Source organism: Bacteroides sp. D1 (assembly GCF_000157095.2).
Classification (GTDB): Bacteria; Bacteroidota; Bacteroidia; order Bacteroidales; family Bacteroidaceae; genus Bacteroides; species Bacteroides xylanisolvens.
This window is the reverse complement of sequence record NZ_JH114350.1, coordinates 12,487-127,829: the sequence shown is the minus strand read 5'-3', so window position 1 is coordinate 127,829 and position 115,343 is coordinate 12,487. Positions and strand designations below refer to the sequence as shown.

The window sequence follows — 115,343 nt, the reverse complement described above, 5'->3', positions numbered from 1 at the left end:
TTGAAAGGAGAGGCAGGATATAATTATCTGTATCGTCTCAACTGTGGAGGGGATGATTATACAGATAGTTTCGGACAGTTATGGTTGCAGGACAATACGAATTATTCCCGTTCATGGGCGGAGAATTTCAAGGACCTGAATCCTTATCTTGCCAGTCAACGTACCACCAATGATCCGATTCGTGGCACCCGCGACTGGACGTTATTCCAACATTTCCGCTTCGGACGTCATCAGTTGGAATATCGTTTCCCTGTGGCAGACGGAACATATCGTATTGAACTGTATTTCACAGAGCCTTGGCATGGTACGGGCGGAAGCGCTTCTACCGACTGTGAAGGGCTGCGCATATTTGATGTTGCCGTGAATGATTCTGTTGTATTAGACGACTTGGATATTTGGGCTGAAAGCGGTCATGACGGAGTTTGTAAGAAAGTAGTATATGCCACAGTGAAGGGGGGAATGTTGAAAATTCATTTCCCGGAAGTGAAAGCAGGACAAGCCTTGATTTCAGGCATTGCTATTGCCAGCACAGATCAGGAACTGAAACCGACGGTATTCCCTGCGTCCGGCTGGAGTTGGGAAAAGGCGGATAAAGAAGTAATGGAAAAGACTCCGAAAGAGTTACTTCCGGAAGACAAAAATGCTCGTGTCAGTATATCATACGAAGCGGAAACGGCAGTGCTGAAAGGCAAATTCCAAAAGAAAGAACATCGCAAACAGATGGGAGTGTTTTTTGGTAAAGGAAAAGGTAACAGTATTGAATGGAATGTTTCTACTGGGTTGGCGCAGGTGTACGCCCTTCGCTTTAAATATATGAATACTACCGGAAAGCCAATACCTGTCTTAATGAAATTCATTGATTCAAAAGGAGTAGTATTGAAAGAGGACGTATTGAACTTCCCGGAAACACCGGATAAATGGAAGATGATGAGCACCACCACCGGAACCTTTATCAATGCCGGACATTACAAAGTATTACTTTCGGCAGAAAATATGGACGGAATTGCTTTTGACGCATTGGATATTCAATAAATCTTTCTATCAATTGATTTCAATAAAACGGGATACGGATAAGGTAAACTTTCCGCATCCCGTTTCTTTATATTCGGATCATTTTCTTAGAAATAGAATATAGATGTTATTTTTTTATGATTCAATGTTCCGATTTTAATTATTTAAAAGATAGGAATTAAATAATCTCTATCTTTGAGGACAAACAAAAAGAGCAATAATGGAAAGTAATATACCAAAGTATGATTTGCCGGTTGATTATATTGTAGGAGAGGGATTCGCAAAAGATTTACTGAAGAGCTATAAGAATTTTCCATGTAAGATTGAATCCGGCTTATTTATTCTTTGTATAAAAGGCACTATGGAGGTGACGATCAATACCAATACCCATCATATTAGTGAAAATGATTTAATAACTTTGCCGCCTAATTGCATATTAGAGGTGCACACATTCTCATCCGATATCCAGATTTATTATGCAGGCTTTTCATCTCATTTTATAGAAAGTATAAATTTGATGAAAGCTACCCAGCACCTTCTTCCGGTAATTATGGAGAATCCGATAGTTGCTTTATCTCCACTTCAGGCCTGTAGTTATAAAATGTTTTATGAATCATCTATTCTTTCATACGCTTCACTTAGGACGCGCGAAAATAAGGAGATAGTAAAAGCTGTTCTTACCATGTTTATCCAAGGGGCTACAGAAATATATAAGTTACAGAATAATTGGTATCTGTCTTCTCAATCAAGAAAGTATGAGATTTATCAGGAGTTTTTAAAATTAGTCATGAAACATTATACAATCCATCACGGAACATCTTTCTATGCTGATGAGTTAGGACTTAGCCTGCCCCATTTCTGTTCTACAATTAAAAAGGCGGCAGGAAATACTCCATTAGAGGTGATTGCTTCTGTCATTTTGATGGAAGCTAAATCCCGTTTAAAGTCGACCGATGAACCTGTAAAAAATATAGCTCTATCTTTAGGGTTTAATAATATCTCCTTCTTTAATAAGTTTTTTAAGCAGCATACTGGTATTACCCCTCAAGAATATAGAGGACGCTAATCTTCTGTTTTTCTATCAAATGGTAATGTAACGGTAAAACAACTACCTTTCCCAATCTCTGATTTAACGGAGATATCTCCTTGCAGGTGTTCTACAATCGTTTTACAGATAGAAAGTCCTAAACCGGTTCCCTGTTTAAAAGTATCTACTTTGTAGAAACGATCAAAGATTTCATTCAAACATTCTTGCGGAATTCCCGAACCGGTATCTTCTACAAATATTTGTACTGAATCCGCATTTCTGTTATCAAGCGTATACCCAAAATGAATATATCCTTTTTGGGTGAATTTCCGGGCATTATTAATGAAATTGCATATTACTTGTTTCAGGCGTGTAATATCTGTGTTGATATAAACATCTTCATCCGGTAATAATGACTTTATTTCAATTTCGGAAATAGGTTTCATTGCCTGTTCTTTCTCTATGTCCATCATTAAAGAGTTAAGGGAACAGTTGGAGAAAGTAAATTTAATCGTATTTGATTCAATCTTGGACAAATCAAGTATGTCGTCAATCAATCGTACTAAATGTTCGCTATTGATGCTGATTAGTCGCACGAAATCGGCACGTTCCTCTTCACTTAACTCATCATAAGTGGAACCTATAACATCAGAAAAGCCGACGATTGCATTCAGCGGCGTACGGATTTCATGACTCATATTGGCTAAAAACGCCATTTTAAGACGATCGCTTTCTTCTGCTTTTTTACGTGCCTCGATTAAGGTGTTTTCTATGTCTTTATATTCCTGAATACTCAAGCAGATTCCCACTAACCGATAGGGATGGCCGGATATGTTTGCAATATAAGTTGACTGCCCTTCAAACCATTCCCAAGTACCATCCCCCCGGCGCAGACGGAATGGAACTGTTTTGTCAAAAGTTGTATTACCACTAAGTTGTACAACAAAGGCATCAGCCATAGGTTGCCGATCGTCCGGATGAATCATATTCACATATTCCTCCATTGTCAAAGTATTATTTTCTCCTGCCGGAATACCTAAATGTTCAAAATAACGATCGTCAAGAGTAAATTCACTCCGACTTATATCATAATACCATGGATAGATTCTGGTTCTTTGCAAAGCAGTATTCAGAATATATTCCTGTGTAAGCTCTACTGTAATATTGCGGAAAAAGAATAAGATCTTGTTTAAATTAGTTCTATCCCTGATCGTTGCAAATTCTCCTCTTATGGGAAATTGTGTGTAATCAACCTGTTCTTGCATGAAGGTATGTTCAGGTAATGAATACGTATTTTCTCCCTGACGAATCTTTTCCAGAATAGTCGAAAGTATATCTTCCTTTTTATTTAGCAGTTTAAATAAACGATTGGTAGGAAAGGGAAGCATATCATTGACCGACGGATGAACATGCAGTTCTGCAAAAGCCTGCTGATTGAGTTGTATAACTTCTCCATTTGTATCAAATATAATCACTCCGTCGGGTAAAATGTTTAATAATTCATCGTTATAGAGTGTCTGTTTGTAATCTTCCATTTCTTTTATTGTTTTGTACTGAATATAAGATATATGAGACATATCTTATAACAAAGAAAACCATTTCTGCGAAGATTATAACATATTTACAGCTCTTTTTGAGCGACTTATACGGTTATTTTAAATTGCAAGATATTTAATGTTAATACAATATTCTTATTTTAATATTCGATATTCAAATATTAATAGAGAGAATGTGCCAAAACTCCTTTATGATTTTATTTTGGCACATTTCTTTTTCTTTATCTAGTAAGCTTTATCCCATTTATTTGCCAATCGTTTTTGGCTGTTCCTTCTGTGAAATTGAATGATTTAGTTTTGAGAGGTAATGGTTTGAAAGTTAGGGAAAATTCGGCTTCTCCGCTTTCAGGCAGAAAGAAATGCTTACCGGGAGTAATGCCGTCAGCCTTTTGTAATGTGTATGATGCACCTTGCTCGTCTACTAGTTTGGCATTTACACTTACTTGTATCCAGTATTTGGGTATGTAATATGCATAAAAATGAACGATAGTGGCTGTATCAGTCAATTCTACCTGCTTCACTTCAAGAATATCAGTATTGGTTGATTCAAAACTCGGATGATTAACGACTTTTCTATTGGTGTCCCCGGTGATACTCATTTCACGCTTTGGTGCATCCAAATATCTACGCATCTTTAATTTCAAGCTGCCTTTACCATAGCCCGACCACATTTTCACGATTTTGCCTTCGGGAGAGATAAGAACATAATTCGGAATACCGTTAACGTCATACACAGCATATAGTCCTGCAGTCTGTTTCAAGTCGCTTAAGTTTTGCCAAGTCATTTCATGTTGTGCAGAAGCAGCTTTCCACCTATTTTGCGTATCCGAACTCAAACTGATGATAGTGAGTCGGTCTTTATATTGCTCCTGAATCTCTTTCATTTCAGGTAAAGCCATGATGCAGGGACCACAACCGCTGCTCCAGAAATCAAGTAACATATATTTTCCTTTGAAATCAGCCAAATGATGCACCTTTCCATCTAAATCAAAAAGATCGGCATCTGCCATGTCATCTCCTTCTTTCACCGTTTTAGGAGGAAAGAGATTAACCCTGATTTCTTGTCCTTCAATGGAAGCTTTCTGTTCTTCGTTTAATCTGTCATACAAAGCCAGTATTTCTTCCTTATTGGTAAACTTTGGATTGTACTTCAATGACATACTCAAACGGAGCAATTTTTCCATCCAGACATTAGAAATAGGGAGTTCCCTCATCAACTTTAATTCCCGTTGATTAATAATGGAAGATATACTATCACTCTTTGTTCGAAGTGCTTTTCGTTCGGTTTCTGAAGCTGAACGCATACTTCTTTCTTTGATAGCCAAGCGTTGAAATTCGTCCCATAAGTCACGGGAATCCTCAATGAATCTATTATGTTCTTGTTGTTCTTTTACCGGACTGTCTACCCTCCATGTATAAATCAGAGGGTTTGTGCCCGTTACTTTTATTTTTGCGCCCGGAGTTGCATAAATATCTAACGACATTGGAGGGAAATCTGTATCGCGACACATGAGAGACAGTTGATCCATACCGCTTTCTCCTGCATTTCGCTTGAAAAAGAAAGTTCCATTACGTATCGTATCCGTACCAACTATGCTTCCTACGCGTCCATCCGTCAAAAATAAGGAAACATGAGTTCCGTCTTTCACTCCTTTTACCTCACCTTTAATTGTGTACTCGTGTTGTGCTTGTGAAACGAGACTGCCTAATAAAAAGAGGCTGCTAAATAGTAGTTTTTTCATCATCATAATATTAGAAGTAATTATACGCCACAAGGTAAAGCTTTTCTTTATAGAGTGTTACTCCTTTTATTGTTCTTTAATATTTCTGTAAAAGAAAGGGGTACAAAATGCCCTTTCGTTCGTCTACTTGATATGAAGAAAAAAGAACGAATGAAAATATATACTTTACTGCTTGGCGCATTGTTTGTAAGTCCTACACAGGCACAAACAATGCATGATTGGGAGAATCATCATGTTCTCCAGATCAACCGTGAACCGGCAAGAGCTACTTTTACCCCTTTCTCTGTACAGAAAGGAGACGGCTCAATCTCTTTAGACGGAACCTGGAAATTCCGTTGGACTCCCGTTCCCAATGAAAGAGTCGTGAACTTCTATCAGATAAATTTTGATGATAAAGATTGGACGGATTTTCCTGTTCCCGCCAACTGGGAAGTGAACGGATATGGCACGCCTATCTATGTTTCAGCAGGCTATCCGTTTAAAATAGATCCTCCACGGGTGATGGGAGAACCGAGAACTGACTATACCACGTATAAAGAAAGAAACCCGGTAGGGCAATATCGCCGCACTTTTGTATTGCCGACCGGATGGGAAGTGAATGGACAGACTTTTCTACGGTTTGAGGGCGTAATGAGCGCCTTTTATGTTTGGATCAACGGTGAGCGGGTAGGGTATAGCCAAGGCAGTATGGAACCGAGCGAATTTAATGTCACGAAGTATCTGAAATCCGGAGAAAATCAGATTTCACTGGAAGTCTACCGATATAGTGACGGTTCTTATCTGGAAGATCAGGATTTCTGGCGTTTTGGTGGTATTCATCGTAGTATTCATCTGATACATACGCCGGATATTCATGTCCGTGATTATGCGGTACGCACTCTTCCTGCGTCTGCTGGTGATTATGAAGACTTTATTTTGCAGATTGATCCGCAATTCAGTGTATATCGAGGGATGACCGGAAAAGGGTATGTCTTACAGGGAGTATTAAAGGATGCTTCAGGCAAAGAAGTTGCCACATTGAAAGGTGATGTGGAAGATATGCTTGATTTGGAGCATAAAGCAAGCCGGATGAATGAATGGTATCCGCAGCGTGGCCCGCGTAAGATGGGACGTTTGTCAGCCATTATAAAATCGCCGGAAAGATGGACGGCAGAAACACCCTATCTTTATAAATTACACTTAACTCTCCAAAATGGAGAAGGAAAAGTCGTAGAACAGATAGAACAGGCCGTAGGTTTCCGCTCTGTAGAAATCAAAAAAGGACAACTGTTAGTGAACGGTAATCCGGTTCGTTTTCGTGGAGTGAACCGCCACGAACATGATCCACGGACGGCACGTGTCATGAGCGAAGAACGAATGCTTCAGGATATTCTTTTAATGAAGCAGGCAAATATAAATGCTGTGCGCACCAGTCATTACCCGAATGTAAGCCGTTGGTACGAGCTATGCGACAGCTTGGGATTGTACGTGATGGACGAAGCGGATATAGAAGAACACGGATTGCGTGGAACACTCGCAAGTACCCCCGACTGGCATGCAGCATTTATGGACCGTGCGGTCCGTATGGCGGAACGTGATAAGAATTATCCATGTATTGTAATGTGGAGCATGGGAAACGAAAGCGGTTACGGACCGAACTTCGCTGCTATTTCGGCATGGCTGCATGATTTCGATCCCACTCGTCCTGTACACTATGAGGGGGCGCAGGGAGTGGACGGAAATCCTGACCCGAAGACGGTCGATGTTATCAGCCGCTTTTATACCCGGGTGAAACAGGAATACTTAAATCCCGGCATTGCAGAGGGAGAAGACAAGGAACGCGCTGAAAATGCACGTTGGGAACGGTTGCTGGAAATTGCGGAACGTACCAATGACGACCGTCCGGTGATGACGAGTGAATATGCACATTCCATGGGGAATGCATTAGGAAATTTCAAGGAATATTGGGATGAGATATATAGCAATCCCCGTATGCTAGGTGGTTTTATATGGGATTGGGTAGATCAGGGAATCTACAAGACATTACCCGATGGCCGTACCATGGTGGCTTACGGCGGTGACTTTGGCGATAAGCCGAATTTAAAAGCTTTCTGCTTTAATGGATTGCTGATGAGCGACCGTGAAACTACGCCTAAATATTGGGAGGTAAAAAAGGTATATGCACCAGTTGAGTTGAAAGTTGAGAATGGAGAGTTGAGAGTAACCAACCGGAATCATCATATTGATTTATCACTTTATCGTTGTCTATGGACATTATCAGTGGATGGTAAGGAGAAAGAACGGGGAGAAATAACATTGCCGGAAATAGCTCCAGGGGAAAGTAGCACAATCGGTTTGCCGGCTTTCCGATCATTGAAAACTCTTTCCGATTACCAGCTGAAAGTAAGCATTGTTTTGAAATCGGATGCTCTTTGGGCAAAGGCAGGACATGAAGTGGCCTGGGAACAATTCTGCTTACAGAAAGGAGATTTAGCTTCTGCCGATCTGATTAATAAAGGAGCGCTTCAGGTGAAAGAGGACGATAATTCTTTATTGATTAGCGGGCGCAGTTTTTCTGTTCAGTGGGAAAAGAAAGTGAACGGAAGTATGACTTCCCTTATATATAAGGGCAAAGAAATGCTGGCTCACTCCGATGATTTTCCGGTTCAGCCTGTCACTCAAGTTTTCCGTGCTCCGACAGATAATGACAAGAGCTTCGGAAACTGGTTGGCTAAAGACTGGAAATTGCATGGAATGGATCATCCGCAGATAAATCTGGAATCTTTCCACCATGAAAAACGTGCAGACGGGGCGGTCATTGTCCGGATTCAAACAAGTAATTTATATAAAGAAGGAAAAGTGGTGACGACTTCTGTCTATACGGTCTTTTCAGATGGAACGATTGATCTGAAAACAACTTTCTTGCCACAAGGAGTTCTTCCTGAAATTCCCCGTTTAGGAATCGCATTCTGTCTGGCGCCTGCTTATGATACATTTACCTGGTATGGCAGAGGACCACAGGATAACTATCCTGACCGCAAAACATCTGCTATGATAGGGCTTTGGAAAGGAAGCGTTGCAGACCAATACGTACATTATCCACATCCGCAGGACAGTGGAAACAAAGAGGAAGTGCATTATCTTACCTTGACCGACAAACAGAATAAAGGCATTCGTGTTGACGCGGTAGAAAACGCATTTTCTGCATCTGCCCTGCATTACACCGTACAAGACATCTATGAAGAAACTCACGATTGCGATTTAAAACCACGTGCAGAAGTTATTCTTAGTATGGATGCTGCCGTACTTGGATTAGGAAACAGTAGTTGCGGACCGGGTGTATTGAAGAAATATGCCATAGAGAAAAAAGAACATACGTTGCATCTCCGTATCAGTAGTAAACAATAATAGCAATAAATAACTAACACAATAATAAAAGTAACAATGAAAAAAGTAACCACTTTATTATCGACCTTAGCGTTGGCAACTACCCTGGCTGCTCAAAACCTTCCACAAACGGAAAGGCAATATCTCTCCGGTCACGGATGCGACGATATGGTTGAATGGGACTTCTTTTGTACCGACGGACGCAATTCCGGCAAATGGACGAAAATCGGCGTACCTTCCTGTTGGGAATTGCAAGGCTTCGGCACTTATCAGTATGGAATCACTTTCTATGGAAAGCCATTTCCTAAAGGCGTTGCCGATGAAAAAGGGATGTATAAGTACGAATTTGAAGTTCCGGAAAAGTTTCGCGGCAAACAGGTCAATCTTGTATTCGAAGCTTCGATGACAGACACGGAAGTAAAAGTGAATGGACGCAAAGTGGGTTCCAAACATCAGGGAGCCTTCTATCGTTTTTCATACAACGTCACGGATTTCCTGAAATATGGCAAAAAGAATTTACTGGAAGTCACTGTTGCCAAAGAAAGTGAAAATGCCAGTGTGAACCTTGCCGAACGTCGTGCTGATTATTGGAATTTTGGCGGTATCTTCCGTCCGGTGTTCCTGGAGGTGAAACCAGCCGTAAACCTGCGGCACATTGCCATTGACGCAAAGATGGATGGAACTTTCCGTGCCAACTGCTACACAAATATCTCTAATGACGGAATGAGCATCCGTACACAGATTTTAGATAAAAAAGGGAAAAAGATAACGGAAACCACCGTACCCGTAAAAGCAGGAGGCGACTGGACTTCCCTGCAACTGAATGTATCTAACCCCGCATTATGGACAGCGGAAACTCCGAATCTTTATAAAGCGCAATTCTCTCTATTGGATAAGGCCGGTAAGGTTTTGCATAGTGAAACAGAAAATTTTGGTTTCCGCACGATTGAAGTACGCGAAAGCGACGGACTTTATATAAACGGAGTACGTATCAATGTACGTGGTGTCAATCGCCATAGTTTCCGTCCTGAAAGTGGTCGTACGTTGAGTAAAGAGAAGAATATCGAAGACGTTCTTTTGATGAAAGGCATGAACATGAATTCTGTCCGTTTGAGCCACTATCCGGCTGACCCGGAATTTTTGGAAGCCTGTGATTCTCTCGGACTTTATGTGATGGATGAATTGGGAGGCTGGCATGGCAAGTATGATACCCCCACCGGAGTACGTCTGATTGAAGGAATGATAGAACGTGACGTGAATCATCCGTCTATTATTTGGTGGAGTAATGGTAATGAAAAAGGATGGAATACCGAACTGGATGGAGAGTTTCATAAATACGATCCGCAGAAACGTCCGGTTATTCACCCGCAAGGCAATTTCTCCGGTTTTGAAACCATGCATTACCGCTCTTACGGAGAAAGCCAGAACTACATGCGCTTACCGGAAATCTTTATGCCTACGGAATTCTTGCATGGTTTATACGATGGCGGCCATGGTGCCGGATTATATGATTATTGGGAAATGATGCGCAAGCATCCCCGTTGTATCGGTGGATTCCTTTGGGTATTGGCAGACGAAGGTGTGAAGCGTGTGGATATGGACGGATTCATTGATAACCAAGGAAACTTTGGAGCAGACGGTATTGTAGGACCACATCACGAAAAGGAAGGTAGCTACTACACTATCAAGCAGTTATGGAGTCCGGTGCAAATCATGAATACTTCTATCAACAAGCAATTTGATGGCAAATTCTCCGTAGAAAACCGTTACGATTATCTGAATCTGAATACTTGCCGTTTCCTTTGGAAGCAAGTAAAATTCCCGCTGGCAACAGATGCTTCCAATGCTGCTATTCAAGTGTTGAAAGAGGGTGAAGTGCAAGGCAGTGACGTGGTTGCTCACTCGGCAGGCATTTTGGATATAAAAACAAATATCCTCCCCAATGCAGACGCCCTCTTCCTGACAGCAATCGATCCATACGGCCATGAACTTTGGCGCTGGACTTTCCCGGTCAACCAACTGAATCAGCAGACAGAACAGCTTTCTCCCTTGTCCAGTCGTCCTGCTTATACAGAGACAGAAAATGAGCTTACTGTGAAAGCGAATAAGCGTACGTTTATCTTCTCAAAGAAAGACGGACAACTGAAAGGAGTATCTGTAGATAACCGTAAGATTAGTTTCGCCAATGGCCCCCGTTTCATCGGAGCCCGTCGTGCAGACCGCTCATTGGATCAGTTCTATAACCATGATGATGAGAAAGCAAAAGAAAAAGACCGCACATACAGCGAATTCCCCGATGCTGCCGTATTTACGAAACTGGATGTGAAAGAAGACGGAGGTAATCTGGTTGTTACCGCCAATTATAAACTGGGCAACCTGGATAAGACCCAATGGACAATTAACCCGAGTGGGGAACTGGCTTTGGATTACACCTATAATTTCTCCGGTGTCGTAGACTTGATGGGTATTCGTTTCGACTATCCTGAAGATCAGGTAATCAGCAAACGCTGGCTGGGTGCCGGACCTTACCGTGTATGGCAAAACCGTATTCACGGAACACAATACGATGTTTGGGAAAACGACTATAACGATCCTATTCCGGGTGAGACTTTCACATATCCCGAATTCAAAGGATACTTTGGTGATGTTTCCTGGATGAATATCCAAACGAAAGAAGGCACTATCAGCCTGACAAACGAAACTCCCGACGCATATATCGGAGTATATCAGCCTCGTGATGGCCGCGACCGTTTGCTTTATACTCTTCCCGAAAGCGGAATCTCTGTCCTGAACGTGATTCCTCCGGTACGTAATAAAGTAAACTCCACCGATTTGTGTGGTCCCTCTTCACAACCGAAATGGGTAAATGGTCCACAAACCGGACGAGTCATTTTCCGGTTTATGTAAATGAATCATATAAAGGTATCCACATTGCGTTGGGTACCTTTTTTATTTGGCCTTCTCACCGATTTTTCAAGGAAAAAGGCTATAAGTGGGGAATAATCATTATTTTTGTTTCGTTTTATACATTCAGATTAATGAATTCTTTCCTATGTACACAATACTAATTATAGAAGATGAACCCCGGGTTGCAAGTTTGCTGATGAACGGACTGGAGGAAAATGGCTATCAGACAATGGTGGCTTATGACGGACTGATGGGCTTACGGCTTTTTCAGACGCATACATTCGATCTGGTCATATCCGACATCGTTCTGCCTAAGATGGACGGATTTGAACTAGCGAAAGAAATTCGCAAAACCAATCCCAATATCCCTATATTGATGTTGACGGCATTAGGATCAACGAACGATAAACTGGACGGTTTCGATGCCGGTGCAGACGATTACATGGTGAAACCTTTTGATTTCAGAGAGTTAAATGCCAGAATCAAAGTGCTGTTGAAACGTGTGACAGGTAATGCGCAGGAATTACCGCAGGAACTTGTCTATGCAGATTTGCGTATTGATCTTCAACGGAAAGACGTAGAACGGAATGGTATATCCATTAAACTTTCTCCTAAAGAATACAACCTGTTGTTATATATGGTAGAAAATGCCGAAAGAGTATTGAGCAGGGTTGAAATAGCGGAGAAAGTATGGAACACCCATTTTGATACAGGAACGAATTTCATAGATGTATATATCAACTATCTTCGCAAAAAGATAGACCGGGATTTTGAACCGAAACTTATTCATACCAAAGCCGGAATGGGTTTCATACTGACTGATAAAATATGAAGATCAGGACAACGTTGACTCTACAATATGCAGGGCTTACAGCTGCGGTATTCTTCGTATTTGTGATGGCTGTCTACTATGTAAGTGAACATTCACGTAGCAATGCTTTCTTTCGTAATCTTCAAAGTGAAGCTATAACCAAAGCACATTTATTCCTTAAGGATCAAGTAGATGCCAAAACCATGCAGTCTATTTACCTGAATAATCAGAAGTTTATTAATGAAGTAGAGGTTGCCGTCTATACAACAGATTTTAAAATATTATATCACGATGCTCTGCAAAACGATATTGTTAAAGAAACGCCGGAGATGATAAAACGTATCCTGAAGCGAAAGAATATCAATTTCTATGTGGACGAATATCAGGCTATAGGACTGGTGTATCCGTTTGAGGGCAAAGACTATGTGGTTACCGCCGCAGCCTACGACGGTTACGGATACGCCAACCGAGATGCGCTAAGAAATATGCTTATTCTCCTATTTATCGGTGGATTGAGCGTATTGGTGGTTGTGGGGTATATCCTTTCTCGAAGCACTTTAAAACCGATACGTAATATAGTGAAAGAAGCGGAGAAAATCACAGCATCGCATATTGATAAAAGATTACCCGTAAAAAATGAACAGGATGAACTGGGAGAATTGAGTACGACATTCAATGCATTGTTGGAACGCCTGGAAAAGTCTTTCAATTCACAAAAGATGTTCGTCAGTAATGTATCTCATGAATTGCGTACCCCCATGGCAGCTCTTACAGCCGAATTGGATTTAGCTTTATTGAAAGAACGGAGCTCCGAACAATATCAGATGGCTATCGGCAATGCACTGCAAGATTCGCGTCGGATTGTTAATCTGATCGACGGATTATTGAATCTGGCAAAAGCTGACTATCAGTCGGAACAGATAACTATGGAAGAAGTCCGTCTGGACGAACTGTTGCTGGACGCCAGAGAGCTGGTACTAAAAGCTCATCCGGATTATCACATCGAATTAGTATTTGAGCAAGAAGCCGAAGAAGATAATGTGCTGACAGTAATTGGAAACAGTTATTTACTGACTACCGCTTTTGTGAATTTAATAGAGAATAACTGCAAATATTCTTCCAACCGAACTTCGTCAGTCTTGATAGCCTATTGGGAGCAATGGGCAATCATCCGCCTGTCAGATACCGGTGTAGGCATGTCTGATACGGATAAAGAAAACCTGTTTACACTGTTTTATCGCGGAGAAAACAAGAATATTGCTCCCGGAAATGGTATAGGTATGGCCTTGACACAAAAGATCATCCACCTTCACAAAGGCGAACTTACCGTATCTTCCCATAAGGATGAGGGCACTACCTTTGTGGTGAAGCTCCCGCATATCTAAGAAACTCTAATCGTTTTCTAATACCACTCTAATCATTCTCTAACAGCTTCCCGGTGAAGTCCTCCTTACTTTTGCATCGAATTAATAAATGCAGTTAGTAACTAAAAAAAAATAGAGATTATGGTATGGAAGAAAAAACTGCGTTCACCACAGTACACATTCAATTCAGAGAAAGTATTTTTGGTTGCCACACAACCCGGTAAGTCAATCTATTCATACTTGCAGACAACCAAGCTTGGATTAACACAGGGAGAAGTGCAGGAGCGACAATCCATTTATGGAAGAAACGAAGTGGTACATGAACAGAAAAAGAATCCGTTTATCCTGTTTATCAAAACGTTTATCAATCCTTTCATTGGCGTTCTGACCGGGCTCGCCATAATATCCTTATTTTTGGATGTATTGATGGCTGATCCTGGAGAGCAGGAATGGACGGGAGTCATTATCATCTCATCCATGGTGCTGTTCAGTGCTATCCTGCGTTTTTGGCAGGAATGGCGAGCAAGTGAGGCTACGGATTCTTTAATGAAAATGGTAAAAAACACATGTCTTGCCAAACGTGCCGGTGAACAGGAAGAAGAGATCGAGATTACGGAACTCGTCCCGGGGGATATCGTGTATTTGGCAGCTGGGGACATGGTTCCCGCTGATATTCGGATCATCGATTCTAAAGACTTGTTTATCAGCCAGGCTTCATTAACAGGAGAGTCCGAACCGATAGAAAAGTTTTCGGAGATACAGGGACAGCAGTTTCGGAAAGGAAGCGTCATCGAGTTGGACAATATTTGTTATATGGGTTCCAATGTGATAAGTGGTGCGGCAAAAGGAATCGTTTTTGAGACGGGGAACAAAACCTATCTGGGTACTATTGCAAAGAGCCTGGTCGGACATCGTGCCACTACAGCTTTTGACAAAGGCATTAGTAAAGTTAGCTTTTTGTTGATTCGCTTCATGCTGGTTATGGTTCCATTTGTATTTTTCGTAAATGGCTTTACGAAAGGGGATTGGTTTGAAGCTTTCATATTCGCCATATCCGTTGCGGTTGGCCTTACTCCGGAAATGTTACCGATGATTGTGACTGCCAACCTTTCCAAAGGAGCGATAGCCATGTCCAAAAAGAAAACAATCGTAAAGAATCTCAATGCCATTCAGAATTTTGGAGCGATGGACATACTCTGTACTGACAAAACCGGTACATTGACCTGCGATAAAATCGTGTTGGAAAAATATATCAATGCAGATGGCAGTGACGACAACAGTAAACGTATTCTTCGTCATGCTTACTTCAACAGTTATTTCCAAACCGGTTTAAGGAACCTGATGGATAAAGCGATTCTTTCCCATGTAAGAGATTTGAGCCTGGAACATCTGAAGGATGACTATACCAAAGTGGATGAAATACCTTTCGACTTTACGCGCAGAAGAATGTCTGTTGTAATAGAAGACAGGCAGGGAAAGCGGCAAATCATCACCAAAGGAGCGGTAGAAGAGGTTCTCGATGTCTGTTCCTATGCCGAGTTCAACGGGCAGATTCATCCCTTGACTGATGCCTTGAAAATCAAAGCACAGATGATTAGTGAAGAAATGAATCAGCAGGGGATGAGAGTATTGGCAGTTTCCCAGAAAAGTTTTATCGAGAAAGATTGTAATTTTGCCATCGAAGATGAAAAAGAAATGGTACTGATCGGGTATCTTGCTTTTCTTGATCCTCCGAAACCTTCTGCTGCCGAAGCCATCGAACAATTATATGCGCATGGAGTAGCAGTGAAAATTCTATCGGGAGATAATGATGTCGTAGTGAAAGCGATTGCCCGGCAGGTAGGAATTGATACCAGTCATTTTCTTACCGGGATAGAAATAGAGAATATGGACGAAACAGCATTGAAAGAAGCGGTAAAGGATACCACTTTATTTTCAAAACTGACTCCATTACAAAAGACACAAATCATCTCTCTGTTGCAGGAACAAGGCAATACGGTAGGGTTCTTGGGAGATGGAATCAATGATGCAGGTGCATTGCGTCAGTCGGACATTGGTATATCAGTCGATTCTGCTGTGGATATAGCCAAAGAAAGCGCAGATATTATCTTGTTAGAAAAAGATTTGATGGTATTGGAAGACGGAGTGCTTGAAGGAAGAAAGACATTCGGCAATATCAATAAGTATATCAAGATGACTGCCAGTTCCAATTTTGGTAATATGTTCAGTGTGATGTTTGCCAGTGCATTCCTGCCGTTTCTGCCCATGATGCCGATACATCTATTGATCCAGAACTTATTGTATGACATATCACAGACAACCATTCCATTTGACCGTATGGACCCGGAGTTCCTAAAGAAACCCCGTAAATGGGATGCGTCCGATCTAAGTCGTTTTATGATTTATGTAGGTCCCATCAGTTCTATCTTTGATATTATAACGTATCTGGTTATGTGGTACGTATTTAGCTGCAACAGCCCCGAACATCAGACACTGTTTCAGACCGGATGGTTTGTGGAAGGTTTGTTATCACAGACATTGATTGTCCACATGATACGTACCCGCAAGATACCGTTCATACAAAGCCGTGCCACATGGCCTGTGATGGGACTGACCTTCTTAATCATGGCAATAGGTATTCTTATTCCTTTCACCGCTTTCGGGCGTTCCATCGGATTGACAGCTCTTCCTTTGAGCTATTTCCCCTGGCTGGTTGGGATTTTGCTCTCTTATTGCATTTTGACGCAGATCGTGAAGAATTGGTATATTAAGAAGTTTGTGCGCTGGTTATAGCTTTGTCTGTTTATCTCGCAAATTAAATGTATATATTGTAAAAGATTTAAAATTGAGACGAATTGTCTGTCAAGAGTTTTTGCCCCTAAAATTAATTTCATATATTTAGGAGCAAGAACTCTTATTTATTTAGATTTGCAAACTTTCTAATATTCAGGCACGATGAAACACTATTATTCCTTTCTGATAATAACCTCTTTGTTATTAGCCGGATGCGGGCAAAAAGACCGGGCAAAATCTCAATTCGAATCATCTGTACAGACAGAAGAAAGTTATTCGTTAGCAAAAGAATATATTAAAGAAGCTGTTATCACAGGAAAAGTGTTGAACCGGGATTTTTATCCTCAAGAAAAGGAATTAACTCTCATCATTCCATTTTTTTGGAAAATGGAAAATCAATATCGTACCCCCATACAAGAAGACGGCTCATTTTCATTCCGCTTTCCGGTTTATGCAAAATTAAGAGAAGTTTCCATTCGCAATTATGCGGAACATTTGTATATCCACCCGGGAGATAGCATACATGTGGAAATAGACTTCAAAGATCTTTTTCATCCCAAAGTAACAGGTGATGCAGAAAAGTTGAATCAAGAAATACTGGCATTTACAGAAAGCGCTTACTATTACATACAGAATTATAGTATAAACCCGAATTTGAATATTAAGGATTTTGAGGCTGAATTAAAGAAAGAATATGACTTTCGTTTGGAGCGGAGAAACGAGTATCTGACGAAATATAAGCCAATGGACGATGTTACATTATTTACTGAAGAGTTACTGAAACAGGACTATTATTACGCTTTGTTATCCTATGGTAACCAATGCCAGTTTAAAACGAAAAAAGAAATGGACCGATATCATAAACTTCTGTCTGCAATCAATAAGCTTTATAATAAAGGGATTCTTTCAGCACGTTTATATGATATTGCCGATGAGGTAGAACACTATATAGCTTATGGGATAACATACAAAGATAAAAAAAATCCATCTGTAGAAGAGATTATGTCGGCAGTAGGAGAGAATGAACTGAACCAGTATATATATACCAAAATGACAGTTGGCTCTTTGAATGCGAATGATACACTTGCTTTAACAACGAGGCATACACAGTTTGATTCGATCGTAAAAATGCCGCATTTGCGTGCACAAGTGATGCAGATATATAATCAGACTAAATCTTACCTGGAAAATCCGCAACCAGTTTCCAATAATTTATTATATGGTGAGTTTCACGAAAACTCAAAGCTAAAAACATCTATGCCTTACATGGAACCCGTCTATAATATACTTGAGAAGAATCACGGAAAAGTGATCTATTTCGATTTTTGGGCTAGGTGGTGTCCACCATGCCTGGCAGAAATGGAACCTTTGAAACAATTGCGGAGTAAGTATTCCACCAAAGACCTGGTCATATATTCCATATGTGTAAGTGAACCCAAGGAAGAATGGGAAGAATGTCTGAATGAGTATTCATTGAAGAACCGGGGAATTGAATGTATTTATGCATCTGATTATTTTGGAAAAGATAACTTACAGAAAATTCGCAAACAATGGAAAATAGATAGAATGCCCTATTATCTGTTGATTAATAGAAAAGGGCAAATTGTAGATTTCGGAACTACAGCACGTCCCAGCAATCCGCAATTTGTATCTCGAATTGACGATGCCCTCAAATAACTTTATCATTAATAGGATCGTATGTCATTTCTTTATTCTTCTTTTCTATACGAAAGCTTTTTATTTTTGATGAAAGTGATTTTTCTAGGGTTTGTTTTGCTTTACGATACGTACCGTCATTGGATGGATGTCGTGAACTAACAATAGCTCCTATAACTTTTTTATCTTTTAGATATCCTTGATTGTAGAATAAGTTCACAGTATTGCCGATTTGTGTTATAGCGTGTGCAATATCCGTTCCTTTTAGTTCTACAAAAATATAAACACAACTAAGGGGTGATGTGTATACAAATAAGTAATCACACTTTCTATGCTCTGATGAACTATCAAAATAACCATCAATTTTTATTTTATCAACTTCGGAAATATCTTTAGATGCAATAGTGAACTTACTTTTATTTTCACAAATCGTAAAACGAGAAGTGCATTTACACTTTGAATTAACATATTTATGATCAAAAGAATCTGTATTCTTGAATACGAATCTTCTATTAAAACATTTACAACTCATTTCTTTCAATATTGCATAGTTCGTCAAAAATATATCCTAATTTGTCAGAAGCCGTATCTATGTATTCAGCTCCCAAAGATTTTATGTCAGTATCTCTTATATCTTTAACAGTTCCATCTGAATGAAAAAAGTAGGATGATACATCATCAAAATCAATTAGCGCCATTGATGGAATGAGTTCTTTAATTTTAGATAGCACCAACTTCTTTTTATTGCTTTTCTTTAATATTTCTTGTGCTAAAATTAAATTATCTACTACTGATAACACATATGGACTATGTGTCGTAATTACAATACTTCCATTTGATTTTCTCATCTTTCTCATGATCCAATCAATAAGGAAGTGTTGAGTAGAAGGAAATAAATTTAATTCAGGTTCTTCTATTACTAATATCTGTTTTTTCTTGCTTTCAACATATTGGTTAAATACAATCCACAACGGAATAATTGATTGAATTCCACTAGAAGTTTGAGATAGTTTTACTTCTTTGTTTTCATTCATTAGATATACTGTGTCACCATTGTTATTGAATGACACTTTAATGTCAAGAATGTTTATATCAATATTTTTATACTGAATTCTTGCTTTTTCGTATAAGCTACCAAAATCCTTTATGCAATCGGGAATACTAGCTCCTGCTTGAAGTAAAGAAAATATGCTATTAGAAAATGTTGAAATCAACAATCTTTCAGCTGGAATATATACTGGTATACATTCTTCATAAAGGAGTCCAACTAAGGCAGGTTTTATTAACTCTACCATTGCGCTGTCTTTTAAATCTAAGAGGTTTTTAAGACTTTTGATAAATTCTTTGTATGCAAAGTTATTTTCTTTTCGTTCTATAAATTTTAAAATAAAATCATATGACTTTGAAGTATTAGCCATTTCCATCAAATCAGCATCCTCGTAGTTACTGTGAAATTTATTTAAGCCTATTTCCCAATAGTATTTTTCATTGCTATAACGAATAATGGTTGTAGACGTAAATTCAAAATTAATATTATATTTATCCAATAACCTTAAGAAACTATTGAAATCTCCTTCTTTAATAGTCCAAAAAATCGAATTGTTAAATATTGCAAGAAGTTTTGCAATAGTACTTTTTCCACTAGAAGTATGTCCAATAAAGAAATTATATTTCTTTATTTCTATATTTGCGGATTTTATAGCCCCAAAATCTGTTACAATTAAATGTGCCATGCTCATTAAAAAATTAAAGTTATATCCCTCATATAAAAGAATAACTATTGGCAAATGTAGTCATTAATACTGGTATAATACCTAAAGTAGTTCTTTTTTATAGAAAAAAACAAGAAAAAGTTAGTAGATGTTCACTCATATTATAAATTTTCGCTAACTTCTTAATGTCTTCTTTGCCATTCACAATATGAGTACTGTCACCGATCCGGATGGATGGCCTGACTACTTCATCGGAAGAAGACTTCTCGAACAGCTTAGTAATAGGGATAAAAGACAAGGCTAATATCAACCTTGTCTTTTTTGTAGCTCCCTCATCAATTCATCTACAATATATGCATCGCTCATGAGATATAGATCTCCAAGTCGGTGGACAATGCGCTGGTAGCTTTCGCTATTATAAAATATATCAAGTGCCTGTAGACTGGAAATATGCAGACGGGTAGCAAGAAGTTCTACAATGCTGTAATATTTGCCTTGCATTACAATATCTGCATTGGGGATTTCTTTTGAGGGAGATGGGATAGGCAAAAGTATAGCATCCACAAAATGTAAGTGTTCGTCAATTACTTTTTGGTTCGTAATACAAATTTGATTGTTAGGCTCTTGATGAATCAAACGTGACAATGCTTCTTCACGAGTGTAATCACCACGCATATAAAGGTCAATAGTACGTATCACACGGTCATCTGCTATACCGCCTTCTATTATGTCATAATCCTGCCATATAACATTCCCTTGTCGACATGCTACAACAAAATCCAGCCAATGTGCATCGTAAGTGGTAAAGTGCAAATAATGAAAAGAAGAGTTGCGGCAGGCATCTATATCCAATGAATAAATATTGAGCCACACACTTTTTTCATGGCGAATATCAGCTGTGCGAAGAGCCCAACGAATAGCCTGATCCTTTAAATCAGTAAGATAAAAGCCCACTCCGAAATCAAGATTTGGTCGGCATACTCCAGCTAATGGTTGTTCTACACGGTAAGTAGAACCATGATAAACAGTTAACATGACTTATCTCCTTTTTGCTGTGTCGAAATTTGAAAAGGACGATAATCTTTCGGTAACCATTGTGGATCACGATGATAGATATATTCTAATAAAGAATCTACTATGTAGGCTTTGCCTTGGGTATGCAAAGTATCATAAAAAGCATTTATATAGCCGTCTATAGCACCTAATTCTTTTAGTTTATTATATACATCCGCACTATAACGTCCTAACCGTTCGGCTGTATTCTCTATACAATAGATAATAAACTCTAATTGTTTTTCTTTGAGGGTCATATTATTTTCTCCTTTCTTATCTTAATCAATTAGCGAAAAAGATTAATATTAGCAAAGATAGAAAAGTTCCTTCTTTCTTCCAATTAATTAGTATAGTATATCACGTTTCATTATGGATTAAATCAAAATCAATATACTTTCATTATAGCTTTATAGCTTTTTCTTCTTTCACCAACTTCCTCCATCTTTGAAATGCCCTCATCAGCGTTTCTTCCTGTACCAGTCCTACCATTTCGTAGTGCTCTACGAATTGTTCTATTGACTTTTTAAACATCACTCCTTTATTAAACTTATTATCCAATAGAAAAGAGTATAATTCCGCTTTCATCTCCGTTTCTATTTCCTTTTCTATAATCAATGCACTATCGTTTCCGATATAGTTATAGACTTCCGGATTCTTCCCATTACGCGGTTTGGGCAGTACAAAGCAAATATTTCCAATTTCTTTCCATGAAGTATTTTGCGGATGAGGGACAGATAGTTGATGAAGGAAGTGATAAACTGGAGTAATGTGGGAGAGATGGATAGGGATAAGTCGTTTGGAAGAAGAAGGAGAGGAGGAATGAGACTGGTTCTCTGGATCGGGTTCTAAACTTTGTCGATATCGGACATACATATATCCAGCCAAATATGGCTTGATATTAATTGTAACTGTAACCATGGGATTTTTTTTTAAGTTTGTAATAAAAAAGTATGTATATACAGCCCTTTGGACTGTGAATTCCGTTTGGTTTATTGAGAATATTCCCATGGTTATCGGGACGGAATTCTTCTTTTTATAACAAATTAATATACAGCGTATTACAAATACTGTTTTTGGTTTAAAACCAAGGAGCCGTTCCTTTTAAAGGAACGACCTGTTTCTCACCGAGGAACGCCTTGTTCCTTTTAAAGAAACGGATGGCTCCTTAAAATCCGGGAACAAAACTAGGTGTAATATTCTGATCTTTCAAAACGCATAGTTGAAGTACTACAAGTAATATGTAAATATAAATAATCATTCTTATACATCGTTTGTTTTGCGCGTGTATAAACGTTCAGTATGTCACAAAAGATAATTGAATAAGTTGGATAACAATTTAACAATGTTTATCCGATAAGTCCTTTTTATAGTTATCTAACCCTCATTTAAGTGATTTATAGAACTATTTTGAACGAAACTTCGGAATCCATGTGCAATTTCAGAACGTTTTACTTTAATATATATTTATTTTGTAATTTCGCATTCGATAATCATTTATTAAACGCAAGCAAAAGCAAAATATTCGATATACGCATCTGATGAAAATACAATATATAGCAATTCTACTTTTGATATGTTGGGGAAGCATTTTAAAATGTTCGGCCCAAAAGGTAGCAGTAAAAACAAACCTGTTCTACGGTGCATATTCAGGTACTCCTAACTTGGGAGTAGAGTGGGGACTTTCTCCACGCACTACAATAGAACTTGGCGCCGGACTTAACTGGTTTACACCCAATAAAGCATCTTCAAATAAAAAACTGGTGCACTGGCTCGGTACAATGGAATATCGTTATTGGACATGTGAAAGATTTAGCGGACATTTTTGGGGGATACACATAATAGGAACACAATATAACATAGCCGGTCATCACTTGCCACTTTTATTCGGGGATAATTCCAGCCATTACCGATATGAAGGATGGGGAGCAGGAGGAGGCATCTCGTATGGTTATCACTTCCTTCTTAGTAATCGTTGGAGCCTTGAAGCAAATATAGGTGCAGGATATGTGCGGCTACATTATGACAAGTTCCGGTGTAAGACTTGTGGTGAAAAGGTCGGAACAGAAAACCGCAATTATTTTGGACCAACTAAAGCTGCAATCTCACTTATATTTCTTATAAAATAATACAACCATGACAAAATTAAGATCATTCCTATACCTGTTAATCATATTCCTGACCATTTCTTCTTTATCATACGGAGAAGAAAATCCCAAGAAATGGTATACAGGAATTATACAGCCAACAGCTCTTGAACTACAGCAAGCGGGAGATTCATTGCATATTCAAATACTTTACAACTTTGATAATATACAAGTCAGCTCCAATCATTCTATAGAACTGATACCAGTATTGATTGCTGCAAACCATCAGATGGAATTGCCGGAAATATCCATTAAAGGTCGTAAGAACTATCAGAATCTGAAACGTAAACTTGCTTTGATGAATACGCAGGAACGTGCTTTTTACCAGTCAGAAGCTCCATACTCCATATTAAAAGGGTATGGAATGACTGGAAAAGAACAGATTCGGTACTCGTTGATAATTCCATTCGAGCCATGGATGAAGGATGCATATCTGAATGTAAAGAAAGAAGTGATGGGCTGTTGCAGGCCAGGCAGGTTACTATCAGCTATTCCTCTTTTTAGTGCTGTTACTTTGGAGAAACTTCCCGTCCCTTATCAAATCACTCCACATATTAGTTACGTACAGCCAAAAGTTGAACCAGTCAAAAGTCGTGAGATGTCATGTGAAGCATTTCTGGACTTTGTCGTATCAAAAACCGATATTAAACCGGACTATATGAATAATCCGACTGAACTAAAAAAGATATCCTCCATGCTTGCCGAAGTGAAAAATGATACAGCCATTACCATTCGTGGAATATCAGTCATTGGTTATGCTTCACCGGAGGGTGCTGTCCTTTTTAACAAACAGCTTTCCGAAGGACGTGCAAAGGCACTTGTTAATTACCTTCTCCCTCGTTTCCCTTTCTCTAAAGAATTATACAAGGTGGAATATGGTGGCGAAAACTGGGAAGGACTACGTAAAATGGTTGCAGGGTCTGACATGGCAGAAAAGGATGGAATTCTTCATATTATAGATCACATACCAGTTGAAATAAACTACCGAACGAATACCAGTCGCAAGAAATCGTTGATGTTATATAAACAGGGCAATCCTTATCGGTTTATGTTGCGTGAGTATTACCCACATCTGCGTAAAGCGATCTGTAAAATAGAGTACGATGTTCAGAATTTTAATATAGAACAGGCAAAAGTGCTGATTCATAGTCGGCCACAAAATTTGAGCCTGAATGAAATTTATTTGGTCGCTCTAACTTACAAAAATGGTTCACCGGAGTTTATCGAATTATTTGAAACAGCCGTTAGCGTCTTTCCTGATGATAAGATTGCCAATCTGAATGCCGCTTCGGCTGCACTTTCACGTAAAGACACTCTTTTGGCAGAAAAATATTTAAAGAAAGCAGAGACTTCCACACCGGAATACGAAAATGCCGTGGGAGTATTACATCTGCTAAGAGGTGACTATGAACAAGCAAAGTTACATCTAAATAAGGCTGCTGAATCCGGATTGAAACAAGCAAATCTCAATCTGGAGGAATTAGCCAAAAAAGAAGAGAATATCGAATTGATGAGTAAACTAGATTATTGATTTTTTATATATTATAATTATCTTTTTATTTACAACATTTAAACATTTAACAATGATGAAAACAAGAAGTTTTCTATTATCTACATTGGCAGTTTTTATATTTGCCGGCTGTAGTAGTGAAGATGCCCGGGAAGGGAATATTCCGGGTGGTGAACTGGATGGCAAAGCGTATCTGTCGCTTTCGCTGCAAAGTCACACAGCTACTTCAAGAGCAGCGAATGTAGAAGAAAAACCGGGAAGTTCTGGGGAAAGTAAAGCAAAAGCCGTCAAAGTTTTATTATTTGACGAGGATGATGTGTGCCTTGATGTGGCTGATTTTGATGGTTTGACCGTTGGGAATAGCGGAGGAGAATCCGGTGGAACAGGGACCCCGGAAGCTGTAGCTAGCGATGCAAAATTAGTACCAGAGAAAACAAAAAAAGTATTTGTGGTTATCAATCCTTACACCGACGGGTGGGATTTAACTTCAGAAACTGTAAAAGGTAAACCTTGGTCTGCAATTAACACTGCTATTGAGGCAGCTATTGCCAACATCGCTGCCAATGAAAATTTCATGATGGCGAGTGCAGGCGAAGGAGCTGGCATAGAAGGGGCATTGACGGGAGTAAAGGTACATAAGCCGACTGCATATACCAGTGAGGCCATCAATCAGGCAAAAACGGACGCACAGAGCGATCCAGCTAAAATCTCTGTGGATCGATTGAGCGCAAAAGTAGAGCTTGCAGTTAAGGAGTCTTTTTCTACAAAACCTGACGGTGCTACATTTGCTTTCAGTGGTTGGGAATTAAGCGTTACCAATAAGAGTGTGAAACTGTATAGTGAACGTATCACTTACGATAATGCCACGATTGGAGCAGTTTATCGTCGGGATAAAAACTACTTGTCTGACGAGCAACCTGATGTATCAAATGAGAGTACTATGGAAGCGAATATGGATGCAGCTTTCAATTATCTAAAAAATATAGACAGCGAAAGTGAGGAGATGCCTGCTGTTGCACAGAGTAAGGGAACAAGTCTGTATTGTCTTGAAAATACAATGGAAGCTAAGGCACAGCAATTAGGATTCACCACCAAGGTGGTAGTAAAGGCTAAGTACACTCCCTATGGTTTGAACGAAAATAGTAGTTATTTCTCTTGGAAAGGAAACTATTATACATTAGACCAGCTTAAAACTGAATATTTAAAACATAGTGATGGTTCCGGGCTAAAAGTAGACCTACCCATATTCTTAAAGAAAGCGGGAATTATGACACAGGAGCAATTCGATGGTGATCAAGATACAAAAAATTCTGTAGTCGCTAGTCTTTCGGAAGGTGCTACAGCTACTCAATTAAATGCAAAAACTGGTATTATCGGACGCTTCTGTGCCGTACGTTATTATCATGAATCCGTATGTTACTATGACGTCCTGATCCGTCACGATCAGAATGTAACTGAAAAGATGGCTTTAGGCCGATACGGAGTAGTGCGTAACAACTGGTATCACCTTGAACTTCAAAGCGTGAGCGGCCCCGGAACACCGTGGATTCCCGATCCGTCTGATCCTGACAATCCTACACCTCCGGGTACCGATGATGATGAAGCAGATGCATATATTTCTGTAAAAATCACTATCAATCCATGGACTTATTGGACACAAGGTGTTGATTTGCATTGATAAATGGGAATTAAAAGACACATAAAGAAATACAAAATAATCCTTGCCGCTTTTATAGTGGCAGGGATTACCGGTTGCGATGTCCTTCATGACGACCTTGATCAATGTGACCTCTTTCTAAAATTCCGATATGACTATAATATGGCAAATGAAGATTGGTTCGCCGAACAGGTGGAAGAAGTAAAGGTTTTCGTGTTCGATACGCAAGGAAAATATATACAGACACTTACTGATAATGGCCATTCGCTAAAAAGTCCGGACTATCGTATGCTGATACCCTATCGTTTGAAAGGCTGTACAGCTGTTGTATGGGCTGGAAAAACGGATAAATTCTATCAGCTTCCGACAATGGATACAGGTGATCCAATAAATAAATTAACGCTGAAATATGAGCCGGAAAACAACATAAGTAACAACCATCTTGATGCATTATGGCATAGCGGTCCTCTATTAATGTTTTCTTCGGAAAATATCAGTAATACAGAAAATGTCAGCTTGGTGCGCAATACTAATGATATAACGATAGGCATTACGCGAGGAAATAATCCGGTGGATGCTTCAAAATATGACATACAACTAATAACTGCAAACAATTTTTATGACTATAAAAATAATGTAGGTGAGAGCAGCAAGAATATAATTTACCATCCTTGTTCAGTTGAAGAGGAAGACAGTAAGACCGCCCTACAAACCCGCCTCCATACTCTTAGATTTATTAAGGATGCTGATACGACTTTTTCTATCACCGAAAAAGCGTCAGGAAAAACAATAGACATCGGAGGAAAAACAACTATAAACCTTATTGACTACCTGTTGATGAGCAAACCGAAAATGATGGGCGATCAAGAATACCTCGACCGCAGATACGAATGGGATATCAACATTCGAATCGGAGATAAGGAAGAGAATGGCTACATTGCATTAAGTATAACCATCAATAATTGGACCTACTGGTTCCAACCAACAGATATGTAAATCGTTTTTTGAAACGGAATTATGGCACGATTAAGGATGAATATAACTATCAACATAAAATTTTCGGCAAATATCCTGCTTTTGACAATGTTTGCCCTGTTTACTTACTCTTGTACAAAAGAGAACGAAGTAACAGGCGCACGTATTTACGAAGGAGAAAAGATACCGATGAGTATTAAAATGGGAACGCGCAATGCTACCACCGACAAAGATGAAGTCATAAATTCCGTACGTGCAATTGTGTTTAATGACAAGAACGAGCTGGTATACAACGACGTTTCTGATGCTTCCATAAATGTCGATAGCACATACACCGCTTCTATAAGAGCGGCACGGGGATATAACAACATTTATATCATCTGCAATGAAACATCGGAGCTTGCCGAAAAGCTCGCTGCTATTACACTGGAAAATGAAATAGAAAAAGTGACATTCTCTGCCGTAGGTATCGTTGCTCCTCCGCCCATGTATGGAAATGTGGCACGTGCCTATGTGGAATCCCGCAGTGACGGAAAAAACGCCACAGTAACAATTAATAATATTAAAATGACGGAATTGCCTGTTAGCGTAACCCGCATGGTATCCCGCATCAGCTTTACAGCTATTAAAAATATAACTAATCCGAATGAGGATTTCAAAGTAACCAAGCTCACTGTTAAAGTATGTCGTATGCCGGCCGCCACTCCTATAGAAGAAGGGCGGGCATATACGGAAGATATTTGGTCGGATGACCTTACGATATCAGGAACAGGCGAGCTTGACAAAAATGGCGATTATATTATAAAAGATAATAACTATACTATTCCTGACACAGTGGATTTTATAACAATTCCTGCCACATATATTCCTGAACACTTGCTATCCCAACCTGAAAATGCTTCTCAGGCAACCTACCTTAAGATTGACGCGCAGTGCGTACTTAAAAACGGAAGTTCTCAGGTGCTGAACTGCGTTTACCTCTTGAATATCGGTCAAGAGCCTCCCAAAAACTATAATCTGACACGAAACAACCATTATCAGATATACGCCACCATTACCGGTATGGGTGCAATGGGGTTATATGCGGAAATAGTGGCAATGGAGGAACATGATATCACCATCAACTGGAAACCTATCGACGGACTGGTCATAGTGAGTGACAAGGCAGCAGATTATGACGCGGTTGCCGATACATCCAGAAATGTGAATATCTGGAATGATGTCAGCGTTTATTCAGGTATACTGAAAGCATATCATTCGGAGACGGGATATAAGGATGTATTGTTCAAATATGGCAGCCTGATAGCCGTGCACAGCGGCACAAGTGCGGGTGAGGGTTTTATAGCTCCTACCAATGCCAGTGCATTGAACGATGTACTCTGGTATCCCGGTTCATACGATCCCTTAAGCATCAGCGGGTGGACAGATATTCCCTACCTAAACACAGACGGAATTCCTGCAAATAACACCGTAGACCAAGTTAAAGCCGGGGTGGGAGATCCCTGCAAGTTGGCCGGACTTTCCGAAACCCAGATCAAGGCTCAAAACATTGTGGATAACGGGCAGTGGCACATGGCTACTCCGAATGAAAACCAAGCCCTGATAGCGGCATCGGATAACGAGAATAATTCATACGGTTATCCTTCTTTCCATTGGCTGCTTTCCCCGCATAACCGGTATAGAGACGCGGGCGGTGTATCTCAGGGGGACCGTTCCAATGGATGGTATTGGAACGACGACGCTTCGGTATTCGAATTCTCCGGTAATTCATCGGGTGCAAGTTTCCAAAGTGGCAAGGACAGGCAAAGTGCCTATATGATTCGCTGCGTGCGCAATGAAATACCGGAAAGCAAGATGGAGGCGGGTGCCATCTCCAGTCCTACTTATCAGGGAACCGAAAAAGGTGTAAAAGCTTATTTCGGTATAAAATCCAATGTGCCTTATTGGACGGCAACGCTTGTCACGGGAGAAGGTGCGGGAACAGCGGAGCCTACTGATTTCTCGTTCGCATCGGATGGCACCATCGTACATACGACCCACGGAAGCAATACGGAAAATATCCCTGTATACGTCAAACGTAAAGAAAGTGCTTCACCGCGTTCATTCAGAGTGAAGGTGGAAGGAGTCGGTTTGGACGGACAGACAAGGAGCATACTGCTCACCGTCTCGCAAAGCGGATATGATTTACGTGCTACTACCGGATTAAGTAGTCTGGGTAATATATCTCAAACGGGAGGTACTTATACGGTGAGTATCCAGCTTACTCCGACGGATATCTCCATACCTGCCGGAAAACTGTTTTTGCAGGTTATTTATGGAGGCGTCCAAAAGTGTCTCAGTACTAAAGTGAATACTGAACCGAATACGTATAGTTATTCTGTCTCGATAGAAATTCCAGAGAACAGCAGTCCGAGTTCTATCAATCTTACTGTTAATATTCTACTGGCGAAAGATACCGGAGTGACAGTTCCTCTCGGCAGTCCGTCAATTACGCAAAACGGCTACTGATGTCCTCTCCTTGGATGAAAATTTGATAATAAACATATACGATATGAACCTAAGAACAAAATATAAAAGATATTTCCGGGCAGCCTGCACCACCTTGCTGTTGCTGGCGTTCGTGGGCTGTGCAAAAGATAAACTGGTAGAGTACGGTCCCGGTGACGCTACCGGTAAGGTGGTTATGGTCAGCCTGAAAGTCGGTATTCCCCCCGCTGTAGAGCCTGCATCAACGAGCGGATATTCCGCCGCTAAGTCGCTTTTTAGGGATAGGAACGATTCCGGGTTGTCGTTTACAGTGGCTTTGGAACAAGGACAAGAACCACATGAGGTAACTACCCGGGTATCTGACGGCACGACCAAGTTACACAACCTTTGGCTTTTCCAATTCGATGAGCACGGTTCCATTAAGGGAAATCCTCATAAACTGAGTGATGCAGTAACAGCCATAAATGATTTGATGACGATAGACGTCCCCCTCGTAGTATCAGAGAATCAAACCTTGTACCTGTTGGTATTAGGCCCTAAACTTAACTATGATATGAGCGGAGTGAGCACTCTTGATGAACTCAAGAATTGGAGTTTTGACTATCTTATTAATGTAGAAGGGCATACCCAATCGCTTATCACCGCAGATGATGAAGTACCGCTGGCCGGAGAAGTGTCAGGTGTCACTGTGGTGGACATCGACGGTGGTAAGCGTGGTCTGGTAGAATACAACAAACCGGCCGGGTTTGTAGGAGGCATCGAAATCGAGAGGTTGATGGCACGCGTTACCTTACGTTACAAGTTCGAGGTGGAAAATTACCGGTTACAAGGTTTGAAATTGCTGAATGTGAACAATACTATCCGGCTCACCAATCTTAAAAAAAATACCGATGCGGATACATACGCCACATTTGAAATGGATCAGTTGGGTGAGCCCGATTCCAATGGCTATTACTCGGCAACATGGTATGTAGCGCAGAATCGGCAAGGGACGGTTACAACTATTCTAAGTGAAAGCCAGCGCTACTACAAAGTGGTCAATAAGGTGCCTTCAGGTGCTGCGCCGCCACTGGGCACGCAGATAGAGGCATGGGCATACCCTACTACCGGAACAAATGAATACGCGATCTACCAGATATATGTTGGGAATAATAACACCAATAACTTCGATGTGGAACCCAACCATTTTTATAATTTGCGTACTGCCATAAACGCAGAGATAAACTCGGCGAAGAACGATGAACGGATCAGGGCATATACCATCAGCCAGTATGTGGAATTTTTTTCCAGCCTTAACGTAAAGGCTTCTGGGGCGTCATTCAGCACCCTGTACAACAAAACGGGTGCCACTTATGACCTGGATGCAGCTTATAGTGTCCGCCCGATAGTTATACAGACTCAAGGAAGGAAAGTGGAAGTGGAAATATATACTGACAAAGATTGTACGCAGAGAGCCGATAAGGGAAGCAGTTGGCTCCTCCTGTCTTCCTCTTCCAACTATACGGATGCATTCAATAATGTTAAAGAGCCATTGGATACCCGTGTTACGGCAAGTTCCATACTTCCCACTCAGGTGAAGTTTTATCTCTATAATAAGGAATACATTTATGATGATGACGGCAAACTGGTTGACCCGGGTGAATCCGATAAATTAGGAAAGCGTTCTTTATACATTAAAGTAACTACTATGCCAGAGGGTGAAGGAGAAACATTGCAAACTTTCCATATATTCAGACTGGACCAGCGCCCGGCAGTATATGCCGGGTGTTTTGGAGGAGAAAGAGACACTGACGGAAACTATACAATGGGATTGGTGCATGACAGACCGCAACGTAGTGTATACCAGTATGACGTATCATCGGGTAAAGTGGAATATGGTTACGATGGGATTGTGACAGCTGCTCATTCATACGGGACGGATGACGTGTATTATGGAAAAAACGCGACGGTAAACCTGGCCGAGAATATAAAGAACCTTACTTGGAGTGGTTATATACCTGTTCCGCAGAAAGATGCTTCCGGACATATATTGCTATATCAATATCAACACCCCGCTAGTACATTTTCTGCAAGGGCTTGCTATGATAAGAACCGGGATGAAGATGGAAACGGACGAATAGAAGGGGAGGAGTTAAAATGGTATTTACCGGCATCCAATCAACTGATTGGCCTCTATATCGGCAGTCTATTAGATGCCAGCAGCGGGCAAACAATTACAGAAGATGGAGGTACTTCTGCCAAAAGGTGGTATTACGGGCTTAACTCTTACTATAAGACTGAGGGTGGTGCAAGGTGTGTAAGAGACATCCCTCTCCCTTCCGTTACTTATTAATGATAAAATGAAAATATAAAGAATAAAATGAAAAGAATAACTGTCATAATCTTCGCATCCCTTTTTATCTTGCTAAAGGGATATTCCCAGACAATAGAAGTCTATGAAGATTCAAGGGGAAACAGGTATGCGGCTATTAATTCGAAAGATTTGCCGAAACAAAGGATCAGAGATAAAAGTGCTGTCTTTTATAACAACATTCAATTATACGAATACACCCCGACTGGTCAAGATACGAATCCTATTACCGATAGTGAGGGCAACCCTGTTTATACAGACAGGATTATCCGGCATATAGATAGCATGTCTGAGGCAGGCAAAATCAATAAGACTGTATCTGCATTTTTTATAGTCTCTCCGGATATCGTATATAGCGATGGCAATGATAGCGAGGGAAAAGACAGTGGAACGCAAACAATGAATTGGGCTACGGCAAATGGCTATCTTGCTACGGCAAACAGTAATAGTTATAGTACGGAGAAGAATATTGCTGTTCCCAAGGGATGCGCAATGTATCGGGGGAAAGACGGTCAGGACGCTCCAGGAACATGGCGGATACCTACACTGCGTGAAGGAAGCCTGATTATGATTTATTATAAGGAATTAGAGGCCACAGCTACCCAAGGTACCGATTGTAAAGCATTTGCCTTATCTGACATAAAACCAACCACCTATTGGTTAGCGACGGAAAATACAATTTCTTCTCAAGCATGGTCAATGACAATTTATCCTGATGCGACAAGAGTGAAATATAAGTCTGTCAGAGATCTCTCCAAGACAAGCTCCTATTATCTCCGTTGCATCCGGGATATTCCATAGAATAGAAATATAAGTTTGCTCATTCATTTACAAAAGATACAAAATAACTGATCAATCAAATGAAAACGATAAAAGCCGAAATATTAATGATTGAAGGAGCGCCGTTTCCTGTCATCAAAGAAATATATGATCCTTCAAATGAAAGGCGTAATGGGACCATTACACCGGAAGCTCCCATTGTTATCACCGGACAGAACCTGGATATGCTGACATGGGAAAGTACCAATCTATACCTTGTCTCTTCCGTCAATGACAGAATGTTGATAGAATGTGAAGATATCCATAAATATTCGGACGATAAGATTTATATGACAGTTCCTGATATTAGTGAAGGTGAATATTTCCTGGCACTGATGATTTTGATGAAAGATAAAGAAAGTTTTTTATACATCTTTCCTATATCTTTGGTGGTACAGTTTGCTCAATCGAAATGGCACGACTGACATCCGTATGATAAAAATAACGGCAAACAACATAATTGATAAATAGCAGTCCATGGAAAAGAAGCAGCCATATAAGCAGGATAAAGTATTCGATAATATATTGGAAACAGAAGAGTTTAACGTCTATACTAAAATAGACGATTTACCTCTTGATGAAAATCCTATGTATCTTGAAGAAGGGATAAATGGGATATGCACGGGAGGAAGTGCGTTATTCAATGTTTTTGGTAATAAACGACGGATTGTTTCCAATGATCTGGTAGTCATTTTCCCTTTTCAGCTGGCTTCTGTCACGGAGATTAGCAGTGACTTTTCAATGACGTTTCTAAAAGTACCCAAAAGCCTGTTTATGGATACAATAAGCGGGATATGTATACCTACGCTTGATTTCTTTTTCTATATGCGGAAAAATTTCAGCACTCCGCTATATGATGAAGAGTGCCAACGTTTCATTCACTTTTGCAATATTTTGATTTTTCGTATCAACTTGCCCCGCAACTTATTCAGACGGGAGTCTATCATGCAGTTATTACGTGTTTTCTACTGGGATATATATGTGGCTTATAAAAGAAATCCGAAAGCTGCCGAATTAGTAAAATACACCCGTAAGGAAAAACTTTTATTCGACTTTTTTTGTTTGGTGATCGAATTTCATACCGTAAGTCGGGATGTTGCGTTTTATGCGAAAAAGATGTGTGTGTCCGCCAAGCATCTTACAATGGTAATTACAGATATGAGCGGTCGTTCGGCAAAAGACTGGATTATAGATTACTCCCTTCTTGAAATAAAGGCTCTTTTACGGGATTCTGACCTTGAAATAAAAGAAGTGGCCTCACGCACGAATTTCCAGTCGAACTCTGTTATGACAAGATTCTTTCGTGAACATACCGGTATGACTCCGTCTGAATACAGGGAGAGAATTTACGTTAAAAATGAAATTGATTTATAATTAGTTGAGTTATATATGAAATACCGCCTGTGAAGGTCGTCTATTGTTTGTTTTGTTTGTGTGGTGCACCTTCTTCCGAGAGTAGGAAAGGAGGTGCACCTTTTTTTGATTAAAGTTGTTATATTCCGATCTCATAAGCTAATAGTGAGTACAAAACAGAGTGATTTTCGTCTTTACTTTAGTAAAAATATAGACTGGAATGAAAAGCCGACTGAAACAACGAATATTTGCACTTTCTCTATTAGCATGGACAGCCGTATGCCCTGCCGATGCACAGCAAACACGCTCGCTTCGCGATCAATTCTTAAGTCCTTCCGATGAAGCAAAACCCTGGACCTTTTGGTATTGGATGTATGGCACCGTGTCTAAAGAAGGCATTACAGCCGATTTGGAGGCAATGAAACATGCCGGATTAGGAGGTACTTATCTGATGCCGATTAAAGGTATTCATGAAGGCGCCCAATACGATGGCAAGGCGCAGCAGCTAACTCCCGAATGGTGGGAGATGGTGCGTTTCAGCATGGAAGAAGCAGATCGTTTGGGACTGAAATTGGGAATGCACATCTGTGATGGTTTCGCATTGGCGGGAGGCCCCTGGATTACTCCTGAAGAATCTATGCAGAAAGTGGTTTGGAGCGATACGATTGTAAACGGAGGAAAGTTGATGGCTATTCGCTTGCCACAACCGGAAGCCTATGAAAATTATTATGAAGATATTGCATTATTCGCTTTGCCGGTAGAAGACGCAGCGGACGAGATGCAGGCAAAAATTACCTGTGTCAATCTAGCCACGACAGGAAATATAAAAGCAGCTCAAACAGTGAATATGGATGCGGCGGGAGTGATCCGTTCTTCATATCCCTGCTATATCCAGTATGAATACGGACAACCTTTCACTTGCCGGAACATCGAAATCGTTTTAACTGGTAATAATTATCAGGCACACCGCTTGAAAGTAATGGCCAGTGACGACGGAGTGAATTATCGTTTGGTTAAGCAGTTGGTCCCTGCCCGTCAGGGATGGCAGAATACGGATGAGAATTCAACTCATAGTATTCCTCCGACTACTGCCCGTTTCTTCCGTTTCTACTGGACTCCTGAAGGGAGCGAACCGGGAAGTGAAGATATGGATGCTGCCAAATGGAAGCCCAATCTGAAAATAAAAGAATTACGCCTGCACCGGGAAGCCCGTCTGAACCAATGGGAAGGAAAAGCCGGACTGGTATGGCGTGTTGCTCAAGCGACTAAAGAAGAGGAAGTCGGGAAACAGGATTGCTATTCACTTTCACAAGTCATCAATCTAACAAAGCAATATACCGGTCATTCGAATGGAAAAACATTGACCGCCACTCTCCCCAAAGGAAAATGGAAATTACTTCGCATGGGACATACAGCTACCGGGCATACCAATGCGACAGCGGGAGGTGGAAAAGGATTGGAATGTGATAAGTTTAACCCGAAAACGGTACGGAAGCAATTCGATAACTGGTATGCGCAGGCATTTGTAAAGACCAATCCCGAAATAGCTCGTCGTGTACTGAAATATATGCATGTCGACAGTTGGGAATGTGGCAGCCAAAACTGGAATAAACGTTTCGCTATTGAATTTCAGAAACGTCGTGGCTACGATTTGATGCCTTATCTACCTCTATTGGCAGGTATTCCGATGGAAAGTGTCGAACAAAGTGAAAAGATTCTGCGAGACGTACGTACTACCATATCAGAACTCGTCGTAGATGTGTTCTATCAGGTATTGGCGGACTGTGCAAAAGAATATGATTGCCAGTTCTCGGCAGAATGTGTAGCTCCGACGATGGTAAGCGATGGTCTACTACATTATCAAAAAGTAGATCTTCCGATGGGTGAATTTTGGTTGAACAGTCCCACACATGACAAACCGAATGATATGCTCGATGCTATTAGCGGAGCACATATCTACGGAAAGAATATTATTCAGGCTGAAGGATTCACCGAAGTGCGTGGCACGTGGGATGAATACCCCGGAATGTTGAAAGCCTTGTTGGATCGTAATTATGCATTAGGAATCAACCGCCTTTTCTACCATGTATATGTACATAATCCCTGGCTGGACCGCAAGCCCGGCATGACATTGGATGGCATCGGACTTTTCTTCCAACGGGATCAGACCTGGTGGGATAAAGGGGCAAAAGCCTTTTCCGAATATGCTACCCGTTGCCAGTCGTTGTTGCAATATGGGCATCCGGTAACAGACATCGCAGTCTTTACAGGTGAAGAAGTGCCGAGGCGTTCGATATTACCGGAACGATTGGTTCCCTCTCTGCCGGGAATCTTCGGTGCGGAACGAGTGGAAAGTGAACGCATCCGTCTGGCCAATGAGGGACAGCCTTTACGTGTACGCCCGGTAGGTGTTACCCATTCAGCTAACATGGCTGATCCGGAGAAATGGGTGAATCCGCTTCGTGGATATGCATACGATAGTTTTAATAAAGATGCAATCCTTCGTTTGGCGAAAGCAGAAAACGGACGAATAACGTTGCCGGGTGGAGCAAGTTATAAAGTGTTAGTACTGCCTCTTTCACGTCCAATGAATCCCGAACCTGTATTGTCATCGGAAGTGCAGAAGAAAATCAATGAACTAAAAGAAGCTGGCATTTTGGTACCTTCTTTACCTTATACAGAAGAAGATTTTTCCGTGTATGGCTTGGAACGTGACATGATCGTGCCGGAAGATATCGCCTGGACACATCGTCGTGGCGAACTTGGTGAACTCTATTTCGTCGCCAACCAAAAGGACGAAACACGCACGTTTACTGCAAGTATGCGTATTAACGGTAAAAAACCGGAATGTTGGAATCCGGTGACGGGTGAGATGAATATTCATCCTTCCTATCATATCAACGGAAACCGGACGGAAGTTACTCTCACATTGGCTCCTAACGAGTCCGTATTCATCGTATATCCTGCGGAGGGAGTAGATGAAGGCTATGGAGAGTCCTCTCTCCAACTGCAAAAGGAGAAAAAAGACACCTCCAAAGCCCCTTTAAACATAGCTTTGGAGGCAAAGGAATATACTATAACTTTTGCAGCTAACAAAAAAACGCTCACACGAAAAGAACTTTTCGACTGGAGCCAAGAATCGGACGAACAGATACGTTATTATTCGGGGACAGCGACCTATAAAACCACTTTTCGCTGGAAAAATAAACCGAATAAAGACCAACAGATTTATCTGAATCTGGGAACAGTTTATAATTTGGCAACTGTTCGTGTGAATGGTGTAGATTGTGGCACAATCTGGACAGCTCCTTATCGTGCAGATATTACAGGTGCCTTGAAAAAAGGAATTAATGAGCTTGAAATAGAGGTTACAAATACATGGGCGAATGCACTGGCAGGAGCTGATGAAGGAAAAGCGCCGTTTGATGGCATTTGGACTAATGCAAAATATCGCAGGGCAGAGAAAACGCTGCTTCCGGCAGGATTACTCGGACCTTTGAGTTTTTCTACCACAGAATAAAATAGATTTTTAAGGCACGGATTACGCGGATTACACGGTTTATGAGAATCGTATTACATAAAGTAACAGCGCAATCCATGTAATCCGTGCCCAATTCATTATAATATAGCTAAAGTATGAAAAGTTCAATTATTAAAACAGGTACAATGTTGGCAGGTTTTCTGCTTGCTGCCTGCCTGTCAACACACGCAGAAGTAAAGCTACCGGCTATTTTTTCTGATGGCATGGTGATGCAGCAACAGACCAATGCAAACCTTTGGGGGACAGCGACTCCTCATAAAAAAGTAACAGTGACCACTAGTTGGAATGGAAAACAATATGCAGCAACAGCAGATAAAAATGGGGCATGGAAACTGACAGTAGCTACTCCCGAAGCGGGAGGCCCTTATACTGTGACCTTTGATGATGGAACCCAAAAGACACTGAATAATATTCTGATAGGCGAACTTTGGCTTTGTTCCGGACAAAGTAATATGGAAATGCCAATGAAAGGCTTCAAAAACCAACCGGTAGAAAATGCCAATATGGACATTCTTCACAGCAAGAATCCGCAAATCCGTCTGTTTACGGTGAAACGTACTTCTACATTCACTCCGCAGAATGACGTTATCGGTTCGTGGAAAGAAGCTACTCCGGTTAGTGTCCGTGAATTCAGTGCAACAGCCTATTATTTCGGGAGACTGGTAAATGAAATATTAGATGTTCCGGTCGGATTAGTTGTAGCAGCCTGGGGTGGTTCCGCCTGTGAAGCATGGATGACAGCAGACTGGCTGAAAGCCTTCCCGGAAGCAAAAATACCTCAAACGGAAGCCGACATAAAATCTAAAAACCGTACTCCGACCGTGCTTTATAACGGTATGTTGCATCCATTAATCGGTATGACCATGAAAGGAGTGATTTGGTATCAGGGTGAAGATAACTGGAATCGTGCCCATACGTATGCTGATATGTTTACCCGATTGATTAACGGTTGGCGTGCCGAATGGAAACAGGGAGATTTTCCTTTCTATTATTGCCAGATAGCTCCGTATGATTACGGGATTATTACCGAAAAAGGAAAGGAAGTGATAAATTCGGCATATCTCCGGGAGGCACAGGCAAAAGTTGAACATCGTGTAGCTAACAGCGGTATGGCTGTATTACTGGATGCAGGAATGGAAAAAGGTATTCATCCCGCAAAGAAACAGGTTGCAGGTGAACGTCTGGCACTTCTGGCTTTAACTAAAACGTATGGAGTGGAAGGCGTGAATGGCGAAAGTCCTTATTATAAAAGCATTGAAATAAAGAACGATACCGTAGTTGTCAGTTTCGAACGTGCCAATATGTGGATCAGCGGCAAGAACTGTTTCGAATCGAAAAACTTTCAGGTAGCTGGCGAAGATAAAGCTTTTTATCCGGCTAAAGCATGGATAGAACGTAGTAAGATGCTGGTGAAAAGCGATAAAGTACCGCACCCGGTAGCTGTTCGATATTGTTTTGAAAACTATGTGGAAGGAGATGTATATTGTGACGGATTGCCTTTAGGGTCTTTTCGTTCGGATGATTGGTAATCGTAAATAGACAAGGTAAAATATGAAAAATATATGAAGAGATTTTATCTGATTATAACCATACTGTTTGTTGGCGTGTCGGCTCTTTGGAGTCAGCATGCCAATGTCATTTGGAATACTCCCAGTCGTAATTCTTCTGAATCTATGCCCTGTGGCGGTGGAGATATCGGGATGAATATATGGGTAGAAGACGGTGATGTTATGTTCTATGTGAGCCGTAGCGGCACATTCGACGAAAACAACTGCCAGTTAAAACAAGGGCGTGTACGTCTCCGCCTGTCGCCCAATCCTTTCAAAGACGCTAAAGATTTTCGTCAGGAGTTGAAGTTAAAAGACGGATATGTAGAAATCGCGGCAGGAAACACGCAGATACAATTTTGGGTAGATGTTTTTCATCCAGTTATACATGTAGAGGTAACAAATGCACAACCGTTGCAGACTGAAGTCTTTTATGAAAATTGGCGCCATCAGGAACGACCTGTCAGAAAAGGAGAGGGTCAACAGTGTTCCTACAAATGGGCTCCCCCGAAAGGTACTGTGACGGAGGCCGACTTTATTTCTTTAGACAAAATTACTGATTCAACAGGAAAGGCTGAAACAAATAGGACTTCAATAAAGAGGAACCAACTTCTGTTTTATCATCGCAATCCCGAACAGACCGTTTTTGATGTAGTTGTAGCTCAACAAGGAATGAACGAAGTCAAATCTCAAATGATGAATCCTTTGAAAAACTTGACTTTCGGAGGAACTCTTTTTGGCGAAAACTTAGAATTTGCAGGCACTGCGGATGATGTATATGCCGGCACAGACTATCGTGCCTGGAAGTTTCGTTCTTCCAAAGCAGCCCGGAAAGAACATATCTGTATTGTGTTACATACAGACCAGACAGAAACAATAGAAGAATGGGAGCAGGGACTACAAACTGCTTTACAAAGAATAGTCCCCAAAGGCAAAGTTTCATCGAAAACTATCATACAGGATAAAAAACAGACACGTTCGTGGTGGAATTCCTTTTGGCAACGCAGTTTTATCGAAGCAGAAGGGGAAGCAAAAGAAATAACCAGAAACTACACCCTTTTCCGCTATATGCTGGGATGTAATGCTTATGGCAGCGTACCGACTAAATTCAATGGCGGACTATTTACCTTTGATCCTTGCCATGTCGATGAAAAACAATCTTTCACTCCCGACTACCGGAAATGGGGAGGTGGTACGATGACTGCACAGAATCAACGTTTAGTATACTGGCCGATGCTGAAAAGCGGAGACTTTGATATGATGCCTTCCCAGTTTGATTTTTATAACCGCATGTTGAAAAATGCAGAACTGCGAAGCCGTATATATTGGCAACATGATGGAGCCTGCTTTAGCGAGCAGATCGAAAATTTCGGTTTGCCGAACCCCGCAGAATATGGTTTCAAACGACCAGACTGGTTCGACAAAGGATTGGAGTATAATGCCTGGCTGGAATATGAATGGGATACGGTTCTTGAATTCTGCCAAATGATATTGGAAACAAAGAACTATGCAAATGCTGATATTACCCCTTATTTACCTCTGATCGAAAGTTCGCTGACATTCTTCGACGAACATTACCAGCAACTAGCTTCCCGCCGAGGACGGAAAGCGTTGGATGGCAACGGACATCTGATTCTTTTCCCGGGTTCTGCTTGTGAAACATATAAAATGACCAATAACGCAAGCAGCACCATCGCCGCCCTGAAAGTGGTATTAGAAACATACGGAGAGAAAGAGGAGATGCTAAAAGCAATACCTCCGATTCCATTGCGATACATAGAAATAAAAGATACGTTGAATCCGACTATTGCTCCGGTCTTGAAGCAAACAATTTCGCCCGCCGTAAGTTGGGAACGAATTAATAATGTTGAAACGCCACAACTTTATCCAGTGTTTCCATGGCGTATTTATGGAGTAGGAAAGGAGGATCTGGATATAGCCCGTAATACCTACTTTTATGACCCGGATGCCATCAAGTTCCGTTCGCATACCGGATGGAAACAAGATAATATATGGGCTGCCTGTTTAGGCCTGACCGAAGAAGCAAAGAAACTATCTTTAGCCAAATTATCGAATGGACCGCATCGTTTCCCCGCATTTTGGGGACCGGGATATGATTGGACACCCGATCACAACTGGGGAGGTAGCGGCATGATAGGACTTCAGGAAATGCTATTGCAAACCAATGGAGAACAAATACTCCTTTTCCCGGCATGGCCGAAAGAATGGAACGTACATTTCAAACTTCATGCTCCGGGCGAAACAACAGTAGAAGCCACTCTCAAAAACGGAAAAGTGACGGACTTGAAAGTTTTACCGGAAAGTAGAAAAAAGGATATTGTTATAATGATTGAAAAGGAAAAATGATAATTTTGCGGAGTGCCCTGAAAGGGCTTAATTATATAGCGTAGGGCAACGCCCTACGTAAAAACGACAATCTGAATTTGCGCCCTGAAAGGGCATAATTGTATACGGTTCCGCCCTTTCAGGGCTTGTGGCTGGTGTGTTTTTTTCGTAGGGCGTTGCCCTACGCTATATAATTAAGCCCTTTCAGGGCATCCCAATAAATATATAATTGTAAGGCTTTCAGCCTAACCGATAAATTCTCATTTAACTGCAAAATTCCCATTTTAACCGATAAATTCCCATTTAACGAATGAAATATATAAATAAAGAATTATGAATAAAAGACCATTTATCATCTTATCAGCTTTTCTGTTGCTATTTTCCTTGATAGAAAAAGGGCAGGCTACAGAAACTTACCGTCCCGAGACATCGGTTGCCGGATTCATCCAGCTTCCCGGTAGCGGGCGACAAGTCTATAATTTCAATCCGGGATGGCGCTTTTTCAGAGGCGATGTCCGGGGAGCAGAAGCGGTAAACTTCGATGACCGTTCCTGGAACGTCGTTTCCACCCCTCATACCGTAGAGTTGATGCCGGCCGAAGGAAGCGGATGCCGCAATTATCAGGGACCGGCCTGGTACCGTAAACACTTTGTCCTCCCCGCCGAAACAAAAGGGCAACGGGTAGTGCTTCATTTTGAAGCAGCTATGGGCAAACAGATTCTCTATCTGAATGGTAAACGCATTCAGGAACATCTGGGAGGTTATCTGCCTTTTACTTTAGACTTGACCGCCAATGGCGTACAAGCCGGAGACTCCTGTCTGCTCGCTGTTTTCACGGACAACAGTGATGACAAATCCTATCCTCCCGGAAAACGTCAATATACATTAGACTTTGCTTATCATGGTGGCATTTACCGTGATGTATGGATGATTGCCAAATCTCCGGTAGCTATTACTGACGCTATTGATTCACAAATCGTTGGCGGTGGAGGTGTCTTCGTTCATTTTGATAAGATCAGTGAAAAGAGTGCGCAGGTATATGTAAACACCGAAGTTCAGAATGACGACGCCCGTTCCGAGTCAGTCACTGTAGAAACGACTTTGACAGATGCGGATGGAAAAGTAATCAAACGCAGTTCAGGAAAACTTTCTTTAAAGCCGGGAGAGAAGAAATCCATCCGTCAACAGATGGAAGTAAAGAATCCTACTCTTTGGTCACCGGATACACCTTATTTATATAGGGTACAATCACGTATTAAAAAAGGAAATAAATCCATTGACGGAGGCATTACCCGTGTCGGTATTCGTCTGGCAGAATTCCGTGGTAAAGACGGATTCTGGCTGAATGGCAAACCTTTCGGACAACTGGTAGGAGCCAATCGCCATCAGGATTTTGCATACGTAGGCAATGCTTTGCCGAACTCACAGCAATGGCGTGACGCCAAACGTCTGCGTGATGTCGGATGCACCATTATTAGGGTAGCCCATTATCCCCAAGACCCTGCCTTTATGGATGCCTGTGACGAGCTCGGTCTGTTCGTGATTGTCGCTACTCCGGGATGGCAGTACTGGAACAAAGACCCGAAATTCGGAGAGTTGGTTCATCAGAATACCCGCGAAATGATTCGTCGTGACCGTAATCACCCTTCCGTACTGATGTGGGAACCCATCTTGAATGAAACCCGCTATCCGCTCGATTTTGCCTTGAAAGCTCTTAAGATTACCAAAGAAGAATATCCCTATCCGGGACGTCCGGTAGCTGCTGCCGATGTCCATTCGGCCGGAGTGAAAGAGCATTATGACGTTGTTTATGGCTGGCCGGGTGATGATGAAAAGGAAGACAAGCCGGAGCAATGTATCTTTACCCGTGAATTCGGGGAGAATGTAGACGACTGGTATGCTCACAACAATAATAACCGTGCCAGCCGCAGTTGGGGAGAACGCCCGTTACTGGTACAGGCTATGTCCTTGGCAAAGAGCTATGACGAGATGTACCGCACGACCGGTTTATTTATCGGTGGCGCCCAATGGCATCCGTTCGACCATCAGCGTGGTTACCATCCGGATCCTTATTGGGGCGGTATTTATGATGCTTTCCGTCAGAAGAAATATGCGTATGAAGTATTTCGCAGCCAGTCGCCGGCCAGCCTCCAACACCCATTGGCAGAATGTGGCCCGATGATATTCATTGCTCATGAAATGTCACAGTTCTCCGATAAGGACGTAGTTGTATTCACAAACTGTGATTCAGTCCGTCTTTCTATTTATGATGGAACGAAAACCTGGACAAAACCGGTGGTTCATGCCAAAGGGCACATGCCGAATGCTCCCGTTATATTCGAGAATATCTGGGACTTTTGGGAAGCACGCGGATATAGCTATACTCAAAAAAACTGGCAAAAAGTGAACATGGTTGCCGAAGGAATCATCGACGGAAAAGTGGTATGCACTCAAAAGAAAATGCCTTCCCGACGTTCCACCAAACTACGTCTTTATGTAGATACTCAAAAAGTGAACCTGATAGCTGATGGCTCCGACTTTATCGTCGTAGTTGCTGAAGTAACCGATGATAGTGGAAATGTGCGCCGTCTGGCAAAAGAGAATATCGTTTTCACGGTAGAAGGTGAAGGAGAAATCATCGGAGATGCTACTATTGGCGCTAATCCCCGTACGGTGGAGTTCGGCTCCGCTCCGGTGTTGATTCGTTCTACCCGGAAAGCCGGAAAAATAAAGGTGAAAGCCCGCGTACAGTTTGAGGGCACTCAAGCTCCGACAGCTACTGAAATTGAACTGGAAAGCGTTCCTGCAGAACTTCCTTTCTGCTATGAGGAACAGACTTATGAAATACAAAGGACAACACCATCCACTCTCAATGCAAACCCGGTCAAGGGATCATCTGAAGGAAAAGTGCAACTGACAGAGGAAGAACGCCAACGGGTGTTGGATGAAGTAGAACGTCAACAGACTGAATTTGGAACTGAAAAATAGTACGATAAAGTGATTAGCAGGTTAGTGATTAGCGGGGTGACCTGCCAACTTGTTTTTTATATGTTACTAAAGCACTATTCAAAAAAAAAGACTATCTTTGAGTACGTTTAATTCCAATTATAGCCATCAATGAGAAAACGGAATATTCTAATACTATTACTATCCATGATAGGCATGTATGCTTTTGCCTATCCAAATATGATTGTAGAACACTACACGGCTGAACGTGGTTTGCCTAATAATATCGTAAACTGTACATTAAAAGGACAAGACGGATTTATCTGGTTTGGTACCTGGTATGGACTATGCAGCTTTGACGGAAGTAAATTCCGTTCCTACGATAATCATGACGGCTTTTATTCCACAGATATTCCGCCGCGTAAAATTCAGCGTATCGTAGAAGATAAGAATGGTTTTCTGTGGATTAAAACTATCGACCGTAAACTCTATCTGTTCGATAAACGGCATGAGAGCTTTCATGCCGTCTACGACGATGTGAAAGAATATTCCGAAAACATTCAGATTATCAAAATTCAGACGACCGAAGAGGGCGACGTGTTGTTGCTGACAAAAGATAAAAGTCTTTTGCGTGCGTACACCGACAAGGAAGGTAAAATAACGATGAAACAATTGCATGATTCGCGTCCTAACGTGAACGTGTACGACATGCGTCTGAAACACAACATATTCTGCGAAACAGCCGAATTTATCAATTGGATCGGTATGGATTATCAGATTCTGTCCCTACGGAAAGGGGAAGCGCTGAAAGACAAACCTGCCGACTTTATACAGAAAAAAGTATCTGCTAACCCGGATCAGTTTACTTGTGCCTCCTATAATTCTAAATTCTTATGGTTGGGAGACAAGAAAGGCCACATTTATAGCATTGATCCGCAAAACGGAGTGGTCAACCGTTACGAGATACCGGAAATCAAACAGCCGGTTTCTAATTTGCTGGTAACGGAATCCGGTCTGATGTACATTACCACTAACGAAGGAGCATACGAGTACAATATCGGCTACAAACAGTTGACCAAGCTCCCTTTTACCATTCCCGAAAAGGACAATGGAATTATATTCTATGATAAATATGATAAGGTATGGTTTCAGGAGGGTAACCAGGCATTGACCTATTATGATCCCCTGAACAGGAGCCATCACCGCTTTACATTCCCTAATCAGAACGCAATCGGCAATTTTGAAATGCAGGATGCCGGCGAACAAGGCATGTTCTTTATGACTCCGGGAGGGGAAATTCTTCTATTCGACAGGGAGAAACTGGAAATGACCCGTATCAACCAATTGAAGCCTTTCTCCGACGATCTTCCCAATCAGCTTTTCTTCCATCTTCTGCTGGATAAAGATGGCATCCTTTGGCTGGCATCTACGAGCAGCGGAGTATACAGGCTTAATTTCCCCAAGAAGCAATTCCAACTGCTGACAGAAGTTTCTCCATCTCCGGTGGTACCCGAGAGATCGACTTCTTGGAATCAGGGAATACGTGCTCTCTTCCAGGCGCAAAATGGGGATATTTGGGTAGGAACCCGCTGGCAAGCCCTGTATCGCCTGGATCGTAACGGACAAGTGAAACAAATCTTCTCGGATAAGAACTATCTGTTAGGAGCCGTATATCATATTATGGAAGACAAAGACGGTAATCTTTGGTTTTCCACCAAAGGAAACGGGCTTGTTAAAGCCGAACCGGACATGAATTCACCGCACGGGTTGCGTTTTACCCGTTATATCAATGACCCCAAGAATCCGAATTCTATCAGTAACAACGATGTGTACTTTACCTATCAGGACAGCCAGGGGCGCATTTGGGTAGGATTACTGGGAGGAGGTCTGAATCTAATTTCCGAAGAGAACGGAGCAATTACCTTTATCCATAAATACAATGGCTTGAAACAATATCCTGCATACGGTCTTTATATGGAGGTGCGTACCATGACGGAAGATGAAGACGGACGTATTTGGGTAGGAACAATGGATGGCCTGATGTCTTTCGACGGACATTTCACTGCCCCCGAACAGATCCAGTTTGAAACGTACCGACAGGTCAGCGAAAATTCAAACGTAGCGGATAACGATATTTATGTACTCTACAAAGATACTGATTCGCAAATCTGGGTAAGTGTATTCGGAGGCGGTTTGAATAAATTAGTCCGCTATGATAAAGAAAAGCGTGAACCGATCTTCAAATCATACGGCATACGCGAAGGAATGAATAACGATGTAGTCAAATCCATCGTAGAAGATAAAAACGGTAACTTGTGGTTTACAACGGAAATTGGCTTGTCCTGCTTCAATAAGGCTACCGAACAGTTTCGTAACTACGACAAATACGACGGTTTCCTGAACGTAGAACTGGAAGAGGGTAGTGCCCTCCGTACCTTGAATGGAGATTTGTGGATTGGTACCCGGCAGGGAATCCTGACATTCTCTCCCGACAAACTGGAAACATTGCATACGAACTACGATACACGTATTGTTGACTTTAAAGTTTCCAACCGCGATCTGCGTAGTTTCCGCGAATGTCCGATTCTGAAAGAATCCATCACATACGCCAAAGCAATCGAACTGAACTACAATCAATCCATGTTCACGATTGAATTTGCCGCATTGAATTTCTATAATCAGAACCGGGTATCTTACCGATATATACTTGAAGGATATGAAAAAGAATGGCATTATAACGGAAAGAACCGTATCGCTTCTTATACCAACGTACCTCCCGGAGACTATACATTCCGTGTAGAAACCGTAGATGAAGCCAATCCGGAGCTGGTTTCCAACTGTACATTGGCTATTACTATCCTTCCACCGTGGTGGTTGAGCTGGTGGGCAACCCTTATATATGTAATTCTAGGTTTGGCAGCTCTCTATTTCAGCCTGCGCCTGGCTTTCTTCATGCTTAAAATGAAGAATGATATTTATATCGAGCAGAAGGTATCAGAGATGAAAATCAAGTTCTTTACCAATATCTCCCATGAATTGCGCACTCCTTTGACATTGATAAAAGGCCCGATACAGGAACTAAGAGAACGCGAAAAGCTCTCTCCGAAAGGATTGCAATATGTGGATCTGATGGAGAAGAACACCAATCAAATGCTGCAATTAGTGAATCAGATCCTTGATTTCCGGAAGATTCAGAACGGCAAGATGCGTTTGCATGTGTCATTAATTGATTTTAATGAGATGATAGCTTCTTTCCAGAAAGAATTCCGGGTACTTTCCGAAGAAAACGAGATCAGTTTTACTTTCCAGTTGCCGGATGAACCGATTATGGTATGGGCGGACAAGGAAAAAATGAGCATTGTTATCCGCAACATCATATCCAACGCATTCAAATTCACTCATTCCGGAGGAAGTATTTATATAACTACCGGATTGACAGACGATGGTAAACGTTGTTACGTACGGGTGGAAGATAACGGAGTAGGTATTCCACAAAATAAACTGACCGAGATTTTCGAACGATTCTCGCAAGGAGAGAACGCGAAAAACTCCTATTATCAGGGCACTGGTATCGGATTAGCACTTTCAAAAGAGATCGTCAATCTGCATCACGGACAGATTCGTGCCGAAAGTCCCGAAGGACAAGGAGCGGTGTTTATTGTAGAACTCCTGATGGATAAAGAGCATTACCGCCCGTCGGAAGTAGATTTCTATGTGGGAGATACGGAGACAGCCCCTGTTTCGGTAGAACAAGATCCTGTTGCAAATGCCATATCCGAAGACGGTACGGAAGAAGAACCGGAAATCGACGCTTCATTACCGACCCTTCTGTTGGTGGAAGATAACAAAGACCTTTGCCAGTTGATAAAGCTTCAGCTGGAAGACAAATTTAATATCCATATTGCTAATAACGGAGTGGAAGGTTTGAAGAAAGTACATCTGTATCATCCGGATATTGTGGTGACCGATCAGATGATGCCCGAAATGGATGGGCTTGAAATGTTGCAATCCATCCGCAAAGATTTCCAAATCAGTCATATCCCTGTCATTATCCTGACTGCGAAGAATGATGAAGACGCCAAGACCAAAGCGATCACTTTAGGGGCGAACGCCTACATCACCAAACCTTTCAGTAAGGAATATCTGTTGGCACGTATCGACCAGTTGCTTGCCGAACGGAAACTGTTCCGTGAACGAATCCGTCAGCAAATGGAAAACCAGACGACGACCGAAGAAGACAGCTACGAACAATTTTTGGTAAAGAAAGACGTACAGTTCCTCGAAAAGATACATCAAGTCATTGAAGAAAATATGGACGACAGTGACTTTAACATTGACACCATAGCATCCGGTATCGGATTGAGCCGTTCGGCATTCTTCAAGAAACTGAAGAGTCTTACCGGCCTGGCACCCGTCGATCTGGTAAAAGAGATTCGTTTGAATAAATCTATCGAGCTGATTAAAAATACGGATTTAAGTGTTTCCGAAATTGCTTTTGCTGTCGGATTCAAGGATTCGGGATATTATAGCAAGTGTTTCCGGAAAAAATATAATCAGTCCCCTCGCGAATATATGAATGAATGGCGGAAAGGAGAGAGATAACCGATTACAAAATGCTTTCTTAATCGTCCTTTTAGAAACCTAATTAAGATTCGAAAGAATGAACAACATTAAGAAAGTATTATCAGCGTGGATGCTGGTTGCCTGTGTACTACCTGTGGCAGCCCAGTATCCTGTAATTCCGGACTCGGTAAAAGCAAGAGGAGCAAAACAAGAAGCGGAGTTTGAACGGAAATCGGATGCGGCATGGGAAAAAGCTTTGCCGACAGTGTTAGAAGAAGCAAAGAAAGGTCGTCCCTATAAGCCTTGGGCCTCCAAACCCGAAGATTTGATAAAAAGTAATATCCCGGCTTTCCCCGGCGCGGAAGGCGGAGGTATGTATACCCCCGGTGGTCGTGGCGGTAAAGTGATCGTAGTCACTTCGCTGGAAGATTCCGGTCCCGGAACATTACGCGAAGCCTGCGAAACGGGAGGTGCACGTATTATTGTATTCAATGTAGCGGGAGTGATTCGGTTGAAAAGCCCGATTAGCGTACGTGCCCCTTATGTAACAATTGCCGGACAAACAGCTCCCGGAGATGGTATCTGCGTCACCGGACAATCTTTCCTGATCGATACACACGATGTCGTGATTCGCCACATGCGCTTCCGCCGCGGTGCGCAGGACGTAGCTTTCCGTGATGATGCAGTAGGAGGGAATGCGGTTGGAAATATCATGATTGACCATTGCTCCGCCAGTTGGGGATTGGATGAAAATATGTCTATCTACCGTCATGTATACAACAGAGGAGCAGATGGACACGGGCTGAAACTTCCGACGGTAAACATTACCATCCAGAATTCTATTTTTTCTGAAGCATTGGATACCTACAATCATGCTTTCGGTGCAACCATCGGTGGGCATAACAGTATGTTCTGCCGTAATCTCTTTGCTTCCAACATCAGCCGGAATAGTTCGGTAGGTATGGACGGCGATTTTAACTTCGTCAATAATGTTGTTTTCAACTGGTGGAACCGTTCCGTAGACGGAGGCGATCACAACAGTTTCTACAATATGATAAACAACTATTTCAAACCCGGTCCGATCACTCCGATAGGTAAACCGATTTCTTATCGTATTCTCAAACCGGAAGCGGGACGTGACAAAAACAGACCGCTTTCATTCGGAAAAGCATACGTAAACGGAAATATTATCCATGGCAATGCTAAAGTTACAAAAGATAACTGGGACGGAGGCGTACAACTTAAAGAAGAGGTGGACGCCGCAAAGTTTTTGCCGCTAATTAAATCGGACGAGGCTTTCAAAATGCCACCGGTAACTGTAATGGATACCAAAAAAGCTTATACCTTTGTATTAGATAATGTAGGAGCTAATTTTCCAAAACGTGACGCAGTAGATGCACGTGTCATTAAAACCGTACAAACAGGAAAGGCCATTTATGCGAAAGATGCACCGGAGTTTGTCTCTCCTTACGTGAAGAGACGGTTACCGGCTGATTCTTACAAGCAAGGTATCATCACAGATATTCGTCAGGTAGGCGGACTGCCCGAATATAAAGGTGAAGCGGTAGTAGACTCGGACGGCGACGGTATGCCGGATGCTTGGGAAATTGCCAACGGATTGAATCCGAACGACCCGGCTGACGCAAACATGGACTGCAACGGTGACGGATATACCAATATTGAAAAATACATCAATGGTATAGACACCAGAAAGAAAGTGGACTGGACAGACTTGAAGAACAATTACGATACATTGTCTAAACGGAAAAGTCTGTTGTAACCGGATGAAAAGAGATTAAAGTTTATTGTAATGAAAATACAAGTAAGAACGATCCTTTTAGGATTATTGAGCATTGGGTTTGTGCAAAGTTATGCGCAAACCTTTGCTTTACAGGTTAAGAATGACCAGATCACTTACCTGAATGATGATCGGGGAAACCGGATTCTCGATTTCTCTACATGCGGATATAAATCCTCCGAACAGGATATTCCTTCTGTCCGTAATGTGGTATTTGTACCCTGGAAAGCCGGAGATAATACTGCGCGTATTCAACGTGCCATTGATTATGTAGCTTCGCTGACTCCTGACGCTTCCGGTTTTCGGGGAGCCGTATTACTCGATCAGGGAGAGTTTTCCCTGTCCGGCAGTATTCGTATCTCCGCATCCGGAATTGTATTGCGGGGTACGGATAAAGAAAAAACAATACTGCTGAAAAAGGGCGTGGACAGAGGTGCGCTTATCTACATGGAAGGAATGGATGACCTGAATGTACAAGACACATTGAAGGTGCTTTCCCACTATGTTCCGGTAAACGCGAGAACATTGGAAGTCGCTTCGGGTGTTTCTCTGAAAAAAGGAGACCGTGTCATGGTTACCCGTCCTTCCGGCAAAGAATGGATTGCCTCTTTGGGTTGTGATATTTTTGGAGGAGGTATCAGTGCTTTGGGATGGAAAGAAGGTGACATGGATCTGACTTGGGACAGAACAGTCTGCGAAGTAAACGGCAACCAAGTAACACTGGATGCTCCGCTGACCGTAGCTTTGGATGCCAACTATGGAACTTCTTCCCTGTTGACTTATCAATGGAACGGACGTATTCACGATTGTGGCGTAGAAAATATGACACTGATTTCTGATTACGACAAGCGTTATCCTAAAGACGAGGATCATTGCTGGACAGGTATTTCCATTGAGGATGCGGAAAACTGTTGGGTGAGACTGGTTAATTTCAAGCATTTTGCAGGAAGTGCTGTAATTGTTCAGCGTACAGGTTCCAAAATTACCGTTGAAGACTGTATCTCGAAAGAACCCGTTTCAGAAATCGGAGGGATGCGTCGTTGCACTTTCCATACGCTGGGACAACAAACTTTATTTCAACGCTGCTATTCGGAACAGGGTATTCATGACTTTGCTGCCGGATATTGCGCAGCCGGTCCCAATGCTTTTGTACAATGTGATTCGTATGAATCTTTGGGATTCAGCGGTTCTATTGATGCCTGGGCGTGCGGACTGTTGTTTGACGTAGTAAATATCGACGGTCATAACCTGACTTTCAAGAATTTGGGACAAGATAAAAACGGAGCCGGTTGGAATACGGCAAACAGTTTGTTTTGGCAATGTACCGCAGCGGAAATCGAATGTTATGCCCCGGCAAAAGATGCGATGAACCGTGCATACGGTTGTTGGGCACAATTCTCCGGTGACGGTGAATGGGCACAATCCAACAATCATGTACAACCTCGTAGTATTTTTTATGCTCAATTGGGAGAACGGTTAAACAAAGAATGTGCAGAACGTGCACGTATTCTGCCCAGAAATACAAGTGCAACCAGTAGTCCTACAGTGGAAGTAGCTATGGAACTCGCTAAAGAAGCATATAATCCACGGTTGACGTTGGAACATTGGATAGGTGATAATAAGTTTGCTCCTTCAGTGGCATCAACCGGAGTAAAATCAATTGATGACATTAAAGAGAAAAAGAGCGCTGCACTTGCAAATTCTTCTTCTTATTCTGCTGCTGCTAAATTATTAACCCAACCGGAAGTAACTGTAACCAATGGACGTATTCAGATGGACGGAGCTCTATTGGTTGGAGGTAGTCATACCACCCCTTGGTGGAACGGAAAGCTCAAAACCAATTATCTGAAAAAGGCAAGTCCGGCCATCACCCGCTTTGTGCCGGGACGCGAGGGATTGGGATTAACCGACCGCATTGATTCTGTAGTCGACTTTATGAAACAGAAAAACATTCTTGTTTTCGATCAGAATTACGGTCTTTGGTACGATCGTCGCCGGGATGACCACGAACGGGTTCGCCGTCGGGATGGTGATGTATGGGGACCTTTCTATGAACAGCCATTCGGTCGTAGCGGTCAGGGAACAGCATGGGAAGGATTGAGCAAATATGATTTGAAACGCCCTAATGCATGGTACTGGAGCCGCTTAAAAGAATTTGCAGAAAAAGGAAATAAGGACGGACTGCTGTTGTTCCATGAAAACTATTTCCAGCACAATATATTGGAAGCCGGTGCTCATTGGGTAGATTCTCCATGGAGAAGCAGCAATAACATCAATCAGACCGGATTTCCTGAACCGGCTCCATTTGCCGGAGACAAACGAATCTTTGTGGCGGATATGTTCTATGACATTACTCATCCTGTCCGTCGTGAACTGCACAGACAATATATCCGCCAATGCCTGAATAACTTCGCAGACAATTCGAATGTTATTCAGTTGACAAGCGCCGAATTTACAGGCCCGTTGCACTTCGTACAATTTTGGTTGGACGTGATAGCTGAATGGGAAACTGAAACCGGGAAGAAAGCGAAAGTGGCATTGAGTACAACGAAAGACGTACAGGATGCAATCCTTGCAGATCCTAAACGCGCTGCCGTAGTAGATATTATTGATATCCGGTATTGGCATTATAAGACGGACGGAATCTTTGCGCCGGAAGGTGGAAAGAATATGGCGCCACGTCAGCACATGCGTAAGATGAAAGTGGGAAAGGTGACTTTCACAGAAGCATATAAAGCTGTCAATGAGTATCGTCAGAAATTTCCTCAAAAGGCAGTGACATTCTACGCACAGAATTATCCGGCTATGGGATGGGCTGTATTCATGGCAGGAGGTTCATGTCCTGTAATTCCGTGCACAGATAAAGCGTTCCTGAAGGATGCAGCAGCCATGGAAGTGGAAGAAACAAATACGGATGAGTACAAGAAAATGGTAAAATCTGATATTGGAAGTATCATTTATTCCAAGTCCGGAACAGAAATTCCTGTTCAATTATCGTCCGGAAAGTATGTATTAAAGTACATTCATCCTGCTTCCGGAAAGATTGAAACGATAAATAAATCACTGAAAATAAATGGCTTATACAATCTAAAGGTGCCAGATAAGAAAGAAGGCATTTATTGGTTCCATAAGTTATAAAGCAAAGAATCCCGTTGAAGACCATTCAGCGGGATTTTTGCTTTTTATTGGTAATTTCTAGTAAAAGAGTGTTATAAAACATGATACTTGTTTTTTCAATCCACAAACCAGATTTTACCCAAAGTTGCGGTCGATACTGCTTAGTTTTGCAACATCAAATCAATCGAATTAATGCTATGATGGAACAGACTAATCATTCAACCGACACTTTGCTCGCTTCTTTTCAAGCGGGAAACATGGCAGCTTTTTCACAGCTGTATAACTTGCACATCAACGTCCTTTTTAATTACGGATTGAAGTTGACCATTGATAAAGAGTTACTGAAAGATTGTATTCATGACATCTTCGTGAAACTCTATACAAAGAAAGATGAATTAGGAACAATCGATAATTTGAGATCTTATTTATTCATCTCCTTAAAGAATAAGTTGTGTGATGAACTTCGCAGACGTATGTATATGTCTGATACAGCAGTAGAAGAAGTTAGCATATCCACTCCTACAGATGTAGAAGATGATTATATGGAAGAAGAGCAACGCAAGAATGAATTTTCATTGGTTAGACGTCTGCTGGATCAATTATCTCCCCGCCAACGCGAAGCGCTTACATTATATTATATAGAAGAAAAGAAATACGAGGATATCTGCGAGATTATGAATATGAATTATCAGTCTGTACGCAACCTGATGCATCGCGGATTGACAAAGTTGCGTAGTCTGGCAAGTTAATTTTAGTAAAAAGGTAAATGGGTTGAGTACATAGACAGGATAACGCCGTCCTACTTATGTAAACGCTTAAAAAGGATGCGATATGTGCTCAAAGGTAATGGATTTTTTGACGGATGATGATTTTATCAACTATGTGCTGGGGGTAACTCCGCAATCAGCTTCCCAATGGGAAACTTATTTCAGAGAGCACCCGGAAGAGATGGCAGATGCAGAAGAAGCTAAAGCTGTATTATTGGCTCCGGCAAATGTAGACTGTGGCTTCTCAATAGTTGAAAATAACGAATTGAAAGATAGGATTATTAGTAGTATAAAAGATTTTTCGGGTATTTTGTAGATAGGTTAGTATAGTTAAGATAAAGTAGTTAGGTTAGTTAAGGCATTAAAAGATTGACGCGGCCTTTCACAGGAGGTTTAATTTTAAACACTGTGAAAGGCTGCGTTTTTTATTTGTTCTATTCAGGTTTATCGCCGGATTCCTGAATATCGAAAGCACTACTGAAACTGACAATTAATACGATGCATCCGCCCAATATGCCGATAATCATATAAGCGATACGGATATCGAACGCCTGCGAGATGGCACCGATAAGCAGGGGAGCAATCAACGAACCTATAAAACTGATACTTGACAGAATGGTAAGTGCAATACTGACCGGTGTTTTTGATTTGGCTCCCACGAAGCTGTACAAAGTAGGCACAATGCAGGATATTCCCAAGCCGACCAGCATGAAACCTAAAGAATTGATGATTACTTTCATGGCCATAGATTCGAAAACTCCTCCTAACAGGGCAGAAACAAAAAAGCCGATACAGATAAAGCTGCCCGCCAGTTGCAGGACTTTCTTCTTTCCCCAAAGCTGATAAGCATAGTTAGTCAGGAAACGGCCCGTTGCCATCATAATCATAAATACAAGAAAACCGATTTGCAATGACTTAGGTACGTGAACCACTGATTCGAAATAAACGGCACTCCAGTCGAACATTGCGCTTTCTACAATCAGCGCGAACAGTCCGACAAGTCCTAACTGCAAAAGCAACATTTCCGGTTTTTGAAATAACAGGCGAAAGCCATTGGGAGCTTTGGCTGTATTTCTTTCCTTCATCTTTGTATCAGAAACTTCCGCTTCCTGCGGTGCGCTCTCCTGCAAATATTTCCGTCCGGAAAGTGCAATTATAAGGATGATTATAAATATCAGTGTATAATGCCAGATAGGGGAGACTCCGGCCAAAATCATCACGAAGCCGATAAGTGCTCCTGCACATGCCCCCAGACTCCATCCTCCATGAAAAGTGGCCATAATGGTTTTACCATAGATACGTTCCACCTCAATGCCTTGTGTATTGAATGATATATCACACAAATTCCAGCACACCCCGAAGCAGAAGAGCAGAAAGCCTAAAAGATAGACCTCATGAGCCAGCCCGATGCAAAGCAGAGATGAAGCGTATCCCAGGATACTGACCTGTACCATGCTCCGACTTCCTAACTTCGAAACAAGATAACCAGCCAAGGGGATCGCGACAAATTTTCCGACAGGGATCATAAATAAAATCAGTCCCCAGTAGAAAGCATAATTTGCGGCAAAAACGTCTTTAAAATCAGGGATTCGGCTAGCCCAACTTGCCATACAAAGTCCTTGGGCAAAGAAAAAAGTCAATATGGCAAAACGTATTCTCTCTTTAGGATGCGTAAATTGGTTATTCATGCATTTTTTATTTTTAATCGCGGCAAAGGTATCTATTTTTTTTGTACTTTTGCGCCCGATTTAAAAATATCATATTCATGAAGACAGGCGAATCTTTATTATCCATAGGTAAATTTATTGCAGAATATTCAGCCCATTTAATGGGGGCCGGAGTACACACCTCGCGGGTGGTACGCAACACAAAGCGTATTGGAGAGGCTTTCGGACTAGATGTCAAATTAAGCGTATTTCATAGAAACATCATTCTGACCATTATAGACAAAGAAACAAACGAGGCTTGTAACGAGGTTATAGACATTCCTGCACACCCGATCAGTTTTGAACATAATTCAGAGTTAAGCGCATTAAGCTGGGAAGCAGTAGACAATCATTTGTCATTGGAAGAATTGAAAGACAAATACAAGAAGATTATTTCTGCTCCGCGGATACATCCGCTTTTCGTTTTACTACTGGTAGGATTTGCCAATGCGTCTTTCTGCAAATTGTTCGGCGGTGATTTAATTTCGATGGGAATTGTGTTCTCGGCTACCATTACAGGATTCTACCTGAAACAACAAATGCAGGCGAAAAAGATCAATCATTATGTTGTATTTATAGTCTCGGCTTTTGTTGCTTCCCTGTGTGCTTCCACCGCGCTGATTTTCGACACAACTTCGGAGATTGCCATGGCAACCAGCGTGCTTTATCTTGTGCCTGGGGTGCCTTTGATTAATGGCGTGATTGATGTGGTAGAGGGATATGTATTAACAGGATTTGCCCGTCTGACAGAGGCTTCTTTGTTGATTGTCAGCATCGCTATCGGACTTTCCTTCACATTATTAATGGTAAAAAACAGTTTAATTTGATATGATAGCACTTGACATTCTTACGGATGGATTTTTTGCAGCAATAGCAGGTATAGGATTTGGTGCGATTTCCGATCCTCCTTTGCGTGCATTCAAAATGATTGCCATACTGGCAGCACTGGGACACGCCTGTCGTTTTTGTTTGATGACCTATTTAGGCGTGGATATTGCCACAGGTTCGTTGTTTGCCGGATTAGTCATCGGCTTCGGTAGTTTGTGGTTAGGGAAAAAAGTATATTGCCCGATGACGGTATTGTACATTCCGGCGTTACTTCCCATGATTCCGGGAAAGTTTGCATACAACATGGTATTTTCACTTATCATGTGTCTGCAAAATGTGAATGATCCGGATAAGCTGGACAAGTTTATGTCGATGTTCTTCTCTAATACTCTGATAGCAAGCACAGTGATTTTCATGTTGGCGGTAGGAGCTACGTTCCCGATGTTCCTGTTCCCACATAGAGCCTTTTCATTAACAAGACACTAAAACGAACTTTTATGGAGATTTTTTGGAGAACAATTGCATATTATAATTCAGCTACTTGGCTGTTACAGATAGTTATCATTCTGATTGGTATTGCATTGACCGGATTGCTTATCGGCAGACCACGTCCGTGGGTGAAAATGGCGATGAAGTTCTATATGATAGGTCTGTATACGTGGATTTCTCTGGTCTACTATTATATCTACTGTGAAGAGCGTAGCTATAATGGGGTGATGGCTATGTTTTGGGGTGTGATGGCTATCATTTGGATATGGGATACGATTACGGGATATACTACCTTCGAACGTACCCACAAATATGATCTACTGTCTTATGTCCTGTTGGCAATGCCTTTTATATATCCTTTGGTTTCATTGGCACGCGGACTTTCATTCCCGGAAATGACTTCTCCGGTCATGCCTTGTTCGGTAGTTGTGTTTACCATCGGATTGTTATTGCTGTTTGCGCAAAAGGTCAATATGTTTTTGGTATTGTTCCTTTGCCACTGGTCGCTGATCGGATTATCCAAAACTTATTTCTTTCAGATTCCGGAAGATTTCTTGTTGGCAAGTGCCACGATCCCCGGCCTGTATCTTTTCTTTAGGGAGTATTTCCTGAATAATCTGCATGCCGACACCAAGCCGAAAGCAAAATATATCAATTGGCTGTTGATAAGCGTTTGCGTCGGACTGGCCGTGTTGCTGACTACTACCATGTTTTTGGAATTGGTTCCGAAAGGTTAATCCGGAAACATAGAAGATATTCAAATCAAAAAAGAGGCCGTTCAAAAAAGCCTTGATTTTACAAAATCGTCCTTACTACGATAGGTTGTAGTAAGGACGATTTTTCTTTTAGAAACTTTGGGAACAGTTTCTTTTATATATCGTATCGTTTACTTAATTGCGTAGAATATCCGTAAGGCACACTGCATCACTGCATCAGGCAACCATTTTTTGCTCTTCGCAAACAACACCTGTATCCATGGACCTACTTTCGTCCGAAAAGGAGGATTGGTACGTTCCACTATCTTACAGATGGCAGCACCCAACTTCTGCGGATGGCATCCATTACGTTCCTCTTTTTCTATAATCTCCAATGATTTCAGAAAACTTTCTCCGTAATCAGCATCCAGTCTTGTCTGTTCGGAGATATTCCGGTTATCAGTAAATCCGGTGTTGAAATCTCCCGGTTCTACTACACAAACCTTTATATGGAACGGATGAACCTCTAAAGCCAATGCTTCGCTATATCCCTCCACTGCAAATTTCGAAGCAGAATAAAATCCCTGATAGGGGATTCCCATTACACCACCGATAGAGCTGATATTGATAATCTTGCCCTTTCGCGCCTTTCTCATAGATGGCAAAACTGCTTTACACATATTCACTACACCGAAGAAGTTTGTATTCATTTGTATATTCACTTCTTCTTCAGTAGCAAGTTCTAATGCGCCGCCGATACCTATTCCGGCATTATTAATCAATACATCAATCCGTCCTTGCTCCAATAGAATCCGCTCTACGGCCTGACAAACGGAAAAGGAATTGGTAACATCGACAACAAGCATCTTTACTTGATTCATGTCTTCGGAAGGTTTCCGGCTTGTTCCATAAACGATGTGCCCTCGTTCCGATAACATTTGAGCGGTAATCTTGCCGAATCCGGAAGATGCTCCGGTAATAAGTATGACTTGTGGTTGCATATTTCTTATTTGCGGTATGGTACTAACTGCTCAATTATCATTTCTCCAAGATAGCAGTCATTTCTTCCCGCCAATCTTCACCATTCTTCGGCTGGAACGTTTCAAATCCGAGTTCCTTGCCTATATGGATATTTGAAGCGCCGTCATCAACAAATAAAGTTTCGGAAGGAATGATATTACAATCATTCACCATAAATTCGAAAATTTCGGGTGCAGGTTTTGTATGACCGACCTGATAAGACAAATATAGTTTGTCACAATAATCATTCAACGGCTTTTTCTTCGATGAGAAATCGGGGCTGCATGCCCACGACATAACAAAAGGATTGGTATTACTTAAAATATACACATGATAGGACTTTCTCAATTCCAATATATAATCGAGCTTATTTAGATTTACTTCGTTGAAAAAGCCCAGCCATGCCTGTTTGGTTTCCTCCATCGTCAATGGACGGCCACATAAATCCCCCAGTTGTTTCCGAAACTCATCCGCACTTAGCTTTCCTTCTTCCAGTTCTTGAAAGATGCCGGTCTGGTGATATTTATCCAGCCGGGTATCAGCATCTGCCAGTCCTAGTTTGATAAATGCCTGAACCGCTTTGTCACGATCAATATCTACAATCACTCCTCCAAAATCAAATACAATGTTTTTAATCATGATATATAATTTTCTTGTTTGCTACAAAGATACGGCTTATCTTCTTAATTAATAGCCCGCATCGGCTTGATATTTGTCAAAAAAACATAGTGACGCTATCCTGTCAGGATAGTGACGCCATTTAGCAAGGATAGTGTCACTATAAGAACAGGATAGCGTCACTATATTTTGTGTAACTTATAGAAGCATAAATGCCGATTATTTTTTATATTTGCAAATCCAATCAATCCTTTGCAAAGACAAAAATAGAGTTATGAATAATCTTCGAATTTTATTGTATATGATGCTCCTTTCACTAGCTGCCTGCCATCCGGAAGGGACGAGCGTGAAGCAAGGGCTGGACAAGGCTGCGCAACTGATGGAGCAGGACCCTGATACAGCATCCATTATTCTTGAGACTATTCAGTCAAGCCAAATGAATGAGGCTCAACTGGCAGAGTATAATTTATTGTGTACCCAGCTCAACGAGGATAAAAACATTCCTCATTCCTCTGATAAGCAGATTAGGCAGGCGGCATCTTATTATGAGAAACACGGTGATGAATATCAAAAATCTAAAGCATATTATTATCTTGCTTGTGTAGAAAGTGATTTGGAACAGAAAGAGAATGCAGAGATCCACTTTAAGGAGGCAATCAAACTTGCCAAAGAAACAGAGGAATACGATCATCTGGCAAAAATATGCAAACGATGTAGTCTTTATTATCAGAAATACGGTAACTTTGATGAAGCACTGGAAATGGAAAGAAAGGCATACGCCAGTCAGTTGATATTAAATGATAACAAAAGTGATTCTTCGGTCATTCTGTCTTCTGCTTTAGGTATGTTTGGTGTGATGTCTTTGTTGCTTGGACTACTCTGGAAGAAAAACCGACACGCACTTTCCCAACTGGATCTTTTCAAAGAGGAAATACTGAAGAAAGATGTCGAGTCGGATAAACTGATGTTGCGGTGTAATCATCTCGAAGAGAAGTATCAGTCTCTTCAACTACATATCTATGAAAGTTCTCCGGTTGTCTCAAAAGTACGGCAGTTTAAGGAACGGAATGTTTTGTCTTCTAAAATCCCTTCTTTCTCCGAGAAAGACTGGACAGAGTTGCTGCGACTTCAAGAAAATGTCTATGGACTTGTTTCTAAATTGAAAGAGATAAGTCCAAAACTCACGGAAGAAGATTTAAGGGTATGTGCTTTTCTACGGGAAGGAGTTCAACCGGCTTATTTTGCTGATTTAATGAAACTTACTACCGAAACACTAACACGAAGAATTTCCAGAATAAAAACGGAGAAACTGATGCTGATAAACTCGAAAGAATCATTGGAAGATATTGTTAAGTCATTGGGGGCTTCACCACTTTAACGGAGAAATTTATTTCAGTGCAGAAATGAATGAAAGTTTTGTCTACTATAAAGTTGAAAAAACATAAAACATCTGCCACCTGCAACGAAAAGCGTGTAATACACTAGTTGACAAATAGTTGGAGCGTTGCAGATACCTGTGGCAGATAGGTTGCAGATACTTTATCTGCAACACGTTATATAATCAAAGAAAAAGCCTTGATTCCTTTATGCAAAGCTATGGGATAATTGGGATGGCTCTATGGATAATTTGTAGTGTCTCTACAGAGAAACGACAGTATCCTTACGTAGAAACTGTAGTGTCCTGCCTTAGAAATTGTCGTTTCCTGCCGTGGAAACTATAGTTTCTAATGCAGGAAACGACAATTCCCCGCTTGGATACAGGAAGTTATGTATTCAAATAAACTTTTGCGCTCCTAGAGAATTAGCTTATGTAAAGTTTATACTGTGTTGCAGATAAAGTATCTGCAACCTATCTGCCGCAGGTATCTGCAACGTTCCAACTATTTATCAACTAGCACATTACACGCTTTTCGTTGCAGGTGGCAGATGTTTTTACGTTTTTCAACTTTATAGTAGAGGATTACGCATCACAATTATGCTCAAAACTGTAAGTAATGAATAAAATTCACCTCTGTGCCCTCTGTGTCCTCTGTGGTGAAAACCCGTACAGAAATAAGCTAAAATTGAAGAAACAATGAAATTACAGAATAAATAATTTTCCCCTATATATATGCTGTCTGCTTTTGTCTGTATTTAGACTTCTATTAAGTCTGAATATCAATAAATTACGGAATCATTTTGTCCGTATCTGTCCGGCAAAAAACACTTATCATATATGCATGTTCTGTAACTTTGCAAACAAAAAAATGACAGAACAATGAGTTACTTATTATTTAAAAGAGGAAACGATTTAGGAGGTTGGATTGTCTTTCTGATAGCAGCTTTTGTGTATGGAATGACTATTGAACCTACCGCAAGTTTTTGGGATTGTCCCGAATTTATTTCATGTGCCGAAAAGCTACAAGTTGGTCATCCACCGGGAGCACCTTTCTATATGCTTGTCGGGAATCTATTCACCCAGTTTGCGTCCGATGCTTCGCAGGTATCGCGCATGGTCAACTTTTTAAATGCACTGTTAAGTGCAGGGTGTATTTTGTTTCTTTTTTGGAGTATTACCCGATTGGTGCGAAGCATACTTACGGATGATGCACGGAAGCTATCAACGACCGACGTAATTATCATTTTAGGAGCAGGGTTTGTAGGAGCTTTGGCTTACACCTTCAGCGATACATTCTGGTTCAGTGCGGTAGAGGGTGAAGTATATGCCTTCTCTTCCTTCCTCACAGCTTTGGTTTTTTGGATGATTCTTCGCTGGCAGGACGAAGCAGATTCAATATCCGGCGACCGCTGGATTATCCTGATAGCCTATATTATAGGACTTTCCATCGGAGTACACCTGCTCAATCTGCTTTGTATTCCTGCTATTGTATTGGTGTTCTATTACCGGAAATACCAAGCTGTATCACTTAAGGGAGTGATCGGAACGATTGCGCTGTCCGGTCTTCTTATTGTATTGATTCTCTTTGTTTATATACCCGGAATGGCTGATATGGGAGGATGGTTCGAGCTATTCTTCGTCAATGTATTAGGATTTCCTTTCCAAACAGGATTAATCATTTTTCTGACTTTAGTCCTGTCTTTGTTGATAGGAGCCATCTACCGATTCAGAAAACGCATAGTACATACCGGTTTATGGTGCCTACTCATGCTCACCATAGGATATACCACTTATGCGGTCATATTGATTCGTGCCAATGCCAATACACCGCTTAATGAAAATGCACCGGATCATATTTTCACGCTCAAAAGCTACCTGAATCGCGAACAGTATGAAAGTGCCCCTTTACTTTACGGAAGAACATACGCTTCCGAACCGGAGTATGTGCCCGATAGAGACTATTACAAAGTAAAAACGAAAAAAGGTAGTGCCATATATCGACAAGATAAAGAAGAAGGCAAGTATAAAATTATCGGCTATAAAGAAAATGTGTGCTACACTCAAAATATGTTGTTTCCGCGAATGTGGAATGATCGTTTGGCTGCTTCTTATAAAGGATGGTCGGGAAGCACGAATGATGTACCCACACAAAAAGAGAACCTGACTTATTTCATTACATACCAACTCAACTATATGTATGTACGTTATTTCCTATGGAATTTTGTCGGACGGCAGAATGATATTCAAGGAAGCGGTGAACCGGAACACGGCAACTGGATTACCGGAATTTCCTGGCTTGACAATCTGCGCTTGGGGGATCAGAAGCTTTTACCGGAATCTTTGCAGCAGAATAAAGGCCACAATGTTTTCTATGGCTTGCCGTTATTATTAGGACTACTTGGTATCTATTGGCAATGGGCACGTGGGAAGAAAGGCAAGCAACAATTCAGTGTCTTGTTTTTCCTTTTCTTTATGACCGGATTGGCGATTGTGCTCTATCTGAATCAGACTCCCGGACAACCTCGCGAACGGGATTATGCGTATGCAGGTTCGTTCTATGCCTTCGCTATCTGGATCGGGATGGGAGCTGCCGGATGCTGTGACATGCTTCGTCGGAAGCACTTTAAAGTCCTCCCGGTCAGCTTACTCATGCTGCTTTGCCTGCTCATCCCCGTACAAATGGCGAGCCAGACTTGGGACGATCACGACCGGAGCAATCGGTATACCTGCCGTGACTTTGGGGCTAATTATCTAATGACGCTTCCCGATACAGGAAACCCGATCATATTCTGTAACGGAGACAATGATACGTTCCCTTTGTGGTATAATCAGGACACGGAAGAGGTTCGCAGAGATGCACGCATCTGCAACTTAAGTTATGCGCAAACCGACTGGTATATTTATCAGCAACAATGTCCTCTATACAATGCTCCCGGACTACCGATCAGCTGGAAACAAAATCAATATCAAGAGGGAAAGAACGAATATGTAGCCATTCGTCCGGAGTTGAAGAAACAAATAGAAGAATTGTATCAAAAGCATCCCGAAGAAGCCCGTGACAGTTTTGGAGATGATCCGTATGAGATAAAGAACATCTTGAAACATTGGGTATTTGCAGAGAAGCAGGAATTTCATGTGATACCTACCGATACAATAAACATTCACATCGATAAGGATGCAGTGCTTCGTTCGGGAATGATGCTACCTAAAGCCATTCGTCATTTAAAAGGAGAAGAATTGAAAAATGCGATACCGGATAAACTATCTATTTCTCTGAAAGATATACGTCTGCTGACTAAAGTAGATTTGCTCATACTCGAAATATTGGCTAACTGCAACTGGGAACGTCCGTTATACATGGCTATCTCGGTGGGAAATGCCACTAAATTGAAGTTTGATGATTACTTTGTCCAGGAAGGATTGGCATTCCGGTTTACCCCGTTTAATTATAAAAAATGGGGAGACGCGGAAGGGGACAATGGATATGCAATAGATACGGAGAAATTCTACGAGAATGTGATGAACAGATATAAATATGGAGGATTAGATACTCCCGGACTTTATCTGGACGAAACGACTATGCGCATCTGCTACTCCCACCGAAGACTCTTTGCCCAACTGGCTAAAGAACTGGTGAAACAAGGAGATAATGCCCGTGCCCAAAAAGTATTAGCGTATGCCGAACAAGCTATTCCGGCGTATAATGTACCTCAAGTATACGAAAGTGGTTCGTATGAGATAGCCACAGCTTATGCCTCCATAGGAGAAAGCGGGAAAGCGATCACTTTATTGAATGATCTGATAGCAGAATCGAGAGATTATATCGACTGGGCTTTCTCGCTGGGAGATAGCCGGATAGCGATGGTTCAACGAGATTGCCTGTATAAGTTCTGGCAGTGGAATCAGTGTAATGAATTACTGAAAGATATGGATAAAGAGAGGTATAAACAGAGTAATCAGCAGTTTGAAGAGAAATACATGCGACTCGCTCAACTAATGAATTATCAAAACTAAACTCAAGAAAGATGAAAACGAAAATAGTAAAAGAGAAAGAACTGGAAACTGTATTAAGCAAAAAAAATTACATCATTTTAATAATCGGTTCGATATTGATTATCGCAGGATATATATTGATGAGCGGCGAGGGGAGTACCCTTGCCGCCTATCATCCCGATATATTTAGCGAAACACGCATACGCATTGCACCTTTAGTCTGTTTGTTAGGCTATCTGCTGAATGTATTTGGTATTCTTTACCGGCCATTAAAATAAAATAAATCCTCCTAATATCATTAATATTTCAAAAAAGAGCATTCATATAAGATAAATTATTGTTTCTTTTGTCCTAATGAAATGAAAGTTGGGAAATAGTATGAGTAATAACATTGATATAAAAACGCTGGAGGCCTTTCAGGATGGGAATCACAAGGCCTTTGAGACTATTTTTATAGCATACTACAACAAAACCAAAACATTCATTGACGGATATATAAAATCGGAGCCCGATGCGGAAGAGCTGACAGAGGATTTATTTGTCAATCTTTGGATCAATCGTCATTCCATTGATACATCCAAATCATTCCATTCTTATTTGCACACCATTGCCAGAAATGCAGCCATCAACTTCCTGAAACATAAATATGTGTGCGATGCCTATCTGAACAACAACCAAGATACAGAATATAGCTCTACTTCTGAAGAAGACCTTATTGCCAAGGAGCTGGAAATGCTGATTGACAAACTTGTCGGGGGAATGCCTGAACAACGGAGAATGATTTATACATTGAGCCGTAACGAAGGACTATCCAATGCCGAAATTGCCGAACGCCTGAATACTACCAAAAGAAATGTTGAAAGCCAGTTAAGCCTTGCTTTGAAAGAAATACGGAAGGTGATTTCATGTTTTTTGGTATCATTGTTATAGGATCATTTTCGTCCTCATCCTGCTTTTTTCAAAAAAATATTCATTTTCTTATTGAGCTTTTTGCCACCAAACTGTATATATAGTAAAGTGCAGCAAAAATGAAGAAAAGTAATATCAGTAAAATCATCAAAATGTTCCTCTCCGCCCGTTTTCCATCCGAAACGGAAGAGAAAGTGCAGAAGTGGATCATCAAAGATAAAAATCAGCAGGCGAAAGCTAAGGCTTCACTGGATTTTTGGAATGAATTGGACGTAGAAGCCGATTCGAATACTTATGCTTCATTGGAACGGGTAAATTTAAGAACGGGATATAATAAGGAGCATCTCACCAACATAGTTTCTTATCAGAAATTTGCCCGTATTGCCGCCGTTATTATTCCTTTGTTTTTATTTGCAGGAGGAATGTTCTACTATCTTTCTCCCCACAACGAAATGATAGAAGTATCCGTTGCCTACGGAGAACAGAAACACCTGATCTTACCAGACAGTTCGGAAGTATGGTTGAACGCGGGAAGTACCATTTTATATCCGGAAACTTTTGCCAAAGATAAACGCTTGGTAATGCTTGACGGCGAAGCTTATTTCTCTGTCAAAAAAGATACCGCAAGTCCTTTTATTGTAGAAGCATCCCAACTTTCGGTGAAAGTGCTCGGAACCAGATTCAACGTGAAAGCCTATCCTAATGATGAGAAAATAACTACTACATTGACTAGCGGTAAGGTGGAAGTGAGCGTTCAGTCCCAACCTCCCCATATACTAAAGCCCAATGAGCAGCTTACATACGACAAAAAATCATCAGACATCCATATATCAATGATAGATACCAATGATACCAACTGCTGGATAGTGGGAAAACTAGTCTTTACCAATGCCAGTGCCGGAGAAATATTCCGAACCTTGGAAAGGCACTACAACACCACGATTGATAATACAGCAACTATCCCCACATCGAAACGATATACAGTCAAGTTTCTAAAAGATGAAAGCCTGGATGAAATACTGAATATATTGAAAGATATAATCGGCTTTGATTATCAGCAGTATGAAAAAAAAATAGTAGTAACCCAACCATAAAAAAGAAACAGCCTATGAATAAAAAGAACCGGGAAGTAGCTTGAGACCCTCTTCCCAGTTCTGAAATGTCTACCCTCATTCAACAAGTGACGTAAAATGAAGTATCAACATACAAATATAGAATAATGAATCGAATAAATACGAAGAAAAGAGCAGGTAAGCTCGCCATTTTTTTATTTTTTACTTTTCTCTCTCTTACAACTGTTGCACAGAATAAAGAAAAAAAGATTACCATACAAAATAAAAAGATCTCATTAAAAGAGGCTTTTGCACAAATAGAGACACAAACCGGATATAGCATCGCTTATGAACAATCGAAGCTGGATATCGAAAAGAAGCACTCTTTATCTCTCAAAAATGCAACTGTCGACAAAGCCATGACCCAACTATTGAAAGGAACGGGATATGCATATAAGATAAAAGGATATCATATTATTATCTCTTTGCAGGATAACAAGCAAAAGCCCGCCAACAATGATACACAAAAACTGACTCAAACCATAAGAGGAATTGTTGTTGATTCCAAAACCAATACGCCGATAGAATATGCCTCCGTCTGTATAACAGAAGATCCCTCGCGGGGAGGTTCGACTGACGAACGGGGAAATTTCCGGATTAATAATGTCCCGGTAGGGCGTTATAATATTCAGGCAACTTTTATGGGGTATCGCTCAAGTATCATCACCGAAGTATCTGTCACTTCTTCCAAAGAAGTATTTGTAGAGATTCCGATGGATGAAAATGTACAGGATTTGGCCGAGGTGCTTGTCAAACCGGAAATAAAAAAAGACCGGACTGTCAACCCGATGGCCATCACAGGAGGACGTATGATTAGTATCGAAGAAGCGTCACGATTTGCCAATGGCTTTGACGACCCTGCACGGTTGAGTTCTGCATTTGCAGGAGTAGCGGGAGATGTCGGTACCAATGCGGTTGCCATCCGGGGAAACGCTCCACAATTTACCCAATGGAGACTAGAGGGAATTGAAATACCTAATCCTACCCATTTTGCTGATTTATCAGGTTTGGGCGGAGGATTCCTGTCCGGTTTGAGTACGCAAGTCATCGGCAACTCCGATTTCTACAACGGAGCTTTCCCTGCGGAATACAGCAATGCCTTATCAGGAGTTTTCGATATGCATCTGCGAAATGGCAATAATCAGAAGTACGAACACGCTTTTCAAGTCGGACTCATGGGGATAGATTTGGCTTCGGAAGGCCCTATCAATAAAAAGCGGGGAAGTTCCTACCTGATTAATTACCGTTTTTCCACTACCTCGCTGGCGTCGGGCAATGACATCAACCTGAAATATCAGGATTTAGCCTTTAAACTGAATTTCCCCACACGTAAAGCCGGAACCTTTTCAATCTGGGGATTAGGATTGATCGACAGGAACAAGGCAGAGGTTTTGGATCGTTCCGAATGGGAAACGATGGGAGACCGGTCGTCGGGATCTAACAAACTGGATAAACTGGCAGGCGGGCTAACTCATAAATATGTAATTAATGAAAATACCTATATCCGTTCTTCTCTATCTGCAACCTATTCGAAAGATCATTCATTAGTCAACTTACAGACTGACGATGGAACCATTGTCCAAGTGGGAGATATTCAAAACAGCAGATGGAATTTTGTATTCAATTCTTATCTGAACAAGAAATTCAGTTCGAGGCACACCAATAGAACGGGGATTACCATTACGGAACTTAAATATGATCTTGATTATAAGGTCAGTCCTTATTTTGGATTAAACCAACCCATGGAGCAGCTTTCGAAAGGTAGTGGAGAAAGTACAGTTTTTTCGGCGTATAGCAGTTCCGTAATCAACTTGAGCAATAACCTGACAACCAGTTTGGGAGTTACCGGACAATACTTTACTTTAAACAAGAACTGGTCGATAGAACCGAGAGTCGCACTCAAATGGGAAATAAATCCTGCACATTCTTTAGCGGTAGCTTACGGTTTGCACAGCCATAGGGAAAGGCTCGATTATTATTTTGTCGAACAGGTAATCAATGGTAAAAAGGAATCAAACCGATACCTGGATTTTTCTAAGGCACATCATTTCGGATTTACTTATGACTGGAATATTAATCAAAGTCTCCATCTGAAAATAGAACCCTATTATCAATACCTGTTCCACATACCGGTGGAAAAGAATTCTTCCTTTTCGATTATTAATTACGAAGAATTCTATTTAGACCGGATCCTGACAAGCACCGGAACAGCGAAAAACTATGGAATAGATATAACATTGGAGCAGTATATGAAAAATGGCTTCTACTATATGATTACAGGTTCATTATTCAAGTCGAAGTATAGGGGAGGAGACCGTATCTGGCGAAATACAAGACTGGACAAAAGTTATTTAGTGAACTTGCTCGCCGGAAAAGAATGGATGGTCGGCAGACTCAAACAAAATGTATTAAGTATAAACGGACGCCTGTTTTTTCAGGGAGGGGGACGCTACACTCCTGTGGATGAAGAAAAAAGCCAGGAAGAACGCGACATCGTTTTTGACGAAAGCAAGGCATATACCAAACGTTTCAATCCTTCCATTAATGGTGATGTCTCTATCAGCTTCCGGATCAATAAGAAAAGAGTGTCTCACGAGTTCTCTCTAAAGATACTGAATGTAGGTATGCGCACCGGAATGCATTTCTATGAATACAATGAAAGAACAAGCGTAGTAGAAGAAAAAGACGGATCGGGATTGATTCCGAACATCAGCTACAAAATTTATTTCTAAAGCACTGAATAAGAAAAGGTTTGTTCACACAATAGACTGACACCCAACAGACAACTGCTTTCAGTAATTATGGTATAACAATCTGTAATCTATATACTAACGAGCTCTCTGAATACCTATATATTTGCTGCGTGAAATAATTTAGTCATTAATTATATGCGTATCATATTCAAGAAATTCAGAACACGTATGATTGTAGGATGTATATTAGCTGTAATAGCGTTGCTGGCTGTATCAGTCGTTGTTTTTATCAATCAACCCAGCTTCGGCAGAACTCCTCGCGGGGAACGGCTGGAGAGAGTCATGAAATCTCCTAATTATAGAAACGGAGGGTATGATACGCATTATGCGGAAATAGGCAACCGCTTCCCCAATATCGACCTTGCAATCCTCGAAAACGGGCAATACGACAAAGAGTGGAGCTTAATTCACCTCATGCCCCAATATATGGCGCAGACAGCCAGAGACTTAAAAGCGAAGAAAGTCCTGACCGTACATCATTCTAAATATGCGTTAGCCAAACATCGTTGGGACGAGCCTTTGAAGAACGCAGAAGAGATGAAGAATAAAGATTACCTCAATGTATTGATTCCGGAGATCGGAGAGGTCGTGACATTAGAAAAATAGCTCTTCACCTAATACGGTTAAACGTTTCTTTTCTATTTATCAGTAAAATTGGTAAAACATTCTGTAATCTGTATAGTTGAAAAACAAATTTCACTGATTAAATTTGCAACGTTGAAATACATAAGGTTGAATCCTGACTGTTTTGGACATTTAGAGATAACTACTATAAATTGAAAATTAAAAAAGTTTATGCTACGTACTATCAGACTTTCAGCCGCCATTGTGTGCTTTACGCTTATTACCCTGCTTTTTCTCGACTTTACGGGTACATTGCACACATGGTTCGGATGGTTGGCGAAAATTCAATTTCTGCCGGCTTTATTAGCCTTGAATATAGGTGTCGTATTGTTTTTAATTGTGCTTACATTCCTGTTCGGGCGTATCTATTGCTCCGTTATCTGTCCGTTGGGAGTGTTTCAGGACATCGTTTCGTGGATATCCGGTAAACAAAAGAAAAACCGGTTCCGCTATTCATCGGCAATGAAATGGTTGCGGTATGGCGTTTTAGGAGTGTTCATTATCATGATGGTTGCAGGGCTGAATTCTTTGGCTATCTTACTGGCTCCGTATAGTGCTTATGGACGGATAGCTTCCAGCCTTTTCGCGCCGGTTTGGCAGTGGGGAAACAACCTGTTGGCATACTTTGCCGAACGAATGGATAGTTATGCTTTTTATGAGGTAGATGTATGGATGAAGAGCCTTTCAACACTGATTATTGCCGTTGTCACTCTCATTGTCCTTTTCATTCTGGCGTGGCGTAATGGACGAACGTATTGCAATACCATCTGTCCGGTGGGTACTGTATTGGGATTTATATCCAAATATGCGATATTCAAACCGGTGATTGATACTTCCAAATGTAATAGTTGCGGTTTATGTGCCCGTAATTGCAAAGCATCATGTATCAATTCAAAAGCTCATGAAATTGATTATAGTCGTTGTGTGGCTTGTATGGATTGCATCGGAAAGTGTAAGCATGGAGCCATTAAATACACTCGACGGAAACCTAAAAACGAAACTGCTACAAGCGAAGATATGAAAGCAAAGGCTGTCACTACCGAACAGATTGATAATGCCCGCCGTAGCTTCCTTTCGGCATCAGCAATCTTTGCGACAACTTCTGTCCTGAAAGCACAGGAAAAGAAAGTGGACGGCGGGTTAGCCACTATTGAGGATAAGAAGATCCCGAACAGAGAAAATCCGATTTATCCTCCCGGCGCATTAAGCGCACGTAATTTCACTCAACATTGTACGGCCTGCCAATTATGTGTATCTGTTTGCCCCAACCAGGTGTTGCGTCCTTCAGACAATCTGATGACATTGATGCAACCGGAAATGTCGTATGAACGCGGATATTGTCGTCCTGAATGTACCAAATGTTCGGAGGTTTGTCCGGCAGGTGCTATTCATCTGACCAGTCTTGCCGAGAAATCGGCTATTCAGATCGGACATGCCGTATGGATTAAAGAGAACTGTGTGCCTTTGACGGATGGAATGGAGTGTGGCAACTGTGCCCGCCATTGCCCGACAGGTGCCATACAAATGGTGGCTTCCGATCCTGACAAAGCGGATTCTCTAAAAATTCCGGTAGTGAATGTAGAAAAATGCATTGGTTGCGGAGCGTGTGAAAACCTTTGTCCGTCCCGTCCTTTCAGCGCCATTTATGTGAGCGGACACCAGATGCACAGAATTATTTGATCTAAATCAGTATAAGATTATGGAAGAAAAAAATAAGAAAGATATAAATAGAAGAGATTTCATTAAGATTGTAGGTATCAGCGCAGCCACATCGACCGGGTTGCTATACGGATGCTCTTCAAAGGGGACTACTTCTTCAAGTAGCGCAACAGGAGAAGGAGAGGTGCCCACCGATAAAATGACTTACCGCACATCTCCAACCACCGGTGACCGTGTTTCACTTTTGGGATATGGTTGTATGCGTTGGCCGCTCAAATCTGCTCCCGATGGTAATGGTGAAGTTATCGACCAGGATGCCGTCAATGGATTGATAGATTATGCAATCGCTCACGGAGTAAACTATTTCGATACATCTCCGGCGTATGTACAAGGATTTTCCGAAAAGGCAACAGGTATTGCATTGAGTCGTCATCCCCGTGATAAATATTACATCGCTACCAAATTGTCTAATTTCTCTCCTGATACGTGGTCTCGCGAAGCCTCGCTCAAGATGTACCACAAATCGTTTGCGGAGCTACAAGTTGACTACATTGATTATATGTTGCTCCACGGCATCGGCATGGGAGGAATGGAAGCCCTTAAAGGACGATACCTGGATAACGGAATACTTGATTTTCTGGTTAAAGAGCGTGAAGCCGGACGTATCCGGAATCTCGGATTTTCTTACCATGGTGATATTGAGGTATATGATTATCTGCTCTCACGACACGATGAATTTAAATGGGATTTTGTACAGATACAACTCAATTATGTAGACTGGAAACATGCCAAAGAGACCAATACTCGAAATACGGATGCGGAATACCTCTATGGCGAACTGGCCAAACGGGGGATTCCTGCCATCATTATGGAACCACTTTTGGGAGGACGTCTATCCAAGTTGAATGATAATCTGGTGGCACGGCTCAAACAACGTCGTCCGGAAAGCAGTGTCGCTTCTTGGGCTTTCCGTTTTGCCGGTTCATTCCCAGATATTCTGACTGTATTAAGTGGTATGACTTACATGGAGCATCTGCAGGATAATCTCCGCACTTATTCTCCTTTGGAACCATTGACAGATGAAGAAAAAGAATTCCTCGAAGAAACGGCACAATTAATGCTGAAATATCCTACTATCCCTTGTAACGACTGCAAATACTGTATGCCATGTCCGTATGGGCTGGATATACCTGCTGTATTGTTGCATTACAACCGTTGTGTCAATGAAGGTAATGTCGCCAGAAGCGGGCAGGATGAAAATTATGCGAAAGCCCGACGCGCTTTTCTTGTCGGATATGACCGTAGCGTGCCCAAACTTCGACAGGCAAGTCATTGCATCGGTTGTAATCAGTGTGTGGCTCATTGCCCGCAAAACATTGATATTCCGAAAGAACTGCACCGGATAGACCAGTTTGTAGAACAATTGAAACAAGGTACTTTATAAAAGAAACGATGGAAGAATTAATCAATCTATTACATACGGGAGGATATTCCTGTACCATTGCTAACGGAGGGAAAATCCGCACTTTCACTCAACGTGGCGTAGCCGATCTCTATGATTTGCTAACACAGGAACCGGAGTTTCTTAAAGGAGCTTTGATTGCCGACAAAGTGGTTGGCAAGGGAGCTGCAGCCCTGATGATTCTGGGTGGTATAAAAGAATTATATACGGATATTATCAGTACCAAGGCTTTGGAGCTATTCCGGAAATCAGATGTGAAAGTTGATTTTGCGCAGGAAGTTGCTTTTATCTGGAACCGCGACCGTACAGGAGGATGTCCAGTAGAAACTATGTGTATCGAAGTGGAATCAGCTGAAGAAATATTACCGCTGATCCGCGATTTCCTGGAAAAATCAGAAGTAGGAAGTAAAAAAGAGATAACTGAAACACGAAATAAAGTATGAGAAAAAATACAGCTTGTTAAGTCTTGAAAAAGAAAGTTCTCCTCTGCTAAAGATATTCATAGCAGGGGAGAACATATTATAATAATAGGACTTATTCATCTATTTTTCTATTTATCAATCTTCGTCGTCATCTTCCAGATCAGTAGCAGCGGGATTACCTCCTCCTTTAGCATACCTGCTCGGACTCATCTTATAGTATTTTTTGAATACTTCCCGGAAATATTTAGTTTCAGAGAATCCAACCATGTCTGAAATCTCATTAATGGCATATTCCCCCTCTTTCAATAACTCGGTAGCACGTTTCAAACGCATCACCCGAATAAACTCTGTCGGAGACTGTCCCGTCAATGCTTTCAATTTACAATAGAAACTGGTACGGCTCATGCCACTTGATTCACAGAGCATATTAACGGAAAATTCAGGGTTGTTTATATTCTCATCCACGATTTTCTTTACATTTGATATAAACTTCCAATCGAGGCTGTTAGTACCGTTTGCAGATGGAACCATTGATTTCGCTTCTATATCCAGATTGGCATATCTCATGCGCAACAGTTCCCGGTTTGCCAACAGATTAGCGATATTCGCCCGTAATATTTTCACACTGAAAGGTTTGATGAGATATTCGTCCGCACCAATCGACAGTCCATCCAGAATATTGTTTTCTTCTCCCAAAGCAGTGAGCAACAACACAGGAATATGTGAAATCTCAATATCACTTTTGATAGCAACACACAATTCATCTCCCCGCATTTCCGGCATCATGATATCAGAAAGAACCAGTTCCGGCCAATATTCTTTGATAATAATCAACGCTTCCTTTCCGTTAGCGCAAGCTTGTACATTATATATAGAAGATAATGAACTGACCAGATAGGAGCGTAGCTCATCATTGTCTTCTACAACAAGAATCCGTCGTAAATTTGGATTATCTATCGTAGCGGTTGTCTTTGCTGGTACATTCGGAGCGGGCAGTACAGGAGCCAACGCCTCAAATTTAGAAGGTGCTTCGTCACTGATATTTTGAGAATTCTTATTCTTTTTCGGAAAAACAATTTTGATTGTCGTACCTTGATGCTCAACACTATCTACACTAATTTTACCTCCATGAAGACTGACCAGTTTTCCTACCAGCATTAATCCGATACCACTACCCGTCACTTTAGAGTTAATAGCATTGCTGGCACGGAAATGAAGCTTGAACAACTTACTTTGTTCACTGGCAGGAATACCTATACCTGTATCCTTGATTATCACTTTCCATGAATCATTCGTATCGGATACGGAAATGCTGACCTTTCCATTTTCCGGAGTATATTTTAGCGAGTTTGATATTATATTCTTCAAAATAGAATCCATCTTCTCCTTATCAAACGATACATTCATATAGCTGAAAGTACTCTCGTATGTATATTCAATGCGCCTGATGGCTGCATAAGAAGCAAATGTATCATATATATCATTCATATAGGTATTCAACTCATACTCGGAGACACTCATTTTAGAGGAATATACATCCGTCCGTTCAAAATTAATCAGATTGCTGACCAGTCGTAAAAGTACTTCTACATTTCTCAATGCAATGTTCGTACGAGTGATTCCATTGTCGGTAAGCGTCTCTTCTTCCAATAATTCCTCCAAAGGTGCTTTTATCAAAGTTAATGGAGTACGTATATCATGCGCCGTATTAATGAAGAACTGCGTTTTTTCATCAGATATATTCTTTTGCTTTCTCAGATTTATCACCCGCAGAACGAAATAAAATCCCCCGATTACCAACAGGATATAACATAAGATAGCCCACCAACTCGACCAAAAAGGCTGTGTGATGATAACTTTCATAGTACGTTCCTGAAAAACAATGTCATGTTCTTCTCTGGATACTGCACGCACATGAAGGGTATATTTACCCGGAGGCAAATTGGTGAAACGAATCAAATTATTTGCTCCCGGTTGAGTCCATTTTTCATAAAACCCTTCTAATTTCCATGAGTATAGTGCACTTCCGGGAGAATCATAATTGATTGTAGAAACTTCAAATGAAAACGTATTCTCATCATATGCCAGCTCTAATACATCTGTCTCATCAATACTCTTCTGTAAAGGGGAACCCTTGACACCCGGATAAACAGGTTGATAAGAAAGATGGAAATCGCTGAATATCAATCTGGAGAACTTATAATCCGGAAATTTCACATTCACCGGAAGTTCAATTGCTCCATCCGTACTACCGAATACAAAGTTTTTATTTTTACGCACCGTTCCTGCTGCTGCATTAAAATATGAAGGTAGCAATCCTTCTCCTTTGGTCCAATTACGAAATATCTTTTCTTTAGTATGAAAACAGGTTATTCCATTCTCCGTACTCATCATTATACGTCCATCTACTTCCGACAATATTGTAAATATTCTGTTTGAAACTAATGCAGAGTTATCAGAAAAGTAATGCTCGAAGGTTTTATCTTGAGGATGATAGATAAATACTCCCATACCATTTGTCCCGATATATAATAACCCATTATCTGCCTGATAAAGCGTATTGATATAAGTAATCCCTACCTCCATTTCAATATACTGATATTCACCAGTATTTCGATTCAACAAATACAATCCGATAGCAGTCCCAATCCACATATTATCTTTGTCTTTTTCAACAATGGACGTAATGGAATTCAATCCTGAATATAGACGTGTAGTGTTAGTCTCCAGATCAAAACATTTTAGATTATAATATCCTCCCGACCAGATATACCCTCTTGAATCTTTAACTATATCACGAATATATTTATCCGGACGCATATTGACGTGAGAAAGCAGGTAAGGAGAGAAGTATTCAACTGATAGAGTCTTTTTATTTATTTTATAAATACCGGAAGTATATCCTCCTGCCCATATAATGCCGGGAGACACTTCACATAGAGTAATAAAAATATGATTCTTGTCTTTTAGTTGCTGATTAAAAGAACTTAGGAATGAATGCCACTGACCTGTTTTTGAATTATAAAGACTAATACCATTACTAGTTCCAAACCACAAATCACCTTCATGATCTTCAATGACCGCTTGTACCTGATCATTGATTAATGATTGGACATTGCCCATAGCGTGTTTCATCCAATGATAATTCTCATAGCGATTATCAATCACCGTAATCCCTGTGGGATAGTTAGCAAGCCATATCCGCTTTTCTTCATCCACAAATACATCATTGATATTATTCCCATTCATTTCATTATAACTTTGATAATTAGCAACAATGTAATGTTCCAGCTCACAAGTATTTGCATTAACCTTATATACTCCCATTCCTTCTGTTGCAATCAGTAACTCCGTTTCATTCAACGGGCTGATGCGAGCTATATTTACGTCACTAAGATCAGCTTCCGGTCGTATAATCTCCTGTGTATTCATGTCGTACACAAAAACTCCTCTTTCAAATGAACCGATAAATAGTCTTTTTAATTGCTTATGAAAATATAATTCACTTACTTGCGCATGAAAATAATCCAGTGTTTTAACAGGAATAGTCTCCAAAATGCCATTCTCCAGTTTAACATATCGAACGCCTAGCTCTGTTGCTATAAAGAAATGTTGTTCGTCTATTTGTTCTATCGCTGTGATATTACTATGTAGTATATTGGAAAATTGAAGAATGTGAGCATCATTTATATTATATAGTAATATAGAATCCTTACAACATAGCCAAATGTTATTATTCCGATCCAAATAGCCACAACTAATTGTTTCAGAAATATCCGGTAGTTTATATACCATTCTGAAATCATCTTCGTTTGCTTCATATCGAAAAACCCGTCCCTGCTTACCGATCACCCATATACCAATTTGTGGACCTGTATACAACCATCCCAAACGTACAGGAGCATCTAAAGTACTAGCTTCTTTATTTAATTTATAGTGTTTTATATCTTTACCGTTATAACGATCCATTCCTTCATTGGTGAGAAACCACATGTACCCTTGTGTATCTTTCTGAATATTGAATATCCGGCGATTGCTCAAACCATTTTCTATTCCTATATATTTGTATGTCTGTGCTGTAACCCAAATAGGAAAAAAAAGGAGAATATATATAATGTATTTCATATAAACAGTTGTTTTTAAACTACTTCTAGCAATCATATAAATATAACAATTAACGAAACTAGACAAAAGCAATGAAAAATGCAAAGAAGTAGAAGAAATTCTCTAAGAAAACATTCATTTGGAAACAATTTTATTTCCAAAGTTGATTATTTGCATATAGAAGTTGATTTATCTGAAAGTATTCTTTGATTGTATGTCACAATTAGCGCATGTTTTGGTTTCGTTAATTTAACCAATAGGATCAGATTTCCAGTTTTTTCTTGTAAACCCATATGCTTATTATAAAATAAATAAATACTTGTATCCAAAGGGTTATATATTCCGGTCTGATATCCGCCATACTGGCTCCCATAGAATTCAATTTCACAAAAGCAAGTGTGCCTGGTGCAGCGGGAAGAATGTAATGTGCAGCTTTCCAATACCAAGGCATTAGTTCCATCGGATAGGAAACCCCGGAAAGAAATATTAATCCTACAGAGAAAAAGGCGATCATGAGTAGGGGAGCTTCTGAATCCGTAAAATACCTGGAAGCTGCCAACCCCAGAAAGGAGGTCGCCATCAGGTATGGAATCAATAATAATACAATGTATAGTCCGTTTCCAATATTAGGAATACTGAAAAAATGGGGGAGCAAGCCTAATAGAAAAAAAGCAAAGATGGCATAAAGAGCACAGTATACGGATGTTTTTCCTGCCACTATACGAATAGCAACTCCCCAGCCATTTCCAAAAGGAGTGTAAGCGCGGATTCCTCTGTTGCTGTGCTCTTCTCCGGTCACCATACCAATAACCATCAATAAAGTCTGGAAGATTATAATCATCATAACTGCGGGAATAAGATAAGAGCCATAGCCTTCTGTATAATTATAAAGTGCAGTTCCTATTACATTGATCGGTTTTGCCATAGTTACGGCAAGCAATCCTTGAGGCGGAAGAAATACAGCTACATCAGGCCTGTATTTATCATTAATAGCCAGCATGACACGCGATGAAGCCTCCTGCAAAGCCTCGAAATACAGGAAAGCATCCGTAGTTGCATAAAGAGAAAATACGGCTTCATCTCCCCGGAACACTCGCTTCTCAAAATCATGAGGCAGATAGAGTATTCCCTGTACTTTGCCTTCTTTCATCCATTCTTTTGCTTCGTGATAGTCCATCGCCTGGCTATAAATCTCTGCTTGGGGAGTAGCATCCAGCCAACGGATAAAGTCACGACTTAATTCACTATGCGAATTATCGACTACGGCAACAGGAACATCGGTTACAATATTCGGTGCATACATATAATTGTAGAGTAATCCGTAGACAAAGATTCCTCCCATCAACACAAGCAGAACTGCATAACTAGTACTGATAGCTAGAAATTCACGACGAATGATGAATGATAACTGTTGTAACTTACTTAATGTTTTCATACTTATGACTTTCTATAGCTCGTTTTAAATGGGGAAGCAACAATAGGGCCAACAACGGAAAGATACAGAGTATCACAGCCGACGGCCAAAGATGGATAAAACCACCGCCTCCATAAAGCATGGTTTGCATCATCTCCGTAAAATGACGGACAGGGAACAAATAGGAAGCATCCCTCACCAACGGATACATATTGGAAACCGGAAAGGTTACCCCGGACAAGGTAGCCCCCAGAGAACCTACCATAGAGACTACGCTTATCACCAACGAAATTGCCGGAAACAGCGAGAATAAAAATAGCCCTAAAGCCTGCGTCGCAATGATGAAAAGCACGGTCATGATATTCATTAACCACCAACTCCCCTGAAAAGGGATATGCAGGATACCGAACATGACATAATTAGCCAGCCATCCTATCAGTATATATATAATGGTATAAGGTAATAACTTGCCCAAAACAGCAGTTACTATATTGCCTTTAGCGGTCGTCAACCAATCATTTGCTGTACGGAACTTAATTTCAATACCGACCGTATAAACAGTGATCAACAAGATCAAGACCTGAAACAAAACAAAGAAAAAGGGCTGACTCAAATATACCGAATAATCCAAACTTGGATTATATATCGGATGGTTATTAGCCTGCACTGGTAATAAAAAGGTGGTAATCTGATTCTGTTCTACTCCGAGAGCCACGGCTTGCATCACCACAGGGGAAAGAGCCACCGGAGCTAATGATGTTTCGAATGCCGCCATCAACTCACCGCCTACCGACAATAATGCATAGTGATAATAGTAGGAGAGTGTTGCATTCTTTCCGGTGATAGCATCTTGCTCAAATTGGGGAGGTATGGAAAGATAACCATAAATCTCTTTCTTTTGTACAGATTCACGGGCAGCCGCTTCATCTGCAAAATGCTTTGTCACTTTAAAAGTCGGTACGGCAGAGATATTCCTGGCAATAGTCCGGGAAGTAGCAGTGTTATCCTGATCGACAATGCCGATAGGAATATTTTCCATCTGTCCGTTGCCAAAAATCGTAGCCATAAAGAAAAGGGTGAACAACGGCAAAACAATGCAGACGCCAAAATAAAGGCGCCGCGAAGTCATTCGCTGCCATTCTCTTAACAATACGGAACGAAAAGGGAAATATGTTTGTGATTCATCCATTCGCTGGTTTATTTGATGTCAATTAGTCTAAAGTCAATAACACGGACATACCGGGACGCAAGTCATCTACTTTTTCGGTCGGACGCGCATGAATCTCAAATGTACGTAGGTCATAACTTCCGGTCTGCTTGGTTGATTTCCAGGTAGCAAAACTGCCTAACGGACTTATATAATAGATTTTGAACTCTATATTTTCTTTACCGATGGCGGGTACATCTGCTACGAATGTTCCGTCCATTTTAAACTGTGGCATCAGATCTTCCCGTACGTTAAGAACGACATGGATATCATCCATAACCACCAGGTTCATAATGGGAGTTCCCGGCGCAACCAATTCTCCGCGTTTAGGAAAGATTGTTGCTATCTGTCCGCTTTCCGGAGCTGTCAACCGGGAGTCAACCAATAAAGCCGAAATTTCATCCACCGTGCTTCGTGCAGCATCCACCATACTGGCAGCTGATGCTTTATCTTCTTTCTGTGCACCGTCTACAGCCATCTGATACTGCTCGTATGCAGCACGTTCGGCTGCTACAGCCGCTTTATACATCGCTTCTACTTCATCCTTCCTTTGAGAAGTGACAACACTGTCTTTATATAAAGTGAGAATACGGTTGTAGGTTGTTTGAGCGAGAGTTAGGTCGCTCTTCGTTTTATTCCACAACTGCAATGCAGTAGCCACAATCTGACGACGGGTTCCGGCATCAATTTTCTTGTTTTGCTGTACCGCTACTTGTTCCAATGCATTCACTTGTTGATACTTGGCATATACTTCAGGGCTATTAATAACGACAAGAGTATCTCCTTGGTGTACCCAATCGCCTTCCTGAACGAAGAAAGTATCGATACGACCGGGAAGTTTTCCACTGATACGGATTTCTGTTGCTTCAGCCTGTCCTTGCAGAACTAGCTGTTGTTTATGCATTAGTATAACTCCTAAGCCGGTAAAAATACCGACCGCCAAAAGGATGATAACAAAAGCCCATGATAGGGTTTTACTAGTTGGTTTCATTATTTGTTACGGTTTAGGTTGATAGTTTGCAAATTGTTCCGGTGTGCCACAAAGCGAGAGTAGATTTATAAGTGCCACATCATATTCATAATACGCTGCCAAACGAGCCACTTTTACAGTGGCAAGCATAGTTTCAGCGTCAATAACTTCGGTAGATGTTGCCATCCCTTCTGTGAACGACTTCTTTCGGATACGAACCAGTTCTTCGCTTAAAGTAATTGTTGCATTTAAAGCTTTTACATTATCCTGTGCCTTTTCCAACTGCGTATAAAGTTTATCTACACCAACAGCCAAATCGTCGCGAGCCTTCATCTGTCCCAAAGCCAGTGTTTGTTCCGTCAATTTCGATTGCCGTACTTTCTTCTCCCGATCCAGTCCGTCAAAGAGATTCCATGTAAAACCAATACCTATCATGGTACGTGGCAACAAATTACTCTGAATACCATGCGAATACAAGGTCTGTTTTCCGAAAAGGGCTATATTCGGCAGATACCCGCTTTGAGCAATCCGTACTTCTTGTTTGGCAATATGTTGCTGTAACTGTAATTGATTGAGCGTATAGTTCCCGCTGTTTACAGAAAGATCAAAAAGCATTTTAGGAGGTAGTGAATCATTCATAAAAAGGGGAGAGGTAGGAATGATATTAGCATCTGTATCCTTTTTATTTAGCAAGACTTTTAAAGCACTTTGCACCACTGTTTCTTCTTTCCGCGCAGCTTCCAATGCTCGTTTAGCTTCATCCATATTCACTTGGGCGAAAAGTCTGCCTGCTTTGTCAATCATTCCTGCTGCCTCTAATTTCAAGGCATTTTCATAATGTTTCTTCAATCCGTTATAAGTTTCTTCACGAACAGTTACTATTTGTTGTGCCAGCCGAAGCCCATAATAACTTTCAACCAACAGGTTTTGCTGGTTGGCCGACACCTGTGCCCGGCTTTCTCGTGCCAAATCAACCATCGTTCTTCCGATATTGGTGGCACGAAAACGTTTACCACCGGAAAAGAGTACCCACTCGGCTGATAAATCAACAGTAGTCAGGTTTCTGGGAGTCAGGGGAAACACCAGTGTGTTGGCTCCAATTTGATCTAGTATGGATGAAATGACCTGATCATCCGGAATAATGGAATGTACAAAGTCTTTAGCCGGATCAGTAAACTGCGATAGGGGCTGTTTTACTTCAATCTTCTCCGACATGTGCACAAACGCACCCGTAGACTGAAGACTGGGATACCAGAAAGCATTCAGTTTATCACGTTCAGCCTTCGCAATCTCAATACTCTTATCTGCAATTTTCAAACTCTGATTTCCCTGATTCAGCAGATGCAGTGATTCTTCAAAACTTAATGGTGTCTGTGCATCTATCTGACTGATGGAGAAATACAAAGTCAATAGTATAAAAAGTCGCTTATTTTTTTTCATACTGGTTAGGTTATATCTGATTTCGAGATATTCTAACAGATGAAAAGAGAGGTTTGTTCACGCTCTTTCGGTTCCAGTCCTTTTTTCATCAAAACAAAAGAGTAAAAGCAACTTTGATATTACTTTTTTCTTTCATTAAAATTTCTGTGATTTTATTTGAGATATAAAAATTATGTTTACCTTTGCATCACCGTTTCATAAGGCTTTTAAGTCGGGAAACACAATAAATATGCGGTAATAGCTCAGTTGGTAGAGCACTAGCTTCCCAAGCTGGGGGTCGCGAGTTCGAGCCTCGTTTACCGCTCTTTTGAAAATCAGGTGGTTATCTTAAATAAACTGCCTGATTTTTTTATTACCAGGATCCTTTTCTATTGAAATACATATTATAGAGGAAAAGAAACAAAACATGACTTTAGAAAATTAATGCATGAAGAATAGGGCAGTTCATGCATTTTTCGTATTTTTGCACCCTGTTTTAACACTCAAGAAAACTTTAAATAGAAAAATATAATGGCAAAAGAACTGAAAGACCTTACCAAACGCAGTGAAAACTACTCACAGTGGTACAACGATTTGGTGGTAAAAGCTGACTTGGCAGAACAGTCTGCTGTGCGCGGATGTATGGTGATTAAGCCTTACGGATACGCCATCTGGGAAAAAATGCAACGTCAATTGGATGATATGTTCAAAGAAACAGGACATGTAAACGCATACTTCCCGTTATTAATCCCGAAATCATTCTTAAGCCGCGAAGCTGAACACGTAGAAGGTTTTGCTAAAGAGTGTGCCGTTGTAACGCATTATCGCTTGAAGAATGCAGAAGACGGTTCAGGAGTTGTAGTAGATCCTGCAGCTAAATTGGAAGAGGAATTAATTATCCGCCCGACATCAGAAACAATCATCTGGAATACTTATAAGAACTGGATTCAGTCATATCGTGACCTGCCTATTCTCTGCAACCAATGGGCTAACGTTTTCCGTTGGGAAATGCGCACACGCCTTTTCCTGCGTACTGCTGAATTTCTGTGGCAAGAAGGCCATACTGCTCATGCTACTCGTGAGGAAGCAGAAGAAGAAGCAATCAGAATGCTGAATGTATATGGTGAATTTGCAGAAAAATATATGGCCGTTCCTGTCGTAAAGGGAGTAAAATCAGCCAACGAACGTTTTGCCGGCGCACTTGATACATATACAATTGAAGCCATGATGCAGGATGGAAAAGCGTTGCAAAGTGGTACCTCCCACTTCCTGGGACAAAACTTTGCAAAAGCATTCGATGTTCAATTTGTTAATAAAGAAAACAAGTTGGAGTATGTTTGGGCTACTTCATGGGGCGTTTCTACCCGTTTGATGGGGGCATTGATTATGACTCACTCGGATGATAACGGATTGGTATTACCTCCGCATTTGGCTCCGATTCAGGTAGTGATCGTTCCTATCTATAAGAATGACGAACAACTGAAACAAATCGATGCAAAAGTAGAAGGCATTGTAGCGAAACTGAAAGCATTAGGTATCTCTGTTAAATATGACAATGCAGATAACAAACGTCCGGGCTTTAAATTCGCCGACTATGAATTGAAAGGTGTACCTGTTCGTTTGGTTATGGGTGGTCGTGATCTTGAAAACAACACCATGGAAGTGATGCGCCGTGATACACTGGAAAAAGAAACAGTTACTTGTGAAGGCATTGAAACGTATGTTCAGAACTTGCTTGAAGAAATGCAGGCTAATATCTACAAGAAAGCATTGGACTACCGTAACTCCAAGATTACAACAGTAGATACTTACGACGAATTTAAAGAAAAAATCGAAGAAGGCGGATTTATTCTGGCTCATTGGGACGGAACCACTGAAACAGAAGAAAAGATTAAGGAAGAAACCAAAGCAACCATTCGTTGTATTCCGTTCGATTCATTTGTTCCGGGAGACAAGGAACCGGGTAAATGTATGGTAACAGGCAAACCATCTGCTTGCCGCGTGATATTTGCACGTTCTTATTAAATAGAAATCACACATAATTATAAAAAGGATGGAAACGATTCAATCGCTTTCATCCTTTTCTTTTTTCCTTCCATATTATATTATTTGTGACCTGTCCTAATAGTTCATAGGACATTCAATAGTTATTTCAAACTCTTTTTTCAATCCATTTCAGTTTTATTTCAGAAATATCCCTTTTCTTTGTAGCTGTAAAAAAGAAAGGAGACAAAGTTATGAAGATATTGATTGTAGAAGACGAACCCTCTTTAAGAGAACTGATTCAATGTTCACTTGAAAAAGAACGTTACGTTGTGGAAACAGCCAGTGACTTTAATTCTGCTCTACGCAAAGTTGAAGACTACGACTATGATTGTATCTTATTGGACATCATGCTACCGGACGGAAGCGGACTTAATCTTCTTGAACGACTGAAAGCTCTCCATAAACGAGAGAACGTAATTATTATTTCCGCAAAGGACTCCTTGGAAGACAAAGTTTTGGGACTGGAACTGGGAGCGGATGATTATTTACCGAAGCCATTTCATTTGGTTGAACTAAATGCACGGATTAAAAGCGTGATTCGCCGTCATCAGCATGACGGAGAAATTGATATCCGCCAAGGTAATGTACGAATAGAACCGGATAAATATCGTGTATTTGTCAACGATCAGGAAGTGGAGCTAAATAGAAAAGAGTATGACATCCTGTTATATTTTATCAATCGTCCCGGAAGATTAATCAATAAAAACACTTTGGCCGAATCAGTATGGGGAGATCATATTGACCAGGTTGATAATTTTGACTTCATATATGCACAGATTAAGAATCTTCGCAAAAAGCTCAAAGATTCGGGTGCAAACATTGAAATCAAAGCGGTCTATGGGTTTGGGTATAAAATGGTAGTAGAATAAAAAAAGAAAGAGAATATTGTCCATGAAATTAATATATTACATCATTCTTCGTATTACGCTTGCTTTGACCTTCATACTGACGGTCTGGGCTATCTTTTTTTATGTTACGATGATTGATGAAGTCAACGATGAAGTGGATGACGCTCTGGAAGATTATTCGGAAACCATCATTATCCGGGCATTGGCAGGAGAGGAGCTACCTTCTAAAACCAACGGCTCCAACAATCAATATTATATGATGGAAGTAAGCAAAGAATATGCGGAAAGCCGGGAGGATATTCAATATAAAGACTCTATGGTATATATTGAAGAAAAAGAGGAAACCGAACCGGCACGTATTCTTACTACTATCTTTAAAGACGATGAAGGACGATACCACGAGCTGACAGTATCAACTCCCAGCATTGAAAAAGATGACTTGAGAGATGCCATCCAAGTATGGATTATATTTTTGTATGTAGCTCTGTTATTCTGCATTATTATCATTTCCGTATGGGTGTTCTATCGGAATATGCGACCGCTCTATGTGCTTCTTCATTGGCTGGACGGTTATCAAACAGGAAAAAAAAATAAGCCGTTGAGTAACGAAACCCAAATCACGGAATTCCGAAAATTAAATGAGGCTGCTATTCGTTATGTAGAACGTACGGAGCAGATGTTCGAACAACAAAAACAATTTATCGGAAATGCTTCACATGAGATACAAACTCCACTTGCTATCTGTCGTAACCGATTGGAAATGTTGATGGAAGATGATTCGTTATCAGAAAAACAACTGGAAGAGCTGATGAAAACCCACCAGACTTTAGAATACATCACTAAATTAAACAAATCTCTACTATTGCTTACTAAAATTGACAATGGCCAGTTTACGGATACCAAGCAATTGGAACTAAATGGACTTCTCAAACAATATCTGCAAGATTACGAAGAAGTTTACGACTATCGTAACATAGAAGTAACTATCGATGAACAGGACATTTTCAATGTGACAATAAACGAATCTCTGGCTGTTGCTTTACTCACGAATCTCCTAAAAAATGCATTTGTACATAACATTGACGGGGGACATATCCGGATCACTGTCACCAAAAACAGTATTACTTTCCGAAATTCAGGAGTAAAAAATCCGTTGGATAAGGAACATATCTTCGAACGTTTCTATCAAGGAACTAAAAAGGAAGGATCTACAGGTCTGGGACTAGCAATAGCCGATTCTATCTGTCGTTTGCAACACTTGAGTATAAGATATTACTTCGAACAGAAAGAGCACTGCTTCGAGATTTCCAGACAATAATTTTTTATTCAGAAAACACAAAGGACACGGAGTAAAAAGTGAATAACCGATCGGTAATCATCATCTGATCTATCAGCTGTATTCATTTAACTTATTTCTCTGTGTCCTTTGCGTCTTTTATGGTGAGTCAGTTATCGGGATCGTATTTCTCTCCTCATAAACATGATATAAGAGATAGCGAAACAGATAACTGTTGCTGCAATCAGTCCCGTCAGTTGCGGCCATACGACTAAAAGACTTTGTCCCAACGGAAGCGGACTGGGAATAGCTCCCTGAACCTGTTCCATAGTCAATGGTCCCAAACTTCTAACAGAAGGCATCAATAATGTAGTGGTAGCTTCATTAAACAATTCACTCGGTGCCAAACGCATCAATCCCAAAATAAACTTTTGATAACTGATAATCTGATAAGGCGACGCCATCTGTGACGGACTCAAACCTTTTGCCACCAAATTAACAATCATGGTATAGAATACGCTAAAGAACAACCAAACAGCCACCGATGCCAATGCAGAAGTCGCTGCCTGACGAAAACGAAGTGAAAACAAAATAGCTAAATTCAGCCAAAATGCTACATAAAAGATACTGGTAATGATGAAGAAAACAATTCGCCAAAACTCTTCTGCTGTAGGAGGAATGCCAATGGCAATCAATCCACAGCCCATTACCCAAAAGCCCAATACAAACAGCATGATACCTATTACAATTAGAGCAGCCACAAACTTCGCGTTGATAATGCAATCACGATGAATAGGCTGGGACAGCATACGGCTCAATGTTCCTTTATTTTGTTCGGAATTGACTGCGTCAAATCCTAAGGCGATTCCTAATAAAGGTCCTAAGAAGTTAATAAACAGTACAAAAGAGGGGAGAGTCCCATCTGAAACCGTAAACAACTTCAAAAATAAAAACGAGCCGTCCGGATCATTAGGCTTGATAGCTTCACCAATATTTGTGAGTGCTGTATATAGCGATCCCATGCAGGTAAGCGCTATAATACCTATTAATATAATGAACCGCCAACTTTTGACATGGTCGGAAATTTCCTTGTTGACGATCACCCAAAAAGGATGATTGACTTTATTCATGTCTTTCTCCTCCTTCCTCAAAATAATGGTTATAAATATCAGACAATTCCTGTTTCTTGTCTTTCAGTTCTGCCATATCGATCAACGCAAGTAATTGGCCATTACTAAACAAACCAACCCGGTCGCATACTTTCTGTACCTGATCCAAGTGATGGGAAGAGAAAAGTACAGTCAACCCCTCTTCCTTACTCAACCAGCGAATCAGTTCGATAAACTCCTGAACACCAGCCGGGTCAATTCCTGAAGTCGGTTCATCGAGGATAATAATCTCCGGATTTTTAATAAGCACATCAGCCAATCCCAACCGCTGTCTCATACCACGAGAATATTTTCCGGTCTTTTTGGTTAACTGTTCTTCAAGGCCTACCCGCTTCATCAGTTCCATAGCTTTGGTTTTCGCCTCCTTATCAGGAATACCATTTAATCGCGCTGTATAGATCAAGTTCTCCGGTCCTGTCATATCATCATAAAATCCTACATCTTCAGGCAAATAACCTATCCTCCTTTTTACTTCAATAGGATGAGTGGTAGAATTTATTCCACAGATTTCAACTGTTCCCGAAGTAGGCTCCGTCAACCCTAGCATCATTAAGATAGTAGTTGATTTTCCGGCACCATTCGGTCCCAGCAATCCGAAGATTTCCCCTTTCCGGATATTCAGGCGAATATGATCTACAGCAGTGAAATTACCATATTGTTTGGTCAAATCGGTAAGTACGATCACTTGTTCGCCCATCATTTACCTCCTTCCATATTTACGGAACAGATAGTAAACCACACCGATAGTAGCAATGATGATAAGCACACCTACCCATCCCCATATCATCGGAGTTTTTACCGCAATTCTGAACTGCGCATCGGCATTTACTTCAGGAGTTTTAGCCATGATAGTAGTCACATAGTCCCCGGGCAGCGCTTTTTTAGAAGCTTTCAAAGTAGCCATTACCGTTGATGTCTCTCCAGCTTTTAATGCGTCAACCTTTGAAGGTTCAAAAGTAACTTCCCAGTCTGCAGGTTTATTGGCAGACAACTGAATGTCTTTCAGTAATGAAGAACCGGTGTTTCTTACTTCCAGCTCTAATTTCTTCACATCACCAGCTGTGACATCTGTGCTCAATAATCCGCGAGGAGTAGTCAGTTCCATTTGATAAGAACCAGTGACAACTACCTCCAGTTCCAATTCGGCAGAAGTTGTACCTGTAGCAGCACGTACCGGAATTTTATAGCTACCGGCTTCTACATTGGCAGGAGGGGTAATATCTATACTTACATTTTGTGTACTGTTTGCCTCTACTTGTGCAGAAGTGGCTTGTTTGTAGTTCGGTTTAAAAACGACATTCCACCCTCTGGGGGCATTAGCCATCAAAGCATATAGTTGCTGATCGGCGGTCTGATTCTTTAAAGTAGCACTGAAAGTGAAGGTTGACTTCGAATTTCCCTGCATGTTGGGCTGGTCAGTAGTAAATTCGGTTTGGTACGTTCCTTTTTGGGCAACCACCACATTCAAGGGAAGTTTAGCGTTTCCGGCATATACCACAAAATGATAATTGCCTTTATTCACTTTTAATGGAACTTCGACTTTTAAATTAAAAGTCTTTTTCTCTTTGGGAAGTACCGACAACTGGCTAAGACTCCAGCCACCGGATTTCATTTCGTGTTTCCAACTGGCGGATAATCCGCTGACAGAAAGATTCGCATTCGTCAATTGGTCCGTGTTGTTGATAAGATCAATACTGTAATCAATTGACGCTCCGGGCGATACGGAGATTTTTGTGTAAGGTGTGTACAGAATCACGCTTTTCGGTATTGAATCATTGGCGTGTGTGTAACTCATGGGAATAACCCCCAATAGAATAGCTAATAATAAAAAATAATTTGTTCTCATAGTCATAAAAAAGTTCTTATGGTTATTTAATATGAATATCGTCAAATTCGTGTGTGCAAAAATAAACGATGTGTATATTAGTAGTTTTAAAAGAATCCTAAAGAATCTAATTTCAGGAAGAAATTATAGTGACGCTATCCTTATGGGATGGTGACGGTATCCTTTATAGATAGTGACGCTATGTTAACAGGATAGCGTCACTATATTTTTATGAGATTTTTTTCGATAATTCTCAAAATTCCCAAATCTTTTCAGATTCTCCTTTCATCTTTGCAATGCGAAATTAATAATAGTAGTAAAAACCAATATTTAAAAAACAACGATTATGAAAAAGTTAGTATTCTTATTAGTATGTTTTTTTACTTTGCAAACAGTAGCTCGTGCAGATGACGACAAACCTATTCAGGTAACTCAAATGCCACAACAGGCACAGCAGTTTATCAAACAGCATTTTGCCGACAGCAAAGTAGCATTAGCCAAAATGGAAAGTGATTTCTTCTATAAAAGTTATGAAGTGATTTTCACTAATGGCGATAAAGTAGAATTTGATAACAAAGGAAACTGGGAAGAAGTGAATTGCAAATATAGCGCGGTACCTACAGCTATTATCCCTGCAACAATTCAAAAATATGTAACGACCAATTATCCCGATGCTAAAATCCTGAAAATAGAGAGGGATAAAAAAGATTATGAAGTAAAACTGTCCAACCGTACGGAATTGAAATTCGACTTGAAATTTAATTTGATTGATATTGACTTCTAAACCTTTTAAAATAGAACAAAGATGAAACTAAAGATTTATACACTCTTACTGGCACTTTGCGTTACATGGAGCCTACAAAGTTGTGATAACGACGACGATAATTCAATTGCTGTTCCTACCGAACTTCAAAACGCATTTGCATCTAAATACCCTAATGCTGCAAATGTGAAATGGGAAACTAAGTGCGGATATTATGTAGCAGATTTCTATGATGGATATGAAGCATCTGCATGGTTTACCCAAGATGGAAAATGGCAAATGACGGAAACGGACATTCCTTACAATGCATTACCGCAAGCTGTGAAAACTTCTTTTGAAAAGAGTGAATATGCTTCGTGGAAACAAGATGATGTAGACAAATTGGAGCGGACAGGCGTTGAGACTATTTTCGTAATTGAAGTCGAAAATCAGAACCAGGAGATAGACTTATATTATTCTGCGGACGGAACTCTGATTAAAAGTATCGTAGACACTGATGATGATAACACCGGTCATCTTCCCGTTCAATTGACTGAAGCAATGAGAAACTTCATTAATGAAAAATATCCGAATGCCAAAATCATGGAAATAGATGTAGAAGATGATAGAAATGACTGGGATTTCGGATATACGGAAGTGGATATCATTCATAACGGAATATCAAAAGATGTTTTGTTCGATCAGACCGGAGATTGGCATTCTACTTCATGGGAAGTACGTCAAAATGAACTGCCCGAAGCTGTCAAAAATACGATTAATAATCAATATGGAGAATATCGTTTTGACGAAGCGAAACGTATTGAAAAAGCAGATGGCACCATCTATTATCGGATTGAACTGGAAAAAATGAATGTAGATCTTGAAGTAAATATCAATGAAGACGGCATTGTCATCCCATAAAAAAGGATGCACATGCTCCTGATTACATAATTCTCACATATAATGAACGATGACATATCCGCCTGGAATCATGTCATCGTTTATTATATGTTTATTGTTGTTGCGAATGATTTCTCTTTACTGCCGATTTGGCTGTTTTATCAGTGATACTGTCCGTTTGATGCGTTTTCACCTTTTCTGCTTCTTCCCGTTTGCGCTTATTACGCAACCGCCATTTATTCCAAAAATAGAGATCACTCCATTTATTGAAGTCCTTCTTGTACATGATACCTACTCCCTGTGTAGTCAGATTTGTTTTTGTATAATAGCGGTCATTCGTCTCATTATAAGCCTTTAAGCGTATATCTCCCGAACGGGTAATCAACCATTCTGCTTCAAAGTCTCCTACAAAGTTAGTATTAGCCATCGGATTATCCCGATAACCGAAGTTTCCGTTTATCAATAAACGATTATTCAATAATTGTCCCGATAGAATACCTTCTACTTCCATATCCGTCCAACCTTTATCACCCGTACTCAAATTCGTACCTATATTCCAGTTATTTGTTTCAAAGACTTGTGAAAGTGCATTGTTCAACTGGCCGGAGAGGGTAGATGAGAGCACCGAAGACATCACATTCGAATTTTGATTATTATTCCGTGCATCTTCCGTATAAAACTTACCAATACCCAGCAGGTAAAGGATCTGCATATTCATCTGTTCTTCCGTACTGATATAGTTACGCACCAATGTTTGTATTTCATCCCTTTCATTTGGAAGCTCTATGCCCAGCTTGATAGTCGGACGTACCAGCATACCACTTAAATTCATGATACAATTTACACGTACATTGGGTTGTTGGATAATAGCCGAAGCATCCGGTATCAAGTCATTCAAGGAAGCAGAATTCACTGTATATGAAGCTTGTATATCCATGTTAGCATCCAGAGGTGCTCCATTGAACGTTATTGTGCTTCCATCCTTGATTATAAAGTCCTTACGGATTACTTCCTGCAAGCTGAATTTATATACTCCCTGATTAATCCGATAATTACCAAACATCTTCACATCACCCTTATTATAAAATTCCGTTCGAATATTTCCCGTACCTTTTCCGCTAATATAGTCTCCAGCAATAGGGTCCATGATAATTCGCATGGTGGCATCGGGAGTTGCATCCACCAGAATATTCAAACGGATATCCGTTTTCTGCTCTTCTTCTGCCTGACGTTTTTGCTGTATTTGTTCGTAATATGAGATTACCTGAATAGAATCCTGAATAGTACGACGGGGGGTTTTATCTACAAACTTAATAAACTGATTACTGGTAGCCGATGCTACACTGCCATTAATATAAGTAAAGGTAGTATTTCGGTTGGTTGTCATAGCCACGTTTACGTCCAACCCTTGTGTGGCATTTCCGGCAAGTAATACATTTCCGGTACCGTATACCGTACCATAGAAAGGCATATCTGCCGATTCCTTCGTATTCATCACAAGCATATTATTTGCCTGTATCTCAAAACGATAGTTTAAGTTCTTAAAATGCTGGAAATGCAAATATCCGTCCATTCTTCCCGAATGTCCTTCCATGTCGGATATATGTATATTATTAAATGTCAATCCGGTAGGAGCTAGATGAATCGTGTCTTTTACAGCAAAATGTGTGTTCAGAATATCAAACTTCATGGAAGCGTCTGTCATAACCGCACCATCCAAATTCAATCCTTTGAATTTTCCATAGAAATGTACTTTTCCCGTCCCACGTCCTTTAATATCATTGGCAATAGACTTCATATAATGTTCGAGGAATTTTAAGTTCAATTCATTTGCTTCAATATTTAAATCAAGTCCGCTCTCGGGTTTCAATGGATAAATAATACCTGTGACACGTGACGGAGAAGGGGATATGTCCTGAATGGATGCATCCAACCGGATACCTCTATTTTCGTTATCCCACTCACCATAAATATCCAAATCACCCAAGCGACCCTGATTAAGTGAAAAGTTCTTTATATATAAACGGGTATTCATAATAGGTTTCTTTAGCACTCCGCTTGCATAAGCTGTTCCCGTTGCATCACCTTCAAAATTCACATCGTCGGATATGCTTGCAATATCAAATACATATCCCATATTTATATCTTTTAAATCAACCTTTACAGTATCTTTAGGATTCTCGGAGAGCCGGCCGTTAATACGTACATATCTATCCTGATGGCTAAAGTAGAAGTTATTCACATCCACCCTGCCTGAATCGACCACCACTTGTGAAGCATGTATCTTCCAAAGAGTATCGTTTAAAATAACATCAGTAGGTTTTACATCCACCATCGCTTTCAACAATGGTTTTTCCCCGCTTGTACGTAGAAATTTGGCAACGGCAGCCAATTGCCCGCTATATGTCACTGCAGCATTATTCCCCCAATTCAATGTCGTACTGACATTATCATCTTTAGCTTGTGCATCCAAGGATAGATTGACTGCCCCTTTCTTTTTCAAAGAAGTCAAACGAACCTGTGCACGAATATGATCTGCAGGATTCTCGCACAGAATCATGCCCGACTCAATAAAGTTATTTTTATATTGCAGACGGGGAAAATATCCTTCTACACGCAAGCGTTGTAAGGCATCATTGAAATATCCCTTCAATGTGGAATGAGTGTACACTGTCAACGGTATATCAAAGATTGTAGATAAAATGTCCATATTATATATATGTACGTCAAACAGAAAATTGTTATGTGTTTCAATCGGCTTCTTGGGAGGTAATATTAAAGACGGCACATACTTCCGCATAATATTCAGAATACTGGCAGGTAATGTGTGGTACTGGAATTTACCTTCTATACTTGCTTTCAGGAATTCAGAAGTCAATCTTAGTTGGTTCTCGCCGTTCTGTTTGGTAGCCCGGATATTCATATTCTGCATAAAATATGCTTTATCCGGAGCTGTAAATTCCAAACTATCCACATTGATTTCTCCAATCATCTCATCCACTGATCCACCTGTGAAATTAGCTTTCAGTTTTAAAGAGAACTCCGCATCTGGGTATTTAGTCGTAAGATTCAAATCATGTGGACGTACTTTGTTGACTACTGCAAGAAAATTAAAAGTAGGCACTTTAGACGTAACATTTACATCTCCATTCAGATAAATCGATCCATTAGGGTCATCCAACGCCACTTTACCATTAAATCCACCTTGTTTGTATTCTCCATCCAATGTGATATTTTCATATCTATATCTGCTATAATCTACCGAAGCGATCAATCCTTTCAATTCCACAGCTGGCAATTGCCCGGTAATGTGCCGCCCATGTACATCCAGATTGAAAGTGATTTCTTCCAACTTCTCATTATCCAATAACTTACCTAACTGGAAATCTTCAGTTTTGACAGCACCGGAATATGCAAACAGTCCTTTAGCCTTGTCAGAACTCAATTTTAAGTCGGTTTTTACATTTCCAAGGCTCGTTTGTAATTGCCCGTAAGTAACTAGGTCCGTAAAGTATCCTGAAATCTCTCCCTGAAAACTTACATTTCCCAAACGTTCGAGAAGCGGAGGAACTCCATTATAATTGTGACTCAAATTACGCACTAAGAAGCCGACTCCACGAGTATTGGCCGAAAGCTCGGAAAGTGTTCCATATACATACGCATCTTGTGGACGCGACAAGTCCTGAAGCGACACATCCCCTCGCAAACGAAACTGGCGGTCGTCGGCCGTAATTTCCAAATGCGAACAAGTCAACTGGTCCACAGTTCCCTTCACCTCCATATCCAATGTCACCGGTTCCTTGAAATGCGATAGGATAGGAACAAAAGGAGAAATATCTTTTAGAGTAACTTGCGACGGCAAAGTACGGAAAGAGAAATGCACTTGTTCTGTAAAACGGTCAAAAGCTTTCAAACTATCATACTCTAAATGAATGGTATCCAGCTTAAGAGATGTTTCGGGCAACTCTATAGTAAAATTATCAATGTTTGTCTGCTTGTCATTGGCAACCAGTTTCAAACTCATTTTTTTCAAAGAAAAGCCGGATGCCTTTTCATCAAGGCTCAATCGCTTGATTCCTAAATTCAAAGAGTCCTTACTTAAGGCTTTCAGCGATATATTGGCTATGATATTTTGAAGCTGAATATGCTTGGCGTTAAATTTTCCCGGTGTTTCCTGTTCCGATAACACATGATAGGACATCCTTCCACGACGAATCAGGATGGAGTTAATTCGTAAATCAAGTGAACTTTCTCTCTTTACTGTATCTTTGGAAGCAAAAGCATCCAAAACAAATTTAAAATTAGGAGGAGACTCCGGAGTCTCTTTCCGGAGATCGATATTAAATCCGAAGAGCTGAACACTGCTAATAGATATCTTTCCTTTAAAGAAAGGCATAATATCAAACTTGGCGGATAAACGAGTGACTTTGAGCATTTCCTGACCACTTTGATCGTCAAGCAATACATCATCAATAATAATACGGTTCAATAGACCGATATTAATTCTACCAATCACTACCTTTGTGTTTAAAACTTCGGAAAGTTCTTTAGCCACAAATACACTCATTGTTTGCTGAATGCTTGGTATATTCAGCAAAACAATAGTCCCGATATATACTCCCAGTACAATACCAACTACCCAGCGTACAGTCTTTTTCAGCGTTCTGATATGCGATAACTTTTATTTTGCGAACAAAAATATAAAATAGTTCGTTACGAATCGTAGTTTTATGATTACTTTTGCACCGTTTAATAGTTTAAATACTTATGAGTGCAATAATTTTAGGAATTGAATCCTCCTGTGACGATACGTCGGCAGCCGTAATCAAGGATGGTTATTTGCTGTCAAATGTGGTATCAAGTCAAGCCGTACATGAAGCATACGGTGGAGTAGTACCCGAGTTGGCTTCACGGGCACACCAACAAAACATCGTACCGGTAGTACATGAAGCATTAAAACGTGCCGGTGTCACCAAAGAAGAGTTGAGCGCAGTAGCTTTCACTCGTGGTCCAGGATTGATGGGGTCTTTGCTTGTCGGAGTCTCCTTTGCAAAAGGATTTGCTCGTTCCTTAAACATTCCAATGATTGACGTTAATCACTTGACCGGACATGTTTTAGCACATTTTATTAAAGCAGAAGGAGAGGAAGAAAGACAGCCCGCTTTCCCATTTCTTTGCTTGCTGGTATCCGGAGGAAATTCACAAATCATACTGGTAAAAGCCTATAATGATATGGAGATCCTCGGACAGACTATTGACGATGCAGCAGGTGAAGCAATTGATAAATGTTCTAAAGTGATGGGACTTGGCTATCCGGGTGGGCCAATCATTGACAAATTAGCACGCCAGGGAAATCCGAAAGCTTTTACATTTAGCAAACCGCATATTCCCGGTTTAGATTACAGTTTCAGCGGATTGAAAACTTCCTTTTTATATTCATTACGCGACTGGCTAAAAGATGATCCGGATTTTATAGAGCACCATAAAGTGGATCTTGCAGCATCATTGGAAGCTACTGTAGTGGACATTCTGATGGATAAATTACGGAAAGCTGCCAAAGAATATAAAATTAATGAAATAGCAGTAGCCGGAGGAGTTTCCGCAAATAACGGATTACGCAATGCTTTCCAAGAACACGCTGAGAAATATGGTTGGAATATTTTCATCCCTAAATTCAGTTATACTACCGATAATGCAGCAATGATTGCCATTACCGGATATTTCAAATACCTGGATAAGGATTTTTGTTCTATTGATCTTCCGGCTTATTCGCGTGTGACATTATAATAAGTATACCTTATATATAATAGGATAAAACTAAGAAGTATGTTTGCCGAAATAATAACCATTGGCGATGAACTGCTGATAGGACAGGTTGTCGATACTAATTCTGCCTGGATGGGACAGGAATTAAATAAAATAGGTATTGAGGTTCTTCGTATTGTTTCAATCCGTGACCGGGAAGAAGAAATCATGGAAGCGATTGATAATGCGATGGAAAGGGTGAATATTGTTTTAGTAACCGGAGGACTCGGACCTACCAAAGACGATATTACCAAACAGACTTTATGTAAATACTTCCATACGGAACTGGTTTTTAACGAAGAAGTATTCGAAAACGTAAAACGGGTACTAGCAGGAAAAATACCAATGAATGCACTCAATAAAAGCCAGGCAATGGTCCCGAAAGATTGTATGGTAATAAATAACCCTGTGGGAAGTGCTTCTGTCAGTTGGTTCGAGAGGGATGGCAAGGTACTTGTTTCCATGCCGGGCGTTCCACAAGAGATGATTGCTGTGATGACAGAAAGCGTGCTACCTAAGCTGCACGATAGGTTTCAAACGGATGTTATTATGCATCAAACATTTCTCGTACAGCACTATCCGGAATCTGTATTAGCCGAAAAGTTAGAATCGTGGGAGAACACTTTACCGGAATGCATTAAATTGGCATATCTACCCAAACTTGGCATTATTCGTCTTAGACTGACAGGACGAGGACAAAACAGAGAAGAAGTAAAAGTTCTTCTTGAACGTGAAAAGTTAAAATTAGAGGAAATACTTGGTGAAGATATTTTCAGTGAAGAAGATACACCATTGGAGGTTATAGTCGGTGAGCTTTTAAAAAAGAAGAAATTGACCGTTTCCACCGCAGAAAGTTGTACCGGGGGCAGTATTGCCGCACGGTTGACTTCCATCGCCGGCAGTTCTGAATATTTTAATGGAAGTGTAGTGGCCTACTCTAATGAAGTGAAAATGGGGCTTTTGCACGTTTCCTCCGAAACTTTGGAACGATATGGAGCTGTCAGTGAGGAAACTGTGATTGAAATGGTAAAAGGTGCGATGAAAACATTAAAAACAGATTGCGCTGTTGCTACTTCAGGGATAGCAGGCCCTGGAGGTGGTACTCCGGAAAAGCCGGTGGGAACTGTATGGATAGCTGCTGGTTATAAAAACGAAATTCATACTTACAAGCAAGAAACAAACCGCGGAAGAGGCATGAACATTGAAAGAGCTGGCAATAATGCCCTATTAATGCTCCGTGATTTACTCAAATAAAGAAAAATAGGTGCCTGTAAGTGAATTATTTTAAGAAATTCTTGTTTTATACGGATAAAAGTGCTTACTTTGCGTCCTGTTTGAAATAAGTATAGATATAAAACTATAAAAATAAGATAGAAATGTCGAAGATTTGTCAAATTACCGGAAAGAAAGCCATGATTGGCAACAATGTTTCACACTCAAAGAGAAGAACTAAAAGAACCTTTGATTTGAACTTGTTTAACAAAAAGTTCTATTATGTAGAACAGGATTGTTGGATCAGCCTTAGCCTTTGCGCTAACGGGTTGCGTATTATCAACAAAAAAGGACTGGATGCTGCGCTGACTGAAGCAGTGGCTAAAGGTTATTGTGATTGGAAAAGCATTAAAGTAATCGGCTAAACGTAGAGGAGAAAACTTACAATGGCAAAGAAAGCAAAAGGTAACAGAGTACAAGTGATTCTGGAATGTACAGAACACAAAGACAGTGGAATGCCGGGAACATCTCGTTATATCACAACTAAGAACAGAAAGAATACTACAGAAAGACTTGAGTTGAAAAAATACAACCCAATTCTGAAGAGAGTAACAGTACACAAGGAAATTAAATAATAAAAGTAGTATAACCCATGGCAAAGAAAACAGTAGCAAGTTTGCACGAAGGTTCAAAAGAAGGTCGTGCTTATACCAAGGTTATCAAAATGGTAAAATCTCCGAAAACTGGAGCATACGTTTTTGATGAACAAATGGTTCCGAACGAAAAAGTACAAGACTTTTTCAAAAAATAATCGAAATAGCATATACGCTATAACTGCAAAATCCTCTCATTGGTGAACAATGAGGGGATTTTTTATTGCTTCTTTTTTTACTTTTCCAATCCTTTGTTATATCTTTGTAGCAAATGTATTATACAAACAAGTGTCAATATGGGATTTTTTAGTTTTTTTTCAAAGGAGAAGAAGGAGACTTTAGATAAAGGATTATCTAAAACCAAAGAGAGCGTATTCAGTAAGATTGCTCGTGCTGTGGCTGGTAAGTCAAAAGTAGACGATGAAGTATTAGATAATCTGGAAGAAGTACTGATCACATCTGACGTAGGTGTAGAAACAACTTTAAATATTATCAAACGCATCGAGAAACGCGCTGCGGCTGATAAGTATGTGAATACTCAAGAACTGAATCTTATATTACGTGACGAAATAGCAGCTTTGCTTACCGAAAACAACTCGAATGATGTAGCTGATTTTGACGTACCCATCACAAGGAAACCTTATGTAATTATGGTTGTGGGAGTGAATGGAGTAGGGAAGACTACAACTATCGGCAAGCTGGCTTATCAATTCAAAAAAGCAGGCAAATCGGTTTATTTGGGAGCAGCCGATACTTTCCGCGCTGCAGCCGTAGAACAGTTAATGATTTGGGGAGAACGGGTAGGGGTTCCTGTTGTTAAACAGAAAATGGGAGCGGATCCTGCATCTGTGGCTTATGACACTCTTAGTTCTGCCGTTGCCAACAACGCAGATGTGGTTATAATCGATACAGCCGGTCGCCTGCATAATAAGGTGGGCTTGATGAACGAGCTGACCAAAATCAAGAATGTGATGAAGAAGGTTGTGCCCAATGCGCCGGATGAAGTTTTATTGGTATTGGACGGTTCCACCGGACAAAATGCATTCGAACAAGCCAAACAATTCACTCTGGCAACCGAAGTAACTGCCATGGCTATCACTAAACTTGACGGAACCGCTAAAGGTGGTGTTGTGATTGGTATTTCCGATCAATTCAAGATTCCTGTTAAATATATCGGGTTAGGTGAAGGTATGGAAGACCTGCAAGTATTCCGTAAAAATGAATTCGTTGATTCCTTGTTTGGAGAGAATGCATGAAAAGAAAGAGAATAGATATTATCACTTTAGGATGCTCTAAAAATTTGGTTGACTCCGAACAGTTAATGCGCCAACTGGAAGAAGTCGGATATAGCGTAACCCATGATACTGAAAATCCACAAGGAGAAATTGCAGTAATCAATACGTGCGGCTTTATTGGTGATGCCAAAGAGGAGTCCATAAATATGATTCTGGAGTTTGCTGAAAGAAAGGAAGAAGGGGATTTAAAGAAACTTTTCGTGATGGGTTGTCTTTCCGAACGTTATCTGAAGGAATTGGCTGTTGAGATACCGCAAGTAGATAAATTTTATGGCAAGTTCAATTGGAAGGAGCTTTTACAAGATTTAGGAAAGGTCTATCATGATGAGTTATATATCGAACGGACATTGACAACTCCCCAACACTATGCTTACCTGAAAATTTCAGAAGGGTGTGACCGCAAATGTTCTTATTGTGCCATTCCCATTATTACAGGACGCCATATCTCCAAACCGATGGAGGAAATTTTGGACGAAGTACGATATCTGGTATCGCAAGGCGTGAAAGAATTTCAGGTGATCGCACAGGAATTGACTTATTATGGGATCGATCGGTATAAGAAGCAAATGCTTCCGGAACTGATTGAACGTATTTCCGATATCCCTGGCGTGGAATGGATTCGGTTGCATTATGCCTATCCGGCACATTTCCCTACGGATTTATTCCGGGTTATGCGTGAACGCGATAATGTATGTAAATATATGGATATTGCTCTTCAGCATATCAGTGACAATATGTTGCAATTAATGCGTCGGCAAGTGAGCAAAAAGGATACTTACCGACTAATTGAACAATTTCGTAAAGAAGTGCCGGGCATTCACCTGCGAACAACTTTAATGGTAGGACATCCCGGAGAAACCGAGGAAGACTTCGAAGAGCTTAAAGAGTTTGTGCGCAAAGTACGTTTCGATCGGATGGGAGCTTTCGCATATTCCGAAGAAGAGGGAACTTATGCTGCAGAATCATACGAAGATTCTATTCCACAAGAGGTTAAACAAGCCAGACTTGATGAATTGATGGACATCCAGCAAGGTATCTCGGCAGAATTAAGTGCGGAAAAAATCGGTAAACAGATGAAAATTATCATCGACCGTTTGGAAGGAGATTATTATATTGGACGAACAGAATTTGATTCACCGGAAGTAGATCCGGAAGTGCTGGTTAAGCGTTCAGAGAGAGAACTTAAGATCGGACAGTTTTATCAGGTGGAAGTGACGAATGCAGACGATTTTGATTTATATGCAAAGATTATAAATGACTATGAATAATAAGGAATTTACATCCGAACTAGCGGAAAGATTGGGATACACAATCAAGGATACTTCCGAATTGATAGGTTCTTTGTTGTCCAGCATGACACAAGAATTGGAAGAAGGTAATGTGATTGCAGTTCAAGGATTCGGCTCTTTTGAAGTTAAAAAGAAAGCGGAACGAATTTCAATCAACCCGGCAAGTAAACAACGCATGTTGGTTCCACCCAAATTAGTGCTATCTTATAGACCTAGCAATACATTGAAAGATAAGTTTAAATAAATAATTTCCCGTTATGAATGAAAGACTAACAATTCAAGACCTTACTGACTTATTGGCAGCCAAACATAGCATGACCAAGAAAGACGCCGAAGCGTTTGTTAAAGAGTTTTTTCTCTTGATAGAACAAGCTTTGGAGAACGAAAAGACTGTAAAAATCAAAGGATTGGGAACTTTCAAACTTATTGATGTAGATAGCCGGGAAAGTGTCAATGTCAACACAGGAGAACGTTTTCAGATAAAGGGACATACAAAAGTCTCATTTTCTCCGGATGCCAATCTAAGAGATACAATAAATAAGCCTTTCGCACACTTTGAGACTGTTGTATTGAATGAAAATACAATTTTGGAAGATACTCCGATAGAAGATACAGAGGAAGAAGAAGCAGGTGAGGAAGCATCAGCACAAACTGTATTGAATGAGATTGGTGAGAATACGCCCCCCCTTGTAACGGAGGAATATGAAAGCACTGATGATGAGCTTTCAGAAAAAGAGTTGATTCAGGAAGAGCAAATAACTGCTCAACCATCTGTGGAAGACTCCATTGAAGAACCTGTTATCGTTGAAAATGTATCTACAGTAGAAGAATCTATTGAGCCATCCTCTCATGTAGAACCTAAAAGGACCAGCACAGAAACTAATATTGAAGAGAAAGTCGAACAGCTGGAAGATGAAGAAGTCCCGGAAGAGGAAGTCGCAATGGTAGAACAACAACCAGCAGCACCTATAATAGAAGAAAAAGAGGAGATCACTGCCGAGAAAATTATAGAACAAGAGCTTATGAAAGCAAATCTGCAACCTGTGGCTCCTATAATACCTCCTGCTAAAAAAGAAACGATAAAACCGGTCAAATCAGAACATGTATCCCAACCGGCTTCTAAAAAAACAGCTCCAGTGAAGGAAAAATCTCCTGTACCTTATTTAATAGCTGTTATTGTAATCGTTTTGTTATTATGTGGAGGGGTTATCCTGTTTATTTATTACCCGGATTTATTTTCTTCTTCATCTGACAAGAATGCGCTGGATATGCCACCTGTGACAACTCAACCCGTTCAACCGGAAACACAACTTTCCGATACAATTGAACAGAAGGATACCATAAAGGAAATAACTCCTGATGTACCTAAAGTTGTTACGCCCACACCACCTGTTGCCCAAAAAGAAGAAACTGCTCCTGCCAAAGCAGAACCCCAGACAGCTCCACAGCAACCCGCTACATCTGCTTATTTGGATTCAGCATCTTATAAAATTACAGGAACCAAAACAAAATATACAATCAAAGAAGGAGAAACTTTAACTAGGGTTTCCTTGCGTTTTTATGGTACAAAAGCAATGTGGCCATACATTGTGAAGCACAATCCGAAGGTTATTAAGAACCCCAATAACGTACCATATGGCACAACAATTGAAATACCGGAACTTACAAAAGAATAAATAGCAATAATCCATTCACCCGATCATACAAATCCTGTATTGATCGGGTGAAATGTTATGGATGTACAAAAGCGTATGAAAGTACCTTAATCTAAAGATTTCGCATTGTTTTTTAATAAAAATTAGTTGCAATCGTTAATTATATGGCGTACTTTTGGAGGCAAAATAAGAAGCCTTACAACACACAGGAAAGGCTTACATAAAATAAAAGGGATTTAAATAATAAAATATTAAGTATTTATGGCTGAATCAATTGATATCCGCGAGCTAAATGAGCGGATTGAAAGACAAAGTGCTTTCGTTACCAATCTTACGACAGGGATGGACCAAATCATTGTTGGTCAGAAACATTTGGTTGAATCACTGCTTATCGGATTACTTTCCGATGGTCACGTTCTTTTGGAAGGTGTGCCTGGTTTGGCGAAAACTTTGGCTATTAAAACACTCGCTTCTCTGATTGATGCGAAGTATAGCCGTATCCAGTTTACGCCGGACTTATTGCCTGCCGACGTTATTGGTACAATGGTTTACAGTCAGAAAGATGAATCTTTTAAAGTGCAGCGAGGACCAATTTTCGCAAACTTTGTATTAGCTGATGAAATCAACCGTGCTCCTGCTAAAGTACAGAGTGCTTTGCTGGAAGCAATGCAGGAACGTCAGGTTACTATTGGTAAAGAAACATTCATATTACCGGAACCTTTCCTTGTACTGGCTACTCAGAACCCTATCGAACAAGAAGGTACTTACCCGCTTCCTGAAGCACAAGTTGACCGTTTCATGTTGAAAGTTGTCATTGATTATCCAAAGCTGGAAGAAGAAAAACTGATTATTCGCCAAAATATCAATGGTGAGAAGTTCAATGTGAAGCCTATTCTCAAAGCGGATGAAATTATTGAAGCACGTAAGGTTGTTCGTCAAGTGTACCTGGATGAGAAGATTGAACGTTATATTGTAGATATTGTATTTGCAACTCGTTTCCCTGAAAAATATGACCTCAAGGAACTGAAAGATATGATCGGATTCGGAGGTTCACCTCGTGCGTCTATCAATCTGGCTTTGGCTGCTCGTACGTATGCATTTATCAAACGTCGCGGTTACGTAATTCCGGAAGATGTACGTGCTGTAGCACATGATGTTCTCCGTCATCGTATTGGATTGACATACGAAGCTGAAGCTAATAATATGACTTCGGACGAAATCATCAGTAAGATTCTGAATAAGGTTGAAGTGCCCTAATTTGTAGTTATAATACAGTCAATAAGTAGTCATTAATATCTATACATGACTACTTAACTACTTACTACTTAACTACTGTATAAATGGAAACAAGTGAAATACTAAAAAAAGTTCGCCAAATTGAAATAAAGACACGAGGATTGTCTAACAATATCTTTGCAGGCCAATATCATTCGGCTTTCAAGGGTAGGGGTATGTCATTTTCGGAAGTCCGTGAGTATCAGTTCGGCGATGATATACGTGACATAGACTGGAATGTGACTGCGCGCTTCAATAAACCTTATGTGAAAGTGTTTGAAGAAGAACGTGAACTGACAGTTATGTTAATGGTCGATGTTTCCGGAAGTTTGGAATTTGGTACGATCAAGCAGTTGAAGAAAGATATGGTGACGGAAATCGCTGCCACGCTTGCTTTCTCTGCTATTCAGAACAATGATAAAATTGGTGTGATTTTCTTTTCAGACCGGATAGAAAAGTTTATTCCTCCCAAGAAAGGACGTAAACATATCTTATATATTATCCGCGAATTGATTGATTTTCAGCCGGAAAGCCGTCGTACAAATATTCGTCTTGCCTTAGAATATTTGACAAACGTGATGAAAAGACGTTGCACCGCATTTATCTTATCAGACTTTATTGATCAGGACAGCTTTAAGAATGCACTGACCATTGCTAACAGAAAACATGATGTAGTAGCATTACAAGTGTACGACAGGAGGGTTAGTGATCTTCCCCCAGTAGGACTGATGCGAATCAAAGATGCGGAAACTGGACATGAACAATGGATCGACACCTCTTCCAAAGCTGTACGCCGGGCACATCGTGACTGGTGGATACAAAAGCAGACTGAACTTAACGATACTTTCACTAAAAGTAACGTGGATGCTGTATCTGTCAGAACCGACCAGGATTACGTAAAGGCATTGTTGAATTTATTTGCCAAACGAAATTAATGGAATCAAAGATGAATAGAAATATTATTCTGATAGCATTATTAGCTCTATTGTCTGTAGGCAAAGCAGCAGCACAGTCTGTCACGGTAGAAGCAAAAATTGATTCATTGCAGATACTGATTGGCGAACAGGCGAAAGTGCAATTGCAAGTAGCCATGGATGCTAAACAGCGTGCTATTTTTCCTGCTTACACCGATACATTGGTAAGAGGTGTGGAAATTATAGAAACTGTCAAACCGGATACTCAATTCCTGAATGATCGCCAACGAATGTTGATTACTCAAGAATACATTATCACTTCTTTTGACTCTGCTCTATATTATCTACCACCAATGCCGGTTACCGTAGATGATAAAGTATATAAATCCAAAGCTCTGGCATTGAAAGTATATTCGATGCCGGTTGATACATTACATCCGGACCAGTTCTTTGGACAGAAACCTGTGATGAAAGCTCCTTTTGCGTGGGAAGACTGGTATGGATTGATTGCTTGTTCATTCCTGGCTTTACCTTTGCTTGGTTTACTGATCTATCTCATTATTCGTATACGTGATAATAAACCTATTATCCGTAAAATAAAAGTTGAACCTAAATTGCCGCCACATCAGGCTGCAATGAAAGAGATAGAACGTATCAAAACAGAGAAGATATGGCAAAAAGGACAATCGAAGGAGTATTATACCGAACTAACGGATACACTTCGCACCTATATTAAGAACCGTTTCGGATTTAACGCATTAGAAATGACTTCTTCTGAAATAATTGACCAGCTATTGGAGTTGAATGATAAAGAGGCTATATCAGACTTGAAGCTTTTGTTCCAGACCGCTGATTTAGTTAAGTTTGCCAAACATGATCCTCAGATGAATGAAAACGATGCTAATTTAATTAATGCCATCGATTTTATCAATGAGACAAAACAACCGGAAGAGGAAAACCAGAAACCGCAACCAACGGAAATCACTATCATTGAGAAACGTTCTTTACGTGTTAAAGCTATGCTGATTTGCGGAATTGCACTGTTATCAGCAGCACTGATTGGTACCTTTATATATATAGGTCTGCAGTTATACAATCTTTTTGTATAAAGAGTGTATAACTTAATACTAAATAGTAAACTGTTAAATCATAAATAAAATGGTTTTTGCCAATATTGAATATCTGTTTTTGCTATTATTGCTTATACCATATATTGTATGGTATATCCTGAAACAAAAGAAAAGTGAAGCAACCCTTCAAATTTCAGATGCTCGGGTATATGCACATACACCTAAAAGTTATAAGAACTATTTGTTGCATGTTCCATTTCTACTGCGCTGCATTGCTTTGGTGTTAGTTATCTTGGTTCTTGCACGCCCGCAAACTACTAACAAGTGGCAGAACAGTGAAATAGAAGGAATTGATATTATGCTGGCTATTGACGTTTCTACCAGTATGCTGGCTGAAGACTTAAAGCCAAACAGACTTGAAGCTGCCAAAGATGTAGCTGCTGAATTTATCAACGGACGCCCCAATGATAATATCGGTATTACATTATTTGCAGGAGAAACTTTCACTCAATGTCCGTTGACTGTAGATCATGCCGTATTGTTGGATATGATACATAATATTAAATGCGGCCTTATCACTGACGGTACTGCGGTTGGTATGGGTATTGCTAATGCTGTGACTCGCTTAAAAGATAGCAAAGCGAAATCTAAAGTTATTATCTTATTGACGGATGGTACTAATAATAAGGGAGATATTTCTCCAATGACAGCAGCAGAAATAGCTAAAAGTTTTGGTATTCGTGTATATACTATCGGGGTAGGTACTAATGGAATGGCCCCTTATCCTTATCCGGTGGGGAATACTGTACAATATGTAAGTATGCCGGTGGAAATTGATGAAAAGACATTGACAGAGATTGCCGGAACAACGGATGGTAACTATTTCCGGGCTACGAGCAACTCGAAACTAAAAGAAGTATATGAAGAAATTGATAAACTGGAAAAGACGAAACTGAACGTAAAAGAGTACAGTAAACGAGACGAAGAGTATCACTGGTTTGCCCTAGCTGCTTTCCTCTGTGTTTTGTTGGAAGTACTATTACGCAATTCGGTACTCAAAAAAATTCCATAAGAATGTTTGTCAATCGTTATTTGTCAATCATAAAATAGTAAGAAGATGTTTCGATTTGGAGAACCTACATATTTATACTTATTGCTGCTATTACCTTTTTTAGCAGCTTTCTACTTGTATTCCAACTACAAGAGAAGAAAGAATATCCGACGCTTCGGGGACCCGACTTTATTGGCTCAATTAATGCCTGATGTATCCAAATATCGTCCGGATGTAAAATTCTGGATTATTTTTGTTGCTATTGGCTTGTTCTCCGTATTATTAGCACGCCCCCAATTCGGTTCTAAGCTGGAAACGGTTAAGCGTAAAGGAGTAGAGGTAATTATAGCTTTGGATATTTCAAACTCTATGTTAGCTCAAGATGTACAACCTAGCCGTCTGGAAAAAGCAAAAAGACTAATTTCCAGATTAGTGGATGAACTTGACAATGATAAGGTAGGTATGATTGTATTTGCAGGTGACGCTTTTACTCAGCTACCAATTACAAGTGACTATATTTCCGCTAAGATGTTTTTAGAGTCCATCAATCCTTCGTTGATTTCTAAACAGGGTACAGCTATCGGGGAAGCAATCAATTTAGCAGCTCGTAGTTTCACTCCACAAGAAGGGGTAGGACGTGCTATTATTGTTATTACTGACGGTGAAAATCATGAGGGTGGTGCAGTGGAAGCCGCAAAAGCCGCTGCAGAAAAAGGTATTCAAGTAAGTGTATTGGGAGTAGGTATGCCTGATGGTGCCCCCATTCCGGTAGAAGGTACGAATGATTATCGTCGCGACCGGGAAGGTAATGTGATTGTTACCCGTTTGAATGAAGCTATGTGCCAGGAAATTGCTAAGGAAGGAAAAGGTATATATGTACGAGTAGACAACTCTAATTCAGCCCAAAGAGCTATTAATCAAGAAGTGAACAAAATGGCGAAGTCTGATGTAGAGTCGAAAGTATATACAGAGTTTAACGAACAATTCCAAGCTATTGCATGGGTTATTCTACTATTGTTATTGGCAGAAATCTTAATTTTGGACCGCAAAAATCCTTTATTTAAGAACATTCACCTGTTTTCTAATAAGAAATAGTTATACGTATGTTAAAAAGTAAATATATTCTATTCGCTGTATTTCTGCTAGCGACAGTCGGTGTCTCGGCTCAGAAAGCAGAACGCGACTATATCCGTAAGGGAAACCGCCTGTTTAATGATAGTGTATTTGTTGACGCAGAGGTAAACTACCGGAAAGCTCTGGAAGCAAATCCCAAGTCTACAGTATCTATGTACAATTTGGGAAATACTCTTTCGCAACAGCAAAAGTTTCAGGATGCCATGGAACAATACGTATCGGCCAGCAAAATTGAAAAGGATAAAATGAAGCTCGCCCATATCTACCACAATATGGGAGTACTTTTCCAAGCTGGTAAAGATTATGCAAAGGCTGTGGACGCCTATAAAATGTCACTGCGTAATAATCCTGCCGATCATGAAACCCGGTACAATTTGGCTCTTGCACAGAAAATGTTGAAAGATCAACAAAATCAGCAGAATCAAGACCAAAATCAGGATCAGAATAAAGATCAACAAAAGCAAGATCAAAAACAAGATCAGAATAAAGACAAGCAGAAAGATCAGAAACAAGATGAAAAGAAAGATCAGCAGCAACCACCGAAGTCAGAAAAAAAACAAGATAACCAGATGTCAAAGGAGAATGCTGAACAATTGCTGAATTCTGTAATGCAGGATGAAAAAGATGTGCAAGACAAAGTGAAAAAGCAACAAAAAGTTATGCAAGGTGGTCGCTTAGAAAAAGATTGGTAATATAAAGTTGATGATATAAATTTCATAAGCAATGAAAAAACTGATTATTATATTGATGGCATTGATAGCATATAGCACTCAGATGCTTGCTGATAAAGTGTCTTTTACTGCTTCTGCTCCTGACGCAGTGGTAGTAGGCGACCAGTTCAGGCTGTCGTATACTGTTACTACACAAAAAGTGAAAGATTTCCGGGCACCATCAATCAAAGGTTTTGATGTGTTGATGGGGCCAAGCCGTTCACAACAAAGTAATACTCAAATAGTAAATGGTAATGTTACGTCTACTAGTAGTATTACATTCACATATATATTAATGGCGAATAATGCCGGAGAATATACAATACCTGGAGCTTCAATTGTTGCTGATGGCGATCAAATGGTATCAAATTCAGTAAGGATTAAAGTATTGCCACAAGATCAAGGTGATAGCAATAGTAGCAGTAGCTCTTCTACACATTCCTCATCTGGTACAGGGGTCTCTAACCAAGACTTGTTTATTACAGCAAGTGCCAGTAAAACGAATGTGTACGAACAGGAAGCATTTGTCCTGACCTATAAAATATACACCAGAGAATCCAATTTACAACTGAATAATGCAAAGTTACCCGACTTTAAAGGCTTCCATTCTCAAGAAATCGAAATGACTACAAATGCGAGATGGACTCCGGAACATTATCAGGGACGTAATTACTATACGACAGTTTATCGTCAGTTCGTTCTCTTCCCGCAACAATCAGGAAAACTATATATTGATCCTGCTCAATTCCAGATGACAGTTGGTAAGCCTGTACAATCTGATGATCCTTTTGATGCTTTCTTCAATGGAGGAAGTAATGTCATTGAAATAAAAAAATCAATTTCCACCCCTAAAATAGCAATAAATGTAAATCCGCTTCCTGCAGGTAAACCGGCAGATTTCTCCGGTGGAGTGGGAGAGTTCAATATTTCTTCATCTATCAACAACAAGGAACTGAAAACCAATGATGCTATTACTATTAAATTAGTAATATCCGGTACAGGTAACCTGAAATTAATTTCTAATCCGGAAATTAAATTCCCAGATGATTTTGAAGTATACGATCCCAAAGTAGACAATCAAGTCAGATTAACCCGGGAAGGACTTACAGGTAATAAGGTTATCGAATATTTAGCAATTCCGAGACATGCTGGAACATATAAGATTCCAGGAGTATCTTTTAGTTATTTTGATATTCGCTCCAAATCTTATAAAACGCTGAAAACAGAAGAATATGTAATAAACGTTGAGAAAGGTGCGGGTAATGCAGATCAAGTAATTGCTAATTTCACTAATAAAGAGGATTTGAAAGTATTAGGTGAGGACATCCGTTACATCAAACAAAACGAAGTTACTCTCCAGCCTAAAGGAAGTTTCTTCTATGGTTCAATGACATATTGGCTATTCTATATCATTCCGGCTCTTGCCTTTATTATTTTCTTTATTATTTATCGTAAGCAAGCTGCTGAAAATGCGAACGTAGCTAAAATGCGTACGAAGAAAGCCAATAAAGTAGCAACAAAACGTATGAAGTTAGCTGGAAAATTACTCTCAGAAAATAAGAAAGATGCTTTCTATGATGAAGTTTTAAAGGCACTGTGGGGATATATAAGTGACAAACTGAATATTCCGGTATCTCGTTTATCTAAAGATAATATTGAAGAGAAGCTAAGAAATCATGGAGTAAATGAGGAACTAATCAAAGAATTCCTGAATGCATTGAATGACTGTGAATTTGCCCGGTTTGCTCCAGGTGATGAAAATCAAGCCATGGATAAAGTTTATTCTTCTTCAATAGAAGTAATAAGCAAAATGGAGAATTCGATAAAACATTAACCCAGAAGAGATTGTGTCATGAAAAAGATATTATTTTTTATATTATTATCAATGTCACTTACTTGTTTTGCACAAGATTCGTTAAACATTGATTCTAAACAAACCAATGGAGCTGATTCTATCCACGCTTCACACACCACATTTTCCAGTAACACACTGGAAGATGCCACAAAAGCTGAAGGCGATTCCGCATATATAAAAGAAGATTATGCAGCAGCTATTCAAATATATGAAGCATTATTAAAAAATGGAGAAGCTGCTGACGTTTATTACAATCTGGGAAATAGTTATTATAAAATAGGAGAGATAGCGAAAGCTGTTTTAAATTATGAGCGTGCCTTGTTATTGCAACCTGGAAATGGCGATATACGTGCTAATCTTGAAGTGGCACGCGCAAAGACAATAGACAAAGTTGAGCCTGTTCCTGAAGTGTTCTTTGTTTCATGGATCAAATCTCTGACAAATAGCATGAGTGTAGATGCATGGGCCACATGGGGTATTGTATCCTTTATTCTATTGATTATAGCTCTTTACTTTTTTATATTCTCTAAACAGATTGTGTTAAAGAAAGTAGGCTTCATATTAGGAATTGTTTTTCTGATTGTCACCATTTGCTCTAATCTTTTTGCTTCACAACAAAAAGAACATTTAGTCAATCGAAATGAAGCTATAGTAATGAACCCAAGTGTAACAGTTCGAAGTACTCCAAGCGAGAGTGGTACCAGTTTGTTTATTCTGCATGAAGGGAGAAAAGTAAACGTCAAGGACAACTCTATGAAAGAATGGAAAGAAATTCGGTTGGAAGATGGAAAAGTAGGATGGGTACCAGCTTCCGCTATTGAAGTAATATAAAGGTCATTAATAGATTTTATAAATTCAAGAAAAAAAGATAAGCAAATAATTTGTTTTATCTTTTTTTTTGCTTAAGTTTATAGCGTGATAAAAAAATCACATAGTATTAACCATTAAATTTATGAGACATGAGAACAATAACGTTTAATGAACTTCGTAAAATTAAAGATTCATTGCCTAGCGGTAGCATGCATAGAATAGCAGACGAACTTGGTTTGCACGTAGATACAGTGCGAAACTTTTTCGGAGGACACAATTTCAAGGAGGGAAAAAGTGTCGGAATACATCTTGAGCCCGGTCCAGATGGTGGGCTTGTAATGTTGGATGATACGACCGTTCTTGATCGGGCTTTAAAAATCCTAGATGAATTGAATATGAGTATGCAAAAAGAACAGGCTACCGAATCTGTGCAAGTTTAAAATATAACAAACTGAATCCCAATTGAATCAAACAATTGGGATTTCTTATTTGTTTTCACCTTATAAAATGTGCATTTATGGAAGACAAATTAGTAACCCTAGCCATTCTGACATACACCAAAGCGCAGATCTTAAAGAATGTCTTGGAAAATGAAGGTATAGAAACATACATTCACAACGTAAATCAAATACAACCGGTTGTTTCTTCGGGGGTGCGTTTACGCATAAAGGAAAGCGATCTGCCACGTGCTTTGAAAATAACAGAAAGTTCTACATGGCTGTCTGAAAGTATAGTGGGAGAGAAGGAGCCCAAAACAGAAAATAAGTCAAATAAGATTTTAATTCCCGTCGACTTCTCTAATTATTCGATGAAAGCGTGTGAATTTGCATTTAACCTAGCAAAAACAGAAAATGCTGAAGTCATTTTGTTGCACGTCTATTTTACGCCTATATATGCTTCATCATTACCATATGGAGATGTTTTCAATTACCAAATTGGAGATGAAGAATCCGTAAAAACGATTATTCAGAAAGTTCATTCTGACCTCAATGCCTTATCAGAAAAGATAAAAGAAAAAGTCACATCGGGTGATTTTCCCAATATTAAATATAGCTGTATCTTACGTGAAGGTATTCCAGAAGAAGAAATCTTAAGATATGCTAAGGAACAGCGTCCTATGGTTATCATCATGGGGACTCGGGGAAAGAATCAGAAAGATATCGATTTGATTGGCAGTGTAACTGCTGAAGTTATTGATAGAAGCCGCACAGCTGTACTGGCCATTCCCGAAAACACACCATTTAAACAGTTTAGTGAAGTAAAACGGATCGCCTTTATTACCAATTTTGATCAAAGAGATTTAATTGCTTTCGAAGCATTCTTTAATACTTGGAAATCATTCCATTTTTCTGTATCTTTAATACATCTTACTGATTCCAAAGATACCTGGAATGAAATAAAACTAGCAGGCATAAAAGAATATTTTCACAAGCAATATCCAGGGCTTGAAATTCATTATGATGTAGTAATGAACGATAATTTGTTAAAAGGACTTGATCAGTATATCAAAGATAATCAAATAGATATAATCACTTTGACTTCTTACAAAAGGAATATATTTGCTCGGTTATTTAATCCAAGTATTGCTAGAAAAATGATTTTTCATTCTGATACACCATTACTTGTTATTAACAGCTGATCAGATCAAGCAAAAAATGGGTATTTATGATTGGTGAATAATCAATATTATGTTTAATTAAAAAGGGGCAATATAATAACATTGCTCTTTTTTAATTTACATCAATTAAAAAATGCATATTCCCTCAAATGTATTTTTTGATTATCTGGATTATAAAAAGGGATATTCCTAAAATAATAAAATTTAAGGCAACTAATTCATTGCGAGTTAGTTGCCTTTTTTGTATCTTTAAGCATTCCCCCCAAAAAACGGTTTGACGGCCAAAACGGGGGTAATTAAAAATAAAAACACATGGTAAAGATACAAAAAATCTCAGAAATCGAACCTTGTTTAGGTTTTACCGAGTTCGATATGCTTAAAAAATATCGTCAAAGTTTTGCAACGAGTGAATTAGGTCGCCTCCATTCTCTGTTCCCTTTCTCGGAACTGGCCCGACAAATGCATTTGAAGTCCTCTCCTTTTGGGCGTAA

82 protein-coding genes, 1 tRNA gene and 1 pseudogene (1 of these 84 running past the window's edge) are annotated in these 115,343 nt (G+C 40.4%); 65 read left to right on the top strand and 19 right to left on the bottom strand.

Going from position 1 to position 115,343, the window contains the following annotated elements:
- Both BSAG_RS04345 and BSAG_RS04350 read left to right on the top strand, forming a co-directional pair.
- A protein-coding gene (locus tag BSAG_RS04345) for a malectin domain-containing carbohydrate-binding protein (RefSeq protein ID WP_008771015.1) crosses the window boundary here: on the top strand, nucleotides 1-1,032 show its 3' portion. It extends 3,180 nt beyond the left edge of the window; only the last 1,032 of its 4,212 coding nucleotides appear in the window; its start codon lies beyond the left edge, outside the window; the stop codon is at nucleotides 1,030-1,032.
- 199 nt (nucleotides 1,033-1,231) lie between these two features.
- A complete protein-coding gene (locus BSAG_RS04350) occupies nucleotides 1,232-2,077 on the top strand; it encodes an AraC family transcriptional regulator (RefSeq protein WP_004314666.1) in 846 nt (281 codons plus the stop codon).
- Here the strand turns inward: BSAG_RS04350 and BSAG_RS04355 are convergent.
- A complete protein-coding gene (locus BSAG_RS04355; protein ID WP_004314671.1) occupies nucleotides 2,074-3,573 on the bottom strand; it encodes a sensor histidine kinase in 1,500 nt (499 codons plus the stop codon). The two genes, BSAG_RS04350 and BSAG_RS04355, sit on opposite strands and share 4 nt — an antisense overlap.
- 242 nt (nucleotides 3,574-3,815) lie before the next feature.
- The gene (locus BSAG_RS04360) at nucleotides 3,816-5,342 is read right to left on the bottom strand and encodes a TlpA disulfide reductase family protein (RefSeq protein ID WP_004314674.1); all 1,527 of its coding nucleotides are present in this window, start codon (nucleotides 5,340-5,342) and stop codon (nucleotides 3,816-3,818) included.
- Nucleotides 5,343-5,468: 126 nt separating this feature from the next.
- On the opposite strand from BSAG_RS04360, the gene BSAG_RS04365 reads away from it, so the two are divergent.
- The 6 genes from BSAG_RS04365 to BSAG_RS04390 all read left to right on the top strand — a co-directional run bounded on the left by BSAG_RS04365 (nucleotide 5,469) and on the right by BSAG_RS04390 (nucleotide 18,254).
- Nucleotides 5,469-8,723, top strand: coding sequence for a glycoside hydrolase family 2 TIM barrel-domain containing protein (locus BSAG_RS04365; protein WP_080552743.1), 3,255 nt, complete (start codon nucleotides 5,469-5,471; stop codon nucleotides 8,721-8,723).
- 36 nt (nucleotides 8,724-8,759) lie between these two features.
- Nucleotides 8,760-11,609: a glycoside hydrolase family 2 TIM barrel-domain containing protein gene (locus BSAG_RS04370; protein WP_008771018.1), complete on the top strand. Its 2,850-nt coding sequence runs from the start codon at nucleotides 8,760-8,762 to the stop codon at nucleotides 11,607-11,609.
- A 145-nt stretch (nucleotides 11,610-11,754) separates the two neighbouring features.
- Nucleotides 11,755-12,441: a response regulator transcription factor gene (locus BSAG_RS04375; protein WP_004312802.1), complete on the top strand. Its 687-nt coding sequence runs from the start codon at nucleotides 11,755-11,757 to the stop codon at nucleotides 12,439-12,441.
- Nucleotides 12,438-13,805 (top strand): sensor histidine kinase, encoded by a 1,368-nt coding sequence (locus tag BSAG_RS04380; RefSeq protein WP_004312801.1) that lies wholly within the window; start codon nucleotides 12,438-12,440, stop codon nucleotides 13,803-13,805. Before BSAG_RS04375 ends, BSAG_RS04380 begins: the two co-directional genes overlap by 4 nt.
- 120 nt (nucleotides 13,806-13,925) lie before the next feature.
- Nucleotides 13,926-16,577 carry a magnesium-translocating P-type ATPase gene (gene mgtA, locus BSAG_RS04385; RefSeq protein WP_004312800.1) on the top strand — a complete coding sequence of 884 codons (2,652 nt, stop codon included), beginning with the start codon at nucleotides 13,926-13,928 and terminating at the stop codon, nucleotides 16,575-16,577.
- Nucleotides 16,578-16,739: 162 nt separating this feature from the next.
- The gene (locus BSAG_RS04390) at nucleotides 16,740-18,254 is read left to right on the top strand and encodes a TlpA family protein disulfide reductase (RefSeq protein ID WP_004312799.1); all 1,515 of its coding nucleotides are present in this window, start codon (nucleotides 16,740-16,742) and stop codon (nucleotides 18,252-18,254) included.
- On the opposite strand, the gene BSAG_RS04395 is transcribed toward BSAG_RS04390, so the two are convergent.
- From BSAG_RS04395 to BSAG_RS04415, 5 genes are all read right to left on the bottom strand, one after another.
- The gene (locus tag BSAG_RS04395) at nucleotides 18,247-18,765 is read right to left on the bottom strand and encodes a hypothetical protein (protein WP_004325968.1); all 519 of its coding nucleotides are present in this window, start codon (nucleotides 18,763-18,765) and stop codon (nucleotides 18,247-18,249) included. The genes BSAG_RS04390 and BSAG_RS04395 overlap by 8 nt on opposite strands.
- A complete protein-coding gene (locus BSAG_RS04400; protein WP_004325967.1) occupies nucleotides 18,755-19,966 on the bottom strand; it encodes an AAA family ATPase in 1,212 nt (403 codons plus the stop codon). The genes BSAG_RS04395 and BSAG_RS04400 overlap by 11 nt, the downstream gene beginning before the upstream one ends.
- A 285-nt stretch (nucleotides 19,967-20,251) precedes the next feature.
- Nucleotides 20,252-20,980 carry a DUF3990 domain-containing protein gene (locus BSAG_RS04405; protein WP_008015978.1) on the bottom strand — a complete coding sequence of 243 codons (729 nt, stop codon included), beginning with the start codon at nucleotides 20,978-20,980 and terminating at the stop codon, nucleotides 20,252-20,254.
- On the bottom strand, nucleotides 20,974-21,255 hold the full coding sequence (locus BSAG_RS04410) for a DUF3791 domain-containing protein (RefSeq protein ID WP_004314799.1): 282 nt from the start codon (nucleotides 21,253-21,255) through the stop codon (nucleotides 20,974-20,976). The genes BSAG_RS04405 and BSAG_RS04410 overlap by 7 nt, the downstream gene beginning before the upstream one ends.
- A gap of 142 nt (nucleotides 21,256-21,397) precedes the next feature.
- On the bottom strand, nucleotides 21,398-21,916 hold the full coding sequence (locus BSAG_RS04415) for a hypothetical protein (RefSeq protein ID WP_004314798.1): 519 nt from the start codon (nucleotides 21,914-21,916) through the stop codon (nucleotides 21,398-21,400).
- A 620-nt stretch (nucleotides 21,917-22,536) separates the two neighbouring features.
- On the opposite strand from BSAG_RS04415, the gene BSAG_RS04420 reads away from it, so the two are divergent.
- The 18 genes from BSAG_RS04420 (at nucleotide 22,537) to BSAG_RS04505 (ending at nucleotide 55,234) form a co-directional block, all read left to right on the top strand.
- Complete coding sequence (locus tag BSAG_RS04420) at nucleotides 22,537-23,124, top strand: DUF3575 domain-containing protein (RefSeq protein WP_004314797.1); 588 nt, start codon at nucleotides 22,537-22,539, stop codon at nucleotides 23,122-23,124.
- A gap of 7 nt (nucleotides 23,125-23,131) precedes the next feature.
- Nucleotides 23,132-24,673: a DUF3868 domain-containing protein gene (locus BSAG_RS04425; protein ID WP_004314796.1), complete on the top strand. Its 1,542-nt coding sequence runs from the start codon at nucleotides 23,132-23,134 to the stop codon at nucleotides 24,671-24,673.
- A 55-nt stretch (nucleotides 24,674-24,728) separates the two neighbouring features.
- Entirely contained in the window at nucleotides 24,729-26,330 is a 1,602-nt protein-coding gene (locus BSAG_RS04430) for an Mfa1 family fimbria major subunit (RefSeq protein WP_008022257.1), read from the top strand.
- Between the two features lie 3 nt (nucleotides 26,331-26,333).
- On the top strand, nucleotides 26,334-27,305 hold the full coding sequence (locus BSAG_RS04435; protein WP_004314794.1) for a FimB/Mfa2 family fimbrial subunit: 972 nt from the start codon (nucleotides 26,334-26,336) through the stop codon (nucleotides 27,303-27,305).
- A 21-nt stretch (nucleotides 27,306-27,326) separates the two neighbouring features.
- Nucleotides 27,327-29,792 carry a fimbrial protein gene (locus BSAG_RS04440; protein ID WP_008015971.1) on the top strand — a complete coding sequence of 822 codons (2,466 nt, stop codon included), beginning with the start codon at nucleotides 27,327-27,329 and terminating at the stop codon, nucleotides 29,790-29,792.
- Between the two features lie 43 nt (nucleotides 29,793-29,835).
- Nucleotides 29,836-32,103 carry a DUF4906 domain-containing protein gene (locus BSAG_RS04445; RefSeq protein WP_004314792.1) on the top strand — a complete coding sequence of 756 codons (2,268 nt, stop codon included), beginning with the start codon at nucleotides 29,836-29,838 and terminating at the stop codon, nucleotides 32,101-32,103.
- Nucleotides 32,104-32,130: 27 nt separating this feature from the next.
- A complete protein-coding gene (locus BSAG_RS04450) occupies nucleotides 32,131-32,922 on the top strand; it encodes a hypothetical protein (RefSeq protein ID WP_004314791.1) in 792 nt (263 codons plus the stop codon).
- A 59-nt stretch (nucleotides 32,923-32,981) separates the two neighbouring features.
- Nucleotides 32,982-33,365: a DUF4469 domain-containing protein gene (locus BSAG_RS04455; RefSeq protein WP_004314790.1), complete on the top strand. Its 384-nt coding sequence runs from the start codon at nucleotides 32,982-32,984 to the stop codon at nucleotides 33,363-33,365.
- Between the two features lie 52 nt (nucleotides 33,366-33,417).
- Nucleotides 33,418-34,314: an AraC family transcriptional regulator gene (locus BSAG_RS04460; RefSeq protein ID WP_008771021.1), complete on the top strand. Its 897-nt coding sequence runs from the start codon at nucleotides 33,418-33,420 to the stop codon at nucleotides 34,312-34,314.
- Between the two features lie 199 nt (nucleotides 34,315-34,513).
- Entirely contained in the window at nucleotides 34,514-37,813 is a 3,300-nt protein-coding gene (locus BSAG_RS04465; RefSeq protein ID WP_008771022.1) for a glycosyl hydrolase, read from the top strand.
- A gap of 116 nt (nucleotides 37,814-37,929) precedes the next feature.
- Complete coding sequence (locus BSAG_RS04470; protein ID WP_008771023.1) at nucleotides 37,930-39,363, top strand: sialate O-acetylesterase; 1,434 nt, start codon at nucleotides 37,930-37,932, stop codon at nucleotides 39,361-39,363.
- A gap of 33 nt (nucleotides 39,364-39,396) precedes the next feature.
- Nucleotides 39,397-41,748: a DUF5703 domain-containing protein gene (locus tag BSAG_RS04475; protein ID WP_008015823.1), complete on the top strand. Its 2,352-nt coding sequence runs from the start codon at nucleotides 39,397-39,399 to the stop codon at nucleotides 41,746-41,748.
- A 312-nt stretch (nucleotides 41,749-42,060) separates the two neighbouring features.
- Nucleotides 42,061-44,715 (top strand): glycoside hydrolase family 2 protein, encoded by a 2,655-nt coding sequence (locus BSAG_RS04480; protein WP_004314324.1) that lies wholly within the window; start codon nucleotides 42,061-42,063, stop codon nucleotides 44,713-44,715.
- A gap of 129 nt (nucleotides 44,716-44,844) precedes the next feature.
- On the top strand, nucleotides 44,845-49,275 hold the full coding sequence (locus BSAG_RS04485; protein ID WP_008771025.1) for a two-component regulator propeller domain-containing protein: 4,431 nt from the start codon (nucleotides 44,845-44,847) through the stop codon (nucleotides 49,273-49,275).
- Between the two features lie 58 nt (nucleotides 49,276-49,333).
- The gene (locus BSAG_RS04490; protein ID WP_004314326.1) at nucleotides 49,334-51,016 is read left to right on the top strand and encodes a polysaccharide lyase; all 1,683 of its coding nucleotides are present in this window, start codon (nucleotides 49,334-49,336) and stop codon (nucleotides 51,014-51,016) included.
- Nucleotides 51,017-51,046: 30 nt separating this feature from the next.
- Nucleotides 51,047-54,172 carry a DUF6298 domain-containing protein gene (locus BSAG_RS04495; RefSeq protein WP_004314327.1) on the top strand — a complete coding sequence of 1,042 codons (3,126 nt, stop codon included), beginning with the start codon at nucleotides 51,047-51,049 and terminating at the stop codon, nucleotides 54,170-54,172.
- Nucleotides 54,173-54,348: 176 nt separating this feature from the next.
- Nucleotides 54,349-54,900 carry an RNA polymerase sigma factor gene (locus BSAG_RS04500; RefSeq protein WP_004296026.1) on the top strand — a complete coding sequence of 184 codons (552 nt, stop codon included), beginning with the start codon at nucleotides 54,349-54,351 and terminating at the stop codon, nucleotides 54,898-54,900.
- A gap of 82 nt (nucleotides 54,901-54,982) precedes the next feature.
- Nucleotides 54,983-55,234 carry a hypothetical protein gene (locus tag BSAG_RS04505; protein WP_004309749.1) on the top strand — a complete coding sequence of 84 codons (252 nt, stop codon included), beginning with the start codon at nucleotides 54,983-54,985 and terminating at the stop codon, nucleotides 55,232-55,234.
- Nucleotides 55,235-55,352: 118 nt separating this feature from the next.
- Here BSAG_RS04505 and BSAG_RS04510 read toward each other — a convergent pair whose 3' ends face one another.
- Complete coding sequence (locus BSAG_RS04510) at nucleotides 55,353-56,606, bottom strand: MFS transporter (protein WP_004314328.1); 1,254 nt, start codon at nucleotides 56,604-56,606, stop codon at nucleotides 55,353-55,355.
- 77 nt (nucleotides 56,607-56,683) lie between these two features.
- On the opposite strand from BSAG_RS04510, the gene BSAG_RS04515 reads away from it, so the two are divergent.
- Genes BSAG_RS04515 through BSAG_RS04525 form a run of 3 tightly spaced genes read left to right on the top strand, consistent with a single transcriptional unit; the run spans nucleotide 56,684 to nucleotide 58,678 of the window.
- Entirely contained in the window at nucleotides 56,684-57,451 is a 768-nt protein-coding gene (locus BSAG_RS04515) for a threonine/serine exporter family protein (RefSeq protein ID WP_004296023.1), read from the top strand.
- Between the two features lies 1 nt (nucleotide 57,452).
- Nucleotides 57,453-57,938 carry a threonine/serine exporter family protein gene (locus BSAG_RS04520; RefSeq protein ID WP_004309747.1) on the top strand — a complete coding sequence of 162 codons (486 nt, stop codon included), beginning with the start codon at nucleotides 57,453-57,455 and terminating at the stop codon, nucleotides 57,936-57,938.
- 11 nt (nucleotides 57,939-57,949) lie between these two features.
- Nucleotides 57,950-58,678 (top strand): DUF6064 family protein, encoded by a 729-nt coding sequence (locus BSAG_RS04525; protein WP_004309746.1) that lies wholly within the window; start codon nucleotides 57,950-57,952, stop codon nucleotides 58,676-58,678.
- A 149-nt stretch (nucleotides 58,679-58,827) separates the two neighbouring features.
- Here BSAG_RS04525 and BSAG_RS04530 read toward each other — a convergent pair whose 3' ends face one another.
- Both BSAG_RS04530 and BSAG_RS04535 read right to left on the bottom strand, forming a co-directional pair.
- On the bottom strand, nucleotides 58,828-59,637 hold the full coding sequence (locus tag BSAG_RS04530; RefSeq protein WP_004314329.1) for an SDR family oxidoreductase: 810 nt from the start codon (nucleotides 59,635-59,637) through the stop codon (nucleotides 58,828-58,830).
- Between the two features lie 37 nt (nucleotides 59,638-59,674).
- Entirely contained in the window at nucleotides 59,675-60,295 is a 621-nt protein-coding gene (locus BSAG_RS04535; protein WP_004314330.1) for an HAD family hydrolase, read from the bottom strand.
- 253 nt (nucleotides 60,296-60,548) lie between these two features.
- On the opposite strand from BSAG_RS04535, the gene BSAG_RS04540 reads away from it, so the two are divergent.
- The 10 genes from BSAG_RS04540 (at nucleotide 60,549) to BSAG_RS04585 (ending at nucleotide 74,607) form a co-directional block, all read left to right on the top strand.
- A complete protein-coding gene (locus BSAG_RS04540) occupies nucleotides 60,549-61,652 on the top strand; it encodes a tetratricopeptide repeat protein (protein ID WP_008019568.1) in 1,104 nt (367 codons plus the stop codon).
- 879 nt (nucleotides 61,653-62,531) lie between these two features.
- Nucleotides 62,532-65,666, top strand: coding sequence for a DUF2723 domain-containing protein (locus BSAG_RS04545; RefSeq protein WP_004314332.1), 3,135 nt, complete (start codon nucleotides 62,532-62,534; stop codon nucleotides 65,664-65,666).
- 11 nt (nucleotides 65,667-65,677) lie between these two features.
- Nucleotides 65,678-65,923 (top strand): DUF3098 domain-containing protein, encoded by a 246-nt coding sequence (locus BSAG_RS04550; protein WP_004314333.1) that lies wholly within the window; start codon nucleotides 65,678-65,680, stop codon nucleotides 65,921-65,923.
- 100 nt (nucleotides 65,924-66,023) lie between these two features.
- A complete protein-coding gene (locus tag BSAG_RS04555; RefSeq protein WP_004314334.1) occupies nucleotides 66,024-66,575 on the top strand; it encodes an RNA polymerase sigma-70 factor in 552 nt (183 codons plus the stop codon).
- Nucleotides 66,576-66,673: 98 nt separating this feature from the next.
- The gene (locus BSAG_RS04560) at nucleotides 66,674-67,648 is read left to right on the top strand and encodes a FecR family protein (RefSeq protein WP_004314335.1); all 975 of its coding nucleotides are present in this window, start codon (nucleotides 66,674-66,676) and stop codon (nucleotides 67,646-67,648) included.
- A 125-nt stretch (nucleotides 67,649-67,773) separates the two neighbouring features.
- Nucleotides 67,774-70,398, top strand: coding sequence for a carboxypeptidase regulatory-like domain-containing protein (locus BSAG_RS04565; RefSeq protein ID WP_004314336.1), 2,625 nt, complete (start codon nucleotides 67,774-67,776; stop codon nucleotides 70,396-70,398).
- Nucleotides 70,399-70,554: 156 nt separating this feature from the next.
- Complete coding sequence (locus BSAG_RS04570; protein ID WP_004314337.1) at nucleotides 70,555-71,025, top strand: MBL fold metallo-hydrolase; 471 nt, start codon at nucleotides 70,555-70,557, stop codon at nucleotides 71,023-71,025.
- A 189-nt stretch (nucleotides 71,026-71,214) separates the two neighbouring features.
- Nucleotides 71,215-72,723, top strand: coding sequence for a 4Fe-4S binding protein (locus BSAG_RS04575; RefSeq protein WP_008771029.1), 1,509 nt, complete (start codon nucleotides 71,215-71,217; stop codon nucleotides 72,721-72,723).
- A 19-nt stretch (nucleotides 72,724-72,742) separates the two neighbouring features.
- Nucleotides 72,743-74,146 (top strand): aldo/keto reductase, encoded by a 1,404-nt coding sequence (locus BSAG_RS04580; protein ID WP_004314340.1) that lies wholly within the window; start codon nucleotides 72,743-72,745, stop codon nucleotides 74,144-74,146.
- An 8-nt stretch (nucleotides 74,147-74,154) separates the two neighbouring features.
- Nucleotides 74,155-74,607, top strand: a complete 453-nt coding sequence (locus tag BSAG_RS04585; protein ID WP_004314341.1) for a DUF1893 domain-containing protein — start codon at nucleotides 74,155-74,157, stop codon at nucleotides 74,605-74,607.
- A 114-nt stretch (nucleotides 74,608-74,721) separates the two neighbouring features.
- On the opposite strand, the gene BSAG_RS04590 is transcribed toward BSAG_RS04585, so the two are convergent.
- The 5 genes from BSAG_RS04590 to BSAG_RS04600 all read right to left on the bottom strand — a co-directional run bounded on the left by BSAG_RS04590 (nucleotide 74,722) and on the right by BSAG_RS04600 (nucleotide 83,721).
- Nucleotides 74,722-78,711, bottom strand: coding sequence for a two-component regulator propeller domain-containing protein (locus BSAG_RS04590; protein WP_004314342.1), 3,990 nt, complete (start codon nucleotides 78,709-78,711; stop codon nucleotides 74,722-74,724).
- 241 nt (nucleotides 78,712-78,952) lie between these two features.
- On the bottom strand, nucleotides 78,953-80,125 hold the full coding sequence (locus tag BSAG_RS0223460; protein WP_004314343.1) for an ABC transporter permease: 1,173 nt from the start codon (nucleotides 80,123-80,125) through the stop codon (nucleotides 78,953-78,955).
- Nucleotides 80,109-81,293, bottom strand: coding sequence for an ABC transporter permease (locus BSAG_RS0223455; protein ID WP_004314344.1), 1,185 nt, complete (start codon nucleotides 81,291-81,293; stop codon nucleotides 80,109-80,111). Before BSAG_RS0223455 ends, BSAG_RS0223460 begins: the two co-directional genes overlap by 17 nt.
- 22 nt (nucleotides 81,294-81,315) lie before the next feature.
- Complete coding sequence (locus BSAG_RS04595; protein ID WP_004314345.1) at nucleotides 81,316-82,302, bottom strand: HlyD family secretion protein; 987 nt, start codon at nucleotides 82,300-82,302, stop codon at nucleotides 81,316-81,318.
- 6 nt (nucleotides 82,303-82,308) lie between these two features.
- Nucleotides 82,309-83,721: a TolC family protein gene (locus BSAG_RS04600; RefSeq protein ID WP_004314346.1), complete on the bottom strand. Its 1,413-nt coding sequence runs from the start codon at nucleotides 83,719-83,721 to the stop codon at nucleotides 82,309-82,311.
- 231 nt (nucleotides 83,722-83,952) lie between these two features.
- On the opposite strand from BSAG_RS04600, the gene BSAG_RS04605 reads away from it, so the two are divergent.
- The 4 genes from BSAG_RS04605 (at nucleotide 83,953) to BSAG_RS04620 (ending at nucleotide 87,912) form a co-directional block, all read left to right on the top strand.
- Nucleotides 83,953-84,025 (top strand) — tRNA-Gly (locus BSAG_RS04605).
- Nucleotides 84,026-84,231: 206 nt separating this feature from the next.
- Nucleotides 84,232-85,725 (top strand): proline--tRNA ligase, encoded by a 1,494-nt coding sequence (gene proS, locus BSAG_RS04610; RefSeq protein ID WP_007752799.1) that lies wholly within the window; start codon nucleotides 84,232-84,234, stop codon nucleotides 85,723-85,725.
- Between the two features lie 212 nt (nucleotides 85,726-85,937).
- Complete coding sequence (locus BSAG_RS04615; RefSeq protein ID WP_004314349.1) at nucleotides 85,938-86,615, top strand: response regulator transcription factor; 678 nt, start codon at nucleotides 85,938-85,940, stop codon at nucleotides 86,613-86,615.
- 22 nt (nucleotides 86,616-86,637) lie between these two features.
- Nucleotides 86,638-87,912: a sensor histidine kinase gene (locus BSAG_RS04620; protein WP_004314350.1), complete on the top strand. Its 1,275-nt coding sequence runs from the start codon at nucleotides 86,638-86,640 to the stop codon at nucleotides 87,910-87,912.
- 131 nt (nucleotides 87,913-88,043) lie between these two features.
- Here the strand turns inward: BSAG_RS04620 and BSAG_RS04625 are convergent, their stop codons facing one another.
- Genes BSAG_RS04625 through BSAG_RS04635 form a run of 3 tightly spaced genes read right to left on the bottom strand, consistent with a single transcriptional unit; the run spans nucleotide 88,044 to nucleotide 90,891 of the window.
- The gene (locus tag BSAG_RS04625) at nucleotides 88,044-89,000 is read right to left on the bottom strand and encodes an ABC transporter permease (RefSeq protein WP_004314351.1); all 957 of its coding nucleotides are present in this window, start codon (nucleotides 88,998-89,000) and stop codon (nucleotides 88,044-88,046) included.
- Nucleotides 88,993-89,736, bottom strand: coding sequence for an ABC transporter ATP-binding protein (locus BSAG_RS04630; protein WP_004314352.1), 744 nt, complete (start codon nucleotides 89,734-89,736; stop codon nucleotides 88,993-88,995). Before BSAG_RS04630 ends, BSAG_RS04625 begins: the two co-directional genes overlap by 8 nt.
- Before the next feature lie 3 nt (nucleotides 89,737-89,739).
- Nucleotides 89,740-90,891 (bottom strand): NEW3 domain-containing protein, encoded by a 1,152-nt coding sequence (locus BSAG_RS04635; RefSeq protein ID WP_004314353.1) that lies wholly within the window; start codon nucleotides 90,889-90,891, stop codon nucleotides 89,740-89,742.
- A gap of 319 nt (nucleotides 90,892-91,210) precedes the next feature.
- Between BSAG_RS04635 and BSAG_RS04640 the strand changes: the two genes are divergently transcribed.
- Together BSAG_RS04640 and BSAG_RS04645 are read left to right on the top strand one after the other, a co-directional pair.
- On the top strand, nucleotides 91,211-91,648 hold the full coding sequence (locus tag BSAG_RS04640; protein WP_008019169.1) for a PepSY-like domain-containing protein: 438 nt from the start codon (nucleotides 91,211-91,213) through the stop codon (nucleotides 91,646-91,648).
- A gap of 21 nt (nucleotides 91,649-91,669) precedes the next feature.
- Complete coding sequence (locus BSAG_RS04645) at nucleotides 91,670-92,527, top strand: PepSY-like domain-containing protein (RefSeq protein ID WP_004314355.1); 858 nt, start codon at nucleotides 91,670-91,672, stop codon at nucleotides 92,525-92,527.
- Nucleotides 92,528-92,618: 91 nt separating this feature from the next.
- Here the strand turns inward: BSAG_RS04645 and BSAG_RS04650 are convergent, their stop codons facing one another.
- Nucleotides 92,619-97,073 carry a translocation/assembly module TamB gene (locus BSAG_RS04650; protein WP_008771030.1) on the bottom strand — a complete coding sequence of 1,485 codons (4,455 nt, stop codon included), beginning with the start codon at nucleotides 97,071-97,073 and terminating at the stop codon, nucleotides 92,619-92,621.
- Between the two features lie 200 nt (nucleotides 97,074-97,273).
- Here BSAG_RS04650 and tsaD point away from each other — a divergent pair, with 200 nt between their 5' ends.
- The 20 genes and pseudogenes from tsaD to BSAG_RS26105 all read left to right on the top strand — a co-directional run.
- The gene (gene tsaD / locus BSAG_RS04655) at nucleotides 97,274-98,293 is read left to right on the top strand and encodes a tRNA (adenosine(37)-N6)-threonylcarbamoyltransferase complex transferase subunit TsaD (RefSeq protein ID WP_004314357.1); all 1,020 of its coding nucleotides are present in this window, start codon (nucleotides 97,274-97,276) and stop codon (nucleotides 98,291-98,293) included.
- 39 nt (nucleotides 98,294-98,332) lie between these two features.
- Complete coding sequence (locus BSAG_RS04660) at nucleotides 98,333-99,565, top strand: competence/damage-inducible protein A (RefSeq protein ID WP_004314358.1); 1,233 nt, start codon at nucleotides 98,333-98,335, stop codon at nucleotides 99,563-99,565.
- Nucleotides 99,566-99,687: 122 nt separating this feature from the next.
- Nucleotides 99,688-99,948 carry a 50S ribosomal protein L28 gene (gene rpmB, locus BSAG_RS04665; RefSeq protein WP_004314359.1) on the top strand — a complete coding sequence of 87 codons (261 nt, stop codon included), beginning with the start codon at nucleotides 99,688-99,690 and terminating at the stop codon, nucleotides 99,946-99,948.
- Between the two features lie 21 nt (nucleotides 99,949-99,969).
- Complete coding sequence (gene rpmG, locus BSAG_RS04670; protein ID WP_002560155.1) at nucleotides 99,970-100,158, top strand: 50S ribosomal protein L33; 189 nt, start codon at nucleotides 99,970-99,972, stop codon at nucleotides 100,156-100,158.
- Nucleotides 100,159-100,175: 17 nt separating this feature from the next.
- Nucleotides 100,176-100,334: a DUF4295 domain-containing protein gene (locus BSAG_RS24580; RefSeq protein ID WP_004295982.1), complete on the top strand. Its 159-nt coding sequence runs from the start codon at nucleotides 100,176-100,178 to the stop codon at nucleotides 100,332-100,334.
- Nucleotides 100,335-100,472: 138 nt separating this feature from the next.
- The gene (gene ftsY, locus BSAG_RS04675) at nucleotides 100,473-101,432 is read left to right on the top strand and encodes a signal recognition particle-docking protein FtsY (RefSeq protein WP_008019172.1); all 960 of its coding nucleotides are present in this window, start codon (nucleotides 100,473-100,475) and stop codon (nucleotides 101,430-101,432) included.
- Nucleotides 101,429-102,739: a 30S ribosomal protein S12 methylthiotransferase RimO gene (gene rimO / locus BSAG_RS04680; RefSeq protein WP_004314361.1), complete on the top strand. Its 1,311-nt coding sequence runs from the start codon at nucleotides 101,429-101,431 to the stop codon at nucleotides 102,737-102,739. The genes ftsY and rimO overlap by 4 nt, the downstream gene beginning before the upstream one ends.
- Nucleotides 102,732-103,004 (top strand): HU family DNA-binding protein, encoded by a 273-nt coding sequence (locus BSAG_RS04685; RefSeq protein ID WP_004314362.1) that lies wholly within the window; start codon nucleotides 102,732-102,734, stop codon nucleotides 103,002-103,004. Before rimO ends, BSAG_RS04685 begins: the two co-directional genes overlap by 8 nt.
- A gap of 13 nt (nucleotides 103,005-103,017) precedes the next feature.
- Complete coding sequence (locus tag BSAG_RS04690) at nucleotides 103,018-104,436, top strand: HU family DNA-binding protein (protein WP_004314363.1); 1,419 nt, start codon at nucleotides 103,018-103,020, stop codon at nucleotides 104,434-104,436.
- Between the two features lie 240 nt (nucleotides 104,437-104,676).
- Nucleotides 104,677-105,672 (top strand): AAA family ATPase, encoded by a 996-nt coding sequence (locus tag BSAG_RS04695; RefSeq protein WP_004314364.1) that lies wholly within the window; start codon nucleotides 104,677-104,679, stop codon nucleotides 105,670-105,672.
- Nucleotides 105,673-105,755: 83 nt separating this feature from the next.
- Nucleotides 105,756-106,625 (top strand): DUF58 domain-containing protein, encoded by an 870-nt coding sequence (locus BSAG_RS04700; RefSeq protein WP_004314365.1) that lies wholly within the window; start codon nucleotides 105,756-105,758, stop codon nucleotides 106,623-106,625.
- Complete coding sequence (locus BSAG_RS04705; protein ID WP_004314366.1) at nucleotides 106,625-107,713, top strand: death-on-curing family protein; 1,089 nt, start codon at nucleotides 106,625-106,627, stop codon at nucleotides 107,711-107,713. Before BSAG_RS04700 ends, BSAG_RS04705 begins: the two co-directional genes overlap by 1 nt.
- A gap of 49 nt (nucleotides 107,714-107,762) precedes the next feature.
- Nucleotides 107,763-108,746, top strand: a complete 984-nt coding sequence (locus tag BSAG_RS04710; protein ID WP_004314367.1) for a vWA domain-containing protein — start codon at nucleotides 107,763-107,765, stop codon at nucleotides 108,744-108,746.
- Between the two features lie 45 nt (nucleotides 108,747-108,791).
- Nucleotides 108,792-109,820 carry a VWA domain-containing protein gene (locus BSAG_RS04715; RefSeq protein ID WP_004314368.1) on the top strand — a complete coding sequence of 343 codons (1,029 nt, stop codon included), beginning with the start codon at nucleotides 108,792-108,794 and terminating at the stop codon, nucleotides 109,818-109,820.
- An 8-nt stretch (nucleotides 109,821-109,828) separates the two neighbouring features.
- Entirely contained in the window at nucleotides 109,829-110,551 is a 723-nt protein-coding gene (locus BSAG_RS04720; protein ID WP_008640249.1) for a tetratricopeptide repeat protein, read from the top strand.
- A 31-nt stretch (nucleotides 110,552-110,582) separates the two neighbouring features.
- Nucleotides 110,583-112,403: a BatD family protein gene (locus BSAG_RS04725; protein WP_004314371.1), complete on the top strand. Its 1,821-nt coding sequence runs from the start codon at nucleotides 110,583-110,585 to the stop codon at nucleotides 112,401-112,403.
- 18 nt (nucleotides 112,404-112,421) lie between these two features.
- Complete coding sequence (locus tag BSAG_RS04730) at nucleotides 112,422-113,255, top strand: tetratricopeptide repeat protein (protein ID WP_004314372.1); 834 nt, start codon at nucleotides 112,422-112,424, stop codon at nucleotides 113,253-113,255.
- A gap of 128 nt (nucleotides 113,256-113,383) precedes the next feature.
- Nucleotides 113,384-113,674, top strand: coding sequence for a hypothetical protein (locus BSAG_RS04735; RefSeq protein WP_004295969.1), 291 nt, complete (start codon nucleotides 113,384-113,386; stop codon nucleotides 113,672-113,674).
- A gap of 77 nt (nucleotides 113,675-113,751) precedes the next feature.
- Complete coding sequence (locus BSAG_RS04740; protein WP_004314373.1) at nucleotides 113,752-114,873, top strand: universal stress protein; 1,122 nt, start codon at nucleotides 113,752-113,754, stop codon at nucleotides 114,871-114,873.
- 291 nt (nucleotides 114,874-115,164) lie between these two features.
- Nucleotides 115,165-115,343, top strand: a pseudogene (locus BSAG_RS26105) (DDE transposase); the annotation flags it as partial.

Coding starts and splice junctions, on each gene's coding strand:
- BSAG_RS04690 (WP_004314363.1), top strand. CDS start 103,018: ATGAATGAAAGACTAACAATTCAAGACCTTACTGACTTATTGGCAGCC.
- BSAG_RS04555 (WP_004314334.1), top strand. CDS start 66,024: ATGAGTAATAACATTGATATAAAAACGCTGGAGGCCTTTCAGGATGGG.
- BSAG_RS04515 (WP_004296023.1), top strand. CDS start 56,684: ATGAAGACAGGCGAATCTTTATTATCCATAGGTAAATTTATTGCAGAA.
- BSAG_RS04445 (WP_004314792.1), top strand. CDS start 29,836: ATGAACCTAAGAACAAAATATAAAAGATATTTCCGGGCAGCCTGCACC.
- BSAG_RS04520 (WP_004309747.1), top strand. CDS start 57,453: ATGATAGCACTTGACATTCTTACGGATGGATTTTTTGCAGCAATAGCA.
- rpmB (WP_004314359.1), top strand. CDS start 99,688: ATGTCGAAGATTTGTCAAATTACCGGAAAGAAAGCCATGATTGGCAAC.
- BSAG_RS04600 (WP_004314346.1), bottom strand. CDS start 83,721: ATGAAAAAAAATAAGCGACTTTTTATACTATTGACTTTGTATTTCTCC.
- tsaD (WP_004314357.1), top strand. CDS start 97,274: ATGAGTGCAATAATTTTAGGAATTGAATCCTCCTGTGACGATACGTCG.
- BSAG_RS24580 (WP_004295982.1), top strand. CDS start 100,176: ATGGCAAAGAAAACAGTAGCAAGTTTGCACGAAGGTTCAAAAGAAGGT.
- BSAG_RS04485 (WP_008771025.1), top strand. CDS start 44,845: ATGAGAAAACGGAATATTCTAATACTATTACTATCCATGATAGGCATG.
- rpmG (WP_002560155.1), top strand. CDS start 99,970: ATGGCAAAGAAAGCAAAAGGTAACAGAGTACAAGTGATTCTGGAATGT.
- BSAG_RS04625 (WP_004314351.1), bottom strand. CDS start 89,000: ATGAATAAAGTCAATCATCCTTTTTGGGTGATCGTCAACAAGGAAATT.
- BSAG_RS04550 (WP_004314333.1), top strand. CDS start 65,678: ATGAAAACGAAAATAGTAAAAGAGAAAGAACTGGAAACTGTATTAAGC.
- BSAG_RS04590 (WP_004314342.1), bottom strand. CDS start 78,711: ATGAAATACATTATATATATTCTCCTTTTTTTTCCTATTTGGGTTACA.
- BSAG_RS04480 (WP_004314324.1), top strand. CDS start 42,061: ATGAATAAAAGACCATTTATCATCTTATCAGCTTTTCTGTTGCTATTT.
- BSAG_RS04425 (WP_004314796.1), top strand. CDS start 23,132: ATGACAAAATTAAGATCATTCCTATACCTGTTAATCATATTCCTGACC.
- BSAG_RS04460 (WP_008771021.1), top strand. CDS start 33,418: ATGGAAAAGAAGCAGCCATATAAGCAGGATAAAGTATTCGATAATATA.
- proS (WP_007752799.1), top strand. CDS start 84,232: ATGGCAAAAGAACTGAAAGACCTTACCAAACGCAGTGAAAACTACTCA.
- BSAG_RS04510 (WP_004314328.1), bottom strand. CDS start 56,606: ATGAATAACCAATTTACGCATCCTAAAGAGAGAATACGTTTTGCCATA.
- BSAG_RS04565 (WP_004314336.1), top strand. CDS start 67,774: ATGAATCGAATAAATACGAAGAAAAGAGCAGGTAAGCTCGCCATTTTT.
- BSAG_RS04580 (WP_004314340.1), top strand. CDS start 72,743: ATGGAAGAAAAAAATAAGAAAGATATAAATAGAAGAGATTTCATTAAG.
- BSAG_RS04710 (WP_004314367.1), top strand. CDS start 107,763: ATGGTTTTTGCCAATATTGAATATCTGTTTTTGCTATTATTGCTTATA.
- BSAG_RS04660 (WP_004314358.1), top strand. CDS start 98,333: ATGTTTGCCGAAATAATAACCATTGGCGATGAACTGCTGATAGGACAG.
- BSAG_RS04370 (WP_008771018.1), top strand. CDS start 8,760: ATGAAAAAAGTAACCACTTTATTATCGACCTTAGCGTTGGCAACTACC.
- BSAG_RS04740 (WP_004314373.1), top strand. CDS start 113,752: ATGGAAGACAAATTAGTAACCCTAGCCATTCTGACATACACCAAAGCG.
- BSAG_RS04415 (WP_004314798.1), bottom strand. CDS start 21,916: ATGGTTACAGTTACAATTAATATCAAGCCATATTTGGCTGGATATATG.
- rimO (WP_004314361.1), top strand. CDS start 101,429: ATGAAAAGAAAGAGAATAGATATTATCACTTTAGGATGCTCTAAAAAT.
- BSAG_RS04505 (WP_004309749.1), top strand. CDS start 54,983: ATGTGCTCAAAGGTAATGGATTTTTTGACGGATGATGATTTTATCAAC.
- BSAG_RS04540 (WP_008019568.1), top strand. CDS start 60,549: ATGAATAATCTTCGAATTTTATTGTATATGATGCTCCTTTCACTAGCT.
- BSAG_RS04685 (WP_004314362.1), top strand. CDS start 102,732: ATGAATAATAAGGAATTTACATCCGAACTAGCGGAAAGATTGGGATAC.
- ftsY (WP_008019172.1), top strand. CDS start 100,473: ATGGGATTTTTTAGTTTTTTTTCAAAGGAGAAGAAGGAGACTTTAGAT.
- BSAG_RS04440 (WP_008015971.1), top strand. CDS start 27,327: ATGGCACGATTAAGGATGAATATAACTATCAACATAAAATTTTCGGCA.
- BSAG_RS0223455 (WP_004314344.1), bottom strand. CDS start 81,293: ATGGATGAATCACAAACATATTTCCCTTTTCGTTCCGTATTGTTAAGA.
- BSAG_RS04725 (WP_004314371.1), top strand. CDS start 110,583: ATGAAAAAACTGATTATTATATTGATGGCATTGATAGCATATAGCACT.
- BSAG_RS04465 (WP_008771022.1), top strand. CDS start 34,514: ATGAAAAGCCGACTGAAACAACGAATATTTGCACTTTCTCTATTAGCA.
- BSAG_RS04435 (WP_004314794.1), top strand. CDS start 26,334: ATGGGAATTAAAAGACACATAAAGAAATACAAAATAATCCTTGCCGCT.
- BSAG_RS04355 (WP_004314671.1), bottom strand. CDS start 3,573: ATGGAAGATTACAAACAGACACTCTATAACGATGAATTATTAAACATT.
- BSAG_RS04405 (WP_008015978.1), bottom strand. CDS start 20,980: ATGTTAACTGTTTATCATGGTTCTACTTACCGTGTAGAACAACCATTA.
- BSAG_RS04495 (WP_004314327.1), top strand. CDS start 51,047: ATGAAAATACAAGTAAGAACGATCCTTTTAGGATTATTGAGCATTGGG.
- BSAG_RS04705 (WP_004314366.1), top strand. CDS start 106,625: ATGGAATCAAAGATGAATAGAAATATTATTCTGATAGCATTATTAGCT.
- BSAG_RS04620 (WP_004314350.1), top strand. CDS start 86,638: ATGAAATTAATATATTACATCATTCTTCGTATTACGCTTGCTTTGACC.
- BSAG_RS04715 (WP_004314368.1), top strand. CDS start 108,792: ATGTTTCGATTTGGAGAACCTACATATTTATACTTATTGCTGCTATTA.
- BSAG_RS04585 (WP_004314341.1), top strand. CDS start 74,155: ATGGAAGAATTAATCAATCTATTACATACGGGAGGATATTCCTGTACC.
- BSAG_RS04630 (WP_004314352.1), bottom strand. CDS start 89,736: ATGGGCGAACAAGTGATCGTACTTACCGATTTGACCAAACAATATGGT.
- BSAG_RS04700 (WP_004314365.1), top strand. CDS start 105,756: ATGGAAACAAGTGAAATACTAAAAAAAGTTCGCCAAATTGAAATAAAG.
- BSAG_RS04720 (WP_008640249.1), top strand. CDS start 109,829: ATGTTAAAAAGTAAATATATTCTATTCGCTGTATTTCTGCTAGCGACA.
- BSAG_RS04560 (WP_004314335.1), top strand. CDS start 66,674: ATGAAGAAAAGTAATATCAGTAAAATCATCAAAATGTTCCTCTCCGCC.
- BSAG_RS04695 (WP_004314364.1), top strand. CDS start 104,677: ATGGCTGAATCAATTGATATCCGCGAGCTAAATGAGCGGATTGAAAGA.
- BSAG_RS04430 (WP_008022257.1), top strand. CDS start 24,729: ATGAAAACAAGAAGTTTTCTATTATCTACATTGGCAGTTTTTATATTT.
- BSAG_RS04615 (WP_004314349.1), top strand. CDS start 85,938: ATGAAGATATTGATTGTAGAAGACGAACCCTCTTTAAGAGAACTGATT.
- BSAG_RS04575 (WP_008771029.1), top strand. CDS start 71,215: ATGCTACGTACTATCAGACTTTCAGCCGCCATTGTGTGCTTTACGCTT.
- BSAG_RS04410 (WP_004314799.1), bottom strand. CDS start 21,255: ATGACCCTCAAAGAAAAACAATTAGAGTTTATTATCTATTGTATAGAG.
- BSAG_RS04640 (WP_008019169.1), top strand. CDS start 91,211: ATGAAAAAGTTAGTATTCTTATTAGTATGTTTTTTTACTTTGCAAACA.
- BSAG_RS0223460 (WP_004314343.1), bottom strand. CDS start 80,125: ATGAAAACATTAAGTAAGTTACAACAGTTATCATTCATCATTCGTCGT.
- BSAG_RS04500 (WP_004296026.1), top strand. CDS start 54,349: ATGATGGAACAGACTAATCATTCAACCGACACTTTGCTCGCTTCTTTT.
- BSAG_RS04455 (WP_004314790.1), top strand. CDS start 32,982: ATGAAAACGATAAAAGCCGAAATATTAATGATTGAAGGAGCGCCGTTT.
- BSAG_RS04650 (WP_008771030.1), bottom strand. CDS start 97,073: ATGAGTGTATTTGTGGCTAAAGAACTTTCCGAAGTTTTAAACACAAAG.
- BSAG_RS04525 (WP_004309746.1), top strand. CDS start 57,950: ATGGAGATTTTTTGGAGAACAATTGCATATTATAATTCAGCTACTTGG.
- BSAG_RS04635 (WP_004314353.1), bottom strand. CDS start 90,891: ATGACTATGAGAACAAATTATTTTTTATTATTAGCTATTCTATTGGGG.
- BSAG_RS04420 (WP_004314797.1), top strand. CDS start 22,537: ATGAAAATACAATATATAGCAATTCTACTTTTGATATGTTGGGGAAGC.
- BSAG_RS04570 (WP_004314337.1), top strand. CDS start 70,555: ATGCGTATCATATTCAAGAAATTCAGAACACGTATGATTGTAGGATGT.
- BSAG_RS04490 (WP_004314326.1), top strand. CDS start 49,334: ATGAACAACATTAAGAAAGTATTATCAGCGTGGATGCTGGTTGCCTGT.
- BSAG_RS04530 (WP_004314329.1), bottom strand. CDS start 59,637: ATGCAACCACAAGTCATACTTATTACCGGAGCATCTTCCGGATTCGGC.
- BSAG_RS04380 (WP_004312801.1), top strand. CDS start 12,438: ATGAAGATCAGGACAACGTTGACTCTACAATATGCAGGGCTTACAGCT.
- BSAG_RS04365 (WP_080552743.1), top strand. CDS start 5,469: ATGAAGAAAAAAGAACGAATGAAAATATATACTTTACTGCTTGGCGCA.
- BSAG_RS04390 (WP_004312799.1), top strand. CDS start 16,740: ATGAAACACTATTATTCCTTTCTGATAATAACCTCTTTGTTATTAGCC.
- BSAG_RS04450 (WP_004314791.1), top strand. CDS start 32,131: ATGAAAAGAATAACTGTCATAATCTTCGCATCCCTTTTTATCTTGCTA.
- BSAG_RS04645 (WP_004314355.1), top strand. CDS start 91,670: ATGAAACTAAAGATTTATACACTCTTACTGGCACTTTGCGTTACATGG.
- BSAG_RS04545 (WP_004314332.1), top strand. CDS start 62,532: ATGAGTTACTTATTATTTAAAAGAGGAAACGATTTAGGAGGTTGGATT.
- BSAG_RS04400 (WP_004325967.1), bottom strand. CDS start 19,966: ATGGCACATTTAATTGTAACAGATTTTGGGGCTATAAAATCCGCAAAT.
- BSAG_RS04470 (WP_008771023.1), top strand. CDS start 37,930: ATGAAAAGTTCAATTATTAAAACAGGTACAATGTTGGCAGGTTTTCTG.
- BSAG_RS04535 (WP_004314330.1), bottom strand. CDS start 60,295: ATGATTAAAAACATTGTATTTGATTTTGGAGGAGTGATTGTAGATATT.
- BSAG_RS04475 (WP_008015823.1), top strand. CDS start 39,397: ATGAAGAGATTTTATCTGATTATAACCATACTGTTTGTTGGCGTGTCG.
- BSAG_RS04595 (WP_004314345.1), bottom strand. CDS start 82,302: ATGAAACCAACTAGTAAAACCCTATCATGGGCTTTTGTTATCATCCTT.
- mgtA (WP_004312800.1), top strand. CDS start 13,926: ATGGTATGGAAGAAAAAACTGCGTTCACCACAGTACACATTCAATTCA.
- BSAG_RS04375 (WP_004312802.1), top strand. CDS start 11,755: ATGTACACAATACTAATTATAGAAGATGAACCCCGGGTTGCAAGTTTG.
- BSAG_RS04735 (WP_004295969.1), top strand. CDS start 113,384: ATGAGAACAATAACGTTTAATGAACTTCGTAAAATTAAAGATTCATTG.
- BSAG_RS04730 (WP_004314372.1), top strand. CDS start 112,422: ATGAAAAAGATATTATTTTTTATATTATTATCAATGTCACTTACTTGT.
- BSAG_RS04360 (WP_004314674.1), bottom strand. CDS start 5,342: ATGATGATGAAAAAACTACTATTTAGCAGCCTCTTTTTATTAGGCAGT.
- BSAG_RS04350 (WP_004314666.1), top strand. CDS start 1,232: ATGGAAAGTAATATACCAAAGTATGATTTGCCGGTTGATTATATTGTA.
- BSAG_RS04395 (WP_004325968.1), bottom strand. CDS start 18,765: ATGAGTTGTAAATGTTTTAATAGAAGATTCGTATTCAAGAATACAGAT.